This window comes from uncultured Veillonella sp. (genome assembly GCF_900545795.1).
In the GTDB taxonomy this organism is placed as follows: Bacteria; Bacillota; Negativicutes; order Veillonellales; family Veillonellaceae; genus Veillonella_A.
In genome coordinates this window covers 1-115343 of the sequence record NZ_URAR01000004.1, presented here as the reverse complement: position 1 = coordinate 115343, position 115343 = coordinate 1, and the positions used below count along the sequence as shown (strand labels likewise).

Genomic DNA, 115343 nt, shown 5'->3' with positions numbered 1-115343 from the left:
TAATGCCACTGTATTAAAAGGTCTAGCTATCCGTGGACGACAGGCAGCTTTGGAAGAATCTAAAGCTGCAGTTGATGTATGGCTTAAAGAAATAGGGATTATCTAATGAAACAAACAATGAAGTTATATGGCATTACTATTGTAAGCACAATAATATTAGCATTGCCTTTAATCGTCTTATTGCAAAAAGATTTAATAGAAGAGCCAGTAAATCTAGTAAATTATTCACTAGCTTTACTGGCCTATACAAGTTGGCTATTTAGTATTGTATTAATGAGTAGATGGCCATTTTTAATTGCCTTAGTAAATAAAATAGAGCCAGGAGCCTCTTTAAAGATGCACAGAGTGTTAGGCCCCTTTAGTGTCATTCTGGGACTCATCCATTATATTATGTCATTTTCTATGCATGAAGAGATTGTCTACACTGGACTAGGTGGTGGCATAGTCATACTTGTAGCTTTAGGCACTATGTGGCAACTAAAACCATCTTTAACTAGGCGCTGGCTCCATCGCGGTGTCATTTTAGGGGTTATCCTTATATGGGCTCATGTACATCTTATTACGCGCATATCAATTCTTACCCCTTTTATGATGTGCTTTGACGCGTATACTTTAATCGCCTTAAGTCTTTATGGGTGGAAGAAAATATAAGTAAATTTGTATATGGTGGATTACTTATTAGATAAAGTTTGTCCAAACTTTTTCTTCGTAGACTGGCTTTTGTAAGCCTGCTTTTTTACCTAATTCAATAGATTTTAGAATCCATGCCATATTAAGACCTAAAGTGCGCATAGTTTGAAGCCCCTCTAAGTCTTTTCGTACATCCTCAGGAGTAAAGCCATGAACTTGGTTCCAATATTGTGAACCAATTAGTATCATATTGCTAATAGTAAAATATTTATTAAGTCTGTCAAAGGCCGTAGTGGCACCAGCGCGTCGGCAAGATACGATAGCAGCAGCTACTTTACCAGCCATGCGACGTTCACGAGGATAGAAAAGACGGTCTAAAAAGGCACATAATTGGCCAGATGGACCGCCATAATACACTGGCGAGCCAACAATAATTCCATCAAATTCATCAAGGCGAGCTGCTATTTCATTCACACCATCGGTATTAAAGACACATCGACCAGTTTTAAAGCACTGTTGGCAGTTAATACAACCTGGAATTTCTCGTTTTCCAATCCAATAGATTTCAGTATCGATTTGTTGATCTTTTAAAGTGTCAGCCACTTCTTTAAGCGCTGTGTAAGTACAGCCTGCTTGATTAGGACTTCCGTTGATTAATAATACTTTACTCATAATAAACTCCTTTCATACTTATGAAATAATTTATAGTATGGTTATAGCATGAATAATATTAATAAGGAAGAACGCACTTTTGTGAAAGGTACTACACTGTAGGTGAGTGTAGCGCCATAATGAATAGGTAACTTCGGGCCCTGTGGTTCATGTCGCTGTAAAACTACACTATACTTAATGTAAGTAGTGTTAAAATATGTTAGTATCGCACTTTTTTGTGCGTTCTTGTTTAAAAGTATGTCCTTGATATAATAATGTCATAAGCTAGCAAATATATAACGTACGTTCTTTAAATATTTAAATAATAGATGTTAAAATAAAGTGAGGAACGGTTATGGCAAAGACAATTCGACATACTATGGCAGCCTATGAACGAGGCGTAAAAACTGGTGATTCTAGCATTATGAAACCGGCATTTCATGAAAAGGCTACAATGTATGGCTTTGATGCAAATAATGAGCTGATTTCAGAAGGTCCGATTGAAAATTTATATAAGTTAATCGATGCAGCGGGTGCTGAGCCAGATTATGAGTTTGATACACAAATTATGAGTCGCACTGAAAATACAGCGAGCGTTAGAGTCGATATTTATTTGCGCAAGCAAAAGGTGCACATGGTGGATTACCATAATTTAATTCATATAGATGATAATTGGCAAATTATCTCTAAAATATATCAAATATTATAGATTATTCTTTTTTATCATTTGGGGCGTCAAGACGATGATTGTCGCCCCATTCACATAGTGCATCGAGTATAGGCATTAAGGATTTGCCGCGCTCAGTTAAACTATATTCTACCTTTGGTGGAATTTGAGGATATTCTTTGCGGTGCACTAAATCATCTTTTTCTAATTCCTTTAAGGCTGTACTTAATGTTTTATAAGAGATGACACCAATATATTTTTTCATTTCATTAAAACGAACTACACCAAACTCCATAAGTATATAGAGTATGGTCATTTTATATTTCCCATTGATTAAAGATAAGGTGTAGGAAAATCCTGTGTCATGTAAATTCTCTTTAGCGATACAACGTGAATACATAAAAATCTCCTTGTAGTTAATAATATAAGAAAGGATACATATGAGAATATTAGTTATTGGTGCTAGTGGTCGAGTGGGCAGCCAACTAGTACGCTATTTGGTCGAAGCAGGTCATCAGGTACTGGCGGCAGCAAGACATACAGAAGCATTTCAAGATATGCCGCAGGTAGAACGAGTTGAGTATAATATGGCAGAAAATCAGATTGATAGTCAGCCATGGGGCTCCATAGACGCGGTTTATTTTACAGCAGGTTCACGGGGTAAGAACTTATTGCAAGTAGATGCTTTTGGTGCTGTAAAAGCCATGAAATTGGCGACACAATTACAAGCAAAACGCTTTATATTATTGAGTTCTATTTTTGCTACAGAACCAGAAAAATGGTCGGACCCTAATTTAGTGAATATTACGGATTATAATATTGCTAAGTTCTTTGCCGATCATTGGTTAATACATAATACTGACTTAAACTATACTATAATTCAGCCTGGTAATTTAATCGATCATCCTACCACTGATGGATTAATACAAATTGGTGTTCCTAAGTCCATACCTAATAGTATAGATAATGTGGCACGAACATTAGTTGCTGTGTTAGAAGAGCCTAAAGCATTTAGAAAAATTATCCAAATGGGTGATGGTCATATGCCCATTAAAGAGGCTTTACAATCATTATAATACAATAAAACACGCGCTCCTTTTATTCGTTTATATCTATATAAACCAAGTCGTGTAACATGGCTCTTTATGGATATACTGGAGGAGTACGTGTTTTTCTCCATATATAGGACTTGAGTGGCAATACACTTTGCTAAGCTGATTAGTCACTATATATACTATGGTTATAGCATGAATCGTATTAATAAGGAAGAACGCACTTTTAAGAGAGTTACTTTACTTTAGGTAAGTATAGAGGTTAAAGGAGGTCATGAAGTATGACAAAGAGAATTTTAATTTTAAATGGTTCATCACGCAGGCAGGGGAATACAGTGGCGTTAACTAAGCGCTTTCGTGAAGGGGCGGAAGAAAAAGGTCATATTGTAGAGGAAATATTTGTAGACCGTCTAACGATTAAGAGTTGCTTAGGTTGCTACCAATGCTGGAATCGTGCAAATGAGGCAAATCCTTGTATTCAGCAAGATGATATGATACAAATTTACGATGCATTTAAATCTGCTGATGTTATTGTACTAGCAAGTCCTATTTACTATTGGGCTATTACAGGCGCCTTAAAATTGGTGGTAGACCGTACATTTGCCCTCAGTCAAGCTAATGAAGGGATTATGCCTAAAAAAGAAGTCGCTTTTATCAGTGCCGCAGAAAGCGATGAATTTGATGAGGTACTAGCATGGTACAATGTGGTGACCAATTATCTTGAATGGAAACAGCGGGGCCTTGTACTTTGTGATGGTGTTATGAACGCAGGAGATGTATTAAAGCGAACCGATAAATTACAAGAAGCCTATGAATTAGGGGCATCTATATAGGGCCAATAGAATTAAAAAAAGTTAAGAAATTTGAAGAGTTTGAAATAATTGAAATGATTTGAAATACTTGAAGTCACTTATAATAGGTCTAAATCAATTTAAAAAATTAAAATATGGCAAACAAAAAGCTCCCTACCATTACATTCATCATATGTATTGGTAGGGAGTTCTTTTTAGGGCGTGCTAAAAAGTATTATTTCCGCCGTTTAGAGCTTTTATTTTTACTTGTAGAATTTGTAGTCGTTGCTGAGTTATTTTTAGCACTATCTTTAGCTACTTTACTAGAGCCATTATTTTCAGCAGCGCCTTCAGCAGCCGCATCAGCTTCAAGCAAATGCTCATCATAGGAGCCTTTCACTTGAATATAGATAAAGAGGATAATTCCTATGATAATAACAATTAAGCTCGTCATTTGTGCAGATTTTAGACCTAAAGTTAAATCTACATAGTCACCGCGTAAGAACTCGAGTCCAAAGCGAGCTGCGGAGTATAGAATAGCATAGAGCACAAAGACTTGGCCTTTTTTATGGCGTTTCGTGCTAAATAAGAGGAGGAATACAAAGATTAAAATATCAATTTGCCCTTCCCAAATTTCGGCAGGCCATAAAGGTTGGGCTCCATACGTCCGGTAGGCAAGTGTTGTTTCTGGATAGAGAATACCAAAATTACCACCTGTAGGATGGCCAAAGGCATCGCCATTCATAAGATTGGCCATGCGCCCAACAGATTGGCCTAAGATAAGGGCCGGCGCAAAAATATCGGCAAAGGCCAGGCTGTCAATGCCATGTTTGCGCGTATACCAAATGCCTACTATAGTGCCTAGCACGACACCGCCTTGGATAGCCATACCACCTTGCCATACAAAGGGGATTTCTAATAAATGATTGTGATAGTAATCCCAATCAAAGAAGAATACATCCCAAAGTCGTGCACCGATAATACCAGCAATACCGACTAATATGGAAAAGTCCACAATATGTACATGCCAACCACGACCATCGCGTTTAAATAAGTAATAAGCTACAATGGCGGCACTAATAATACCTAAAGATAAAAGTAAGCCATAGGCTCTAACGGGAAAATCGCCTATATGAAATAAATATTGATGCATAAAGACCTCCTCAAAATAATATATATTTATTATAGCTAAGACAAAGTTGTATTACAATATTAAGGAAATTGTAATACAAAAGAAATGAAACTGTATTACAAAAAGCAAAATTATATTACAAATCAGAGAGATTGAATTACTCAAAACGTCAAATTGTAGGGACATAGGAAAGAAATTGTAAGTTCCTGCCTATGAAGTAGTCTGACAAGGCAGTTTTTATTGTGCTATAATTAAAAAGTTAAAGTATTTGAGAGTTTAGGGAGTGACTATGAGAAAACAGATTGCCTTTTTAGGCCCAAAGGGGACATTTACAGAAGAAGCACTACATCGATATTGTAAAGGCCAAGGCTGGACTATTGAAGCCATACCAGCACACACGATCGAAGAAGCCATTGATATGACTATGAGAGATGAAACTGAATATGCCTTTGTGCCGGTGGAAAACTCTTTAGGTGGCACGGTGTTGACTACTATGGATTATTTGATGGAGCATCGTCATATTGAAATCTGTGGAGAAATTGCCATGCCCATTCGTCACTATCTTTGGGGTATAGTAGGAGCCCAATTAAAAGATATTACTACGGTGTATTCACATCCGCAGGCCATTCGCCAATGCAAGCCATTTCTGGCAGAATATTTGCGTCACGCTGATACTATTTACACTGGCTCCACTGCAGAAGGGGGCGAACTTGTAAGCACAGCGGCGCTGCCTAATCAAGCAGCTATAGGTGGTATTGCCTTAGGTCATACCTATGGACTCACACAGCTAAGTGGTGAGGCTCAGGAGCATGCGTATAATTTAACGCGTTTTATTTTAGTGCGCCATAATGATCATATTAAGGACGATTTAGAGCAAGTTGATTTGCGTAAAATTAATGGAGCTAAATTATCCTTACTATGTGAGCTTGATGGTTTGCGTCCAGGTTCATTATGGGAAGGATTGGGTATTTTCGCTAAGCGACATATCAACTTAGTAAAAATAGAATCAAGACCTACTAAAGGGCGTTTGGGGGAATATAAATTCTTTTTTGATTTACAAATCGAGAGTAATGCAGAGGATGTAAAAGAGGCGCTGAAAGAATTATACACAGTGGCCACTGATGTGCAGCTCTTTGGACTGTATCATACGCTTATCATTGAATAATAAAATGAGTAGGAGCTATTTTATCCTATACTAGGTATTTACACAGTAGTGGCAGAGATTTACCAATACTGGTTTTGTTAAAATATCAGGAACGGCTTTATTTATTAGGAAAGGAACTATTTTAATTTATGAAACACATGATTAAGTCTTTGGTACTGGCGTCCTTGGTGGCGACTTTGCCTTCATTTAGTCAAGCTGAACAAATTATAGTAACTAAAGAAGTAAATAATCAAAATATACCTGTATCTGTTGCAGAAAATAAACAGAATTTATCTAAAGCGAATAAGGAGACTCTTCTTAAGGAGAATAATCAAAATTCATTTAAAGATATTAAACAAGATTCGCCTAAAGACAATAAAGAACGATCATCTAAAAATAATAAAGAACATTCATCTAAGGATACTAAAGAACGCTCATCTAAAGATAATCAACAAAGTGTAGTTAAAGATAATAAAATGGCTCAATCTGCAGCGATTCAGGTCATTAAGGAAGGGCTTGCTGATAGTGAAATCTATGGCACGAGACCGATTATTGTAAAAAGCCTTTATGGAACTGAGGAAGTACGAGATGAGGTCGCTTTTAAAGATCAACAGTCTCTTTGGATTCCACTGGCTCTCTATAAAAGTGTGAATTTAAATCCTATTGCTACAGAGCAGGGAACGACCTATATAACCTTGCCTATGCCACGTGTAGGCGGCGATATGTTATATAGTGGCGATGCGCGTGGTGGCACTAGCAAAATAAAACTTCCTATTAGTGTACGCAATGGCTTTTCCTATGTGGATTTAAAGACTATGTCACCTATGTTAGGCGTAGTATATGAGGAGCGAGCTGATGGGATTGTATTAACTCCACAAGTGGGGGCTGTTAGCAAACCTGATGTGAAGGAAATTACTAATACTGTTACCTTGGTGTTTGATCCATTAGTAGGAACTCCTTATGCTCATAAAGTAGCTCATGAAGGGACGTCAGTGATTTCTCCTACTTTATTTGATTTAGGAGAAAAGGGCTTAGTTGTAAAGAACCAAGTATCTTTGGACTACAAGCTCCAATATGGAGCAGCTGGCTATCAAGTATGGCCTTTAGTGACCAATACATTTAAACCAGATTTTACAAGTAAAATATTAAAAGATGAGACAAAATGGTCCGCCATTGGGCGAGATATGGTTTTATATGCCTTAGCCTATGGCTATGAAGGATATAATTTTGACTTTGAAAATGTATACTATAAAGACAAAAAGCAGCTAACTAAATTTGTTACCTACTTAGCTGATTTGCTTCACAACTATAATATAAAGTCTTCCGTTGATATAACAGGCTATTCTGACAGTGAAAATTGGTCCATGGTATATGACCGCAAAGCTTTTGGCGAGGCGGTAGATTATGTAGTATTGATGGCCTATGATGAAACTTGGGCTTCTAGTACGACCGCTGGCCCTGTAGCAAGTTATCCGTGGGTGCGTCAAAATGTAGAGGCTCTTTTAAAAGAAGTGCCATCAGAGAAAGTCATCTTAGGTGTGCCTTATTATATGCGCTCCTGGACAAGTAAGATTGAGGTTGATGCTAAAGGCAAGGTTAAGATAAGTGAAACTAAAGGCAAAACTTTACCGATGGGTGAGGCCGAGGCCTTAAAAGAGAAATACAAACAACGCGTTACTTGGAACGACAAGTTAAAAACAAATTATGTAGTATTTGGTACAAATAGATTAGGTGAACAATTATTGGCATATAAAGAAACGGGGCGTGAACCAAGACTGGTAGTGCCTATGGAAGCCGTTGATAGCCCTAATGGCGTAGCTAATACTGTTACTGTGTCAAAAGTTACATCTGATAAAACTAAAGTAGTTGAAAATAATGTTGCTGATGCAAAAACGCTGAGCAAAGAAACCAATGAGTCTATGAAGGAATCTCGCATTGCTGGGGGCTTAAGAAATAAATCGTCATTTATTACGGAAGTGTGGTTTGAAGACGAAGCATCTATGGCTCCGAAATTAGCCTTGGTTAAAGAGTTAAATCTAGGTGGCTTTGGTGCATGGCGTAAAGGCTTTGAAACAGAAGAATTTGCTGATTTTGTGTACAAGAACTACAAAGAACCTAAAGAGGCCGAACAGGATAAAAAGGGCAATAAAAAATCAGATAAGAAGGCGGACAAAAAGACTGATAAAAAGCCCGACAAAAAGAACGTAAAAAATTAAAGAGCGAAAGCAAAGTAAAAAGAAGCAAAACGTCTTATTGTTTTATACAATTGACAAATCAATATAAAATAGAACTAACTATAGAGAATGTTTGACGGCTATCATGAGTTAGTAATATAATTAGGTTTAAGACTTATGATTACAGAAGAATCAGAGGAAAATGGAGTATGAGGAGGCTGCGTTATGCAAGAGAAGTATGTAGCACAGGATATTGAGAAAAAGTGGCAATCCTATTGGGTTGAACATAACACATTTAAAACAGACTATGATGAGAGCAAGGAAAAATACTATGTATTAGAAATGTTCCCGTATCCATCTGGTAATTTACATATGGGCCATGTACGTAACTATTCAATTGGTGATGTGGTGGCGCGCTTTAAAAAGATGAAAGGCTTTAATGTACTTCATCCAATGGGCTGGGATGCATTTGGTATGCCAGCGGAAAATGCAGCCATTAAAAACGGCATTGCTCCAAGTAAATGGACATTTGAAAATATTGAAAATATGAAGCGTCAGCAACAAGCTTTAGGTCTTTCCTATGATTGGGACCGCGAAGTGGCTACTTGCAAAGATGATTATTATCGTTGGACACAATGTTTTTTCCAACAATTCTATAAAAAAGGCTTAGCCTATAAAAAAGAAGCTAAAGTAAACTGGTGTGATCATTGTCATACTGTATTGGCGAATGAACAAGTTATTGATGGCCTTTGCTGGCGTTGCGATAACAAAGTAGAAAAGAAAGACTTGAAGCAATGGTTCTTGAAAATTACGGAATACGCAGATCGCTTGCTTGAAGACTTAGATACATTAGATCATTGGCCAGAACGCGTTAAGACAATGCAGAAAAACTGGATTGGACGCAGTGAAGGGGCTCAATTTGCCTTTGAAATTCCTGAAATCAATAAGAACATTGAAGTATATACTACTCGTGTAGATACGATTTATGGTGTGTCCTATATCGTATTAGCGCCAGAGCATCCATATGTGGAAGAATTGATTGCAAATAAGTCCAATAAAGCGGAACTTGATGCATTCATTCATAAAGTGCGCAATCTAAATGAAATTGACCGTACATCTACTGATGTAGAAAAAGAAGGCTTATTCACTGGTTCCTATGCTAAGCATCCTATGACTGGTGAAGATGTGCCAATTTGGATTGCCAACTATGTATTAGTTGACTATGGTACTGGTGCCGTTATGGGTTCACCAGCTCATGATGAGCGCGATAATAAATTTGCGCGCAAATACAATTTGCCAATTCTTCCAGTTGTTCAAAATGCGGAACACACATGGACGTTTGACGAATGGACTAATGAAGTGCATGAAGATGGCATCCTTATTAACTCTGGTGAGTATGACGGCATGACGTCAGCTGATGCGCGTGAAGCCATTATTAAAAACTTTGAAGAACGTGGCATTGGTCGCAAAATGGTAAATTACCGACTTCGCGATTGGTTGATCTCCCGTCAACGTTATTGGGGAGTGCCAATTCCAGTTGTATACTGCGACAAATGTGGTGAACAATTAGTTCCTGAAGAAGAATTGCCAGTGCGTTTGCCAGAAGATGTAGTATTTGATGGTGGCGCGATTTCTCCATTGGCTACTTCTGAAGAGTTCTTAAAAGCAACCTGCCCATGCTGTGGTGGCGAAGCACGCCGTGAAATCGATACAATGGATACATTTATTGATTCTTCCTGGTACTTCTTACGCTACACTGATGCGCGCAATGATAAAGAAGCGTTTAATAAGAAAATTGCAGATTACTGGATGAATGTAGACCAATATATTGGCGGTATCGAACATGCTATCTTGCATTTATTATATTCTCGCTTCTTCGTAAAAGTAGTTCATGACTTAGGCCTTGTGAAATTTAACGAACCATTTAGAGGCTTATTGACTCAAGGTATGGTACTTAAAGAAGGCAGCAAAATGTCTAAGTCTAAGGGCAATGTAGTATCTCCTGAGGAAATTGTAAATTCCTATGGGGCTGATACAGCTCGTCTCTTCATTTTATTCGCTGCACCAGTAGAGCGCGATCTTGACTGGAGCGACGAAGGCGTAGAAGGTTCTTATCGCTTCTTAGGCCGTGTATGGCGCATTGTTGGCTCTTACCAAGAATGGGCAAAAGCTGGTCATTATGAGGCTCTTTCTAAGGATGAAACAGCACTTCGCCGTGAGCTTCATCGCGTAATTAAAAAAGTAACAGAAGACCTTGATGGCAAATTTAACTTCAATACAGCTATTTCTAGCATCATGGAACTTGTAAACTTCATGTATCAATTCCGTGATAATCACGAAACAATTCAAGCTGAACTTGCTCAAGAAGTGATTGAAAAGTTATTGCTTCTCTTGGCTCCATTTACGCCACATATTACAGAGGAGTTATGGCATGAATTAGGCCATACTACTAGCATTCACACTGAAGCGTGGCCTCAATATGAGGAAAAAGCACTTGTAGTCGATGAAGTGGAAATTGCTATCCAAGTAAATGGCAAACTTCGCGATAAAGTAGTTATTCCGGTTAATATGGATAAGGCTGAACTTGAAGCACAAGCGTTGGCATTACCACGTATTCAAGAATTTACTGCCGGTAAGAATGTAGCTAAAGTTATTATTATTCCAAATAAAATTGTTAATATTGTTGTGAAATAATATTAACAATTAATTGGACATTTAGTTATGTAACATCCTTTGATGGGATTTGTTATGCAAAAAGTCTCTTAGGGGATTTATTACACAAATAATCTCTCATGGTATTTGTTACACAAAAATCTTTTATTGGATTTGCCTGATGCGGGCTTGGCTAATAGCCGAGCCCGTTTTTTATACTAGTTTGTAAGTAAATGTGTTAAAATAAATTTACACATGGTTTTATGTTTATAAACTATTGATGACTAGCGATTAGTGACAAACAATTGATAGTGAGGTAGTAATAGTTAAAGTTGTAATAGTTTAAGTATTGATACTTAAAGTAGAATAGCTAAGTTGTAATAGTCATAGTAAGGTAGTATCAGTTAAGATATATAATGAATTGGTAGGTGATAGGAATGTCAAAACGAGCTGATTATATTAGTTGGGACGAATATTTTATGGGCGTAGCTATTTTAGCGGCTCAGCGCTCCAAGGATCCAAATACACAAGTAGGGGCCTGTATCGTCAGTGAAGATAATAAAATTCTCTCCATTGGTTATAATGGTATGCCTTGTGGTTGCAGTGATGATGAGTTTGCCTGGGACCGCGATGTGAGCAAGGATAATAAATACTTTTACATAGTTCATAGTGAGCTTAATGCCATATTAAACTACCGTGGTGGTTCATTAGAGGGCAGTAAGATTTATGTTACTTTGTTCCCTTGTAATGAATGTGCTAAGGCAATTATCCAAAGTGGCATTAAAGAAGTTATTTATTGGGAAGACTTCTATAAAGATACACCAGAAGTAAAAGCATCAAAGCGAATGCTTCGAACCGCAGGCGTACAAATTACAGAATATATGCCGACAGGACGAACACTGAATATTAGCTTGTAGAACTAGTGTAAGGCATGTTAAGCATAAAAAAGAATAACAATTATAACTTATGTAGTAAGTTATAAAATAAAAGCAAGTCATACCTTAATCATGGATAGATTATGAATCGGTATTGACTTGCTTTTTGTTCTTCTATACTTTCTGCTTTAAGATCGAATATTGATGCAGATGGAAAATCAAGTTAAATATAGGTAGGAATTTTACAAGCTCGTGTCGAAGCTATAAAGAGTGCGATTAAAAATGCTCCTAATGAGGAGATTGTTTTCACTACTTCTGAGAATGCAGATTTATCTGGCTTACAACCAACTCTTGATGAGTTATATGGTAAAGATGCTTATAAGGTAGAGACAAGAACAGTTGATGAAGTTCAGCTTGATGGGGACGATAAAGTTCCTGCTTATCAAGAAGTATATGTCCTTAAAAAGGATACTGTATTTAACGAAGATGTCCAAGATGACCTTAGAGATACTGGATTATATAGTGCAGGACAAGCTGGTAGCGATAACTCCAATGTTCCAAATAAAGAGAAGTATGACCAACATAATATGGAGCGTCATACAGGGGAAAATAGAAACTTTAGTACCAATATTCCACTAGAAGAGATTCCTAAAATTAAGCAATCTATAATTGAGTATCTAGGAAGCCCTGCTTTATTAGATAAGTTCTTAAAGGCATCTCCGCACTTATTGATACGGTTCAGACTATTTCTGAATAGTCCTAAACTATTAGGGTATCACCTCTTTAAAAGAGGCACTATGGATATTCGATATAATACAGATTATGCTGAAAATGGAGTTCCTATTCATGAATTTATACATGAGGCAGTGTCCAACCTAGAAGAAAGAGGGGCGGATGAAAAGAGTGTAAATAAGAGAAATAGGTTAGTAGACTCTATTATTAACGACGTTATTAGTAAAGTTATGGAGGATGTTTATGAAAATAACAGTAGAGCAACGCTTGAGAGACTGGGGCTTTCACGAGGAAGATATTCCGAAAATGTTACAGGTAATGCCGAACATGGAGGGCGAGGAGGATATCCTAATAGCAGAAGCAGCATTCCAGGCATTGATGACAGTAAAAGTTCCGACCTACCGAGGGGAACGAAGTTACCTGTTACAAGCGAAAGCACTAGTAAGAGGGGTAAAAGATGGGGTGGACATGATGTACGCTTGGACGATTCCGAATTACAGCCCTTCGAGACGTTTTTAGCTATTGTCAAACCATCGTTGCCAACGGGTGACTTTAATTATACAGTTCAATTATTAACTAATTATTTCATGGATATTTTTAATTCTCCAGAAATGAGCCCACAAGCAAAATTAGCTTATGTGGGTTCTTTTATTTCTGCGGTAAAAGCAATAAATCCAGATATAGCTAATAAAACTCTTAATAATTATGATATTCGACAAGAAATTATGGGGTATGGCTCAATGCTTTATATCCCACAAAATACATTACAAGATTTAGTTAATTTATCTTTGGATGAGCTTACCGCAAACAGTGGAGCAAAATCAGAAAGACGTTTAAAAATGCAGAAAGAGCATAGTAAGAAAAATCTTTCTGATGGACACGGAGCAACAAGCTCTAATGACCCAGTTACAGTCAAAGAAGAAGTAGAGAAAGCTAATCAACCAGACCCTACAGATATGAAATCTAATCCTATTGAAACTACTATTAATCAGATAGAAAGAATTTAGTATTCATCGCCATACAAGATGGAATTGTATAAGCAAATGACTTTTATATTACAGTGCCAAGTAGCAGTTAAATCAAACTTAGTTTTAAATATTTTTAGCCTATTTTAGCAAAAAAAAGATGGAATGAAACCTGAAGGTAGTATTACTTTACCGCAGTCAGTTTTCATTCCATTTTTATATGTATATTTTTAACTTTAAATAAGTAAGCGTCCTTTTTCCATAATGGTAATTGTTTCACCGTCAGGAGTTGTACCTACAATATTCATATCTTCATGGCCAATCATAAAGTCTACATGGCTATGAGAGTAGTTTAAGCCGGCTTCTTTTAGTTGTTCTTTAGTGAGGCCATCACTATTTTTTAAGCATGTTGGATAGGCAGCACCAATCGCTAAGTGGCAGGAAGCATTTTCATCATAAAGTGTTTCAAAATAGATTCGATTGGATTGGCTAATTGGTGAATAGTGGTCTACTAAAGCGAGTTCGCCAAGGTAGGAGGATCCTTCGTCGGTTTCGATGAGCTTTGTTAAATATTCCTTACCTTCTTTAGCATCATAGTCTACAATTTTACCATTTTTGAATTCAAACCAAAATTCGTCGATGTGATTGCCTTGGTAAATTAATGGTTTTGTGCTATATACTTTGCCGTGCACATTGTCATATTGAGGAGCTGAGAATACTTCCTCAGTAGGGATATTAGCATCAAAGATAACACCGGATTTTGATGCCTCGGCACCGCCCTGCCAGAGATAGTTCTTAGGAAGGCCTACGACTAAATCAGTACCATTAGAGCAAGTGTAATGGAGCTCTGTAAATTGATGTGCATTAAGTGCTTCGGTACGTTTTTTGAGACGTCCTAAGTGTTTATCTAGGGTATTCTCTTCACCAACACCTTCGAGACGGCAAAGTGTAAATACATGACTCCAAAGCGCATCTACTTTTTCTTCATCTGTGCCAGTAAAGCCGAGTAGATTAGCCCAACGCAAGGTCGCTACAGAGGCTACACACCAAGTGAGTGTAGAGTCCATAATGGCATCATGGTAGAAGGAGAGCACTTTGTTTAGCGCGCGAGATTGAGTGGCCATTCGCTCTGATGGAACACCTTTCATGGCTGTTGGATTAGCGCTAATGAGCGAGAGGAAGGCAGCTTTATCATCTACATAGGTTTTGTAGTAACTTGGAATCCAAGGTGCTGGGGACTCCAATACTTCCTGTGCGCCATGGAGCAAACGAAGCTTGCTAATTGGAGTAGAACGCCAATTAATAACCACTTCTTTGGCACCTAATTTATAAGCTTCGTCAGCGACGATTTCAACAAACTTGTGATTTTCTACATCAACTGAAATAACTAGAGTTTGTTCAGTTTGTAAATTAACCCCTGTTTTTAATAAGGCCTGTGCATAGGCTTGTAAACGTTGTAATTCCATTGTATATATTAATTCCTTTCAAAATAAAATAAAAGATACCTATAGAGTGAATGCTTCTTATTGGAGTGAATACATAGGTAATCCAATGACGCGCCATGAACTTATTTATATGAATCATTATTATGACAGTAAAGGACGTGACACTGTGAAAAATAAAAAGTTCTGGCTTATCTTAGCTTTTCTTGTAGGTATTTATGTATTAGTCCTACGCCCTATTATAGCAGATTCTGATGCGCAATTAAATTCTTCGCCTCAGAGATCGGCCGTAGCAGCTAAGGGGAATGAAGAGATGAATAAAGGAGGAGAATCTAATCGGCTTATATATATTACGGGAGCTGTAGAATCGCCGGGGTTATATGAAATTCAAGAAGGCACTACGCTAGGTGATGTTGTGCAATTATGCGGTGGATTTTTACCTTATGCAGCCGTTGAGAGTTTAAATTTAGCCGACACCGCTGAAGTGGGAAGTCATATCCATGTAGGGTTTAATTTTAAAGGTAATCCAGAAGTATTGTTGCAAAAACAAAAAGTTAATTTGAATACAGCCGACGAGAAAGGTCTTATTGCGCTTTCCGGTGTAGGGCCTGGCACAGCTAAGAAAATTTTGGACTATCGAAAAGAGCATGGTGGATTTAAATCGATTGAAGAGTTAAAAAATATTAAGGGCATTGGTGAGGCTACTTATAAAAAATTAGCTCCTCAAGTCACTATATAAATGCCTATAAGTTTTGAAGTATTGCGTATGAGTTTTGAGGTATGTAGATGTATAAAATAAATATGTAGCATTATAAAATTAAGTTGAATTATAAAAAGATGCAATTTTATATATTTTTTGTACACATAGTGGAGTCCCAAGAACAGACAGTATTTGTGGAGGTAATATGTATTTAAGTCCCTTTAGGCAGTGGCTAATATCAGTGGCCTATTATTTTACTTACACAGAATGGGCCTTTTGGTGTTGGTGGCATTTAGGTATAGGAATTTGTCTTGCTTATGGCAGATGGTATGAGCTTACTTTGCCCATGTATGCCTTTCTAGGGACTAGTTGGTTTTTAGCTGTGCTAGTTATACGTAGTTGGGGACGAAATAAACGAACTCGTTTTATTTATGGTAATAGGAAAAATAGGTTGGTGTATCATGGAGGACAAGTTCATTATTCCTATATTATAGGACTTATATTAGTTGCTTTAGGCATGATACTACTAGGTTATAGTCGCACGGAAGAGTCTATTTATGCTTACAAGGGGCGTGACATGAGCTATTTGAAAGTGCCGGCGCTATATTTAGTACAGGTGGATTCACGCCCAGAATTGTTTAGGCGCAATGGAGATATAGAGACTCGCCTTAAAGGTTCTGTTATAGGTCTCAAAGATAATACTACTACCAATATTACGACCACCAATAATACTAACTCTACCACCAATGCAACCAATACAACCAATACAACCAATACTAACACTATCAATACCATAAACACTAACATTAGTAAAAACACTAATGCTGATACTAATACGATTAATACTATTAACAGTTCAAATAATACTGGCAGTGCCAATAACACGAATATATTTAAGCCAGCCTCCGGTACCATACAAGTATATGTAAAGGGAGAGCAGGAAGATATTTTAGCTGGTTCTTATGTGTTAATTAAAGGGACTGTGCAACCTTCGTCAGTATGGCCAGAAGAAGGGCGTATTGATATGAGAGCGCGACATATTAGCGCAGGACAAGTAGGCAGTATATATGATGGAGAATGCGAAGGAATAGTAACAGCAGATGAAGTAGAAGCTCTTAGTGGTAAGGCTTTAGGTCTTGGGAGCAGATTAACAAACTGGATACAAAGAGGGCTAGCCCATACTCATAAGGAGGCGAGTGCCATTTTACAACAGTACTTACCTGAAGAATTGAGCCATTTAAGTGAAAGTTTACTCCTTGGTGGTGGGTATGGTGTACTAGATGAAATGGTTATTGGTGCTTTTTCTAAAACAGGTTTAATTCATATTCTCTCTGTATCTGGTTCACATATAGCTTTATTATTCGGCTTTGTATTCTTTCTTGGTCGTATTTGTAAAATAAGCTCAATAAAAGCGACTTATAGTGCAATTGTCATCGTCATACTGTACTGTGCATTAGTAGGTTATAATCCGCCGGTTGTGCGGTCTGCTTTAATGGGGATAGTAATGGGTCTAGGGCTTATTATGAAGAAAGAATATGCTGGCTTACAAGCCCTACATATAAGTGCGTGGTGCTTATTATATTATGATCCATTACAGCTTTTTGATATAAGCTTTCAGCTTTCCTTTGGCGCTACCTATGGCATCATACTTTTTGCTAGACCTTTATATCAAAGTTTGCCGAAAGGCATGCCTTACATTATGGGGCCTATTAGTTTATGCATAAGTGCACAGCTACTAATTCTGCCACTGCAATTATATTATTTTCATATATTAGGCTTTGGCTCTCTCTTAGCAGCTATAATAGTGGCGCCTTTATTAGATTTAGCTATTATAGGGATTCTAGCTTTACTTTTAATCACGTCTATACTCACTGTATTAGGCTTAGGTAGCCTTGTGGGCTGGTGTTGGAGTTTACTTGCTTTAGTTTTACAACTAGCTTTATTTTTAAATGAAACGATTGCCATGATGCCAGGCATGGTGTATTGGAGTGCGGCCCTATCTTTAGGGCGCTGGCTTTTGTATAGCATGCTTTTGTATGGTCTCTATTATAGTATGAAGTATGTAGCTAGGCGAAGATTTATCCATGAATATATGCTCTATCTTTCCTTAGTGTTTTTACTTTGTTCGGCTAATATCGGTTTATGGGAAGCTGGCGCTATACAAATTCATACAGTGCCGCTTAGTAGAGGAGCAGGCATAATTGTATTAAGAAAAGAATATTTCAGTAAACCTACGGCTGTGGTTTATATGGAGTTGAATAAAAAAGACTTATCCTCATATAGTCGCGCAAGTATAGTTAATGCATGTCATTACTATGGTATTACTAAGCCTGAGGCAATAATTTTTAAAGATTCACCGCATTTAGATGGCAGCATATTAGCTAAGGGTAAGATATACAGTTTATATTCTGAAGACTACTCGGATATAACAGGACCTACGCAAGAAGTCAATACGCAAGAAGTCAATGTATTAAGACCTGGAGCAGACCTTTCTGAAGAAGTTAAATTAGTAAGTGATTTAAAATGTAGTAAGGCGCGAATAACCCAATTAAAAAGTCAGGTTTGGCAAGTGGGAGAGACGGCCCAATTAGATGATGTACTGCTTGAAAAGACAGACGTATTGCACGTAGTAGGTATGACTAAATCGTATTTATTCAGTCATAGACAAACGGGTAAAAAGACTTTAAAATTAGATGAGGATAAATTAATAATTCTTGGCACGGCAGATCCCGGATGGCTACTAAAGATGGAAGAATTTCCTTTTGTAGAGGCGTTGGTTTTCAGTCCTTCGTATGGGGGACGAGAAATTGATCCTGCTGATGATAAGGTATATATGACGGGAGCTTATATTATCCCGGATTTTTTATTGTAAGGAGGGGCTATGGCAGTAGAACTACTATATGGTGATGAATCACAACTTATAGAAGAAAAGAAAATAGCCTTTCTTAACAAGTATAAGTCTATGCCTGCGCAGATGCTTAATGATGAGCTCGGAGCCAGTGCTATTAGCGAGGTGCTTAGCGCTGACTCGCTCTTTGCAGAGCCAGCCGTATACTGTGTAATAAATCCACCTATTTTTGCTAAAGCGGGTAAAAAAGTAAGTGAAGAGTGGCAACGAGTATATGATATTTTATTGAACTATACTGGCGATAATCCGGTGCTTATTATTTATCATGATGAGGTTGATAAAAGGATAAAAGCTAATAGTCAATTTTTAAAATCCATTCCTTCCACTGAATGTGCTCGCCTCAAAGGGGATGCCTTATTACACTGGATTATGCAGTATTGTAAGTCGAAGGGCTATAGTCTAAGTCCTGATGGGGCTGAATATATGAGTCATTTGCTAGAATTGTGGCAGGATGTGCCAGTCGCTTTTATGCGTACTGAGTTTGACAGATATTTTTTATTATTGCCACCGAAGTCGACCATTAGTCGCGAATTTTTACTAGAAAATGGCAGTGATTTTAGTGCGAAGAATATATTTTTATTTAAAGAAGCCTTATTTAATCGTAAGGTAGATACTTTGATGTCTTTATTTCCCTATATGTTACAATATAAGGAAGTAGACCGCGCTATGTCATATATAGAAGGGCAGTTGCGCTTGCAGCTCATGGTGAATGAATGTGCCAGTCAAGGCATGACTGAACGGCAAGTACAGGATTATTTTAAAAGCCAGGGCTCGAGTGTAAAAGCCTATCCTATTAAATTGGCGTACCAGCAAAGTCGACGTATTTCTACGCGAGGTATAGCCAATTTATTGCGTGGTTTGTATGAAATTATGCGTCAATCGCGGCGTGGTGAAGGGGATTTAGCGTATTTTAAAGATCTATGTTTAGCTTATTGCGCAGAATAATATAAGCATTTAAATGTATGTACTAAATTATGCATTGTAAATAATGTACTGAGCAGTATATGTAAAATATTTGCACAAGCTAAGAAGTATATACAAAATATTGTGCGTAAGTTAGGACATTTGACTTATAGTATGGAGTAAATCATGAAGAAAAAAGTAAGTCTTTTAGTTGGTAGTATATTAGGTGTAGTGGGGATTTCTGTAGGGGCTTTTTTATATCCTACAGGGAATACTATTTATGGCACGTATTTAGGAGACCGCAATGTTTCACAAGTTTCTAAAGATGAATTGCCAGAGATTATTCAGGAAGAAGCAACTAAACAATTACAAAAGATTGCTATTAAAAATAAAGAGGGTGTAACCCATTATTATAGTTTAGAGGAATTAGGGATAACCCCGAATATTAAAAAAACAGTGGATAGTTTGTTAGCTTATGGCTATGAAGACAATACTGTAGAATATGTTAATAGCCGTTGGCAGGCTTTAGTTAACCCTGTAAAGCGAACTATCATTTATGACATAAACATGCCTAAACTAGAGAGCATATTACAAGCGTATAATAAGGAGTTTGCTAAAGATGGCCACGATGCGTATTTAACAGTAGAGCAAGGTCAGGTTGTGCTTCACAAAGAGACGTTAGGCAGACGTTTAGATGTGGAGAAGACGATTAAGAAATTCCAAGAGCAGTTAAATTCTGGCAGTGTAAGTCAAATTGAGCTAGTTATTGATGATCAAGCAAAGCCTAAGATTGTTGCTAAGGACTTAGAAGGTATTACGACTATTCTAGGAACCTATGAAACAAGCTTTAACTCTGGGGATACGAGTCGAACACATAATATACAGATTGCCACTGATAAGATTAACAATGTTATTTTACCGCCTAATGGTGTGTTTTCTTTTAATGAAATTGTTGGCGAACGCACCGCTGAAGCAGGATATGATGATGCGCCAGTCTTTATGGATGGCAAATTAGTTCCTGGTATTGGAGGGGGCATTTGTCAGGTAAGCTCCACTTTATTTAATACAGCTTTATTAAGCGGTATGACTATTGAGGAGCGAACTACTCATTTTGCGCCAGTAGGCTATATTCCAGCTGGTCGAGATGCCACAGTAGCTTATGGATATTTAGACTTTGTATTTAAAAATCCATATAGTCACCCAGTGTATGTAATGGCTCATACAGCAGGCGATACCTTAGTTATTACTATTCTTGGTCACAAAGAAGATGAGCCCGTATCAGCATCAGTTACAGTAAGTGATGGCACTGTATTACCACACAAAACAGAAGAGCGCATTGATCCTAATGCTACGAAGGAAGAAGTGCAAGTAGCTGGTCATGATGGACTGACTATGACGACAACCGTGACTGTAACACATAAAAATGGTCAAGTAAGTACAGATACTTTTGATTCTACCTATGATCCAGTGGATTCAGTAATTATTAAGCCTAAAAATGCACCACCGGCTAAAGCGAGTGACAAAGAGGCTACTAAAGACGCTAACAAGGATGAGAAGTCCAAGTCTGATGAGGGTGAAAAGACAAATTAAGTAGAAAGTAGGGGCAAATAGAAAATGGCAATACGTTATCATATAGTGCCTAAAAAGAAGAATAAGGCTGCTGTTCTAATTGAATCTACTAAAGAGCAAATTCAAATAAAGCAAGTTGATTCGTCGTTTGAGAATTTTAATGCTTTAAAAGCTAAACTAGAAGCTTGGTATAAGGAAAAGCATGTATCATTTGATGCGGTGCCTTTAAAGGATTCTAATATGTGTTCCTATATTTGGGAGTACGAAGGGATTCACGACCACACCATGACAGAATATTATTATGCTGGCGGCTGTGGCGTAGGCGAGCTCATTGAAGAAATCGAGTATTTGCGCAAACAAAAGGGCCTTATGCCGGATTATGATGATTACCCAGAAGGTAATGAATTTGACAGTTATGGTTTTATTGAAGAAGAGGATGTACATAATATAGTCGGCGTATATAGCGAAGCGAATGCTAATTATGGTGGCTATTCTATTAGTGCGCCTCCTGATGCCATAAAAGGTCAGATTTTATATGAAGGCTTCGAGTCAGCAGATGATTTTCTTTTCTCCGATGAATTCGTATCTTTTTCTGACGATGAAATAGATTTAAGTACTGACAATTCACCAGTAGTTTGTGATTATGTACCAGCTCCTTCCACGGCAGCCATTCCTGGTGCCGGTTGGCAAGGTGGTAGCGGCAAAGGCAAGGGCTATCGCAAGAAAAAAGATGTTACCGACCCAGGCATGGTTATTGGTCCAGCTATTACAGGGCCAGTAGTGACGATTGCATCGCAACCAGAAGGGGGCCGCAATTTAGTCTTTGAAGGCATGCCTTTGGAAGTAGTAGCGCGAGAGTTAAAGTCTGGCTCTGCAATTGTGACTGGTAGCATTGTAGATGACACAGAAGGGCTTCGCTTTAATAAATTCGTCGATTCCATCGATGTGGCTAAAGATATAGTTAAACAAATTGGCAAAGCACAGTGCATTCAAGTCTGTGGCGATGTAGAGATGGACGAACGCTTTGAACGCGATTTTGTACTGAAACTTCGGAGTGCTAAGCTGATTAAAAAAGATACTATGCGCAAGGAGCACCGCGAGGATTCTCGCGTGGAACTTCACTTGCACACTAAGATGAGTGATAAAGACGCGTTAGTTACTGTTTCTGACCTTTTGAAAACAGTTAAGGCTTGGGGACATCCAGCTGTAGCGATTACAGACCATGGTGTTATACAAGCCTTCCCAGAAGCTCAAAAAGTGGCGAAGGATTTAGGTGTTAAAGTTATTTATGGTGTAGAAGCTTATTTGATTGACAATGAAGAGTCTACTAAGCGCTATCATATTATTTTATTGGCTAAAAATATTGTAGGTCTTCGCAATTTATATAAATTAGTTACTCTGTCTCATTTAAATTACTTTAGCCGTCGTCCTCGTTTGCCACGAGAAGTCATCGAGCAACATAGAGAAGGGATTATTATTGGCTCTGCTTGTGAAGCAGGGGAATTAATGCAGGCTATTGTACAAGGTGATTCTAAGGAACGCTTACTAGAAATAGCTTCATTTTATGATTATTTAGAAATTCAACCAATATGCAATAATCGCTTTTTAATCCGCAAAGGACTAGTGCCAGATGATGATGCTTTAATTCAAATGAATAAAACTGTTGTTGAATTAGGGGATTATTTACAAAAGCCAGTAGTAGCTACTTGTGATGTGCACTATTTAAATCCTGAAGATAAAATTTATCGTGAAATCATGCTAACGGCTACCGGATTCCCAGATGCGAAGGAACAACCAGATTTACATCTTCGTACTACTGATGAAATGCTCAAAGAATTTGAGTATTTAGGTGAAGAAAAGGCCTATGAAGTAGTTGTTACAAATTCGCGCATGATTAATGATCAGATTGATACATTGTATCCAGTGCCTAGTGATAAGATTACCTATTCACCGCAAATTGATGGGGCCGATGAAGCTTTAAGTGATATGTGTTACAAAAAGGCACAGGAAATTTATGGAGATCCGTTACCACCAGTGGTAAAAGAACGCTTGGAATATGAATTAGAGCGTATTATCGGCAATGGCTATGGCGTGTTGTATTACATTGCCCATAAGCTAGTAAAGAAATCCCTTGATGAAGGGTACTTGGTAGGTTCTCGTGGATCCGTAGGGTCCTCATTTGTGGCTACCATGGCAGATATTACAGAAGTAAATCCGCTGCCACCTCATTATATTTGTCCTAACTGTAAGCATAGCCAATTCTTCGAAAAGGGCGAATACGCTGGTGGCTTTGACTTGCCGCGTGCTAATTGTCCAGAATGTGGCACGCCAATGCACACCAATGGACATGATATTCCATTTGCTATTTTCATGGGCTTTAATGGTGATAAGGTGCCGGATATTGACTTAAACTTCTCTGGTGATTACCAGCCAAAAGCACATAAATATACGGAAGAACTCTTCGGTCGCGATAATGTATTCCGCGCTGGTACAATTGGTACGATTGCGGAAAAGACGGCCATGGGGTATGTGCGCAAATACGCTGAAATCAATGGTAAGCAATATCGTAAGTCTTTCATTATGAAATTGGCGAAGGGCTTTACGAAAGTTAAGAATACGACGGGTCAGCATCCTGGTGGCATCATGGTTTGTCCGCGTAACATTGATATTCATCATTTTACGCCAGTACAGCATCCAGCCAATAAGAAGGATAGTGGTATTATTACCACTCATTTTGATTATCACTCCTTTGAAGGGCGTATTACTAAGCTCGATATATTGGGCCATGATGACCCGACTATTATTCGTATGCTAGAAGATATTACAGGCGTAGATATTCAAAGCATTCCATTTGATGATCCTGAAACTCTTAGCTTGTTCTCATCCACTAAGGCCATTGGTCTTACGCCAGAGCAGTTGATGGGCGACAAGGTAGCATCCTTAGCTGTGCCGGAATGTGGTACCGGCTTCGTACGTCGCATGCTGGAAGACTCTAAACCTAAGTGCTTCTCTGATATTGTCCGCATCTCTGGTTTCTCCCATGGTACCAATGTATGGTTAAATAATGCGCAAACATTAATTACCAGTGGTACTTGTAAGTTGAACGAAGCGATTTCGACGCGCGATGATATTATGAACTTCTTAATGCAACGGGATATTAAACCGCTTACAGCGTTCTCGGTAATGGAGAATGTGCGTAAAGGGAAGGGCATTGAGAAAAAGAATTCCCAAGGGGAAGTGACGACGAATTACGAAGAACAAATGCGTGAAGGTGGTATTCCTGATTGGTTTATCGATTCTTGTAAAAAGATTAGTTATTTATTCCCTCGCGCTCATGCGGTAGCCTATGTAATGATGGCATTCCGCATTGCGTGGTTTAAAATTAATTATCCACTGGCCTTCTATGCCGCTTATTTCTCTATTCGCGCTAAATCCTTTGATGTAAAGATTATGCAGCGCGATTTAGATGGGCAAAAAGCTGAGTTTATGCGCTTAAAAGCAGTGGTAGATGAAGCGAAGAAATTCAACAAAAACTGTAATAAGGAAGAAGACATGATGTCAGCCTTAGAAGTGTCTATGGAAATGATTCAACGTGGATTTAAGTTTATGCCACCAGATTTATTAAAATCTGATGCACGTCGTTTTAAATTAGAAGATGGGCAGCTCTTGCCACCATTTTTAGCTATAGATAGTTTAGGCGAGAAGGTGGCGGATGCGATTGTGGAAGAACGGGAAAAACGTCCATTCACGTCTATCAGAGATTTAAGACGTCGCTGTGGTGTATCACAAACCATCATTGATAAAATGAAAGAAATACACTGTATTACCGATTTGCCAGAAGACGAACAGATTAGTTTATTTGGTTGATAGGTTGTAAAAGATTGCAGCAGGCAATACAGTACAAGGAGGTCAATTATGACATTAAAAGTTAAAGAGCCCGTATGGATTGGTGTAGACGTAGGTACTACAGGGGTGCGCGCTACAGCGTATACTTCTGTAGGTCAAGCAGTGGCTACAACTGAAGCTTTCTACTCCCTAGAAACACCGCAATATGACCGGGCAGAACAAAATCCACAACAAATTTACGATGCTGTAGAGGAAGTTATTTCTGGTACAGTACAACAATTACAATATAAATTAGTGACTATTTCTGGTCTTGCTTTAAGCTCTGTTATGCACAGCTTTATTCCGCAAGACAAAGAGTTCCAATTATTAGGCAATATGATGACCTGGGCTGATAGCCGCAGTGCTGCTATTGTACGTCGCTTGGAACAGGACCCAGCTTGCGAGCAATTTTATTTCAACACTGGCTGTCCTTTGCATGCGTGCTATCCATTGGCTAAAATTCTTTGGGTAAAAGAAAATCAACCATCCATCTTTGATCGTATGGAACATATTGGTTCCATTAAAGACTTTATTTTCCATAATTTAACAGGCGAATGGGTTACTGATAAATCAGTAGCAAGTAGCAGCGGTTTATACAATGCTCATAAAGAAGACTGGGATGAAGAAATTTTAGCTTTCTTACGCATTAAGAAAGAACAACTTCCGCCAGTTGTATCTACGACTTACAGCAATGCATTAGTAGCTGAGGTGGCAGAGCGTTTGGACTTACCAGCAGGGCTACCAGTTGTAATTGGGGCCACTGATGGTGTACTTGTAAATGTAGGCATCGGGGCTGTATCAGCAGGGCAGTTGAGCTGTACTATTGGTACTAGTGGAGCTATCCGCATGTTAACTAATAAGCCAAGTATGGATAAGCAAAAACGTACTTGGTGTTACAATTTAACAGACAACATGTGGGTTGCTGGTGGCGCCATTAACAATGGTGGCATCATTATGCGATGGATGCGCGACCGCATTTTACATCTTCATGGCTCACAAATGGAGCAGCTTGATGTAGATCCTTATGATTTAATGACTATGAAAGCACGCCATGTGCCAGCTGGTTCTGGGGGATTAATCTTATTGCCATTCTTTACTGGTGAACGCGCTCCGTATTGGAATTCTGACCTTCGTGGTGCCTTTGTGGGCTTGTCTTTAAATCACAGTCGTTCCTACATGATTCGCGCTACTATGGAAGGTATTTGTTACAGCTTACTTTGCGTATTAGATGCACTTCGCGATTTTGAAGATGTGAAAGATATTCGCGTAAGCGGTAGCTTTACAAAATCAGAATTATGGCTTCAAATTATGTCCGACGTATTCAATGAAAATATTACTTTGCCAACAAATAGTGAAGGAGCGTCCTTTGGCGCTGCTGTGCTTGGTTTTATTTCTGATGGTACATTAAAGGATATTACTGATACGGCTGAGCTAGTACAAGCACAGGAAGTATATAAACCGAAGGAAAATCATCGCGAAGTATATGATGAATTGTTCAGTATTTACGAGTCCCTATATAAAAATATGAAGGATGATTTAGCGCGCTTGGTGACCTTCCAACAGGATCACCCATTTAGTCGTTTATAATATCTGAGCCTTTAGAACTTATATCTATACTGTATTGATTACTAAGCTGTACATTCTAGTGAAGCTATCTTAAAGTCTATTTTAGCGTTACATTTAAGCGCTTATAGTGTTATGTTTAAGGGCTAATAGTGTTATGTTTTAGGCTAATAGTGTTATATTTAAGGTCTAATTTAGGGTTACATCGAATGTTGCAGTGAACATTGCATCATCAGTTTGTATTTTTGTAACTTTATTTTATGGTTATTACTTAGCTAGCCTGACTTTGCTGGACTAGCTAAGTTTTAATATGAACTCATTTTTTATTAGTGTGTTGCCTTTGTGAAAGGAGGCGTCAAAATGCCACTCATTATTTTGGCATTAGGTATTGTTTTACTATTCTTCTTGATTGTAAAACTAAAATTGAACAGCTTTTTATCCTTGCTGTTGGTATGTGTGATTGTAGGTTATGCGGAAGGCTTGCCGATTGATCAAATTTTCCCAACCATTCAAAAGGGCCTTGGCTCTACATTAGGCGGTTTGACTATTGTAGTAGGCTTCGGTGCGATTCTCGGTAAATTGATGGCTGACAGTGGTGGTGCACAGCGCATTGCTACTACTTTGATTAATATTTTTGGTCGTCAAAATGTTAGATGGGCTGTTTGTTTAACTGGTTTTATTGTTGGTATTGCCCTATTCTACGAAATCGGTTTCGTACTTTTAATTCCACTTGTGTTTACTATTGCAGTATCTGCTGATATTCCACTTCTTGAAGTGGGGATGCCTATGGTAGCGGCCTTATCTGTTACACATGGTTTCTTGCCACCGCATCCAGGCCCAACAGCCATTTCTGTATTATTTAATGCTGATATTGGTAAAACTTTAATTTATGGTTTAATTATTGGTATTCCTACTGTAATTATTTCTGGTCCACTGCTTTACAATACAGCTAAAAGTATTAAAACTTCTATTCCAGAAGGTCTTCATAATGACAAAGTATTTACAGAAGAAGAAATGCCTTCATTCTGGAGCAGTATTTTAACTGCGTTGACACCAGTTATTTTAATGGCGATTAATACAGTAGGCCAAATGGTGGGCGTGCCTAAGGGGACAGCGGTTTACCATATTCTTAAATTCATTGGTGATCCAAGTGTGGCCTTGTCCATTTCCATTATCGTAGCTTTCTATACTTTTGGTTTTGCTCGCGGTAAAACTATGAAGGATATTATGGAAACATCAGAAAAAGCTATTTTAACTGTTGCTATGATTCTTTTCATCGTAGGTGCTGGTGGTGCTTTGAAACAAGTACTCATTGATAGCGGTGTAGGTACATACATTGGCTCTTTAGTAAAAGATGCTAACTTATCTCCATTGTTCTTAGCTTGGTTAATCGCTGCTGTTATTCGCGTGTCCGTTGGTTCTGCTACGGTAGCGGCTATGACAGCTGGTGGCATTGTGGCACCATTGATTGCGACTACTGGTGTAAGTCCAGAATTGATGGTATTAGCTGTAGGTGCTGGTAGTGTTATCTTCAGTCCTCCAAATGACCCAGGTTTCTGGCTCTTCAAAGAATTCTTTGGCTTATCGGTTAAACAAACAGTACGCACTTGGTGTGCTGTAGAAACATCCATCGCTGTGTGTGGTCTGATTGGCGTTGAGCTATTGAACTTATTTATTTAATTCCATATGAAATTTAAATAAAGAGAAAGGCATTGTATCATTAATGGTTGATGAGGGGTTAAACTTCTTTCTGTTTAATGTAATTAATGCTTTCTCTCTGATGTAAAACTAAAACCTTATGTATTAAGAAACTGCTTAATACATAAGGTTTTTTGTTGTTTAAATTTATTTATTCCTATCTTTTGTATTGTGCAGAGCATTAGTTTAATTAATAGATTAAATTTTATAATCACTTTCTTGAATAAATACTTGATTAGTTATAATTGAATATACTATAATTATTTTCTAGAAAAGGAATATATGAATGGTTATATATTCTGTGTTGTGTGAATGGAGTAAAAGAGTATAAAGTATGAAAATAAAAGTATATGAAAAAAATAATAGGAAGAAACTTACGGCGTTAGTCTTAGGCACCATGTATGCCTTAGGATCTGTTGTAACAGTAAGTGCAGCGACAGATTATATTAGTGTTTATTCTACGCAAGCACTTCCAAAAGATACAGGCTATAATAGTATAGCTATAGGTCCTAATTCAGAATCTGCTGGTGAAAACTCATTGGCTGCTGGCAATAAGGCTATAGCTAAAGGTGCTAGTAGTATTGCCACAGGTTTGGAGGCCAAAGCGCAAGCAGTTCGTAGTATTGCCACCGGCACATCGGCACAAATTGATGAAGTTGCAGCTAATGCTATTGCTATTGGCTATAATGCTAACGTAGTTAGAGATTCAGATTACAAAGATAACCTTTCAAATGGTGGTAAAGCTAAGACTAGTGGTCAAAATGCCATTGCTATTGGGACTAATTCCTATACATCAGGAAGCCAAGCGATTGCTGTAGGGACTACGGCTAAGGCAGAGGGCTATAATTCAGTGGCTATTGGTAATGGAGTAAGTGCTACTGGAGACAGTTCTACTGTTATTGGCGATGGCGCTTGGGGCCATGGCGTAAAAAGTACTGTATATGGGCAAAATGCTAAGGTGTACAATGCGAGCATTGAGAAAGATGCCAATGAGTTAAAAGCTAAAATTGATAATTTGCGAATTGACAATCAGCAGTATAAGGCTGATCTAGGCGAATTAGAAAACCAAGGTAATAATGCAGTCGCCATTGGGGGTGATACAAAAGCATCTGGTTGGGGTGCTTCGGCATTAGGCTATAAAGCTTATGCTTTACATAGTCAAGCAACAGCTTTAGGTGATGATGCGAAATCAATGAATTATGCAGCCAGTGCTGTGGGGACTCATAGTTATGCCTCTGGTATACAGGCTACTGCCTTAGGGAATGGTGCTGAAGCGTTAGGTGCACAATCTGCTGCCTTAGGTTCTGGGTCAGCTGCTACTGGTGCACAATCCTTAGCAGCTGGCTGGGGAGCTGGTGCGAGTGGTAAAAATGCTATTGCTCTTGGATCTTCCACTAAAAGTGTAAAATCCTGGTATACTAAAGGCGGTGAAACCAGTACATATGCTACTGAATTGGCACAATGGAACGCATCAGGTGATTATTCTGTAGCTGTGGGCACTGACGCGCTAGCAAATAATACGGATACTATTGCAGTAGGTCGTAATGCTGCAAGTACAGAAGCTGATAGCGTAGCTGTAGGTCATAATGCTAAGAGCTCTGTAGCTGGTGGAGTGGCGCTAGGTAGTGAGTCCGTAGCGACTCGTGGGGCTTTGAGCGATGTAATGGTGACGAACACATCAAGCTCTTCTAATAATCAAGTTTATGGGGCAGCGAATAGTACTGACACCGCTAAAGCAGCTATTGCAGCTACAGTAAAAGGGGCGCTAGGTGCAGTATCGGTAGGTAATGACGGAGCTACTCGTCAAATTACGAATGTAGCAGCTGGCTCTGATAATAGCGATGCAGTGAATGTAGCGCAATTAAAGTCTGTAGAGACTTCTGTTAGAGAATATGTAAATGCTAATGCAGTGGATGTAAAACAAGGCAATGGTATTACTGTAACAGAAACACCAGCTGGTACAGATGCAGAAGGCAATGAAACTAAACATACTTTTACTGTTGCATTAGCTGAGGATGTTAAAAACTCCATTACAAATAATACGAATAATATTAGTAAACTTGGCGACACTGTTACAAATCTAAATGGTCAAGTACAAATTAATACAGGCGATATTTCCAACTTAAAATCACAGGTTGCGAATAATACGCAAACAATTAATACTCATACAGAGCAAATTAGCGATTTAAATAATCGTGTAAATGGTGTAAATGGTCGTATTAATAGCTTAGATAATCGTATGGATAAAGTGGGCGCTGGTGCAGCTGCCTTAGCAGGCTTACATCCACTTGACTTTAATCCAGATGATAAATGGAGTTTCTCCGTAGGTTACGGTAACTATGGCAATGCTAATGCTATGGCTGTTGGTGCGTTCTATCGACCTAATGAAGATGTAATGGTAAATGTAGCGTCTTCCATGGGAAATGGTGAGAATATGGTATCTGCTGGCTTAAACTTTAACATCGGTCAAAGCAGTGGCGTATCTCGTTCACGTGTAGCGATGGCTAAGGAAATTGAATTACTAAAAGCACGCATTGACCAATTAGAAGCACAGCAGCGTAATCAGGCTAAAGGGAATGGTGTACAAAGCACAAACTTGGCAGCTAATGTGAACTTCCCAGATGTGCCAGAAAACCATTGGGCTTATGAATTTGTAAATTCTTTAGCTCAAAGAGGCTTGTTAGTAGGTTATCCTGATGGCGAGTTTAAGGGCAATCAGTCTATGACTCGTTATGAATTTGCCGCAGTTATTTACCGTGCCTTACAAAATGGTGCTATTATTGATGGCAATATGGCTCGTGCTACAGAAGAGTTTAGCAATGAAATGATTGCTGTAGAAAAAGCAGATCGTTTCCGTGTAGATCTTGTACATGGCAAACCAAGCGATCGCTATAAAGTAGAGCGTATTCGCGTAAATAGTGAAGATAAAGAAAGTCGCGACGTATATGGTGGCTATACAAAAATGTAGTACTACATAATAAAGAATCCATATATGGGCATATAATATAGTTTGGTATGTAAATCTATATTGATATGTAGAGCTGTACTAGTATAGAAAATGAAAATAGACTGGAATGATGAGGTAGTCAAAAGTTTTACTCCTTAAGATGACGTATCTAAAGGCGGTAAACCATTGATTACTTGTCATTCCAGTCTTTTATTTTGTCTTCATATTGCTAGCTGGGCACTCTTGTTAAAACTCAATATGCACTCTCTATAAAACACAATATGCACTGTCGATGAGCTAGTTGACTATTGTCGATAATGTTATAGGAAACCACTCAATGATGCTCGTTGGGTCATTTTGATAAGTCTGGTGGGGCGGCAGGTAAAAATGAAAAATTTTTATCAAAGGGAGATATAAAGTAGAGATATATGAAGAAAGATAAAAAAACAGAAAACTTATAGAGAATAATTCTTCAAAAGTGGCATTATATAAAAAATATTTTGGTTAATATGAAGTTTAAAAAACGAAAAAATATAGATTTAAAATTAATTACTATGACGTATTTTAAAGCGGTTACATGAATCATGATTTTTGTTTAATAAAAATTATTATCTTAAATTTAGATAATAACTTGAAAAAATAATCAAAAATGTTCTATAATGAATACCTAGTGAATATAACATAATGAGTTATGTATTGCATTGTGTTGTTGTGAATGTTGATAAATGGAGTATTGCAAGAAAATGAGTAGTAACAAAAGTAAAAGAATTATGTCTGCCTTGGTGTTAGGTACATTTTATGCAGTAGGTAGCTTAGCCAGTGTAGGCGCAGCATCTACTGATATTGTAATTAAGGATAGTCTAACAGATAGTAAAGATCCTGTTGTAGAAGCTAATAATGGGATTGCCATGGGGCCCAATTCCTCAGTAGCAACACCTTCTGATAATGGTATTGCTATTGGTAAGGGGGCTACAGTAGCCAATAATGAACGCTATGATATTGAAGCGAATGCTAATAATAAGGTCTTGTTGAGTGGCACTAATGGCATTGCTATTGGCAATGAAGCTAAGGCCGCTTGGACGGGAACAACTGCTGTAGGTGCCGGTGCTAGTGCTAATGGTTCTTATGCTACTGCATATGGCAACGGTGCTAGTGCTATCGGCGATGGCAGTATCGCCATTGGTAATAACGCCACTATGGCTGATTCGTATACATATTATGATGTAAAATACAATATGAATAATGCTGTAGCAATTGGTAATGGTGCTCATGTAGGCAGTGGTTTTGGTACGGCAGTGGGGGCTAATGCAAAGGGGGATGGTTTAGCATCTACTGCTGTAGGCCGTAATTCTACCGCATCTGGTGAATCTAGCGTAGCTCTTGGTAATGGGGCGGTGGCTACGAATTGGGGCTCTTCTGCTTTAGGGACGATTTCACAATCTACTGGCCTTAATTCAACGGCCGTAGGTAATGATGCGCGTGCTTTAAATACATATGCTACCAGTCTTGGTACTCTTGCTATTGCTAATGGAGTTGGCTCCTTAGCAGTGGGCCCACTTACTACTGCTGATGGAAAGTATTCCACCGCATTAGGATATAATGTACAAACAACTGGTACTTATGCAGTTTCCATCGGCGCTATGATTGGGGCAAATAAAACATCACCAAGTGCCACAGGCTATTCTGCTATTTCCATTGGTACAAACAATAAAGCGGCTTCATCAGATTCTATTTCTATGGGGCGTTCCACTGTAGTTAGTGAATCCGCTACAAATGGTATTGCTATTGGCAAAGAAGCTAGTACTACAGCTGCAAATGGCGCTGGTTTAGGTTATAAAGCAGTAGTATCTGCTGAAAATGGCACGGCTCTTGGTAGCAATGCTTCCGTCACAGCAACCGGTGGCGTAGCTTTAGGTAGCGCTGCTACAGCTACTAGAGAGGCTCTAAGTGATGTCAAGGTATCTGATACTGCTAGCGCTGCTAGTAATGAAGTATATGGTTCAGCTACCGCTACTGATGCTGATAAAGAGGCTATTAAGGCTACTGTAAAAGGCAGTCTAGGTGCTGTGTCAGTAGGCAGTGATGATGCAACTCGTCAAATTACACATGTAGCAGCCGGTTCAGAAGATAGTGATGCTGTTAATGTGGCGCAATTAAAATCTGTAGCGTCCTCTGTACGGGAGTATATCGATCAAAATGATGCTAACATTAGTCAAATTGGCAATCAAGTTACGGTGAATACAGGTGATATTAGCAATTTAAAAAATCAGGTAAATTCTAATACTAATACTATTAATACACATACAGAGCAAATTGATGATTTAAATAATCGCGTAGATGATATAGATGGCCGTGTCAATGGCATGGAGCGAAATTACCAGGAAGTGCGTGGAGAAGTGCGTGATGTAGGCGCTATGTCTGCTGCTTTAGCGGGTCTTCGCAATTTGGCGTTTGATCCAAGTAGCAAATTGAACTTCTCTGTAGCCGGTGGTTTCTATCGCGATGCCTCTGCCTTAGCGTTAGGTGCTTCCTATCAGCCAAATGAAGATGTGCTTTTCGCCTTTGGCACAAGCGTTGGTAATAATGATAATATGTACAATGTGTCAGCTACTTTTAAAGTAGGCCCTAATCAAAAACGTCGCGTTTTACTCAATGACGAACGCATGGCGCCTATTAGTACGGTGTATGTAATGCAAGATCAGATTACAAGTTTAGAAAAAGAAAAACAAACTGCTGATACACGCATCAGTAAATTAGAACAAGAAAATCAAGAATTAAAAGCTAAACTTGAACTTCTTATGACAAAAGTAGGATTATAATTTAATGCTTTTCCCCCTTGCCATGGCAAGGGGGCTTGTGCTATACTCTTAAAGTATGAAATTACGCACGCAGACTGATCCAACATCTGTGTCAGGGCTTTTCCTGATTTTCTATTGGATATGAAGCTGCGGAGGTTTATTAACAGGAGGTGCCAACATGGCAGTAGTATCAATGAAACAATTATTGGAGGCCGGTGTACATTTCGGTCACCAAACTAGAAGATGGAACCCTAAGATGGCTAAGTACATCTTCACTGAACGCAATGGTATTTATATCATTGACCTTCAAAAAACAGTTAAAAAAGTAGAAGAAGCTTATGACTTCTTACGTGAAGTAGCTCAAAACGGCGAAGTAGTACTTTTCGTAGGTACTAAAAAACAAGCTCAAGAATCCGTTAAAGAAGAAGCAGAACGTTCCGGTATGTACTTCGTTAACGAACGTTGGTTAGGTGGTATGTTAACTAACTACAAAACTATCGAACTTCGCGTTAAACGTTTAAAAGAATTAGAAAAAATGGCTGAAGATGGTACATTCGAACTTCTTCCTAAAAAAGAAGTAATCGGTCTTCGTCATGAAATGGAAAAACTAGAAAAATACCTTGGCGGTATTAAAGATATGCCTAAAATGCCAGGTGCTTTATTCGTAGTTGACCCTAAAAAAGAACGCATCGCTATCGCAGAAGCTAAGAAATTAGGTATCCCAGTAGTAGCAACTGTTGACACTAACTGTGACCCAGATGAAATCGATTTCCCAATCCCTGCTAACGATGACGCTATTCGTGCCGTTAAATTATTAACTGGCAAAATGGCTGATGCTATCTTAGAAGGTCGCCAAGGCGAATCTTTAGATGACCAAGGCGAGCACCAAGACGCGGCTGATCAAGCTTTAAATCAAATGGTATCTGATTCCCGCGAAATGGTACAAGACGGTCAAGGCTAATAACTAAGACTGACAAGTAAGTCCTCATTGTTTGGAAGTGACGAGTTGCTAGCTATGATAAGCGCTATATAGTAGCGAACTGCATATACTAAAACTTAGTTGCATATATAACATACAATTGCATGACTTACTAATTGATAAAAATTGTAAAACAATATAAAATTAAGGTAAGGCATTGTGACCTTACCTTAATTAATGTATAGGAGGAAGATTTAAACATGGCTATTACTGCTGCATTAGTAAAAGAATTGCGTGAACTTACAGGCGCAGGCATGATGGATTGCAAAAAAGTATTAACCGAAGCTAACGGTGACATCGAGAAGGCAGTTGACCTTCTTCGTGAAAAAGGTTTAGCAGCGGCTGCTAAAAAAGCTGGTCGTATTGCTGCTGAAGGTGTTGTTGCTTCTTACATCCATGGTGGCGGCCGCATCGGCGTTTTAGTAGAAGTTAACTGCGAAACTGACTTCGTTGCTAAAACTGATGACTTCCAAGAATTGGTAAAAGACATTGCAATGCAAATCGCAGCTGCAAATCCTCTTTACTTAAACCGTGAAGAAGTTCCTGCTGACGTTATTGAACACGAAAAAGCAGTTCTTTTAGAACAAGCTAAAGCAGAAGCGGCTGAAGATGTTAAAAATGGCAGAAAACCAAAACCAGAAGCAGTACTTGAAAAAATGGTTGTGGGCCGTGTAGAAAAATTCTATAAAGAAAACTGCCTAATGGAACAAATTTTCATTAAAGATGGTGACAAAACTATTACTGATGTTATTACTGAAAAAATTGCTAAAATCGGTGAAAATATCAACGTACGTCGTTTCGTTCGCTACGCTTTAGGCGAAGGAATTGAAAAGCGCCAAGACGACTTCGAAGCTGAAGTTCGTGCAGCCGCTGGTCAATAAGATTTAACAGATAAGAGAACACCGTCCAGTGTTCTCTTATTTTGCAATAAGCAGAGGAGTATAGCGATGAGTGATAGAAAGTTTAAACGTATTGTATTAAAATTAAGTGGTGAAGCACTAGCTGGTGAACAAGGATATGGTATTGATCCAATCGTTGTAGAAGGCATTGCTAAAGAGATTGCTGAATTAGCAAGATCGACTGATTTACAAATTGCCATCGTAGTTGGTGGCGGCAATATTTGGCGCGGATTAGCTGGTAGCGCTAAGGGCATGGATCGTGCATCGGCTGACTACATGGGCATGATTGCCACAGTTATGAACTCCTTAGCTCTTCAAGATGCCCTTGAAAATGAAGGAGCTGCTACACGCGTACAAACAGCGATTGCTATGCAAGAAGTAGCTGAACCATATATTCGTCGTCGTGCTATTCGCCATTTGGAAAAAGGCCGTATTGTAATCTTTGCAGCAGGTACTGGTAATCCGTACTTCTCCACAGATACAACAGCTGCTCTTCGCGCTGCAGAAATTGAAGCAGACGCTATTTTAATGGCTAAGAAATTTGCTGATGGCGTATATGATTGCGATCCTCGCACAAACGCTGATGCGAAGAAATATGATGAATTAACCTATATGGAAGTTATTAGTCGTGAGCTTAAAGTAATGGATGCTACATCTACTACTTTATGTAAAGACAATAATATCCCAATTGTAGTATTTAGCATGGATATTCCTGGTAACATTACTCGTGCTGCTAAAGGTGAAGTTGTTGGTACTATTGTAAGAGGTGAAAATTAATGGACATTCAAGAGTTATTAAAACAAGAAGAAGCTCGCATGGATAAAACTATTGAATCATTAAAACAAGAGTTTGCATCCATTCGTACGGGCCGTGCAAGTACTTCCTTACTAGACAAAGTAATGGTTGACTATTATGGCTCTCAATCCCCAGTGAATCAGGTAGCTAATGTAACAGCACCAGAACCTCGCTTGATTTTAGTAAAACCTTGGGACCGTTCTATGATTGGTCCTATTGAAAAGGCTGTACTACAATCTGATCTTGGTTTAAACCCAAGTAATGATGGTGAAACAATTCGCCTTGCTATTCCTCAATTAACGGAAGAACGCCGTAAGGAATTGGTAAAAGTAGTAAGCAAACGCGCTGAAGAAGCAAAAGTTGCTATCCGCAATATTCGTCGTGATGCTAATGATGCTTTGAAAAAAGAAGAAAAAGCTAAGACAATTACAGAAGATACTGTAAAAGACGGTCAAGATCAAATTCAAAAATTGACTGACAAAAAAATCAAGGCTATCGATGATTTAAGAGATAAAAAAGAAAAGGACGTATTAGAAGTATAATGCAACCTACTTCTATTATAGGATTACCTTGGCAGCTCGCAGAGGGCTTATTGCGGGCTGCCAATATCCCTTTTGCAGTGACTATTGGAGATAATTACAATCGATTTTTCTCGGTGGCAGACTCCAATTATTATGTCAGTCGAGTAAAGATTGACCCAAGAGAAACAGGGACTTGGCAGATTTTGCTATTTCGTCCCATGATAGCCAGTGAATTCGAAAACTGCAATGAGGTACAATATGCTAAAGAGTTTATTTCAAAAACAGAGTAAGCAAAATAATGATGGTATAGTGCCGATTGACCCTAATAATATGCCTGCTCATGTAGCAATTATTATGGATGGCAATGGTCGATGGGCTAAGCGTCGCGGTTTGCCGCGTACTATGGGGCACAGAGCTGGTGCCGATGTATTAAAGAAAATCGTTATAGCAGCTAATGATATGGGCATTAAAGCCTTAACTGTATATGGTTTTTCCACAGAGAATTGGAAGCGGCCAGAACAAGAAGTATCCTTGCTTATGAGCTTAATTCGCGAATACTTACTAGGTAATGTACGCGATATGCATGAACATAATGTAAGGATTCGTTTTATTGGCTTTATTGGCGGTTTATCTGATGAATTACAGCGCATTATTAAAGATGCGGAAGACTTAACTATGAATAATACGGGTCTTACCTTGCAGTTAGCAATTAACTATGGTGGACGCGATGAAATAGTACGGGCTATAAAAGATATTGTAGCTGATGTACAAACTGGCACAATAGAGCCAGGCGCAATTACAGAAGATGCAATTAGTAATTATTTATTTACTAAAGAGTTTTCTAATGTAGATTTATTAATTCGTCCTAGCGGAGATTATCGAATTAGTAATTTTTTATTATGGCAATTAGCGTATGCTGAATTTTGGTTCACTGATGCGAATTGGCCAGATTTTACACCTCAAATTTTAGAAGATGCGGTTCGTGCATTCCAGCAAAGAGAACGGCGTTTTGGAGGTTTAAAAACGGAGGAGTAGCATGTTAAAAACACGCGTTATTACGGCGCTTATTGGCTTTATTATAGCCATAATTGCCATCACTGTGGGAGGCTATTTTTTTAGTGGGCTTATTTTGCTCCTAACTTTGTTAGGTTGGCGTGAATTTGTCAGTATGATAAAAAAGCTCAATATTACTTTACCTGCCACATGGGGTTACGTGTTTACTGCCATTATTATGCTCACCTTAATGTTCCATCAATATAAATGGGCATTAATTAGTGCTGTAGGGTCGGTTATGCTACTTAGCATTATTTATATTTTTAGTCAAAAGCGAATTACCCTTGATGTATTAACTTATGCAGTATTTGGTTTTTTCTACATCAATGGTGGTTTTGCCTCTATTTTGATTCTACGCGAAAATACAGCGTATGACTTTTTCTCAGTTCCTTTTACAGCCGCTCATATGGGTGAACTCATGCTTTGGCTCTTGTTATTCTGTACTTGGGCGAGCGATACCTTTGCTTATTTTGCTGGCCGTAAGTGGGGACAGCACCGCATCGTGCCCAAAATTAGTCCGAATAAAACATTAGAAGGTTTTATTGGAGGCTTTATTGGCTGTATTTTGACTGGTGTAGTTTATGCGTGGTTAACAGGTATTCCCGTTGGACTTGGCGGTGTAGTAGGCTTTTTAACAGGCATTGTAGCGCCATTAGGGGACTTATTTGAGTCTAAATTGAAGCGTCATTGCTCCATTAAAGATTCTGGCGTTTTACTCCCAGGACATGGTGGTGTATTAGATCGTTTTGATAGCTTATTATTTGCAGCGCCTATGATATTGGCCTACTTAATGTAGAATTAAGGCTTACATATAAAGATATACTGTAGAAGTAGTTTAGATACATGTAATTGGTATGACAGTGTGAATATACTATTACATATTTTATGAGAAGATTTAGAGCAGTTTAAGGCATACTGTTCTTCTGTAAATCATGAAAAGTGAGGAGTTTCTATGAAAACTATTAGCATCTTAGGCAGTACTGGTTCAATTGGTACTCAAACATTAGATGTAGTGAGACAACATCCCGATTTATTTTCTGTAAAAGCTATTGTAGCGTATAAAAATGTGGATGTATTAGAAGCTCAAATAAAAGAATTCCAGCCTGAAATGGCCGGTTTAGTTGATGAAGCGGCATATAAAAAGTTAAAATCACGCTATACTGGACACACTAAGTTGGTGGGCGGTACAGAGGCATTATTAGCTGGTGCTACCTGGCCTTCCACAGAATTAGTTGTTACTGCTGTAGTTGGTGCTGCTGGCATTGAACCTACCGTAGAAGCTATTAAGGCGAAGAAAACTATAGGTTTAGCCAATAAGGAGACCTTAGTGGCTGGAGGCCCATTAATTACCTCCTTGTGTGAGGAGTATGGTGTTCAGTTGTTGCCAATTGATAGCGAGCATAGTGCTATTTTCCAATGTTTGGAAGGACAAAATAGAGAGAATGTAGACTCTCTATTAATAACTGCTTCTGGTGGTCCGCTTCGGACTTGGCCAAGTGAAAAAATTCCTACGGCCACAGCAGCTGATTGTTTGCGTCATCCTACGTGGAATATGGGCAATAAGATTACAATTGACTCTGCCTCCTTATTTAATAAAGGCTTAGAAGTGATTGAAGCGCATTGGCTCTTTGGTTTTGACTTTGATCATATAAAAGTTACAGTTCATCCACAGAGCATTGTACACTCCATGATTATGATGAAGGACGGAGCCATTTTAGCGCAGTTGGGAAATCCTGATATGCGTGAGCCTATTCAATACGCTTTAACCTATCCGAGTCGTGAACCGCTTCACATGGATGTATTAACTTTTGATAAAGCCTTGCAATTAGAATTTTTCCCGCCGCGGTATGAAGATTTCCCTGCTTTGCAATTAGCCTTTGACGTGGGCCGCGCTGGAGGCTTTAAGCCGGCTGTATTCAATGCAGCTAATGAAGAAGCAGTTTATGCTTTCTTAGACGGCAAATTACAATTTGGCGATATTTATAAAACAGTTGTGTCTGTATTAGAACGGATGGAAACTGAGCCAGAATTTACATTGCCGAATTTGCGACAAATTGACTTATGGGCGCGAGAAACAGCTCGCAGTCTAATTAAATAGCTTGGCTGTGTAATTGTCTAGCTTGTGAAAATTTACTGCTCAGCAGATTTAGTACTAAACAAAGTAATGTGTTGAGCTAATTTAGCTAAAAAATAAATACTATGCAAATAAAGTGGAATATTTTAGATATTTTCCGCAATACACATAGTCAATCAATAGATATGTATTAACTAAATAGGAGAAAAACGGTGTTAACTATACTTGCCACAATTTTTGTGTTTGGCGTCATTGTTTTCATCCATGAGTTTGGCCATTTTATTACAGCCAAAGCGAGTGGTATGAGAGTCGATGAATTTGCCATTGGTTTTGGTCCAGCGCTTGTAAAAAAGCAAAAAGGTGAGACGCTGTATTCAATTCGCGCCATTCCTTTAGGCGGTTATAATAAAATTGCTGGTATGATGCCAGATGAGGAACTTGATGACCGCTCCTTTTTAAATAAGCCGGTATGGAAGCGTTTTATTGTAATTTTTGCCGGCGCATTCTTTAACTTTTTACTGGCCATCGTCATTTTCTTTGGTGTATTTGTTACTTATGGACAACAAACACCATCTAATGAGCCCGTTATTGGTCGAATTGTTAATGACTCACCGGCTATAGCAGCCCATTTAGAAGTCAATGACCGCATTACGAGCATTAATGGCAAAGCCATTACGCAGTGGTCAGATATTACGACTCATTTAAAGGGCACTGAAAATACTGTAGTTACCATGATGATTGATCGCGGTGGAGAAACTAAAGAAGTATCAGTAATTCCTACCGAGTCCAGTGGCCGTGCCATTATAGGGATTAATCCTCAAATTAACTCTACGCCTTATTCCATAGGAGAAGCGGCGGAGCGCTCTGTAACAGCTACTATAGCTATTTTACAAGAGATGGTACGCACCTTATGGCTCATGATTACCGGTCAAATGGCAGCGCAAGTTTCAGGCCCTATTGGGGTAGCTCAAGCAGCCGGTGAAATGGCGCAATTTGGCTTTGTGTATTTACTTAATTTTACAGCTATCTTGAGCTTGAATTTAGGGGTAATTAACTTACTACCAGTACCAGCTTTAGATGGGGGCCATTTAATTTTATTAATTATTGAAGGAATTACGAGACGACGTATGCCGCCTAAGGCATTGCAATACATTCAAATGACAGGGGTCATTTTACTAATCGCTTTATTTATTTATGCGACTACACATGATATAAGCCGTCTGTAATATAGGAGTTACCTATGATTAACAGAAAAGAAACTAGAAGAATTAAAGTCGGTTCTGTGCCAATTGGTCATTTTGCGCCTATTAGCGTACAGTCCATGATTACTACAAATCCAGTTGAAACTGAGAAGGCTATTGCTGAAATTAATCGCTTAGCCGATGCTGGTTGTGATTTAGTCCGCTTAGCAGTTCCTGATATGGCTGCTGCCAAGGCGATTAAAACAGTTCGAGAAGGCAGTAAGATTCCTTTGATTGCAGACATTCATTTTGACTATCGTTTAGCTTTAGAAGCTATTGATAGTGGTATAGATGGTCTTCGCATTAATCCAGGAAATATTGGTGGCACTGAAAATGTGCAGGCTGTTATACAAAAAGCTAAGCCAAAGCAAATTCCAATTCGCATTGGCGTTAATGCAGGCTCCTTACCAGCTCATATATTAGAGGCTTATGGCGGTCATCCTTGTGCTGATGGCATGGTAGAAGCTGCCTTAGAGCATGTGCGCATTTTAGAAGCTATGGACTATTATGATATGAAGATTTCCATCAAGGCTACCGATGTGCCTTTAATGATTGAAGCATATCAAAAATTATCTGCCAAAGTGAATTATCCTTTACATCTAGGCGTTACTGAAGCTGGTACGATTCGTCAAGGTACAGTGAAGTCTTCTATCGGTATTGGGGCCCTATTAGCACAGGGCATTGGCGATACTTTGCGGGTATCTTTAACAGGCGATCCAATTCACGAAGTGGAAGTGGGCAAAACAATTTTAAGCTCCTTAGGTTTACGAACTTATGGTGCTACAATGATTTCATGTCCTACATGTGGTCGTTGCCGCGTGAACCTCTTCAAGATGGCTGAAATTGTAGAAGAGCGCTTGAAGAGCATTAAAGAGCCAATCCGTGTAGCGGTTATGGGCTGTGTAGTAAATGGGCCAGGGGAAGCCCGTGAGGCTGATTTTGGCATTGCTGGTGGCGATGGTCGTGGCATTGTATTTAGAAAAGGTGAGACGATTAAAACCGTGGATGAAAGCGAATTAGTAGATGCTTTATTCCACGAAATAGAAACATATTTAGAGTCAAAGGAGTCGTAAGTATATGTTAGCAAGTAAATTATATGCCCCTACTTTACGTGAGGTACCAGCTGATGCTGATGTTATTAGCCAAAAGTTAATGCTTCGGGCTGGTTTAATTCGCAAAATGTCTAGTGGCCTTTATAGCTATCTTCCTCTTGCTTGGAAAAGTATTCGCAAAATCGAGCAAATCGTGCATGAAGAAATGACGCGAATTAGCGCGCAAGAAATTATGATGCCAATTATTCAACCAGCTGAGATTTGGGAAGAATCTGGCCGCTGGAAAGTATATGGCGCAGAAATGATGCGTTTAAAAGATCGTCATAATCGCGATTACTGCTTGGGACCAACCCATGAAGAGATGATTACGACTTTGGTAAAAGACGAAGTAAAATCTTATCGCCAATTGCCATTAACTTTATATCAAATTCAAAATAAATATCGCGATGAACGCCGTCCTCGCTATGGCTTAATGCGCAGCCGCGAATTCATCATGAAAGATGCTTATTCCTTTGATGTGGATGAAGCTGGTTTAGATAAATCCTATTGGGATATGTATAAGGCTTATGAGCAAGTATTTAGCCGTTGCGGTTTATATTTTAAACCTGTAGAAGCTGACTCTGGTGCTATTGGTGGTAGTAATAGTCACGAATTTATGGCCCTTGCTGAATCTGGTGAAGCCGATGTTATTTACTGTGACAGTTGTGATTATGCAGCCAATATTGAAATTGGTAAGCCTGCAGCCTTGCCAGGGGATGGTGAAGCGCCTAAAGAGCTAGAAATTGTTAATACGCCAGAGGCAAAAACAATTGAAGCTGTAGCTAATATGTTATCCTTACCTTTAGAGAAAACAATTAAAGCAGTAGTTCTCTCTGTAGATGGTGTAGTCGTACTAGCTATTGTACGCGGTGACCATGAAGTGAACGAAATTGCTGTGCAGCATGCAGTAGATTCTAATATTGAACCTGAAATGGCTACAGAAGAACAATTAAAACAAGTTGGTCTTGTAGGTGGTTTCATTAGCCCTGTGGGATTAGCACAGACAGAGGAATTTAAAATTGTAGTTGATGAATCTGTTATGACTATGCAAAATGCTTGTGGTGGGGCTAATAAAGTAGATGCGCATTATATCAACATCAATCCAACACGCGATTTTAATGTAGATGATATTATTGTGGCACCAATTCGTTTAATCACACCGGAAGACCCATGTCCAAATTGTGGCGGCAAGCTTAATTTGGCAAAAGGGATTGAAGTAGGTCAAGTATTTAAATTAGGGACTAAATACAGTGAATCTATGAATGGCACCTTCCTCAATCAGGATGGCCGTCCTAATCCATATGTAATGGGTTGCTATGGTATCGGTGTATCTCGTACATTAGCGGCAGCTATTGAACAAAGCCATGATGAAGATGGCATTATTTGGCCAGTAGCCATTGCGCCATTTGAAGTTGACATTGTGCCAATCAATGCAAAAGACGAAGCACTTATGAATGTAAGTCAGGAAATTTATGCTGAATTACAACAAGCAGGTGTAGATGTATTATTAGACGATCGTAAAGATCGTGCAGGGGTTAAATTTAAGGATGCTGATTTAATTGGCTATCCAGTGCGCATTACAGTAAGTAAAAATACACTTGAAAGCAATGCAGTAGAGCTTAAAGTGCGCAAGACTGGTGAAGTCCTTGAAGTAGCCATGACTGATGTAGCAAGTACAGTGAAGTCTATTTTAGAGAAATTAGGCTAGTAGATTACAGTCGATAGGGATTTACCTATCGACTGTTTTTATGTATTAATTTAAGTGAAATGCTTGTATAAAATGAGAATTTAAGTCATAATAAAAGATGGAGTATTATCGAGTAATGTAGATTGTAGGAGGCGAAATATGTTAGTAGATTTTCATATGCATAGCACCTCATCCGATGGCGTTATGTTACCAAAAGATTTACGAGCAGCCAATGCGGCCGCTGGTATTAAAATAATGGCCCTTACTGATCATGATACAATAGATGGCTCGTTTGACTTAATACAAGATCCGATTTCAGATATACAAGTTATTAGGGGCTGTGAGTTTAGTTCCACATATAACAATAAAGATGTGCATATATTAAGCTATGATTTTGATTATGCCAATAAAGAGATTAAGGAGTATGTAGACTTCTTTAAAGAATCTCGAGAGTCCCGTATTTTTCGCATGATTGATCGCTGCAAGGAAAATGGCTACGATGTATCGCGCGAAGAGTTAGAGGATTTATTCCCTCATGCTAACTCACTGGGGCGTCCTCATTTATCGCAATTATTGATTAAAAAAGGTTATGTAAGTACTGTAAGCGAAGCGTTTAATACTATATTAAGTCGTAAGAGTCCTTGTTATGTGCCTAAGTTTAAGGCTGAGCCTGAAGATGTAATTGATTTAATTCACCGCGCTGGTGGCGTGGCTGTTATGGCTCATCCTATTTTATTGAATTCAGACGAAGATGTAGTAGATTTGTTAGCTTTGCCTTTTGATGGCATTGAGGTATACCATCCTCTTCATAGCGAAGAGGATTCAAAGCGATATCGTCAAATTGCTCTTGACCATAATAAATTAATTACAGGCGGCTCTGATTATCATGGCATTCCTAATAAAATTCCGTATAATATTGGTGATTATTTAATACAAAGTGAAGATGTAGCAGAGTTTATAAAATTAGTGGCTAATGTATAGACGGTGATATATCTAGACATGGTCAAATGATTAGGAATTTTGGGTAGTAGCTATGAACTAAGCAATCTTTGGTTCATAAAATAATAGGAGAGATATATATGGAAGTTATAGCTTTCGTAGGACCTAGTGGGACAGGGAAAAGTCATCGCGCGTTAGTTGTGGCCCATGAGAATCACGCTGAGTGCATCATAGATGATGGTATTTTAATTCACAATAATCGGATTGTAGCAGGTTTTTCAGCTAAAAAAGAAGAAAGCCGTCTTAAGGCAGTTCGTCGCGCTATATTTCAAGACCCTAAGCAAGTGCAGTCTGTGCGGGAGCAGCTGGACTTAATCAAACCCGAGCGAATTTTAATATTAGGAACTTCGGAAAATATGGTAGGAAAAATTTCAAAGGCTCTTGGCATAGGTGCTCCTAGTCGGTATATTCACATTGAAGATATAGCGTCTCCTAAGGAAATTGAAAAGGCACAAGTGTCACGCTTAAAAGAAGGTAAGCATATTATTCCAGTTCCAACCATGGAGTTAAAGCCTCATTTTCAGGGCTATTTAATTGACCCCATTAAATCTATTTGGCGACGGACGCGCTTTTCTAAGAGTGGCGCCGCAGAATTTGAAAAATCAGTGGTGCGCCCCGTATTTAGCTATTATGGTAGTTTGACTTTCTCCGATCAGGTGATTGAAGAAATTATAAAAAATAGCTTGAAGAAAATTAAGGACATTTCTGCTTGTGATGATATTAGTATAAAGAAATCTCAAAAGGGTAATAATGCCTTAACTTTAAATATGGGCGTTGTGTTATATAAGGGGCGTCCGGTTAAAGAAATAATGAATCAAATGCATAAATACATATGCAATGATATAGAGTATATTACGGGCATGTCAGTAGAGCGGCTGGCTATTGTAGTCGATAAATTAGTAAGCCCTAGCCGTCATTAATGTGGTTTGGCCTAGGGGATTAATAAGTGTCTTACTTAGCGCAATTATTGAAGTTTGGTTTAGCGCCATTAATGAGAGTTTTACTTAGTGCCAATAATGAAGTTTGACTTAGCTTTATAAATGCATTTTTAAGCTAAGTAATGAGCTTTGCCTTATAAAAATATGATAATATAAAGAATTATAGTAGTAAATTTGCTAGTATTGCTTAGGTTAGCAATGAGTTGGAGAAGATGATGAAAAAATATTATATATTTACCTATGGCTGTCAGATGAATGAAAGTGACTCTGAACGTTTAGCCCATCAGTTAGAACAGGCTGGCTATGAGAGCACCGAACAGTTTGAAGAAGCTGATTTGATTATTTTAAATACTTGCTGTGTTCGTGAAACAGCAGAACATAAGATTTATGGCCGTATCGGTGAATTAAAGCATTTAAAAGAAAAAAATAAAAATTTAATCATTGCTATTACAGGCTGTATGGCTCAAAAGAATCAAGCTGATATGTTTAAGCGTGCGCCTCATATTGATATTGTGTTAGGCACGCACAATTTGCGCCATATTAATGAAATGGTAGAAGAAGTACAACGTACTCATAAGCATCAGCTCAATGTAGAGATGGATAACTCCGTACTCTATGAATTAGAAGCAAAGCCAAGTGGCACATTCTCTGCGTGGGTGCCAATTATGAATGGTTGTAATAAATTCTGTACCTATTGTATTGTACCTCATGTGCGAGGCCGTGAAATCAGCCGTCCTATTGAAAATATCGTAGATGATGTTAAGAAATTAGGTGCATCAGGCTATAAAGAAATTACTTTGCTTGGTCAAAATGTAAACTCCTATGGCTTAGATTTTAAAGATGGCACACATTTTGGTCATTTAATTGATGCTTTAGATCATATTCCAGGAATTGAACGCATTCGCTATATGACGAGTCATCCACAGGATATGAATAAAGAGATGATCGATGCCTTAGGGCGCTCCTCTAATGTAGTGACTCAATTACATTTGCCAATTCAGTCAGGTTCCAATCGCATTTTACAAAAAATGAACCGCCGTTATACTGTAGAGCATTATAAGGAACTTATCGAATATTGCCGAGAAAAAATTAAAGGCCTTACATTGACTACTGATTTAATTGTAGGCTTCCCAGGAGAAACTGAAGAGGACTTTGAGGCTACTTTACAATTGCTCAAGGATATTCGCTATGATATGGCCTATACTTTCATTTTCTCTAAACGCTCTGGTACGCCAGCAGCTACTATGGAAGATCAAGTGCCAGAAGAAGTGAAGCGAGTTCGTTTGCAAGCTTTAATGGATGTGCAAAATGAGATTTCCTTAGAGCACAATAAAGTGATGGAAGGCCAAGTATATCCAATTATCGTTGAAGGCCCAAGTCGCAATGATGAAAATGTATGGTTTGGTCGTACATCTGGGAATAAGATGATTTTATTCCCTAAAGATGAAAGTCTTAAGATTGGCGACACCGTGAATGCGCGAGTGGATAAAGCACAAACTTGGATTTTATACGGCACTATCGTATAAGCATTAGTACATCTTAATATATAAGGGTCAGTAGATTTTAATATATAAGGATGAGTAGATTTTAGTATATATAAGATTTAGTAGATATTCGCGCCTATACTGCAGAGTATAGGCTCGATTTTGCTAGTGGATGGAGGCGTACATGAGTAAAAAGCAAACGCCTATGATGGATCAATATTTCTCTATAAAAGATCGATATAAAGAGGAACTCTTGTTCTTTCGTCTTGGTGATTTTTACGAATTATTTTATGATGATGCATTGACTGCATCGCGCGAATTGAATATTACGCTTACAGGCCGCAATTCTGGTGAAGAAGAAAAAGCCCCTATGTGCGGTGTTCCTTACCATGCAGCTGAAAGCTATATAGATAAATTGGTGAAAAAGGGCTATAAAGTTGCTATTTGTGAGCAAGTGGAAGACCCAAAGACAGCCAAAGGCATTGTAAAACGCGATGTAATCCGTGTTATAACACCAGGTACGGTGCTCACAGAAAATGGCACAGAAGCGCGAGAGAACAACTTCTTAGGCCTATTTTATCGAACCACAGAGACTTTGATTCTTATCTTCTGTGATGTGTCCACTGGTGAAGTCATTTGGGATAGAATACGCCATGGTGAGCGTCAATCTTCTATTTATGATGCATTAGCTATGTATCGTCCTTCTGAAATTGTAACCGTAGGGGATATTCCTTTGGGGAAAGAGCTAGAAGATTTTATTTCGATTCAGCTCAATAATGTGGCCTTGTCGCCATTTTCTCCTGTAGAAGAGTTAAGTGCTATTCGCAATGAAAGTATGGTCCATTTTAGTGATGCAGGCCTATTAGAAGAAGATGTTCTAGAAGGCTTAGGTTATTTACTTACCTATTTAAGCACTGTCATTAAAACTGATATTTCTCATATTAACTATATTCATCCCTTACAAATTGGGGACCGCATGGTTCTTGATACATCGAGCCTACGCCATTTAGAGATTACTCATAACTTGCGCGATGGTGGCACGAAGGGTACCTTGTTATCCATTTTAGATAAAACATTGACACCTATGGGAGCGCGCTTATTAAAGCAATGGATAGAAAGTCCGCTTATGGATGTACATCATATTGAACGCCGTCAGCGCAGTATTGCTGAAATGGTGGCTAAGCCGACGGAGCAAGGGCGTTTGCGCGAGCTCTTAGATGTAATCTTTGACTTTGAGCGCATTTTAGCGCGCGTAGAAACAGGCTCTGTATCGCCGCGCGACTTTACTTCTTTACGTGAATCCTTGCGTATTTTACCTGACTTAGTGGCTATAGGTCAGACTTATGAGAGCAATTTGCTCAGTGAGATTGTCAGTCAAATTGACTTACATGAAGATATTTACGACTTGCTCTATCGCGCTATAGCAGAACAGCCAGCTTTGACTTTAAAAGATGGACGCGTAATTCGCGATGGCTATAATACGGAGCTCGATGAGCTTCGATCTTTGGCGACTAATAGCCAAGAGTGGTTGCAACGTCTGGAAGAAGAGGTCAAGGAAAAGACGGGCATTCGATTAAAAACAGGCTACAATAAAGTATTTGGCTATTATTTTGAAGTTTCTCATGCCAATGCAGCAGCTGTGCCGGATTATTTTATTCGCAAACAAACCTTGGCCAATGCGGAGCGTTATATTACGCCAGAACTCAAAGAATTTGAAGTAAAAATTCTCAGCGCTAAAGAGAAAATTGTTGCCTTAGAGCAAAGTCTCTATCAAGAACTGCGCACCATGATTAAAGGGGCGGTTAAAGAGATTCAAAATACAGCGCGCGCCATTGCAAAGCTTGATGTGTTAGCCAGTTTGGCACAAGTGGCATATGAGGAAAACTATATTTGCCCGTCCATGACCATGAACGGACAAATTACCATCAGGGATGGTCGCCATCCGGTTATTGAGAAGCTATTAAAACGGGAAGTGTTCGTCCCTAATGATGTGACTTTAAATCATCAAGGCGAAGAGTTCATTTTAATTACAGGCCCTAATATGGCTGGTAAATCAACATATATGCGTCAAGTTGCGTTGCTCATGATTATGGCTCAAGTTGGCTCCTTTATCCCTGCTAGAGAGGCGATTATTTCGCCGGTAGATCGCATTTTTACGCGTGTCGGGGCTAGCGATGATATCTCTACAGGCCAAAGTACCTTTATGGTGGAAATGAAGGAAGTAGCCTATATTTTAAATAATGCAACATCTAATAGTTTGCTAATTTTAGATGAAATTGGCCGTGGCACGAGTACTTTTGATGGCTTAAGTATTGCGCAAGCTGTAGTGGAGTATATTTGTAAGCACATTCATGGAAAAACGCTCTTTGCTACTCATTATCATGAGTTGATTCCACTAGAAGATACGTATGAAAAATTAAAAAATTATACAGTAGCTGTAAAAGAAAAAGGCAAAGATGTAGTCTTCTTACGTCGCATTGTGCGCGGTGGTGCAGATCGTAGCTATGGTATTCATGTAGCTAAATTGGCAGGCTTACCAAGCTCTGTATTAAAGCGTGCAGAGGTAATTTTAGAGAGTTTAGAGTCTACAGCGCTTGATGAAGCGGCTGCCTTAGAGGCTCTAACAGGTGTTCCTTCTAAGGGCAATTTACTTGCTGATGGTGAGGTGGCTACTATTGATGGCGCTACTCATTCATCTGCTGTTGGTGAAAATAGTAAAGCTACAGCTGGATTACAGCGAGGCAGCATGGGTGCTAATAACTACTCTGGCGGCAATTTATTTACTAATTCCGTATTAGAAGATCTCTTAGCTGTAGATATTATGAGTTTGACTCCTATTGAAGCATTAAATGTTCTCTTTAAATTGCAAGAGGAGGCTCGTAAAGGAGGTGCTTAATTGTGGCACAAATTCATGTATTAGATGAAGTAACTATTAACAAAATAGCCGCTGGTGAAGTGGTTGAACGGCCTGCATCAGTCATCAAGGAGCTCCTGGAAAATTCCTTAGATGCTGGCGCCACTAGCATTGAAATAGAAATAGCTGATGGTGGCATAACTTATATGCGCGTCACCGATAATGGAGCTGGCATGACAGAAGAGGACGCAAGGTTAGCTGTACTTCGTCATGCTACCAGTAAAATTCGCTCTGTAGATGATTTGTTTGATATAGCTTCGCTCGGCTTCCGCGGCGAGGCCCTGGCTAGTATTGCGTCAGTGTCTCATTTCTCCCTTACTACAAGGACGATTGATCAAGAATTGGGTACACGCATTACTATTGATGGTGGCCATGTAAATGATTGCATGCCCTTTGGTGCTCAACCAGGGACGAGTATTGAAGTAAGAGATTTGTTTTTCAATACACCGGCACGGCGTAAGTTCTTAAAAACTGAGCGCACAGAAACTGCAAAAATACAAGACATTGTAGGTAAGCTGGCACTAAGCAATCCTCAAGTGGCCTTTAAGCTTATCAACAATGACTCCGTTAGTATTGTAGTACCGGGGAATGGAGATTTAGTTGACACCGTATCAGCCTTATATGGTTATAAAGTAAGCAATGATATTTTCCCTATTGCTTATGAAGCTGAAGGAATTGTTGTAACTGGCGTAGTGAGTAAGCCAACATTGTTAAAGAGCAGTCGCATTTGGCAAACTATAGTGGTTAATAATCGTGTCATTAGTGATAAAGCGATTACTAAGGCCATTGACAATGCCTATCATGCGCTTTTACCTAAAGGTGGCTATCCATTAGTCTTGCTAAATATTACGGTGCCTCCAGAAACGGTGGATATTAATGTTCATCCTCGTAAGAGCGAGGTGAAGTTTAGCGATGACAAGCCGATTTTTAAGGCTGTATATCACGCTATTTTACAAGCTTTGCAAAACCCTTTAAGCGGAACTAATCAAAGTTCAGTGGGCGGAGATGGCTTAACAGTACCGTTTTATAACTCAAAACCGCTCGGTCAGGACTTACAGTTTGAGGGGCAAACAGATGAAGTGAAAACAGGGGAAAGTAGATCGCCAGCCGATTCTTCGAATCCTAATGCTATTGAAGAGGCCATTACCACTGCTGTATCGTATGAAAACTCGTTTACTTCTATAGGACGAGAGAAATTACATCAAATAGATATTGAGCCAGTTCGATCAGACTTGCCTAATCGGACCCATACAGAAGATTTTGTGCGCCGATTGCGTCAGGACGGATATACGCCGCCAGAGCGCGTTAACTATCGTGAAGAGTCCTGGGTAGACAGTGGCGATTTTGAAATTGGTCCACAAGCTAAGTCCTATACGGAAGAAGATAAAGCGCGTTTTCATGAGATTGTAGAAACTCATCGTCAACAAGCCTTTAATGATATAACGAATGCCTATGGGACTAGTCATATTGACAGCTCTTCGAATAGTGAAGGCTCAGCTGAAAGCAATAGTTCGAGCCAAGCTACATATGGAACAAGTTCTGATAGTCAAATTGCTTATCAAAGCCAAACAGTGAATACTACAGGCCTATTGCCTTTGGGGCAAGTGGCAGCTTGTTATATATTGGCGAAAAAGGGCGATAATTTATATATAATTGATCAACACGCCGCTCATGAGCGGATTCGCTATGATAAACTATGTAAGTCTGCAGAAGCTATCCCTATGCAAGAATTGTTGATTCCGCAATATGAAGAGGCCAGTGAAGATGAGCTCATCATTATTGAAGAACAAGCGGAGTCCTTGCTTAATTTAGGGTTCCAGGTAGTGCAAGGAGGGCCTACACAATTTAAAGTTGAAGGATTGCCAGTAGACTTAGTAGAAAGTAAGGGCGTAGAAATTTTACGCTATGTATTTTCCTTATTGAAAGAAGAACAAGAGCCTACTAAGGCGCAATTGCGCCATGAAATGTTAGCTTATGCATCCTGTCGAGGTGCTATTAAGGCGGGGCATACTTTGAATACGTATCAAATGGCCGTTTTAATTGAAGAATTGTTCAAAACAGACAAGCCATATGTATGTCCTCATGGACGCCCGACGATTGTGAAATTTACACCAGAAGAAATGGGTAAATTATTCTTGCGCAGTTAATGACTCTTGCAGAGTTTGATATTTTTTGAGTGTAGAAGCTAAGAATTTTAATAGTGTAAGGAGTGAAGTATGCAACGAGTAGAGCTGGAAGAGCAGTCTAATGCTAGTGCTACAGCCGTGGTCACTACAGCACAAAAGGCTAGTCAAGAAGAGCAAGAGAAGGCCTATTTAGCTAGCTTGTTATTAGGCATACCTTATGTTGTAAGACGGCGAGATTCCTTACGCAAGATAAAAGAAGCTCATAACAATGCTGATATACTGATTATGAGTCAAGATGGGCCCATTCTATACACCGGTGAAAAGGTGAGTCATAAATTTCACCTCTCTATGGCTCAGCTTCGCATCATAGCTTATGATCGTGGTGATGTGGAGCATTTACTAGCCGCTGTTGGTGAAGAGCCGGTTGAATCTTTTCTCGATTGCACTGTAGGCTTATGTAGCGATAGCCTTATGGTATCTTATGGACATCCTGAAATTCATCGGTTTATAGGGCTTGAGGGCAATCCTTTATTGGCCTATATTAGCAATTATGGCTGTCGTCACTTTGTTCATGAATCACAGGCAGTGACAAATGCATTGCGCCGTATTCAGCTGTGCGCTATGCGGTATGAAATCTTTTTAAAGCAGGCTAAAAGCAAGAGCTTTGACATAGTTTATTTTGACCCTATGTTTGAAGTGCCTGTTAAGGAAAGCCCTCAATTTTTAGCTCTACGCGGTCATATTGTAGAGTCTGGTTTGACTCAGGAGATGCTAGAGGAAGCAAAGCGTGTAGCACGACGTAAAGTCATTATTAAAGAGCGACCGTTTGCCACAATTTTTAAAATGTGGCCCCCATCCTATTTACAGGGTGGTCAATATAGTAAAGTAGCCTATGGAGTGTATGAAGTATGAATCAGTTAATTACTATTTTAGGCCCTACTGCGGTGGGGAAAACAGAATTAACGCTACAATTAGCAGAGACCCTAAACAGCAGTGTAATTTCTGGTGATGCATACCAAGTTTATAAGGGCTTTGATATAGGCACGGCCAAGCCTGATGCTATAGAGCTTCAAAGGGCACCCCATTTTCTAATTGATTGTTATGAGCCAGATGAGGAGTTTAGCGTGGCATTATTTCAATCTGAAGCGGAGCGAATTATTGGTCTGGAAAATGGCAAGGGACGTATTCCTATTTTATCTGGTGGCACGGGCTTTTATGTGCAGTCTTTGTTGGAGGGCTTTAATTTCTCCGCAGAAGGGCCAAATCTTAATCTAAGAGCTGAGTTAGATGCTTTATATGAATCTGAAGGGATTGAAGGATTACAGAATTATGCCCGTGAATTGGCTACTAAGGGTGAGGTTTTGCTACAGTTTACTGATAAGCATCGTCTATATCGCGCCATAGAACTCATGGCAGCTGGTGATTATGAGGCTTTGACTAATCAGACTAAGGAAGGATTACGCTTTCAAGGACCAGTCATTGGTCTAAGTCGAGACCGCGCTGAATTATATGAACGCATTAATTTGCGTGTAAATATTATGGTAGAGCAAGGTCTTTTTGAAGAAGTTGAAGCTTTATTAAATAAGGGCATTGATCCTCAATGCCAAGCCTTTAAGGGCATTGGCTATAAAGAAGTGGTCGATTTTTATGAAGGCCGCTTGAGTAAAGCTGAAGCTATTGCGGCTATTCAGCAAAATACAAGACGCTTTGCTAAGCGTCAAATTACTTGGTACAAGCGGATGCCTTATATTCAATGGATCGATTGTACCAAGAAAAATTCGCAATATATCTACGAAGAAGCGTTAAAAATAGTGCGCTCCACATTTTAATAGAGCGTATATAGTACGCCTTTAGTAGAGCAGAAAAGGAAGAATAAACTAATGAATTTAAATCAATTACGCGATGAAGCTATGAAAATAGCAGAACCACATTTTAAGAAATTTGAGCCCATTGCATTACATAATACAAAGAAAGTATTAGAAGCATTTAAAGCTTGCCAGTTAAGTGATTATCACTTTAATGGAACAACTGGCTATGGCTATAATGACAGTGGCCGTGAAAAACTTGATGAGGTTTTTGCCCATGTATTTAAAGCGGAAAAAGCCTTGGTGCGTGCTCATTTTGTATCAGGTACTCATGCATTAGCAACGACTTTAATCGCCTTGCTCGGCAGTGGAGACCAAGGTAAAGAGTTTGTTTACGCTGTAGGAGCTCCCTATGATACAATGCAATCCGTAATTGGCGTACCGCATCCTATGAAGCGCTCATTAGTGGAACGCGGTTTTATCTACAAAGAAGTACCGCTTAAGGAAGGCTCTTATGATTTAGAGGCCATTGAAAAGGCTGTAAATGAAAATACACGCGTTGTTGTAATTCAGCGCTCTCGTGGCTATAGCACAAGAGAACCTTTATCTGTTATGGATATTGAAAAAATCTGTGCAGTCGTGAAGAAAGCAAATCCTAAGACAATTTGCTTTGTTGATAATTGCTATGGTGAATTCACAGAAATGACAGAACCCCTTGAACATGGTGCTGATATTATGGCGGGTTCTTTGATTAAAAATAGCGGTGGTGGCATTGCTCCTACTGGTGGTTATGTGGCAGGCCGTGAAGATTTAGTTGAAGCTGTAGCCTATGAATTGACCGCTCCTGGTTTAGGAGACCATATGGGTTCGTATACACCAGGGTATCGCTTATTCTTCCAAGGTTTATTTTTAGCTCCTCATGTTGTATTGCAAGCCTTAAAAGGGGCAGTATATACAGCATCGGTAGGTACATTGCTAGGTTACGAAGTATTTCCTAAAGTTGATTCTAATCGGTTTGACTTAATTCAAGCTGTCAATCTTAATAATGCTGACGAGATGGAACAATTTTGTCGTGGTATGCAGGCCTATTCACCTGTAGATGCTCATGTGAGACCTGTACCGGGTGATATGCCAGGCTATACTGACCAAATCATTATGGCTGGTGGTACCTTTGTACAAGGCTCATCTATCGAGCTAAGCGCTGATGGTCCAGTGCGTCCTCCATATACGATTTTTATGCAAGGAGGCCTCGTATTTGAACATTCAATGCTGGGAATTTTAGGGGCTGCGGAAGAGATTTTAAAATGCCGCACCGAACAGGCCTAATTTTATACATATTTGTTAAGGCCTAGCAAGATAAGCTAAATCTATATAAAATCGATTTTTTGTGATATACTTACGTAAGTTTTTATTTTTATTTTAGTATACATATTCGGACTTTCACTCTGTATCATGTATATGGATGTTACTGTACGGACCAAGCGGTCCACAGAAGGAGAAAGCATGGAAAAAGGAACAGTTGCAGTTGCAATGAGTGGGGGCGTAGACAGCTCCTTAACAGCTTCGATGCTGTTAGAACAAGGGTATAAGGTATTTGGTATTACCTTGCGTTTATGGGTAGATGATACCGACGCAGATGATATTCCGTTAGCCGTAACGGATGCTAAGAAAATGTGTGATTTTCTTGGCATTGAACATCACGTAGTAAATGCGCGCGATGTATTTTATGATAATGTTGTCAATTATTTTGTACAGGAATATGCTGCCGGCCGTACTCCGAATCCTTGTGTATTCTGCAATAAAAATATAAAATTTGATCTCTTACTAAATCGTGCCTTAGAGCTTGGTGCCACTCATATGGTAACTGGACACTATGCACAGGTAAAGTATAATGAAGATACAAAGCTTTATGAACTCCATAAAGGAGCTGACCCAAGTAAGGATCAAAGCTATGTACTTTACACATTAAATCAAAAGATTTTAAGTCATCTCATGTTCCCACTAGGAGCACAAAAGAAGACTTTGACACGCTCCATGGCTAGCGATCGAGACTTGCCAGTAGCAAATAAACCTGATAGTGAAGATATTTGCTTCTTGCCAAATCATAATTATCAAGGATTCATTCAAAAACAATTAACTGAAAAGCCAGCATCTGGTAAAATTGTTCATGAGAATGGAGAAGTATTAGGCACTCATAATGGTTTATATAATTATACTATTGGTCAACGCAAAGGCCTTGGTATTGCCTATGAATATCCATTATATGTAATTCGCCTTGATGGTGAAAAGAACGAAGTTATTGTAGGTCCAGACGAAAGTCTGTTCACTAATCGAATGATTTGTAAGCATTATAATTTCTTATCTGGTACAATTCCTAAGGAATTACATGCATCTGGTAAAATCCGCTATGCAGCTAACCCATCACCTTGTGTAGCGCGTATTTTAGACGATGAAACAATGGAAGTAATTTTTGAAACGCCACAGCGTGCTATCACGCCAGGTCAGTCCGTCGTATTCTATGAAGGTACGCAGGTCCTTGGAGGGGGCGTTATTGAAACTGTTTGTTAGAGAGGTATGAGGTATACTATGTCGACGACTGAGCACATTCGTAATTTCTGTATTATAGCCCATATTGACCATGGGAAATCCACCCTAGCAGACCGTCTAATTGAAGAGACGGGCACATTAACTAAACGTGAGATGGAAGCACAAGTGCTTGACTCCATGGATTTGGAACGGGAGCGCGGCATCACTATTAAAGCGCAGTCCGTACGTCTTTTGCATACAGCTAAAGATGGAAAACAATATACATTGAATTTAATTGACACACCAGGTCATGTGGACTTTAGCTATGAAGTATCGCGTTCCCTCGCCGCTTGTGAAGGGGCTTTACTCGTAGTTGACGCAGCACAGGGCGTGGAAGCACAGACTTTGGCCAATGTGTACTTAGCTTTAGAGCACGATTTGGAAATTATTCCTGTTATTAACAAGATTGATTTGCCAAGTGCAGACACAGAGCGAGTAAAAAAGGAAATAGAAGATATTATTGGCCTTGATGCGTCAAATGCAATCTTGGCGAGTGCGAAGTCCGGCATAGGGATTCAGGATATTTTAGAAGCTATTGTTGAGCGTATTCCAGCTCCGCCAGATAAATCTGAGGAACCTACGCGCGCTTTGATTTTTGACTCTCGTTTTGATGCGTATAAAGGCGCTATTGCCTATGTGCGAGTTAAAGAAGGTAGTATTAAAAAGCGCGATATCATTCGCATGATGCATGATAGTAAAGATTTTGAAGTTACAGAGCTCGGTGTATTTACACCAGGCTTAATTCCTGTAGATGAACTTACTTGTGGCTCTGTAGGTTGCGTAGCAGCGAGTATTAAAAATGTGCGCGACTGCCATGTAGGCGATACTATAACAATGGCTGAGAATCCTGCTGCTGAGCCATTGCCAGGGTATCGTAAAGCCGTATCCATGGTGTACTGTGGTTTATACCCAACAGATAGTAAAGATTATGACAATTTACGTGACGCATTAGAAAAGTTAAACCTTAATGATGCTGCCTTAGAATATGAGCCAGAAACATCTATTGCTTTAGGCTTTGGCTTCCGCTGCGGTTTCTTAGGTTTATTGCATATGGATGTAATTCAAGAACGTTTGGAACGAGAGTATAATTTAACTCTTATTACAACCGCACCAAGTGTAAACTATAAAGTTCATAAAACAAATGGTGAAGTGCTTGAAATCGACAATCCATCTAAATTGCCACCACCTACAGAAATCGACTTTATTGAAGAGCCATATGTTAAAGCCACAACTATTGTGCCAAAAGACTTTGTAGGCGCCATTATGGAATTATCTCAAGATAAACGCGGTGAGTATCAAAGTATGGAATACTTAGATGAAACGCGCGTTTCCATCGTATATCATTTGCCATTAGGGGAAATTATTTACGATTACTTTGACAAGTTAAAATCCGCTACTAAAGGCTATGCATCACTTGACTATGAACTCATTGGCTATCAAGCATCGCCAATGGTGAAGATGGATATTCTCCTCAATGGAGAGCCAGTGGATGCTCTTAGCATCATCGTTCATAAAGATCGGGCTGCTATTCGTGGTCGTGCATTAGCTGAAAAGCTTAAGGAATTAATTCCACGTCAAATGTTTGAGATTCCAATTCAAGCTGCGGTGGGCAATAAAATTGTGGCTCGCGAAACCGTAAAAGCTTGGCGTAAAGACGTATTGGCAAAATGTTATGGCGGTGATATTAGCCGTAAGCGTAAACTTCTAGAAAAACAAAAAGAAGGTAAAAAGCGCATGAAGGCTGTAGGTAGCGTTGAGATTCCTCAAGAAGCATTTATGGCTATCTTGAAGGTAGATGACAAATAAGCGTAGTACTTATAGCTGTTTAATAATGATTTATAAGAATTAAACATCATGTGATAAGCTAAATATGTGATAAGCCAAATATGGGAGTGTGTATGAATACAGAATATTCTAATCTAAATACGCCCTCTTTAAATACACAGCGGGATATGGGGGTGTACCTCCATATCCCGTTTTGTCGTAAAAAGTGTTCCTATTGTGATTTTGCTTCCTATGAGGGCCTGGAAGCATATTACGAAGAATATGTAGAATCAATGTGCCAAGAAATGGAGCTGTGGGCCAATCAGTATCCAGAATCCACTAAAATACCAGTGAAGACAATCTATTTTGGTGGAGGTACACCCACACAATTAAGTTTGCAGCAAATAGAGCGAATCTTACATACCTTAAAGGCGCATTATAATTGCCTGTCTGTAATGGAAGTATCTATGGAAGCGAATCCTGGTGAAATAGATAAAGCTTACTTACAGGGATTAAAAGAGCTCGGTGTGACACGATTGAGTTATGGCGTGCAGACTTTTGATGATGAATTATTGACTTTACTGCGTCGCGGTCATACGGCGTCCATGGCAAAACAAGCTATTCGCGATGCCATTGATGTAGGTTTTCCCACTGTAAGTGGGGACTTAATTTATGCTTTACCTGGTCAAAGTTTGCAAGATATTAAGACTAATGTGGAGACTTTACTCGATTTAGGAGTCAATCATATTTCGATTTATGGACTCCAATTAGAGGAGGGGACTAATCTCCATAAGGAAGTGGAATTAGGTCATATTCAATTGCCCAGTGATGATGAAAATGAAACTATGTATGATTGCATGTTAGATACTTTAGAGGCACATGGCTTTGAGCGATATGAAATTTCTAATTTCACCAATAATAAAGCTTATAGCCATCATAATTTGCGCTACTGGCAGTATGGCGATTATTTAGCTTTTGGTGCAGGGGCATATTCTTTTTATAATGATGTGCGCCGCAATAATGAGCCTTATGTAGTGCCTTATATAAATCGCATTCGACAAGGATTGTTGCCTATAGTTTTTGAAGAATCAATCAGTAATGAACGGGCAGTAGAAGATTATTGCTTCTTAGCCTTGCGCACTAAGTGGGGATTGCGTGCTGATAGGTTTAAACAGCGATTTAATAGTAATGTACATGAAATTTTTGGTGATGTTCTACACATCTTAACTGTGCAGGGGCTAGTGGAATTATATGATGAAACAATGGTCTCTAAATTGCCCGGTTTAGGCTCTGATCTTTCTGCATTTAGACCTGATGTAGAGAAAAATCCGTATTTGAGTACGCCCGCTGGTATGCCTGTAGGGCAGATGAGCTTTGGGTGGCGACTCACAAGAGATGGTGCTAAACATGGAAACTATGTGTTTAGCAAATTTTTAAGAGATTAAATAGTCGAAGCATAAGAGATTATATAGGTTTAAATATAAGAGTTTAATTAATCATGGGGATATTATGTAGATTGGGAGTGTTATAGTGGTATATTTTACTAGTGACTTACATTTAGGCCATAGAAAGGTGATTAGACTACAAAATCGCCCCTTTGCATCCTTAGAGGAGATGAACGAAACATTAATCAAGAAATATAATTCTGTAGTGCATAAGAATGATATAGTATATATTTTAGGCGACTTAACTTTTCGCCTAGGAACTAATGAAGCGAATGAATTAATTGCTCGTTTAAAGGGAAAGAAGATTTTAGTGCGAGGCAATCATGATCGTGATGATTATGATGTTAGTTTATTTGAAGAAATAACAGATTTTAAAATGTTTAAATATGAACATGTTACATATTCACTCATCCATTATCCTATGCTAGAGTGGAAGCATTCACGGCATAATCGAGGGATTAATTTGCATGGTCACATTCATTCCGATGGACGATATAATGAAGAGAATATTGCAAATGGTATCCTTAGATATGATGTAGGTGTTGAAGCCCATGACTATATGCCCGTGTCTTTAGAAGTAATCCATGAAAAGTTTAAACATCTTTTCAAAGTGTGATAGAATGGATTTGAAAGTAGTAACGCGTAGTATATGCATTAGGTTTCTAAGGTGGCGATATAGTGAAGGATTATTTAAAATTTGGGCTTCGTGCTTGTGGAGCGAGTCTAGTATTTCAGTTTTTAGCGTTAATTTGTCTATATACGATTAATATTGGCATAGCAGCCAGTCCAGATGGAGTGGGCTACAATTTATTAATCGGAACGGTTATTTTCGTTGTCATTACTTTACTGGCGTTTGGCTGTCGCCCTATTTATGAAAAGGGCTTAGATACAAGATTTCCGGGCACTAATTTATCTAAAAAGGTATTTTTCTTCGCTCTTATAATGGTAGGGCTGTTACTTTTAATTATATATGCCTTATTCTTTACCTTTGTAACATGGGAGTTAGTTAACTCAGTATCAGATATTGAGGGACAATATTATTCAGCAGCACTTTTGCCCTTTGTCATGGTCGGTGTATTTGGCTTTACCTTCTTTTATTTTTTATTGTATTGCACGGCCACTGTGGAGTACATTTGGCGTCGCAAAATGGTGAAATATAGAGAGCGATTATTGGGGGTTGAACATTAAAAATTTACTTAGAGGTGGAATTGTGTGAAAGATTATATTTTGTTTGGATGGCGTGCTTGTGCAGCGAGCATTTTATTTCAAATATTGTGCATTATAACTATTGGTCTTGGAGATTACTTTTTACTATTTAATCTCAATACACTCTGGATTTATAGTGCTATATTAATATTGATTTGTTTGGTTATTACCTTTTATGCTTTAGCTTGTCGCCCTTTATATGAACGGGGTTTAGAGCAACGATTTCCTAATACTAAGCTAGGTAAGAAGTTTTTCCTTGTCATATTCTATATGGTTGCGCTAATATTAACCATTGTTTACTTTATGTGTTTTCTCATAGTGGCAAGCATAATAGGCGATGCTATTAATTCATTAGGGGCCATGAGTCGATTAAATACATTGCTACCTACTTTATATATGGGCTTGGTGAGTATTACCTATTTTTATCTTTTGTTTTACATGACTGCTACAGTTGAATATGTGTTGCGTAAAAAAGTATATGAATATGAAAAAAGAGCTAGCTAATTTGCTGGCTCTTTTAGTTATTTATACTATAAATTTGCCTAGTAATTATTCTAGGATTTTATTTACTGAATAATTTGTCAATATTTATATTCTTTTGTCATATATAATAAAAAACCGCACAATTGTGCGGTTTACGTGGTGGAGATAAGCGGGATCGAACCGCTGACCTCTTGAATGCCATTCAAGCGCTCTCCCAGCTGAGCTATACCCCCAAGTATTACAGGTATTATGATACTAGATAGTATTGGGAATTGTCAATTATTTATTAGCAGATTATTACTCCTCTTATTACTTAAATGGTAGATTCAGAATTAGATTAAATTGACGATGACTCTTTTGCTAGTAATTTGTCATTAATTTAGAATGTGCACTTTTATTATTGGTTTGGTGACTTTTAATCTTATGCTTAATTCTTTATAGTTTAGATAATACTTTATAGCTTCCATACTTTAATTGGAGTGTAAAATTGACATTAAAAGCTAGTTGTGATATATTAAGTTAACAATATATGGACGTAGAGCGCGCCATGTAAAAAAATAAAAGCTCAATAGCGTATATGGACGTAGAGCGCGCCATGTTAAAAAAACGAAGGCTCAACAGACCCCCTAGAATTCTAGGGGGTATTTTTTATAGAAAAGTAGCCTCTGAAGCCATTTGTTTATATGGAGATACAAATAAGTTGAAGGATACATAATAAAATCAAATTGAGGGTAAATTGAGCGTTATGAAAGATTGATTTAGATAGGGCATGATTATAAGCGGCGAATTCATTTTATAAAGCTATGATGCATGTGAATAGGGGGATATCATATTAAGTTATATTAAATGAAGAACTTGTATTTATTGTAGTTACGTTTCAAGTTTGATATTTTGAAAATCATTATTCATGGCTTATAATATGAGATATAGATGAGGTTTTTTGTTTTGCAGTATATTAAATCGGGGAGGCATGACAATGAGAAAACTTTGGGTAATGTTATTAGTAGTGTTTTCAGTGTTTTTTATAGCAGGCTGCGGCGATGCTGTAAGTAGTTTAACAGGGGGCGGTAGCAAAAACGTACTAACAGAACCAGGTTACGCAAATAAGCTTTTTGATGAACTTAAGAACAGAGACGAATTAAAAGGTCATGATTTAAAAGCTATGGATGGTATTACCGTTGATAACCGCAAAGAATTAGGCAATATTATAATGATTACCATTCAAAAACCAGGAACTACTGATAAGGCTGATGGCTATCGTTACCAAAACGGTAAATGGAGTGGTCCAGAGCCAGTTCAATTAACAGGTGATGGTGTGTTAGCTGACAATGTAGGCCCTATTAGTGCCATTGATTTTAATAAAATACCAGATATGTACAAAGTAGCTCAAGAGAAGGCTAAAAGCATAGAAGGTGGCGAAGTAAAATATGGCATCACTTACCTTTTCTCTGTTGAGAACAGCGTATTCACAGCGTCCATTACTGTAGACGGAGCACGTGAAAAATATAATTTAGTATTTGATGCGCAAGGAAATTTGATCAGAGAAACTAAATTCTAAAACTTGATATTAAATTTAATTCGTAGCATGATATAATTTTTTCACATAAGAAGACCTATTATAACTTATTACTTACCTAAAGGAGAACACTGGGGGGAGTAAGTTTGATAGGTCTTTTTATTTTCTTATTTAGTTGAGAAATATGAGCAATTGTTAGTATACGATATGGTTAATATAAGATATGGTAAACATACGATAGGGGAAATATAAGATGTAGCTAATATATGACATAGATAGAATGTAATAGAGAGAACATAATATGTAGATAACATAATACGTAGATAACAGCTGTTATGACTAAGATACACTATGTCTAATATATACTATGGCTAATGTATGATATAATTAAATTTCACCAATTAAATTTAATTTTGCTATATAGGCATTAGTAAAATATAACTTGCCTATTAAAGAGCACAATATACAATCATATTTTTTACAGAATGAATAGTGAATAGCATTTTTATCAATAGATTTTTCATAAGGAGTTTAATCGTCTATGAAGACTTCAATTATATTACATGCTTTATTTAGTGAATTTTCGCGTAGTCAGTTGCAGGCCATTATGGACTTAGCCGATACATATGAAGCTAATTTTAGAGTTGTTGCTACGGGCATTCAACTTTACGATATTACTAAAGAGGCCAAGGAGAAAATCCTAGCACAATTGCCAGAGGGTGTCGCCGCAGTTAAGCATAAAGCGGTTAATTCAGTAGTATCTTGCCGTGGCACGGATGGCTGTAGTCATGCTTTTATGGAGACAATTCTCTTAGCTAAGCATATGGACAGTGAGTATTTTGGCGAGGCAATGCCCAATAAAATTCGCATTGGTATTAGTGGCTGTCCACGTTGTTGTGCGGAGACAATGATCAAGGATATTGGTGTATACGGCATGCCTGATGGTTATGTGCTCGTAGCTGGTGGCAAGAGTGGTGGTAAGCCTCAAAGTGCTGAAATTTTGCTAAAAGGACTATCACCAGAAGAAGCACAAGAAAAAATGGAGTTTTTATTGCAATGGTACAAGGAACAGGCGCAGCCTAAAGAAAAATTTGAACATCTTTTAGAGCGTTTGGGTAATCCTTTTGCTGAAAAGAATTTGCAAGAGAATACTTTGTAAGAAAATACTTTATAAGAGAAGACTTGGCAAATTGAGCTTCTTATGTATGAAGTAAAGCGCAAAGGATAGAACAGGGATTAGTGATAGGGATATATAGAGAAATGGTGAGAGTATGAATCGGTATGGTAAATTAGCTCTTCGAATTACTTTAGGGGGCATGATATATGCTTTATATGGTTTGTTTTCTATGGTGTTGGGGATTTATGTGGCAGAAGAAGCTAGTCATGAGATAACACAACATGCAGCCATCGCGTTATGTCTTATATTTGGCGGTTACTTAGCTCGAAAAGTATATGTGAAAGAATTAAGCCAACATATGGAGTTCCACAAATATACATTATACTTTTTTATGCTTGTTTTATTGATTTTTTGGGGCTTAGCAGAAGGCATGTTAGCCTATCATTCTTTATCATTTACTAGTTTTATGAACATAGTATTGTCTGAAACTAATTACTTTGGCTTGAGCCCTGTGGTTTATTACATAATAGTGGCCATTTTATTATGCATCATAAGCGCTTATTTTTTTGTAGCCTTTTTATGTGCAGCCTTTTCTGAGTGGTTTGCCATTACTATAAAAGAAAGCCGCGCCCAGTATAAGGCTATTCGAGAAGCTGTGAAGGCGTCAAAAGATGATGTATTAAAAGATAAAGTTGATGCATTTGGAGATAAAGCTGATGTACATAAAGGTAAAGTTGATAGCTCTAAAGATAAATCTGATGTATTTAAGGATAAAACTTAATACGCTTAGCGTTTAACTAAGTTATGTCCTTGGTGTATAGCAAAAATATTAAATAACGAATATCAGCAAAAAATTAATCATTAACGATTTTATCAAAAAGTAATAAATCAATAAAATATTCTATTGAATTTTAGTTAAAATAGGCGTACACTAGGTCAGTAATTTTAATTAAGATTTATGAGAGGTCCATATGTCAGTTTCATTTAAACGTAAACAGGGGACGAATACCTTCGCAGAATGGTACCGAAATTTCCTGGTCCGTAATCCACAGCGGATGTTAGCTATTAGTTTTGCTTTCCTTATGATCCTTGGTGGTGCTTTATTGACTTTGCCAATGGCCACTGTTGATGGTAGTTCGACCCATTGGGTAGATGCATTTTTTGTAGCCGTATCTTGTGCTTCGGTCACAGGGCTTACACCGGTGGATACATTTCACCATTGGAGTGTATTTGGCCAGACTATTATGATTATTCTCATACAAATAGGTGGCCTAGGAACTATGACCTTTACTACGCTGATCTTCTTAATATTAAGACGGCGTGTGGGCCTTGAAAATCGGTTGCTGCTCCAAGAAGATGTAGGCCTTGAAAATATTGATTTTAAGACAGTGCTTAAACAAGTGGTAGGTCTTACCTTTGTAGTTGAGGCTATTGGTGGCGTGATTTATACTTTGGGGTTATATCCTTATTTAGGCATTGACTCCATTTACTATGGCTTCTACCAATCCATATCTTCTTTTTGTAATGCAGGCTTTGTCTTTTTTGACAATAATCTACCTTATGAGTTAGTACATAATTGGGGCTTCACTTTAAATACGAGTGGCTTAATATTATTGGGCGGCTTTGGCTATATGGCGTCCTTTGATATTTTGCGTAATTACAAACGAGGATTCAAGTTTTTTGCCTTGCATACTAAAGTAATGCTTATAGGGGAAGCTATTTTAGTCTTTGGTGGCACTGCTCTAATTTGTTTATTGGAGTGGAATGGCGTATTAGATGGTTTTTCCTTTATAAATAAATGGCAGGCCGCTCTTATGCAAGCTGTTACACCTCGTACTGCAGGCTTACCTACATTAGATTATAGTCAATTTCATCCAGTGACTACGTTTATTACGATTATTCTCATGTTTATTGGTGCTGGTCCTAACTCTACTGGCGGTGGTGTAAAAATTAGTACAGTAGCTGTTTTATGGGCCACAGCTTATTCTGTTTTTACGAACAAAGTAAGGGTTCAGTTATTTAATCGAAGCCTTAGCCAATCTTTGATTATAAAATCCTGTAGTATTATTTTTTTTTCCACCTGGCTGGTACTCATTGCCACATTTATTTTATCTTGGGTGGAGCCATTTGACTTTTTAGATTTAGTCTTTGAGGTGACATCTGCTTTTGCTACAGTCGGTTTAACTCGTGGCATAACAGGTGAGTTAACGGATTTAAGCAAAATAGTGCTCATGATTGTGATGTACACGGGTCGTATTGGTGTACTTACATTAATTGGTGCATTTTTTATTCCACAAAAGAAACCGAGCAGCGTGTATTATCCTGAAGATAATGTTTTATTGTAAGGCTCACAGATAGGTCAAATGGAATGTAATTAGGAGGATAGAATGAAACGAAAATCGATAGGCATTATTGGACTAGGTCGTTTTGGCAGTACTTTGGCCAAAAAAGTAACTGCCTTAGGACATGAAGTCTATGGCGTAGATAGAGATGAAAAAGTCGTGCAAAAGCTAGCGCCTTATATTGCACAGTCAGTGGTAGCAGATTTTACTGATGAAGATACGATTGCAGAGCTTCACCTAGAAACTTTGGACATGGTAGTGATTGCTATTGGTGAAGAGATGAATGCGAAGCTGTTGACGGCGATGGTATTAAAAGATTTAAAATCGCCGTATATTGTTGCTAAAGCATCAAGCCTAATGGAAAGTAAATTGCTGAAAAAAGTAGGTGTAGACTTTATTGTCTATCCTGAAATCGATATGGCTGAACGTGTAGCGCAGATGTTATCAGGAGATCATATTGTAGATTACTTCCAATTGTCTAAGGACATTGGGATTGTGGAAATTAAAACGCCAAATTTTATGGTGGATAAAAGCTTAAAAGAGCTGGAACTTAGAAAATCTTATAATGTAAATGTGGTGGCAATAAAACGCAATAATGAAGTGATGGCGCCACCGGATCCAAATGATAAGTTACGAGCTACGGACATGTTGATTTTAATTGGTCAAAATGATGAAATTACAAAATTGGGTAGCTAGTATGAGTATTTTCGCTACATTAGATGTCTAGCTGAAAGAGACCTTGTTATACACTGTAAAAGTTCATCTCTAGTAGACAAAAACGCTGTGTTATGCGAATTTATCAAGTGTTTTACGTGTCTATTATCATTGACAAAGGTATAGGTAGTACCTATAATCGGAAGTAAGATAGTAGATTACGAAAATTAAAAATTTAGGCTTTCATCAATGGAGGTGGAGGCCCTTTTTTTAAGGAGGGTGATACTATGTCAATACCATTTATTGGAGTGTCAGGCAGTCATATGTATGTGGGGCATGATGATTTTGCTCGTGTGCCGCGCTCTTATGTAAATGAAGATTATTTGCGTTCAGTTCGTGATGAAGGGGCGTTACCTATTATTGTTCCTTTCACTGAAAATAAAGAACATATTAGAGAATTAGTAAGTCGTTTAGATGGACTTATTTTATCTGGTGGTCATGATGTGTATCCATTAAATTATGGGGAAGAGCCACTACAAGCGCTTAGTCATGTTTGGCCAGAAAGAGATGAGTTTGACTTTGCCTTACTTGAGGCAGCCATTGAAAAGGGGATTCCTGTATTAGCGATTTGTCGAGGCCATCAAGTAGTCAATGTATTCCGCGGTGGCACTTTGTATCAAGATCTAAAATACGATGAAAATTGCAAAATCAAGCATTGGCAAGATCAAACACCAGGACTACCATTTCATACAGTAGATTTTACAGTTGATTCTAAGATTGCTGAAAGCATTGGCAAGACTTCTTGGGTGACGAATTCACATCATCACCAAACCGTTAAAGACGTGGGTAGAGGCTTAAAAGCTGTTGGATGGGCTAAAGATGGTACCATTGAAGCATTAGAAGCGACTGATTATCCATGGCTTGTAACTTGTCAGTTCCACCCAGAAATGATGCACTGTGAAGAAGCTCATAATCTATTTAAGGCCTTTGTAGAGGCGTCAAAGAAATAATTGGGTATCTCGTGGTGAATGGGGCGTGTTTTTCCCTTCAATGAGGGTGTTTTTCTCTTTGATGGAGAGCATTTTTCCCTTCCTTGTTTATTAATATAGGATTAGCTATTCGAGACGAGTTCAATATCAGTATGGCTCTATTTATTATATTAGGTCTTTGCTAATAATTTTATCTTTGTTATTAGCCTTAGTGTATAATTCATACTATTTATAAGTTGCTGTGCGTGACTTATTACACTGCAACTTATGTAAGATTGATAGTATTAAACATTTAGTTTTATAGCTGTATTGTTAATTAGGAGGGTTAATAAAAACAACTTTCAAAAACGAGTCTATTCGAAAAGGACAAAAATTCATTAACAGTAATACAAAACCATGAAAAAATCATCTAGTTTTCAAAATTTTTCAGTTTTGTATACTAGAAGTGAACATTTTTGTTTACCGAAATGAATCAATCATTTATAATATAAGTATAAAATGCGTTTTATGTAGGCGGTGACGTAGGTCAAACTCATGAGCGCAATATGCAGCGTAGGCAATAATGCAAGCATAGGTGGTGAGAGGGCAGCAAAAGATTAAAATGAGAAGAGTTGATGAGAGGATTTGGGGGATGTGTGTAGTGATGTGTTACGGCACATTGCATGGTTCTGAGTAAACGAGGAGGATATCGTGAAAGAACAGGAACATTCCAATGACATTCATCCTATAATGGATCCGAAGAAAGAGTATGTGGAGATTAACTCCTATGTAATTTTCTGGGGCCTATTTTACGCAGCCTTATTCTCTTTAGCTGTTGGCTATCTGTGCCTAAAAATTGGTCAAACAGTTGACGCTTTTGCGCCAGTATCTGTTCTTGCAATGGGGATGGCAGCCGTTTTTAAACGGAAAAATGCATTCCCAGAAACTGTTCATATCCAGGCTATTGGTAGTGCTGGTACGAACGTATTAGCTGGGGTTATGTTTATCTTACCAGCGCTTTACATCTTAAATATTCAAGATGTATCTTTTATTGAAATGATTATACCAGTTGTGCTTGGGGGCTTATTAGGTGTACAGCTTTGTACTATTTTCCGGTCTTATTTCTGTGAAGAGATGCATCATGCCTATCCATTCCCTGGTGGTCGTGCAGCCGCTGAAGTATTAAGTAGTAATGAAGGTAGCCGTGCAAAATTGATGATCTTTAGTGGTCTCTTTGGTATGGCCTATGACTTTGTACTCAACTCTTTAGGTTGGTGGCGCGAAGTATTTTCAACTACTACCTTCCAATGGGGGCAGGCTTTCCAAGTTAAGATGAAATTACATTTCTCCTTGGATAGTGACATTGCCTTACTTGGTATTGGTTATTTTACAGGCTTGCGTTATGCAGCTATTATCGTATCAGGCTCCTTCTTTGCTTGGTATGTATGTATTCCATTAGTGTATTATTTAGGTGGCGACCATGTGATGATCGTCGGTGGCAAGGAAATCCTATTAGCTGATGCGCCAGTGCGTCAAGTATTCTCTCAATATGTGCGTCATATTGGTATTGGCATGTTAGCTATGGCAGGGGTTATTGGCTTGCTTTCCATGTCAAAAGTAGTTACTCGCATTATGAGCCAAGCTTTAAAAGACATGTTCAACCGCGATAAAACAGCCACTGTTAATTTACTTCGTACACAAATGGACTTACCAATGTCCTTCTTAGGTTTTGGTATTATTTTAACAACTGTGTTATTCGCAATTTTCTTCCACATTTGCTATGCTGAATCTATTCTTCAGACATTAGTAGCGTTTGTTATCGTGTTAATCTTGGCGTTCTTACTTTCTGTAGTAGGTATTAGTTCCATCGCCTTTACTGGTAGTGAGCCAGTATCTGGTATGACGATTTTCATGATTTTAATCGGTGCCGTTGCCCTTACAAGCGTGGGCTTAACTGGCAAAATAGGTATTATTGCTATTCTTATGATGGCCGCTTTCTTAGCGACTACAATTGGTGTAGCTGGTAACTTCATGTCAGAATTGAAAGTAGCTCATTTACTAGGGGCCACACCTCGCAAAATGCAACAATGGCAATTAGTAGGTGTAGCCATCGCTGGTATCGTAGCTGTAGGCGTATTGATTCTCTTAAATAATGCATATGGTTTCGTAGGCGAAAATGCATTAAATGCGCCTCAAGCTAATGCTATGGCAGCTATTGTTGAACCACTTATGACTGGCGGTAGTGCACAATGGCCTCTATACATTATGGGTGCTTTCTTCGCCGTTATCCTTTGGATGTGTGGCGTGCCACCATTGGCATTTGCCCTTGGCGCGTACTTACCAATGGAAATTAACACACCTTTACTTGTAGGTGGTTTAGTGTCTTACTTGGTTAAAAAATCCAGTGATGATGAAGAAGAGCAAGAAGAACGCGTTAGCAAAGGTGGTATTGTAGCATCTGGCTTCGTAGCAGGTGGTGCAATTGGTGCCTTAATTAGTGCCATTCTTCATATTGCCGGTGTTGACGTATTCTTAACTGAGTGGGAAAAAACACCAGGTGCAACATTCCTTGGCATGGTAATTTACTTCTGTTTTGTTATTGCCATGTACAAAATTGCAGTTAACCATTTCAGCAAAAAGAAAAGTGCTGAACAATAATCTTTAATAAAAGATAATTATAAGAGCTATATACTAGTTGTACATTCACTTATATTTTTGTAGGTGCAAGTAATGGCTAGTATATAGCTCTTTTGACTTTTTGTGGTTTGATTTTTTGACTAATGCGGAATTATCTATATTTTAAGATAAATAATCACTTGACATTTTGATGTAATATGGTAACATTATAGCTGTGATTAGCACTCGTCTTTAATGAGTGCTAACAAACGAGGTGCGATTATGGATGAAAGAAAACAACGCATCTTACACGCTATCATACAAGACTACATAAAGTCAGCTGAACCAGTGGGGTCTAGGACTTTGGCCAAGAATTATAAATTAGGCGTCAGTCCTGCCACGGTGCGCAATGAAATGGCTGATTTAGAGGAGCTTGGATTTTTAGAGCAGCCTCATACCTCAGCAGGGCGCATACCTTCAGCTAAAGGATATCGATATTATGTAGATGACATGATGCATTTGAACGGCACACAGCGCGAAGATGCAGAACGAATCAATCAAATATGGAAAGAAAAGCCAAGTAACTTTGAAGATTTCTTTTTAAATGTGGCTAAACTCATTTCACAAATAAGCCATAATATGAGCTTGTTTTTAGCTCCTGCACATGATTCTTCTATTTTGAAATTTATCCATGTGCTTCCTATAGGGCAAAATCGAGCCGTTATGGTTGTAGTGACGAATATGGGGGCTTTAGATAATGAGCCTATGTATTTCAATGAGGCCGTTAGTGATGACGAGTTAGTTAGTTTGTCTATGCGATTTAGCAATGCCTTAAAAGATGTGAGAATTTGTGATATTTCACTGGGTTCTTTACAGGCGATTGTGCAAATTGTAGAAGGACCGCGAGAGCTTTTGGCAGTTATGGCCAATACTTTATATCGAGCCATTGCTAAACGAAAACTATTTTACTCCATTGGCACTACTGAGTTATTAGAGCAGCCAGAATTTAAAGATATTAAAAAGGTACAGCCCATATTATCTTTGCTAGAGCAGCAAGATCAGTTGAATCAACTTATTGGTCCTGCCGCCACAGATGGCATTGATATTAAAATCGGCGATGAAAATAAATCAGAAACCTTAAAAGATTTGAGCCTTATTCAGGCTAACTTTGGGGCAGATGATGAACGGATTGGCACTTTGGCTATTTTAGGGCCAACACGTATGGAGTACAGCCGAATTATTGGGATTTTATCGTATATGCAAGACTTTATAAAACTATTAAAAGACAAAGAAAACAAATGAGGTGATTCGCACAATGGGTACAGAAGAAACTAAACAACACGAAGATATGGGAACCACTGAAGAGAATCTGGAAAGCACAAAGACGGAAGCTGATGTAACAGATGCAAAGGCGACAGAAGCTGATCAAGTTGATTTAGCTGAAGACGTAGCAGAAGAATCTGGTGCAGCCGTGGAAGCTGATATTAAAGCAGCTGTAGCTGAGATGGAAAATCGCTATCTTCGCTTACAGGCTGACTTTGATAATTATAAACGCCGCACTTTACAAGAAAAAGAACAGCTCGCTGGTTTTGTAAAAGGTGATGTAATGGAAGATTTATTCCCAGTGCTTGACAATTTTGAGCGCGCTTTACAGGTACCTGCTACAGATGAAACTAAGGCGTTTTTAGAAGGCTTTGCTATGATTCAACAGAATTTAATGGCTAGCTTGCAAAAACATGGCTTAGCAGTGATTGAGGCAGTGGGTAAACCATTTGACCCTAATTACCACCAAGCTGTTATGCGTGTACCATCAGATGAGTATGATGATGATACAGTATGTGAAGTGCTACAAACTGGCTATACCGTAGATGGTCGTACTGTGCGCCCAGCGATGGTAAAAGTAGTGCATAATGGGTAAATAATGTTTTAGCATTTTATTTAATAAATGCAGTTCCCCATAGAACTGTGACAATAGATTGTATTTTCAAGTGGATGTATAATTTACAAATTGTACATTCAACAGTAGAAAGAGATTTAATTTTAGGAGGTCATTTAAGATGGCAAAAGTAATTGGTATTGACTTAGGTACAACAAACTCTGTAGTCGCTGTTATGGAAGGCGGCGAACCAGTCGTTATTACAAATCAGGAAGGTTCTCGCTTGACTCCTTCCGTAGTTGGTTTCGCAAAAAATGGTGAACGCTTAGTTGGTCAATTGGCAAAACGTCAGGCTGTTTCTAATCCTGATCGCACAATTTCCTCTATTAAACGTCACATGGGTAGCGATTACAAAGTAGCAATTGATGACAAACAATATACACCACAAGAAATTTCTGCTATGGTGCTTCAAAAATTGAAAGCTGACGCAGAAGCATACTTAGGCGAAACAGTAACTCAAGCAGTTATTACTGTACCTGCGTACTTCACTGATAGTCAACGTCAAGCAACTAAAGATGCTGGTGCGATTGCAGGCCTTGATGTACTTCGTATTATCAACGAACCAACAGCAGCTGCACTTGCTTATGGTGTAGATAAAGATGAAGAAGGCAAAGTACTTGTATTTGACCTTGGTGGTGGTACATTCGACGTATCCATCCTTGAATTAGGCGATGGCGTATTTGAAGTTAAAGCGACTAGCGGTAACAACCATTTAGGTGGCGATGACTTTGACGAACGCGTAATGAAGTGGATGATCGATGAGTTCAAAAAAGATACAGGCATTGATTTATCTCAAGATAAAATGGCCGATCAACGTTTAAAAGAAGCTGCTGAAAAAGCTAAAATCGAATTATCCGGTGTAATGAGCACAAGCATTAACTTGCCATTCATTACAGCTGATGCAACTGGTCCAAAACACTTAGACCTAACATTAACTCGTGCAAAATTTGAAGAATTAACTCATGATTTAGTAGAAGCTACTATTGAACCAACTCGTAAAGCCTTAGCTGACTCTGGCCTTAGCGTTGGTGAAATCGATAAAATCTTATTAGTTGGTGGTTCTTCTCGTATCCCAGCTGTTCAAGAAGCAATTAAACGCGTACTTGGCAAAGAACCTACTAAGAATGTAAACCCTGATGAATGTGTTGCTGTAGGTGCAGCTATTCAAGGTGGTGTACTTGTTGGTGAAGTTAAAGACGTATTACTTCTTGACGTAACTCCATTGTCCTTAGGTATTGAAACTCTTGGCGGTGTATTCACTCGCATTATCGACCGCAATACAACTATTCCTACTTCTAAGAGCCAAGTATTCTCCACAGCAGCAGATAACCAACCTTCTGTAGACATCCATGTATTACAAGGTGAACGTGATTTTGCAGCAGACAATAAAACATTGGGCCGCTTCGAATTAACTGGTATCCCTGCAGCTCCACGTGGAGTACCTAAAATTGAAGTTACTTTCAATATCGATGCTAATGGTATCGTAAATGTAAAAGCTAAAGATCTTGGCACTGGCAAAGAACAAGCTATTACAATTACTTCTTCCGGCGGTTTACAACAAGATGAAATCGACCGCATGGTAAAAGAAGCAGAAGCTCATGCAGCTGAAGATAAAGCTAAAAAAGAAGAAATCGAAGTTAAAAACAATGCAGACTCCTTAGTATACCAAGCTGAGAAAGCAATCAAAGACTTCGAAGGTAAAGCAGATGCAGCTACATTAGAACAAGTTAAAACAGCAAAAGATGCATTAAAATCTGCAATTGAAGCTGGCAATGTAGAAGACATTAAAGCTAAGAGTGAAGAATTAACTAAACCTTTATATGAATTGTCCACTAAGATGTATGAACAAGCACAAGCTGCTAGTCAAGAAGCTGGCCAAGCAGGTCCAGAAGGGGCTGCTCAAGGGGCACAACAAAAAGACGATGTAGTAGATGCTGAATACACTGAAGTTAAAGACGATCAAAATAAATAAGAGGTTAGGATAGATAATGGCAAAGGATTATTATGACGTCCTTGGGGTCAATAAAAATGCCTCCCAAGACGAGATAAAAAAGGCCTTCCGTAAGAAGGCACGACAATACCATCCTGACGTAAATAGAGATAATCCGAAGGAAGCAGAAGCTAAATTTAAAGAGGCTAATGAAGCCTATGAAGTCCTATCCAATGAAACTAAACGTGCTCAATATGACCAATATGGTCATGACGCCTTCACCCAAGGTGGAGGCGCCGGAGCCGGTGGTTTCGGTGGCTATGGCGGTCAAGGTGGCTTTGACTTTAGCGGTTTCGGTGGTCAAGGCGGTGGCTTTGGCGATATCTTTGATATGTTCTTTGGTGGTGGCGGTGGCAATCCGCGAGGACCACAAAAGGGTGATGATTTACGCAAAGATGTAGAAATTAGCTTTAAAGATGCAGCCTTTGGTAAAAGCATTAAGGTCACTATTAATCGCCATGATGAGTGCGACCATTGCCATGGTACTGGCGGTGAACCTGGTAGCAAGGTAGAGTCTTGTCCTCGCTGTCATGGGTCTGGTCAAGAAACGGTTGTTCAGAACACACCATTTGGTCAGATGCGTTCCGCTCGTACATGCTCTGTATGTCATGGATCTGGTAAAAAGATTGAAAAGCCATGTAAAAAATGTCATGGCAGTGGGCAAACTATTGTCAATCGCGAATTGGAAGTTAAAATTCCAGCTGGCGTAGACAATGGCTCCCGTTTACGCGTATCCAATGAAGGGGAACCAGGTGTTAATGGTGGTCCTAAGGGAGATTTATATGTATATATTTACGTTCGCCCAAGCAATGAATTTGAGCGCCAAGGCAATGAAGTTATCAGCAAGGTAGATATTAGCTTTGCACAAGCTGCCTTAGGCACTACCATTATGGTGAATACAATTGATGGAAAGGTGGACTTAAAAATTCCAGCAGGTATTCAAAGTGGCACTATTTTGCGGATCAAGGGCAAAGGGATTCCATATCTTCGCAATCCTAAGCAAAGAGGGGATCAACATGTGCGCATCAATGTAGTTACACCTAAGAAGTTAACTGATAAACAACGGGAACTTCTCATTGAATTTGCTAAAGAAGGTAAAGAAGATACGAGTAAATTTGACGAGAAAAAAGGGTTCTTAAAAGATTTAGGCGATAAAGTGAAAGAAGCTTTGCAATTTAAAGTGTTTGACAAATTATCTCTAAATTCGTAAAATAAAGTTCTTAATACACTGTAGTATGAATGTGTAACAAAAGCCTTAAAGTGTTGAACTACTAGAGGGCTTTTGCCTATGACTCTCAAAGAGTACTTAATTTAGATTTCATACATTGGTTAAGTGAGGAACTCATATGGAATGGATAGAAATATCCATTGCTATTCAAAGAGTAGTCATCGATGAGGTGACTACTCTTTTTGATACATTTAGTAGCAATGGATTTATAGAAGAAGATATAGAGCATGAGCCCGAATGGACCAAGTTAACTATTTATGGTGACATGAGTCAGGAGTTGAGTTGGTGGGAGCAGCAAGTGAAATCGCTCCTAGATGGCGCTCATATTGCATATAAAGACTTACATGCTAGCATAGTGACTGATGCCGATTGGTACAATAGTTGGCAGCAATATATTGAGCCTACTGAAATTTTACCTCATATTATTATTAAGCCTGCCTGGAAAGACTATGAAGCAAAAGCAGGAGACCGAATTATTGAAATTGATTCGGACTTATCCTTTGGCACAGGTGCTCACGAAACTACGCGCTCTTGTGCGGCTTTAATGGCGAAGTATGGCAAGGATAAAGAGATTTGTTTAGACATTGGCACAGGGACTGCTATTTTACTTTTAGTGGCCCATGAATTGGGCATTCAACAATTAGTCGGCATTGATATTGAAGCTTCAGCGATTGAACAAAGTAAGGCTAATTGTGAAGCCAATCAAGTAAGGGCGGAGCTAATTTGTGGCAATTTAGATGAAGATTACAAGGGGGCAGCTGATTTGATTGTTGCTAATTTAACAGTGGACCCATTAAAAATCTTACTTCCTACGATTGGTTTGAAACTATCGAAACATGGTATACTAATTATTAGTGGCATTATTGATGATCGTTATGATGAAATTATGCCCTATATCACTAAGGATTGGCACATAAAAGAAGAGTTAGTAAATGGTTCCTGGCATACCTTTGCCTTAGAGCCTATAACTACGCCCTAATATATTTAGAAAGGCTTATGTATGAAGAAGATATTTATACCTACCCCTTTAGACAATGAGATTCGCATACCGAAAGATACGACACATCATATTGTGAATGTGTTTCGCCATAATTTTGCGCAACCAATTACGGTAAGTGGTAGTGATGGCCGTACAGCCGATTATATAATTAAAGATGTTGTTGATGGAGAGGCTCATGCTACTTGCGTGAATAGTGAAGTCTTACAAAATAACGAAAGCGATAATGAAGTAGGGGAATCTTCAGATATGGTGTCTATTGTACTGATTCAAGCTTTCTTAAAGGGCGATAAATTTGAATGGGTTTTACAAAAAGCCACTGAACTTGATGCTGCAGCCATCTATGCAGTGCCTCTAGCCCATTGTGTAGCTAATTATAATGACAAAAAGCTGCAACAAAAGGCGGATCGTTGGCAGAAGATTGTGCTTGAAGCGGCGCAACAGTGTGGGCGGAATCAGTTGCCTTTATTAGACGTGTCTTTATCTTTAGACGCGGTGCTCGCTGCAGAGGAGGCTAAGGGGACTTTACTTCTTGTGGCTTATGAAAATGAAGAGAAGGATAATCTTCGTCACGTATTAGAGGGACTCACTGAAAAGCCTAAACGGGTTGCCATTATTATTGGGCCAGAAGGCGGAATTAGTGCTAAAGAAGTGGAGCAATTATTAAGTAAAGGTGTGCAACCAGTGTCCTTAGGAGGGACCATTTTGCGCGCTGAGACAGCTGCTATTAGTGCTATTAGTATGCTCCAATACGCTCTAAATTTGTAGTTGATTCAGCGTAATTTAAGATAATAATGAAATAGGTATAAGAGCTAGGGATTTTTATTTAGTGCAAATCATAAAGAAATTGAGTATATACTACTAGGTAGGAGAATAAATGAAAACTGTAGCATTTACAACCTTAGGCTGCCGTGTAAATCAATATGATACGGATGCTATGCGAGGTTTATTTATAAAAAGTGGCTATACGCCAGTGGAATTTGATGAGAAAGCAGATATTTATGTTATTAATACCTGCTCCGTTACTAATATGGGGGAGCGTAAATCACGCCAATTAATTCGCAAGGCAAAGCGAACTAATGAAGAGGCGTACATTGTAGTTACCGGTTGCTACGCACAATTAGCACCTGATGCAATTGCTGCTATTGAAGGTGTTAATCTTGTGATCGGTACTAATAATCGCAATAAAGTTGTGGAATTGGTTGAGCAAATCGAGTCAACAGAGAAGCAAATCAATGCAGTACGCAATATTATGGAGCAATCTACCTTTGAAGAAATGCCTCTATATGGCGATGAAATCGATAAGGCACGGGCATTTATGAAAATTCAAGAAGGTTGCAATAATTATTGCACCTTCTGCATCATTCCTTATACTAGAGGCAAACTAAAATCTCGTAAAATTGACGATATTGTACATGAAGCTAAGCGCCTAGTAGAGCATGGGTATAAAGAAATTGTTCTTACAGGCATTCACTTAGGCAATTATGGCATTGAATTACCTGAAAAGCCTAATTTAGCTAAAGTGGTGAAAGCATTGCTGGAGATTGATGGCTTAGAGCGCATTCGCTTGGGTTCGATTGAATCGGTTGAAGTATCTGATGAATTAGTTAATTTAATGGCTACAGAACCGCGCTTTTGCAGTCATCTGCATTTACCTTTACAAGCAGGCTCCGATCATATCTTAAAACTTATGAATCGCCATTATAATCTACAAGAGTTTAAAGATTTGATTCATATGTTGCGCAGTCGTATTGAAGGGCTCGCCATTACCACCGATATTATTGCTGGATTCCCAGGTGAAACAGATGAGGACTTTGAAGATACTATGAATACAGTGCGTGAATTAGGCTTTACTCACATTCATGCATTCCCATATTCAATTCGTGAAGGCACACCAGCAGCAACCATGGAGAACCAAGTACCAGAGGCTGTTAAAAAGACTCGTGTAGCTCTTTTAAATAGCTTAGGACAAGAAGGCTTAACAAAATTTGCCCAATCCTTGATTGGCAAAGAAGCTCATATCTTAGTTGAACGGGAAGTAGATGGGTATTATCTTGGCTTTACGAATGAATACATTCACGGTAAAATAAAAAAAGAAGCAACGGAGTATCCAGTGGGAAGCATCATTGGAGGTATCGTTACAGCATTTGATGGTGAAAGCCTAATCATTGAATAGAGGCTATAGAGCGCTATTATGATGGCTTAGTAGTGATATTATCATGATGGCTATGATGGCTATGATGGCTATGATGGCTCAGTAGTATTATTTATGATAGATTTATAGCGCTAGTATCATAGCTTTCTATGGTAAGTTCATTCAAAAATTAGGCCTGTTGTAAAGAGAGAAGGTAAAAATATGAGTGACTGCATTTTTTGTAAAATTATTAATGGTGAAATTCCAAGCAAGAAAATTTTAGAAAATGATCAATTCTTAGCATTTCATGATATCAATCCTGTAACTAAGGTACATGCTTTGATTATCCCTAAAAATCACGTAGCTAATATTGCTCACTTAACAGAGGACAATGCTTCTTATGTAGATGGTTTATTGCCATTTGTGCGCGATGTAGCCAAAGAATTGGGCATTTCTGCTGATGGATACCGCTTAGTACTTAATACGGGAGCTAAAGCAGGGCAAACTGTATTCCATTTACACGCTCATTTACTTGGTGGTCAAGAACTAGGCTGGCCAGAAGCATAAGTAAAGTCATATAAACTCAATTGGAAATATTGACAAAGAATAAGTCAAATATTATAATATCTTTATGTGCGTATAGTAAATACCTGCACTTCCATAGTATATTTTGGAGGGAGGGATATAGATGTCTGAAATTAAAGTCGGTAAAAATGAAACGCTTGAAAGCGCTCTTCGTCGCTTTAAACGCTCCTGCCAAAAAGCGGGTGTTTTATCTGAAGTAAGAAAACGCGAACATTACGAAAAGCCAAGCGTTAAAAGAAAGAAAAAGTCTGAAGCAGCACGTAAGCGCAAGTTCAGAGCTTAAGATTTATCTTGGAGGAAATTATGTCCTTAAAAGAACAGCTTAAAGCGGATATGAAGGAAGCGATGAAAGCTCGCGAAGCGGGTAAAGTTGCTTTATCGGTTATCCGAATGGTTAACAGTGCTATAAAAAATACGGAAATTGACGAAAAGCGTGAGCTTAACGATGCAGATATATTAGGAATTTTGGCCAAAGAAATGAAGATGCGCCAAGATTCATTAGCTGAATTTGTTAAAGGTCAACGTGATGATCTCGTTGAACAAACTAAGGCTGAAATGGCAGTGCTAGAAAAGTATATGCCAGCTCAACTTAAGGAAGATGAAATTCGTACTATTGTAGTCAATGCTATTAGCTCTCTTACAGCACCTGTGAAAATGGGTGATGTAATGAGTAAGGTTATGCCTGAAACAAGAGGTAGAGCTGACGGCAAATTAGTTAATACAATTGTCCGTGAAGAAATAGCAAAAGTTAATGGTTAATCTGTTGACATAAGCTAGCATGTATGGTAACATACACCTAAGATAATAATCGGTCAATGAAGACCTACACTTTGTTTATTAGCAAGGTGTAGGTCTTTTTATTTTATTACAGGAGGTATCAGTATGAATAGTGAATTATTATATTACATTCCGGCCGGTCAATATGGTAAAGAAGGGGTATTAGCCCTTTTAGAGCAACATCCAGAAATCAAATTTGTATCCTTAGTAGGCATTGACCTTGCAGGGAATGATACAGATGAAAAGATTCCTATTGAGATGTTCTTTGATGATTATGAGTCTTTCTTTGAAGGTCGTGCTGTGCAAACTGATGGATCTTCTGTAGTATTGACTAATATTGCTACATTAAATAATGCCCGTGTTGACTTCTGGGCGGACCCAAATGTAAATTGGTTCATCGATTACAATGAGGAAAACATTGACCCAGCCACAGGTTTACCAACTGGTACTTTGCGCATTCCAGCATTCTTAAATCACTGTGATCGCTATGTAGACTCTCGCTCTATTTTAAATGACACATTAGATTTTGTTAAAAAAGAATTGCTAGCTTTATTTAAAGAGCATAAAGTACAAGATATGGATCATGTGAATTTTGATGAAGTAGCGGATCTTGTATTTACTACAGCTACAGAGCTTGAATTCTGGGTAAAAACACCATCTCAAGTAGTTAGCACGAAAGAATTATCTACCTCTCAAAAGCTACAAGAACAATATTGGCAACGTACTCATGGTGCCGTTCGTACTGCCTTAGAGGAATCTGTATTAGTACTCAATGCTTATGGCCTTCACGCTGAAATGGGCCATAAAGAAGTGGGCGGTGTTAAAGGCAAAATTGACGATGAAGGTCATGTAGATCATGTACTAGAGCAATTAGAAGTGGACTGGAAATATACGAGCAATCCATTACAAACAGCAGACAATGAATTGCAAGCTCGTATCATCGTTCGTGAAGTATTCCGCAAACATGGCCTCGATGTAACATTCCAAGCGAAACCAATTATTGGTGTAGCCGGATCTGGGGAACATACTCATTTTGGTTTAATGGCTAAAATGAAAAATGGTAAAATGGTAAATCTATTCTCCCCAAGCGATATGCGTAAAGCAGCGCTTAGCTCTTTAGGTATTGGGGCTATCATGGGCTTACTTAAAAACTATGAAGCTATTAATCCATTCATTTCCTCTACAACTGACTCTTTAAATCGTTTAAAACCTGGCTTTGAAGCACCAGTTTGTATTGTAACGTCCTTTGGTGAAAACCCAAGTGTGCCAAGTCGTAACCGTACTATACTTTGTGGTTTAATTCGCGATATTGACAATCCTATGGCAACTCGCTTTGAACTTCGTTCACCAAATCCATATACTAATACGTATACAGCGATTGCACTTATTTACTCTGCTGTACTCGATGGCCTACGCTATGTACTTACTTCTGGTAAATCCTATGATGAGTTATTAGCTGAAATTTCTAAAGCTCCAGAAGCAGATGCAGATTATTTAGAAAAAGGCCGTGCATATCGTTCAGAACGCAATGTATTTGATGATTACACTGCGGAAGAGCGCAATGCTATGTTTAGTGAGCCACCAGCTACTGTATGGGAAAATATTTTAGGATATCGGAACAATGAAGCAAAAGTTAATGCGTTGGCTAAATCTGGTGCATTTGCAAAAGATTTAATGGATTCTTTCATTGCAGGCGTGATTAATCGTTGGACTTTGGAATTGACTAATCGTATTGTTCCATCTAACTTGGCTATCGTACGCTCTATGAAACCTGCTCATGAAACAAATTCTTTCGATGATGCGCGTTGGGAAGAAGTAAATCGCATTCGTTTATTCTTGGCTAAAGACAGTGTAACAGAAAAATCCTTGTTTACTCGTATTATTGAAGCTGTAGCGGAAAAAGACTTTGACGAAGCTTCTAAATTACAAGTTGAAATGAGCGAAAAAATGGCTGAACTAGAAGCTAAATACTTCGAATATAGCCGCAACATAATTTAATCGATCGATTGAGATTAATTTAAATTGACTTAAATAAAACTCTCTTGCAAACTTTAAGTTTGTGAGAGAGTTTTTTTAGAAAATAGTGGCGCATATAGTGTGAATGTCGTACAATAATATTTAGTATTGGGTTCGTCATTTTATTACATGGGAAAGTAAGAAAAGGAGACTTGCTTTCCTGTACTGTAGTAAGAGGAGGACTATTATGGAACGTTATGTTTCCCCAGAAAATAATAAATCAATTGATACATTAGCCCTATTGCCACAAAGACCATTGGGAATTGCCTTGACTATTGCTGGCACTGACCCATCTGGTGGTGCTGGTGTTATGGCTGATTTAAAGTCATTCCAGTCTCGCCAAGTCTATGGTATGGCGGCCATCACAAGTGTAGTGGCGCAAAATACGAATGGTGTACAGCTAATTCAAAATGTAGACCTTCCTATGTTAGAGGCTCAACTTCACTGTGTATATGAAGATATTACACCAAAGGCTGTAAAGACGGGCATGATTCCTAATGTAGAGATGATGCGTATCATTCGCAAATATGTGGATGGCTCTATCCCTTATGTTATGGATCCTGTTATGGTAGCTACAAGTGGTGATCATTTAATCGACAAAGCCGCAAGGGATCAATTTAAAGCTGAATTGATGCCTGTGGCTACTTTGGTGACCCCAAATTTATCGGAGGCTGAATTTTTAGTAGGCTTTTCTATTGAAACAGAAAGCGATATTGAAAAGGCGGCTCAGGTCATTTTAAATGAAATGGGACCACAAGCTGTGGTCATTAAAGGCGGTCATTTTGGTATTATGGCTAAAGACTATTTATATATTCGTGGCGAACAAGTTAAGACCTATGAAAGCCCTAAATTGGACACGGTGCACACGCATGGCACAGGTTGTACCTTTTCTGCCGTTATTACAGCAGAATTAGCTAAGGGGAAATCATTAGAAGAGGCTGTATGGATTGGCAAGCAATTTATAGCTCATGCCATTGCTACTAATCCAGGTTTAGGTCATGGCCATGGACCAGTGAATCACATGGTATTTCAAGGCGAGGTAGAATTATGAGAGTCAAAGATATGTCTCATTATGTAGAGAAGCTGCGGCAAAAAAATCCTCTCGTAATTTGCTTGACCAATGATGTAGTGAAAAATTTTACTGCTAATGGCCTGTTAGCACTTGGTGCGTCGCCAGTTATGAGTGGGTGTAAAGAAGATTTACAAGACTTAATGCCCTTGGCTAATGCTGTATTAATTAATATTGGTACAATTACGCCTGAATTAGCTACTTTATATAAAGCGGCAGCTAAATTAGCTAATGCTCATAATGTACCCATCATTTTAGATCCTGTAGCAGCGGGTGCAGGTGCTTTTCGCAAGTCTGTAGCTCTTGATTTGTTGACGGATTATAAAATTGCGGTAATTCGTGGTAATGCTGGTGAAATTGCAGCCTTAGTGAATGAGTCCATTGCTACGAAAGGTGTAGACAGTAGTGGAGCCAATGAACCAGGCCCATTAGCCCAGAGAGCGGCTAAGCAATATAAGACAGTAGTTATTGCCACAGGGGCTGTTGATGGTGTAGCGACGGAGTCGGGCTATGTAGAACTAGCTAATGGTTCTTCTTTAATGCCAAAGGTAGTAGGTACTGGATGCCTGTTAGGTGCTGTAGTGGCAGCTTTTGTAGGCAGTGGTAGCAATCAAGCAGATGTTGTCATTGATAAGGGTGGGCATCAGTCCAATTTATCTATTCCTTGTCATGATGCCAGTGATGCTGTGTATTTTGATTTAGCTCGAGCGGCCATTTCTACCTACAATGTGAGTGGTGAATTAGCCGAATTAAAGATTTTTGGCAAAGGCCCTGGTACGTATGCAGTGGAGTTTATTAATGCTTTAGAAGCTGTAACAGATGATATGGTTATAAAACAGACTCAATGTGTACGGACGTCCTTTAATAGACTGTATAATGATAGAGAGCGGATTTGTAAGGCTATGGATATATACTTCATCTGTGGTACACAAGATTTTGAAGGCCATGAAGACCAAGCCCTTAAGACCATTGAAGAAGCTCTTCAAGCTGGTATTACGATGTTCCAATTGCGCGAAAAAGGTAAAGGCTCATTAGAAGGGGCCCGTAAAAAAGATTTTGCCTTAAAAGTGCAAGCACTTTGCAAACAATATAAAGTACCTTTTATCGTAAATGATGATATGGATTTAGCGGAAGAATTAGATGCCGATGGTGTTCATATTGGCCAAGATGATGCTCCCATTGAAGAAGTAAGAGTGCGCTTTGGTCATAAAATAATTGGCCTTTCGATTCACGATGTAAGTGAGTATAAACTATCCAATGTAGCATTAGCTGATTATATTGGCGTAGGGCCTATTCATGGGACGCAGTCAAAAGCAGATGCGAAGTCAGCTATAGGTTATGAGGGGATACAAGCGGTACGTCACTTTGATCCTCAAGTCCCCATTGTTGCAATTGGTGGTATCGTAGCTGCTGATGTAAAGCCTTTAAAAACAGCTGGTGCTGATGGTGTTAGTGTTATATCTGCTATTACTAAAGCCAGTGATGTGAGTCAGGCCGTAGCAGCGCTTAAACAATAAGTAGAATAGCGTAAAAGTTAATATAAATTAAAATCCCTATGATAAACTTTGCTTTCAAAAAGTAGTCATAGGGATTTTTTTTACATTAGTATTTTATATAGGCAATTTTTATTTGATTAATTATTCGTTAAAATCATACTGTAAATTCATTCTATGAATTAAGCGTATACAAGGTTTTCTAAAAAAGTGCACATCTATTTAACTTCATTTTTTATAAAATAAAAGCAGTTTATACCATCTTGATATAAACTGCTTTTTATCAATTGTGTTATACTAATTTTGGTTATGGCAGGATACGATTGCCATCAAAGTATTGGCCATTTAGTTCTAGAAGATTAGTGTACTGCCACATATATGCATCAGGCAAATCGCATTGTGTATTATATTGGGCACACCATTTGGGGCAAGATAGTTGCGTTCCATCAATATGATGGGTCCACCAATCTAAATTGGCATACACACCACAGTGATAATAGCCAGCTTTCCATAAGGTATTAACAAAGACGCTACATATATTGGTTATTTCTTGTTTAGTCAGTGGTGGCAAGCAATAGGTCGCCTTATAATCGTCTGCATCTTCCATATCGAACCAAATACCATAGGGAATGCGATTAGGTGTAAGACCACAGTCTTGTAACGTGTGGATTACATAATGTGCTTCTTGTTTCGCATCTATTTCATGCAAGGCATAAGAATAATAGTAAATGCCAATAGGAATACCTGCTGTAAGAGCACCATTTACATTAGCATAGAAATTTTTATCGAGCCGACCCTGGCCGTAACCTAATCTAATAATGGCAAATTGAACACCTTTAGCTTGCAAAGTGTTCCAAGGGATATATCCATTATGTTCACTTACATCAATGCCATGAATCATTGTATAAACCTCCTTTGTGATACTTTAGTTTTGAGGTGCTTTAGTGCACTTTTCAAGGGGGAGACCACTAGTATCAATCGTATTGTAATATACTTTTAAAGCCTCTACGGCTCGTTGTTTATGTTTGAACACGGCTTGTCGTGAAATATTATATTTCTTCCCTAAATAGGTCAAGCTGTGCTGTTTTACATATATATCTTTTAATAGTTCGTGTTGCTTAGGTTCTAAGCGTTGCAGGGCTAATCGTATAGCACGCTTAGTGTGAAGGTTCAAATAATCTGATTCAGCGCTAGGTACTGGCTCCAGAATATCTTCTAAGGAAAGGCTATTAGTTTCTAGCTTTCGGTCGCTAGCCACATTTTTGATAAGGATGCAGCTTTCGCGTTGCCATTGATTGCGTAATTTTTTGAAGGCATTATATTGTCCATATTTTATACGAGATTGCACAAAGCCTGGGAAGGGGACTTTGGTTTCTCTCTTATATTCTTTTACTGCTTTTAAGAAATGACACCAAAGTTCATTTTCCATATCCTTTTGCACTATTTTTACCGGTGTAGCTGAAGCATATTTGTGAATAAGTGGCTCATACCGTTCGCATAGACTGGCTAGGGCTTTGGTATTGCCTGCTTGGGCGGCACTGACTAGGCCTTGTTGATCTTTAGAGACATGTTGTTGATTAAGGTTTGTAATATTTGATGTGGATTGGATCATATAGTCTCCTTTCTTTTAAGTTTTGGTTGCTACCTGAGTATATTATGTGTCTATTACTAAGCTTTGATTACGTAATCTAAGATATATTTTAGATTGTCTTATGGTACTGCACAATAGACTTGGATTATCTTGAAATTTTACCAAATAGAAAATTTATATATACATATAGAGTGAAAGGTGGTGATAATTTACAAAATAAAGTGTATTTTAAATATTTTATACTTTTATATTAAGAAATGAGGTGCTAGCTCTAATTAGGTACTAGATTCAGTTTTATAAATAGAGAGAAATCAAGAAAAACATACTAGTTCTATTTCTATTTATAGGAGTGAATTATTCTTGGTACTTAAGAATAAAAAATAATAAAACATTCTTTTGTTGCATTTCAGAAATTTGAGAGTAGTGTAAGGAAAAAGCTTATTATTAATCGAAGATGTAGTTAAATATAAATCATAAGGGAGGTAAAGTATCATACAAAGGCGAGTAGAATATGGCTACAGATTTGATTGAGTAAGCGCAAAAATCCAAGTAGAAGGGCAATAAAAGAACGTGGAGAAAATTTGGTCATTTTACCATATAAAAACTAGAAACAAAACGGATTTAAAAAGCAAAAAAATATAGAGAGCGTATAGGTTAACTGTGTACAAAAAAGTTCTATAGCTCATAAATCAACTTTTTATAAAAAAAGTAAAACTATGAGAAAAAAAGATGATTTTGATAAGCGAATTCATATATCACAATTTGAGAAAGGCGGTGATAGGACTTTTATAAAATACAATCGCTTTTATTTATTAGCGATTGAAGAGATTTTGCTAGAAGCCTTATTAGATGAGTTTTCAGTTCAAAAGCTTGTAAGTCCCTGCAAAGAAGCCATTGATAAAATGGAACAACTCAGTAGGAAAGCAAAGCCGTCGAAGCGTGTTAAAGATGCTATTTGTAAATGTTTTACTCATGGCAAATCGCAGCTCTATACTCATAGCTCTAAATTATCTGGGCATGTATATGGTCACAGTAGGCTTGAGTATTTAGAATTAGCCCTTGGTACCTGCACTCACTTTATTAGCAATGAGTGGAATTATTATAAGAAGAAGGGAGCGCAAGGCGTTAATTTCTTTGGCTCTTATTTCCAATCTCTAGATGTAAAGTATTGTATTGAGCGCGATGCAAAGGTTATTACTGGATATACATCTAAGACATATGAACCTAAAACATTCAGATATACCTATATTTATGAAGCTGGTATACGAAGGTTGACTAGGCATTGGGCTTTATGTATTAAGGGTATACTGCGTATCATGCATAATTACCAAATGAAGACGCCTTCTTATTTTTATGAGCTGGTAAATGAACTAGATCAATATAACTTTAAAATTACTAATTTGCAGAATTTAGTGCAAAAAATAAGTTGTTATGGTTCTATTTCATATGAAGATATTTTTAGTACCACTAGTTCACTCTTTGATTATTATGAGCATCTAATCCTTCTTTGGAGGAAGGTTGTCCAGTTTGTGAAAACGAAGCTGATGTGCATATCACCGCTTGATGAGGGCACTTTAGAACTTATTGTTTCTCACATAGATGAGGGTGAGGCCTTGCTCGCTGAGTTGGGCAGTGGCATCCATCTTTGTAGCTTTAGATTATGTGGTGGCACTTTGCTTAAAGGAAGTTTGACTTATTTGCGAGGTATACCGATTCATAATCCTTTGGAAAGCTATATTTTACACTAGTTAAAACAATGAGATGGGCGTTATTGATAGTCTATGTATTGCTATTTAATATATTGAGTAGTGGCACATCGAATAATTTGAATTTGTTGACAAAATGGAGCGTAAACGCCTCATTGGAGCCAAGTTGCATATTGTCAAGTAAGTGACTTTTTCATATACTGTAAATGAGATTTGATTTCAATTTTATTTATTATATAAAAGGAGTATTACTATGGCAGACTACAAATTTAAAACTATGCAAGCGCCTACGGATCCACATGATAAGGCACGTTATGAATGGGCATTAAAACACGTTGAAATTGCACAAAAACAGGGTTTAACCGATGATGAAATTGAAGCCTTATTTGAGCAAATTTTAGCTTTTGACTTTAAGGATGTTGAGGCAGTGCCTCGTGATGAAGCGCATAAGACTTTACGCATTGCTTTAGAGCATGCAAATGGAGCTATTGCAGCAGGCCAATCGGTAGATGTGGCACATGATTTATTCCGCAAGATTATGCATGGTGAAGTTACTTCCTGCCCACGTGGTGAGGAGCATAAGGATCATGGCAAGGGCGGTGCTGATTATGTAGGTCATCATCATGGACATCACCATGGCAAGGGCGATACAGCTCATCACCATGGACACCATCACGGTCATAAAGGTTGTGGCTGTCATGGGGGTGTAGGCCATGAACATCATCACAAACATGATTCTCATGCTGATGAAGGTTCTTGTGGCTGTGAGCATAAAGAAAACTAATTGCTCGGCTCTGTCTCAATCAAAATTAATAATGGTCTAGGCCATACAATTTGATTATAGTAAGTCTTTTTTATACTTTTAATTAAGTCGTATTAGCGCTTATAAATTAAAATTTACCAATGCGAAGGTCACAGTCTAAAAATGGCTGTGGCCTTTGCTTTTTTAGGTTGAATCGATTAGAAAAACTTATATTAATAATATTAATTTATTTAATTACATTTCTAAAAAATCTTTATTTATTATTCATAAATGTATGATATACTAGGCAGGAAATTTATTGGAGGAGTCGGTTTGAAGTATGAAGTACCCTGTTCACCTGTCCACTCAAAAGATGCTAAAAGCAGGTGGCCTAGATATTAAGGCCTGGTGTGAAGCGCGAAGCATTTATGTAGAAGAGGCAGAGTCTGTGTTGTTTGTTAATGATGAGGAGTTTCAAGAATTTTTATTGGAATATAAATCATCTTTAAAGCCTAGTATGATTGCTAATTTGTGCAATTTAGAAGTATCCCGCTTTTTTTGCTCTATGCAATATTATCCTTTAACGGCCAGTAATGCATTAGAAGGCTTAAAGCGTTATATTGAGTTTAGACATCGCATTGGGCCTATTGAAATTGAAGCAAAAGAAGAAAAGGGGCAGATGACCTTACGTTTTGTGAATAAACATTCACGTATGGTATTAGATGGCCCTTTATTGTTATTGGTGAAGACCTTGTTAATTAATATTCTCTGCCAAGGAGGCGGGCGCTTATGCCCTTTAAGCTCTTGTAAAATGCCGGACACTTATGGAGAGAATATAAATGAATATACTTTTCCTATTAGTAATTTACAGTTCCCTTTGTTAAAAGAGAATAATTATATGGCTCGCTATTTAGAAAAGGCAATGGCACCGTATTATGCAAATTTAATGAACAATAGCCAAAGCTTTACAAAAGTCGTTATTAATGAGCTAATCGAAGGCTTGCCAAGTGGGGAATATCATGTAGTCCAATTGGCTAAGCGCTTAGATTTGAGTGAGCGCAGTTTGCAGCGTCATTTACAAGATGAGGGCGTACAGTTTAAACGCCTCCTTAGAGAAGTGCAGCAAATGATGATTAAAGTATATTTAGATTTAAATGTCACTTCAGAAGAGATCGCTTTTCTGACTGGTTTTGCCTCCTTACGCGAGTTCCTAAGTAGCTTTAGAACTTGGTTTGGAATGGGCGTAGCAGCCTACAAAGAACGTTTAAGCACTTATGAGAAATATTAAAATGTGAACATAATAAAATATAATTATGAGGGAACTTATAAATAATAGATAGGTGCTGGAGATAGATTATACATCAAAATAAGTTAAAGACTATAAATAAAACTCCATAGTTGCACATTTTACTATTTGGGCGTATAATCAATTATATAGATTCGGTGATAATTATTCACAAAATGAATCTATAATACATACAGTGTTACAATTGTATATAGAGTAGTCTTTGAGGCAAGGTGCGAAATAGACTGGACTCTTTGGAGTCCACATTTCAATTCCTGACCGGCGGTCATAGTCCGCAAGCTCTGAAATGGGTTGACTCGGTGCGATTCCGAGACCGACAGTATAGTCTGGATAGGAAAAGACAGATACACAGATTTTATAGACTAGTAATTTTATACTAGGATTAGGTAGATTTGTGTAGCCGTAAAATATTTCAAGGACTATAGCAATATAGTCCTTTTTATTTTGTACCTCACAGATGAATCAAGTCTAGTAGACAGGCATCGTAATTTTGAAAGTAATTGAGGTAATAGTATGACAGATGAGCAGTATATGGCTAGGGCGTTGTCCTTAGCTGCTAGAGCAATAGGGCATACGCATCCAAATCCAATGGTCGGTGCTGTGGTCGTAAAAGACGGCCAAATTGTGGGTGAAGGCTATCATCATAAGGCCGGTCAAGCGCATGCAGAGGTGAATGCTTTGAATGAAGCTGGTGCATTAGCTGAGGGCGCTACTTTATATGTTACACTAGAGCCCTGCGCCCACTATGGTAAAACACCGCCTTGTGCTAAGAGGGTCATTGAAGCTGGCGTGAGTCGCGTGGTTATTAGTGTGGTAGATCCTAATCCTTTAGTAGGTGGCAAGGGCATTGCCATGCTAGAGGCGGCTGGTATTGAGGTTACAGTTGGTATATTAGCAGATACTTGTGCTAAATTGATTGAAGGATTTTTAACCTATATAAAGACTAAAAAGCCTTTTATTACCTTGAAATCAGCCATGTCTTTAGATGGTAAAATTGCTACTAAGCAAGGTGAGTCACAGTGGATTACTAATGAGTGCGCTCGCAAAGATGGGCATGTTCTTCGCGCATCCCATGATGCTATTTTAGTGGGAATTGGCACAGTACTAGCAGATAACCCTACTTTAAATACGAGGCTTACGGCGGAGGAATTGTGTCAGGCAGTTTCTAGCCCTTGGATAGAAGCTGCAGATGCTAATATCGTAGAATCTATGCCAGTCCATCAGCCCGATGTAATTGTATTAGATAGTGTAGGCCGAACACCAAGTGATGGACAGATTTTTTCTAAAATAAATCGCCAGGTACATATTTTTGTAGGGCCTCGCTGTGAAGACAAAGATTGTCAACGTTTAACTGATGCTGGCGGCATAGTACATATGGTGCCGGAGGATGCAGAAGGACTTTCTATTGAGGCAGTATTAACAAAATTAGGTGAATTAGGCTATACCTCTGTATTGGTTGAAGGCGGCAGTCATATTATTGCTAACTTCATGACTCACAAGAGCTTTAATAAGTTAGTAACCTATGTGGGCAACATCCTCATTGGTGGTCAAGAGGCCTTAAGTGCTATGGCTGGTGAAGGTATTTCCTATTTAAAAGAGGCACCGCAGTTGCAGTTTACTGATGTAAAAGTATTAGATAATAATTTACGAATTGAAGCCTATCTTAAAGAAGGGAGTGGACGCTAATGTTTACTGGCATTATCGAAGAAGTCGGTCATGTGGTAAGTATTCGCCACGCTGGACCTTCATTGCGTTTGACTATTGAAGGAAAGAAGATATTTGAAGATATGGAAATTGGCTGCTCCATAGCGGTGAATGGAGTGTGCTTAACTGTAACCGAGTTTACAGGCACACAATTTACTGCCGATGTTATGCCGGAGTCAGTAAAAATGACAACCTTATATCATTTGAAAACAGGCACTGCTGTTAATCTGGAGCGCGCAATGGCTGCGAATGGTCGTTTTGGTGGTCATATGGTGGCCGGTCATGTAGATGGCACGGGTGTAATTAGACGCATTCAAAGAGTGGGGAATTCAGTTGTGTTTTCCATAGCTACTTCACCAGCTGTTATGGACTATATAATCTATAAAGGATCTATTGCTGTAGATGGAGCTAGTTTGACTGTATCTAAGCGTGAAGCTGATTATTTTGAAATTTCAATCATTCCTCACACTATCGAAAACACTATACTAGCTAGTGCTAAAGTGGGCACAGTGGTTAATTTAGAGACTGACATTGCAGGCCGCTATATCCAGCATTTTTTAATACATAATCAAGGAGTACCTATTGGTGCAGATACTAAGGCACCAGTTGAGGGTGAACCTTCTAATAAAAAGTCGAAGATGACCATGGATTGGCTTTCATCAAAAGGTTTTATGTAATAGAGGTTATAACAATGCTGTAAAGTAAATTGCGCATTGTAGAGCATAGAGGTACTAGCCATTGGGAAGCTAGCCTTAGCTTAAAGAAAAGGAGTTACATTATGGGACGCACATTAAATACAATTGAAGAAGTATTAGAAGATATTAAAATCGGTAAGCCCGTTATTATCGTGGATGATGAAAGCCGTGAAAACGAAGGCGATTTAGTGATTGCTGCGGAATTTGCCACTATGGAAAATATTAATTTCATGGTAAAAGAAGCTCGTGGTATTGTGTGTACACCGATGAAAAAGGCTGATTTAGATCGCCTCGGGATTACACAAATGGTAGAAAAAAATACTGATAATCACGAAACAGCGTTTACAGTTACAGTGGACCATGTAGATACGACGACTGGTGTATCACCATATGAGCGAGCGTTAACAATTCGCCATTTATTAGATGACAATGCTAAGCCAGAAGATTTTCGCCGCCCTGGCCATGTATTTCCACTTCAATACAAAGAAGGTGGCGTTTTAGTACGTCAAGGGCATACAGAAGCATCTGTGGATTTTTGCCGTTTGGCTGGACTTAAAGAGGCCTCTGTTATTTGTGAAATTACTAAAGATGATGGCAACATGGCGCGTCTTGATGATTTATTTGAATTTGCTGAAACCTATGATTTAAAAATTGCCTCTGTAGCGGAGCTCGTAGAATATCGTAAATTGCATGAGCCAATCATTACTTTGGCAGCAGAATCTAATTTGCCAACAGAATTTGGTGATTTCAAAATCTTAGTTTTCAAAAACTATTTAGATCATAAGGAGCATTTAGCCATTGTTAAGGGCGATGTAAAAGATGGCGAAGATGTACTCGTACGCGTTCACTCTGAATGCTTAACTGGTGATGTATTTGGTTCTAAACGCTGCGACTGTGGTCCACAGCTTCACAAAGCGCTTGAAACGATTGAAAAAGAAGGACGCGGTGTTGTAGTGTATATGCGCCAAGAAGGGCGTGGCATTGGTCTTACTAATAAAATTAAAGCCTATGCACTACAAGAGCAGGGCTTAGATACAGTAGAGGCAAATGTAAAATTAGGATTCCCACCAGATATGCGTGAATATTCTTTAGCAGCGCAAATTATTCGTTTCTTAGGCATTAAGAGTGTGGAATTATTGACCAATAATCCTTTAAAGAAAACAAGTTTAGAACATTGGGGCATTGAAGTGAATAAACGGGTCCCTGTTATTATTAAGGCCAATAGTATTAATGCATCGTATTTACAGACTAAGAAAGAAAAAATGGGGCATTTATACTAAGGGCGAATAAAGCACGAATAATTTGAACATATGAATAGTATTTTTAAATTAGACGATTAGAAAATTACAATCTTAAAAATTATAAGATTAGAAATTAAAAGATCAGAAATTAAAATTGGAGGCATATAATGATTAGAGAAGGTAAATTATTAGGCACAGGTAAGCGTTTTGCAATTATTGGTTCACGCTTCAATGAGTTCATTACATCTAAATTAATTGGTGGCGCTATGGATGCGTTGCTTCGTCATGATGTAAAAGAAGAAGATATTACGACGATTTGGGTGCCAGGTGCATTCGAAATTCCTTTAATTGCAAAAAAAGCAGCTCTTAGTGGTAAATATGATGCCGTTATTTGTGTAGGTGCAGTTATCCGTGGATCTACAACTCATTATGATTATGTATGTAGTGAAGTGTCTAAAGGTATTGCTCATATTAGCTTAGAAACTGGCGTGCCAGTAATGTTTGGCGTATTGACTACAGAAAATATTGAACAAGCTATTGAGCGAGCTGGCACTAAAGCGGGCAATAAAGGTTTCGATTGTGCTATGGGCGCTATTGAAATGGTAAATTTAATTGAACAGATTTAAGTAATCTATTAATACAGTGGTAAGGAGTTTTTATGGATACAATTTGTCGCTATACCACCAAAGAAGGTGTGCGTATGGCTGTAGCTGTAACAAGAGATACAGTGGAAGAAGCAAGAGTTCGTCATGAGTTGAGTTCTGTTGCTACAGCTGCTTTAGGTCGCTCTATGACAGGGGCCCTATTAATGGATGGAGATTTTAAAAATGATGAAAATGTAAGTTTACGGATTCAAGGGGATGGCCCTTTAGGGGTGATTCATGTGGATGCGTTTAGCAATAATACAGTCCGTGGTTATGTAGATAATCCTCATGTAGAGGTACCTCTTAAGTATGCTGGTAAATTAGATGTAGGCGCCGCTGTAGGTCATCATGGAGATGTAAAGGTGACGCGTTTCACTAAATTGCGCCAAGACTATACATCTCAAAGCCTTATTCAAAGTGGTGAAATTGCAGAAGACTTAGCTTATTATTTATATACATCAGAGCAAATCCCAGCAACTATTAGCCTTGGTGTTTTAGTAGATACAGATCACACGACTAAAGCTGCTGGCGGATTTTTAGTACAAGCTTTACCTGATGCTACAGATGAAGCCTTAGCACAGGTGGAAGCTAATATTAATGAATTAGGCCCTATTTCTAAGTATTTAGAAGCTCATCCAGATGGTGAAGGCTTGGTAGAGCGCGTTCTTTGTGGTTTTACTATTGAGAAGGTGTATGAAGGCGATGTACATTTTCAGTGCACTTGCAGTCGTGAACGCTTTGAAAGTATTCTTATGACTTTACGTGATGAAGATAAAAAAGATTTGCTTCAAGATGAACAAACTGAATTAGTCTGTCATTATTGCAATGAAAAGTATCATTTCAGTCAAGATGAATTAAAGGCTATTTTTGAAGAAGCAAAAGGGTTAAAAAGTTAATTTAAACGATTAAACTTTTATCTTATTTCTTTATAAATTCTAGTCGATTCATATAAAGTAATGAGTAACGCTTTCATTAAGAATATGGTACAATATAATAGACAAGCCTTATAGCACATATATAGTTATGGATATGACTTATGATTTGTAGCATTTACAAAATTGCTAGTTATTTTTAGTAACAATATATTGTTTATAACATAAGGTATTTATTCTCCAGGCTTGCCCTGGAGAATTTTTTTCTTTTTATATATAAAGAGGTGACATAATGGGTGTAATAGCAGTTATAGGTGGTACTGGCGTGTATGATCCGTCTATGTTTGAAAATATTGAAGCAAAAACAATGACTACTCCTTATGGAGATATTGCGTATACTGAAGGGTCCTATAAGGGCAAAAAAGTTATATTTTTAGCTCGTCATGGGGCCGGTCATTCGATTCCGCCACATTTAATTAATTATCGTGCCAATATTTGGGGCTTGAAGAAATTAGGCGTTACAGTTATTGTATCGACTACTGCTGTAGGTTCATTAAATCCTGATTATAAACCAGGTCATTTTGTATTAATTGACCAATTTTTAGATTTTACAAAAGCCCGTGAAGGTACTTTCTTTGATGGAAATGGCAAAAAAGTAGTTCATTTAGGCGTAGGGAACCCATATTCTCCAGAAGTACGTCAGGCTATTGAGGACGCAGCGAATGAACTAAACATTGATATTCACAATGGTGGCACTTATGTGTGCACTGAAGGGCCGCGCTTTGAAACACCAGCAGAGATAAAAATGTATCGCCAATTTGGCGCTGATACAGTGGGCATGACCAATGTGCCAGAAGTCGTGTTAGCTGGTGAAGCAGAAATTGCTTATGCCACTATTTCCATGGTTACCAATTTTGCAGCAGGTATTTCACCTACAGAATTAACTCATCAAGAAGTGTTAGATATTATGCAAGAATTAAGTGACAAATTTAAAGCGCTCATTCTTCGCACGATAGAGAAAATAGATCCGAATGAAGATTTACCAGCTCATCATCGCTTAGCTGAATACGGTGGTTTTAAAGCTGCTTTAGGGGCCGACGGTGATTTGTTATGAGAAGCATAGAGTGGACTGGCAAAGAATTAATTTTATTGGATCAAACAAAACTTCCTACGGAGGAAGTATATATTTACTGTACTGATTGGCGAGAAGTGGCTGAGGCCATTAAGATGCTCCGCGTAAGAGGAGCTCCAGCTATTGGCGTGGCAGCTGCGTATGGACTTATTTTAGCTGCTAAGGAAGTGCAAGCTACAGTGATTAAGCAGGCATGTCCTTTAGAAGACCGCGCTATTACGGAAAAATCTCTATTTTTAGAATTCGCAAATGAATTGCGTGCCACCCGGCCAACAGCTATTAATTTAGCCTGGGCTATAGACCGCGTAGTGACTAATGTGGTAGTACCTGCTGAGTCTATTACAGCGGCGCTTTCTATGATTGAAGCAGAGGCGCAAGCAATTGAACATGAAGACTTACAGCTCAATATTCGCATGGCTAAAGCAGGGGCAGAACTATTTGAAGGTCAGCAACATGTGCGCATTTTGACGCATTGCAATGCTGGTGCTTTAGCTACAGCCGGTATTGGTACAGCTTTAGGTGTTGTACGGGAGCTTCACAAGGAAGGACAATTAGAGCGTGTCTATGCTGATGAGACGAGACCGCTACTTCAAGGGGCGCGCTTAACAGCTTTTGAATTACACGAAGATGGCATCCCTGTTACTTTGCTGACCGATAATATGGCGGCCTATGCTATGGGGCAAGGTCTTATTGACGCTGTTATTGTCGGTGCTGACCGCATCACAACTAAGGGGGATGTGGCAAATAAAATTGGTACCTATGGGGTGGCTTTATTGGCTAAGGCGCACAATATACCATTTTATGTGGCAGCACCATATAGTACTTTTGACTTTAGCTTAGAAGAGGGCAGTCAGATTCCTATTGAAATGCGAGCGCCAGAAGAAGTGATGAATTTTGGTGGCACTCAAACTGCACCAAAGGGCATTGAGGTGCTAAATCCTGCTTTTGATGTTACACCTCATGAGTTAGTTACAGCTATTATTACTGAAGAAGGTGTACTAAAGCCGCCATTTACGGAATCCATTGGGAAATTGAAAAAGCTGATTACTGACTAGTAGAGCGTTTATAGGCTTTATGATGAATGTACAGTAACTAACATTCATCACATAGTCTAAGTGATTTATATAAAATGAGTGATTTATATAAAATTATTGTTTTATATAAAATGAATGCTTTATATAAAAATAGAAAGAAGAGGATATACATGGAATCATTAATTAGAGACATTAATTTAGCGCCTGAAGGTCGTAAAAAGATTGAATGGGTAGCTAATTTTATGCCAGCCTTAAATAGCTTGCGAGAAGAGTTTAAAGGAAGTCACAAATTTGAAGGAAAAACTGTAGTAGTCAGTGTTCATTTAGAAGCAAAGACAGCGTACTTATCTACTGTTTTAAAAGAAGCTGGCGCCGATGTAATTGTGACAGGTTCTAATCCTCTTTCAACACAAGATGATGTAGCCGCTGCGTTAGTGGATATGGGCATTACTGTATACGCTTGGCATGATTGCAGCGAAGAAGAATACTTTATGTTTCTAAATAAAGCCTTAGACCATAAACCACATATTATTATTGATGATGGTGGTGACTTAGTTAATTTATTGCATACTACGCGAAAGGATGCTAAAGAACGCCTCATCGGTGGCTCTGAAGAGACTACAACTGGCGTTCATCGCCTTCATGCATTAGCTAATGCTAAGCAACTTTCTTTCCCTATGATTGCAGTAAATGACTCGTACTGTAAATATTTATTTGACAATCGCTATGGCACAGGCCAGTCTGTTTGGGATGGCATCATGCGTACTACCAATTTAACAGTAACTGGTAAAAATGTAGTGGTGGCAGGTTATGGCTGGTGCGGTAAAGGTGTAGCTATGCGCGCTAAAGGTTTAGGCGCACATGTTATTGTTACAGAAGTAGATCCAATTAAAGCGATTGAAGCTGTATTTGATGGCTTTAAAGTGATGCCAATGATTGAAGCGGCTCCTATTGGCGACATATTTATTACTGTTACAGGCTGTAAAGATGTAATTCGCAAAGAGCATTACGAAGTAATGAAGGATCAAGCTATTATGTGTAATGCAGGTCATTTTGATTGCGAAGTAAATGGTGTAGAATTAGCGGAAGTAGCTGTATCTCATAGTAATGTCCGCAAAAATATTGAAGGCTATACGTTAGCTGATGGCCGTACGCTTTATTTATTGGCTGGTGGTCGTTTAGTGAATTTAGCGGCTGGTGATGGACATCCTGCAGAAATTATGGATCTTTCTTTTGCTATGCAGGCTTTGGCTGCAGAATATTTACTAGACCACGGCACCACTATGGAGCCTGCGGTTCACGTTTTGCCACATGAATTAGATGAACGCATAGCCAAAGTAAAATTGAACTCCATGGGCTATGATTTAGACACATTAACTCAGGAACAATATGATTATTTGCATACAGTTAACTAAAGTTTAAATTTTCATTTATATAGAAGGGAGCTGGCCAATGGATCAAGTTGTCATTCGCCACATTGATTGTATTACAGGTGAGTATCTAGGCGCTGATAGTGTTATGATTAAAGATGCCACTTTATTATTAGATAATGGATATATTAAGCGCATTATTAGCACTGAAGAGGCAAGTACAGAAGCGGGGAAAAAGCTAATTGATGAAGCCGTAAAAGAGGCGGAGTATGTTTTAGATGGTACTGGCAAAATTGCTGCACCAGGCTTTGTAAATACGCATACTCATATTGCCATGGGTTTATTTAGAAATTATGCTGATGATTTGGAGCTTATGGATTGGTTATCCAATGCGATTTGGCCGGCAGAAGCTAAATTAACCGATGAACTCGTAACAATTGGCACTCAATTAGGGATTGCCGAAATGTTGCGTTCTGGTACGACATGTTTTAATGATATGTACTTTTTCATGGATGATACTGCTAATGTTGTAAAAGAAACGGGGATTCGCGCTGTATTATCTCGTGGCATGGCAGGGGTAGCCCCAACAGCTGCTGCGGCTTTAGATGAGAGTCGTCATTTGTATAATACTTGGCATGGTTTTGAAGATCATCGCATTAAAGTTATGTTAGGACCTCATGCGCCATATACTTGCCCAGATGAGTACATGAAAAAGGTAATGAATTTAGCTCATGAGCTCGGCGCGCAGATTCATGTGCATTTATGCGAAACTAAAACTGAAGTCGATGAAGTGATTAAGAATACAGGTAAAACACCAATTGCTCACTTCAATGATTTAGGTGTATTTGATACAGGTTGTGTAGCGGCCCATGGTGTGCATTTGACTGATAATGACATGATTATCATGAAAGAAAAAGATGTACGAGTAGCTCATAATCCGCAGTCTAATTTAAAATTAGCCAGCGGGATTGCTAATTTACCAGCTTTATTAGAACATGGAATTACAGTAGGCCTTGGCACTGATGGCTCAGCTAGCAATAATAATGCTGATATGTTAGAAGAGGTGCGTTTAGCTGCTATGCTTCACAAGGCTACTCATTATGATCCTAAGGTAATTCCTGCTCATACAGCTTTAGCTTTAGGTACTGTGGAAGGTGCTAAGGTATTAGATTATAATGATTTAGGTTTAATTAAAGAAGGCTATCGGGCAGATATCGTTCTATATGATGTAACTGGCATGCATTGGCTACCGCGCTATAATGATGTAGCTTCTCTAGTATATGCAGCGAATTCCTCTGATGCTGTAACAACTATCGTAGCTGGCAAAGTGCTTATGAAAGATCGCGAGCTATTGACTATTGATGAAGAGCATTTACGTCATGAAGTGATGAAACATAGTCAAATTTTTATGAAATAAATTGTGTGAATAAGTAATGCAAAAAGGCTGTAACGCCATAGGATGAGTCCTAGACGTTACAGCCTTTCTTTAACTGTGATTATTCAGTTTAGTGTAACTATTATTATGTATTAGCTTATGCTAATTTTTTAGCAGCTTCTAAAGCAGCGTCGAAGTTAACTTCATGAGTTACTTCAGGAACATATTCTACATGAGCTACTTTATTGTCTTTGCCGATAACTACGATACCGCGAGTTAAAAGGCGAAGTTCTTCGATTAAGAAACCATAGTTAGTACCGAAGCTTGCTTCTTTGTGGTCGGAAAGTGTAACCACTTTGTCAATGCCAGCTGCACCGCACCAACGTTTTTGCGCGAATGGAAGGTCCATGGACACAGTTAAAATCACTACATCGTCAGAAAGTTTAGCTGCTTCTACATTGAAACGACGAGTTTGTGCATCACAAACGCCAGTATCAAGGGAAGGTACTACGGAAATAATTTTTACTTTACCTTCGTAATCTTTTAAAGTTTTTGCTTGTAAATCATTATCTAATAGAGTAAAGTCAGGAGCTTGTTCGCCAACTTTAACTTCTTTACCAACAAGAGTCATTGGATTATTTAAAAATGTAATCACACCAGTACGTTTTTCCATTTCATTAACCTCCTAATGAATGATTGATTGAATACAAAAAGATTGGATGAGATTTCTCTCTTACATAAACAAGTATAGCATGTTGAAGGATAATAGTAAAACAGTAAATTAAAAAAATTCGATATTTACTAATTTTTACTTTTAAGGGCTTTATGATAAAATAGTATAATAAATCGTCAATTTTCGATTAATACAGATTGTACTGATTTTCTCATATAATTTATAGTTTAAGACGATGTATACCATTGCATATAAGTATATGCCTATTTAATTTATGGGTATCTTTTATATTAGGAGTAACTATGAAAAAGTTGCGTATTTTCTCCCAGTTTTTCAGAGGCTATGGGCCTGTGTATTTACTGGGGGTTTTATTGATGATTATCATCGATATTTTATTTTTATATGTACCAAAATTAACTGGTGAAGCAATTAGCACCTTATATTATGGTAGAGAAGGACTAACTACCTATATAGGGTACTTTTTTGTGTTGGGCATAGTGGTGACCATTTTAAAATTTGCTTCGCGCCATTTACTATTAGGGTCTATACGGCGTTTTGAATTCTTATTGCGCCGGAGATTATTTGACCATGCCCTATACATAAAGACGGGGTATTATGAAAAGAATGGTCCAGGTAAGGTTATGGCCTTAATGACCAATGATGTTACATCTTTGCGCGTTTCGTTAGGGTTAGGTGTGATGATCTTAGTGGATGCCATTTTCTTTGGCATCTGTGCCTTTATTTTAGTATCTAATTCTATTAGTTTATCATTGGCGGCTACTATTTTATCTCCTATGCCTTTTGTTATGGTGGCCATGTTATTTGTTAGTCGTCGCATGCGCGCTAAACAGCGAGAAGCGCAAAATACATATAGTGATTTAACTGAATTTGCGCAAGAGCTTTTTTTAGGTATGCCTATTATTAGAGCTTTTAACCGTGAAGTGCGAAGCTTACATCGCTTTATGGAAATTAATAAAACCAATTACTCCAAAAATATGAAAGTGGCTCTATTGGACTCTATACTAGCGCCTCTAACTTATATTGCACCATTTTTTTGTTATGCCATCGCCATCTATGTATGTGGCACTTTGATTTTGCGAAATGAACTTACAGTGGGGGATTTTGTAGCTATTAATGGCTATTTATTGCTCATTATTGGGCCAATTATGGGCATAGGTTCGTTGGCTTCTGTTTTACAAAAAGGTTTGGCTTCTTTAGATAGAATCTATGACTTCCTCATGCTTCCCGAAGAAGCTGTAGGGGAGGATAATCGCATGTTACCTTTAAGTGATATTCGCATTGAAGGTTTACATTTTACTTATGAAGATACGAAGGAACCAATTTTAAAGGATGTAAATTTGACTGTAAAACCCGGCGAATTTATTGGTATCGTTGGCGGACCAGGCTCTGGGAAATCTACTTTATTTAAATTGTTATTACGCTTAGAGGAAATTCCCAGTCAATCCATTTACATTAATGATGAGGATATATCCCACCTTCCTTTAGAAGTGGTGCGTCGCTCCATTGCCTATGTGCCACCAGAAAGTTATCTGCTGGGGACCACTATAGGGGAGAATATTGCCTTTGGTGAGGCTTCAGAGCATAATCTAACACTTCAAGCAGCAGCTGAGCGCGCTGCTTTGACACGAGATTTAAATGAGCGTCTTCAACCGGCCAGCAAGCGCCTTAAAGAAGGGGGCACTGATTTATCTGGTGGTCAAAAGCAACGTGTTAACATTGCTCGTGGACTCTATAAAAATGCGCCGTATTTATTATTAGACGATAGTTTTTCAGCTTTAGATGCGTTTAGCGCCTCCACTATCATTAGTACCCTAAGGTCAGGGCGCAAACAGACCTTGCTCTTCATATCGCAACGCTTAGAAGCTTTGCGCGATGCTGATCGCATCATTGTGTTTAAAGAGGGCTCCATTGTAGAGTCGGGAACTCATGAAGCTTTATTGGCTAATAAGGGCGAATATTACAGATTATATGCTAAGCAAATCGAAGGAGGTGAAGGTCTTGAGTAAGCAGCATAGTAGTACATATAAAGTGCAAGAAGAAGTAGCCTTAACACAGAGTAAGGACATTTTAATGTTGCAACGTTTAGGTGAATATATAAAGCCACACTTAGTCTTATTACTGGTGGCAGCTAGCTTTTTACTATTAGCCTTAGGCCTTGATTTACTTCGTCCTTGGATTATTAAAACTGTTATTGATACAGCTTTTTCGGCTAAGAGCTTAGGTCTTATTATTCAATATGCAGGTCTTTACTTTGGCACCATATTGATTAGCATATTTGCCATGTTCATCCACAGTTTTATGTTGCAGAAATTTGGTCAGAACATTATTTTTGAAATACGAAATACTGTATTTGCCAAGATTATTGCTCGTACACCAGCTCATTTTAGTGAACTTCCCATTGGCAATTTAGTGACTCGCGTAACGAATGACACGGAATCATTGCGCACCTTATATACTGATGTAGTGTTAAAATTAGGTAGCAGTGTGCTTATGATTATAGGTATTTTAATATCTATGTATATGCTGAATGTAAAATTGGCTATTATGGTGACCTTTTTAATTCCTCTTATGGGCGTGCTTATTTATGTGTACCAAATCTATGCACGTCAAGCCTTTCGCGGTGTTCGCACTAAATTAGCTGCTTCCAATACATCGGTGCAAGAGATGCTCAATTTTATAGTCATTATAAAAGCTTATGTAGGCGAGCGCATTATGGCTAAACAATATGATAAGATTAGCAAGGAGTTTTTAGAGGCTGGTTTATTTGAAGTGAAAACCTTTGCTATTTTTAGACCGATTGTGGATGCTTTAGTATTTGTAATTATGATTGCTATTTTTAGTTTCACTAATTGGTTTGATACTGTCATAGAAGCAGGGACTGTGTTTGCCTTCTTGCAATATATGAATAAATTATTCACTCCTATAAAAGAGATTTCAGAAAAATATAGCAATTTGCAAAGTGCGTTAGCAGGCGCTGAACGACTAGTTCCTATTATTAATGAAGTGGCTGATACAGATATTGAGGCTGTTGTAATACCAGAAGAGCTAAAAGTCATTAAGACGATTGAATTTGACCAGGTGTGGTTTTCCTATGATAATTCAGAGTCTTATGCATTAGAAGATATTAATTTAACTATTGAAGGGGGACAATTTGTTGGTATTGTAGGGCCTTCAGGGGGCGGTAAATCGACGCTCATGTCTTTACTCATGGGATTTTACACGCCAACTAAGGGGACTATCCGAATCAATGGATATGATACTACACAATATGCACCTGCTGTTTTGCGAGAAGTGATGGGTTATGTGTTCCAAGACAGCCATTTATTTAAAGGGACTATTCGGGAGAACTTATCTCTCTACGATGACGAGGTAAGTGAACAGGCATTAATAGAAGCGGCCCAAAAGGCTCATCTTCACGCCATGATAGAGCGATTGCCTCAAGGTTATGATACGCCAGTAGGCTATTTAGGCTCCTTGCTTTCTACAGGTCAAAAGCAATTGTTAGCTATGGCTCGTGTATTAGTAAGGGATAGACAGGTATTGATTTTTGATGAAGCGACAGCGCATATAGATAGTCATACGGAAGGGTTAATTCAAGAGTCCATCGAATCTATTCGCGGTGAAAAGACTATTATTAGTATTGCCCATAGATTATCTACTATTCGCTCAGCTAATATGATTTATTTAATACAAAAAGGTCGCATTGTAGAGCGTGGCAATTATAATGAGTTAATCCATCAAAATGGCGAATTCCATAAGCTTTGGTCAGCCAAGACTATATAGGTGGTTTATTTTGTAAAAAGCGCTTTATTTACATCTGTACGGAATAATTGGGAGCGTTTATAATTTAATTAGATTTTAGTCCAACAATAAAACTTTGCTTATGATATAATAAGCTTTATCTTTATTGCTCAGGTGTGTGTCAGTCAAGGAGGTGACAAGATGGAACGAATTACTTCAAAAGAGAGTCGCATGCTTAAACTAGCGCAATCATTACAAAAGAAGAAATATCGCACAATTCACGCCTCTTACTTGGCTGAAGGCCTTCGCGCGGTGAATGATATGATATCAACGGGGCTAGTGAGTCAGATTTTTATCAATGAAATTGCTTCTCCAGAGGTGCAAGCAGTGGCTGAAACAGCTGCTACATTAGGCATTGCCGTGTATGAAGTGAAGTCGGATTTATTTCATCTCGTTGAAAATACAGTTCACGGGCAGGGGATTATTGCTATAGTTAAAAAATCACCCCTAGATTTTAATGCATTTTTAGCTTCCGAAAGAGAAGCACTACATAAGGGAGTCTCTTTAGCTCCCATATATGTAGTGCTTGATGAAGTGCAAGACCCGGGCAACTTGGGCACAATCATCCGAACGGCAGTGGCTGCTGGTGTTAAGGCTATCTTTTTGACAAAAGGCAGTGTAGATCCTTATAATGAGAAAACAGTTCGCAGCACTATGAGCGCCATTACTAAGATTCCTATCTTTGAATCGATTGCAATTGACCAAGTAGAGGAGTTGAAAGCTAGTCTAGGTGTGACTATTTACGGAACAGCCTTAGAAGAGGCTAGCTCTATTTATAATACGTCCTATGCAATGCCGGCAGTTCTTATGTTAGGCAATGAGGGGCGCGGTATTAGCCCCCAATGGATGGCTTTAGCAGACAAAAAAATTACCATTCCCATGTATGGTCCCATTGAATCTTTGAATTTAAGCGTAGCAGCTGCTTTGTGTTTCTATGCAATAAGAGAGTGTGACAAAAATGAAGTATAATGAGGCGGTTCTTGATTTAGATCGAGCTAAACGGCAAGGCTTTCCAGAAGTAGTCTACTGTGAAGGCAAAACTGATGAGCAATGCATTGCTATTTTTAAAGAATTAGCGGCTCATTATAGCCTTTTTATGGGCACAAGAGCGCGCAAAAGTATTTATGATGCGTTGAAATCTTCTATACCTAGCTTAGAATACGATGAAGTCAGTCGCATTATTTATTCTAAAGAAGAGTGGTCTTTAAAAAATGGAGATCGTACTATAGCCGTTATAACAGCTGGTACTAGTGATGTGCCAGTAGCTGAAGAAGCAGCCTTAACAGCAGAGTTGATGGGCAATACAGTAAGTCGCATCTATGATGTAGGTGTGGCGGGGATTCACCGTTTATTTGATCGTTTAGAAGAGATTCAATCAGCTAATGTAGTTATTGTAATTGCTGGTATGGAAGGAGCCTTAGCTAGTGTAGTTGGTGGTTTAGTAAATAAACCAGTGGTGGCAGTACCGACGTCCGTAGGCTATGGTGCAAGCTTTCAAGGGTTAGCAGCATTATTAAGTATGTTAAATTCCTGTGCCGCCGGCGTCGGTGTAGTGAATATTGACAATGGTTTTGGTGCTGGTCGTTTGGCTCATATGATTAATAGTCAGCGATAGGGGTGAAACGTTTGGATATACAGGACAAAACTGTAAAACAAGAGGGAAGAGACAAATTATTTTCACATAGTTTAGACTTTCAAACAGTGTCTAAAGATACAATAGTTCAAATTGAAGCTAATATTGATAATATGAATCCTGAGCATTATTCTTACATTTTAGAAGCTATTTTAGAATGTGGTGCTCTCGATGCATGGCTTACGCCAATTATTATGAAAAAAGGGCGTCCTGCTATAAAGCTTTCAGTGCTTTGCAGTGGGGCGGCTTTTGAACGCGTAGAGGCCTATATTTTTAAAAACACAACTACCATCGGTTTTCGTTATTTTCCAGTACAGCGTTCTGTGTTAGAGCGCAAGTTTGAAGAAGTAAACTACCAAGGTCATGTAATTCACATTAAATCAGCTTATTATGGTGGTGAATGTGTGAATAGCACCTTAGAGTATGAAGATCTTGTACAAGCTGGTAAAGTATTAGAAAAACCGGTTAAACGGATAGAAAAAGAAGTATGGGCTCAAATCAATAAAAATAGATAAAAAAGCCTATACACTGTGAGTAGACATATGTTACAATTAAATATAACTTCAAAGTGTGAGCGTAAACAGAAAAGAGAAAAATTATGATTCGATTAATAGTTAATGCAGATGACTTTGGTCTCCATGAAGAAGTAAATAAAGGCATTGTTCATGGTCATAAGGAAGGGATTATTACTAGCACTTCTTTGCTTGCCAATGGCTATGATTTTGATGGCGCTGTAGCAGCTGCCAAGAATTTGCCTGAACTAGGAATAGGTATTCACACGGCCCTAGTAGGGGGATTACCGCCACTTAGTGAACCTCATAAGGTACCTTCTTTATTGGAAAATGGCAAGTTTGTAGAGTCCTATCCAGCTTTTTTGAAAAAGGCAGCTACAGGGCAAATTAATTTCCAAGAAGTATATCATGAATTAAATTTACAATTTGAAAAAATCATGTCCAGTGGTTTGAACATTACCCATGTAGATGGTCATCAACATCTTCATGTATTGCCACAAATCACGCCGATTATGGTGACTTTATTAAAAAAATACGGCATTAAAAAAATGCGCATTCCCGCAGAAGATAAATTTTTCCGCAATGGTATTACCCAATGGGGGCGTTTTGCTGGTAAAGTAGGGCTTGCTGAAGTGGCAGATCATGCGTACACCTTCACAAGTCGTCATGGCATTTGGTCACCTCGTTATTTCTGGGGCATGATGAGTGGTGGTCACTTAAATGAAGAACGCCTTCTAGAAATATTAGGGCGTGTGGCAAAAACGCGTGGGAGCCATGAGATTATGACCCATCCAGGTGCCAAGGACTCGGTTCTAGAAAAAGAGTTTAATTGGGGCTATCATTGGGAAAGTGAATTGTATTCCATGTGTTCGCCAGTTGTAAAAGAGTTTATAAGAGCTCATGAAATTCGACTCCTCAATTATGGAGAGTGTGAATGAGTAAGCTAATAAAACGTGGGCTTTTACTAGCCACTTTGTTATTGCTTATTTCTGGGCTAACAATTTATTTCACTATAGATATGGAATCCTTGCGGACGCTTAATACATTTAATGCATCATCTCTATTATTGGCTGCGTTGGCTTTGTCACTAGGAATGTATTTTGATGGGAAGCGTTTACAGCGTTTAGTCAAAATGGGGGGCTATAGTTTATCTATAAAAGCTATTTTGAGGGTTATTTTTGGCAATTATTTTATGGCCATGTTAACCCCTGGTGCTAGCGGTGGAGCTATAGCGCAAATGCTTATTTTGAAAAGTTATGGTGTTCCCATTATTAAGGGGGCGCCCATCGTATTAGTGCGCACTGTGTTTTCCATTTTCTTTTTAATTGTTATGTTGCCTATTATTTTCTTACATGGTTCCATAACAATTCCATATATTTCAAATGAAACTTTGCTTCAATTGTCCTTACTGATGGTTCTTTGTACCATTATAGGGCTGTATGTACTGCGTACGCGTTATATGAAGCGCCTTGTTTTATTAGGCGCAACGCGGTTAAAGAAAGGCGATCCTAAGGCTTGGTTATCTAAGCTTACAGAATTAAATGAAGGATTGGGCTTATTATATGCGAAACCATTTCAATCACTCATTGTATTTATTGAATCTGGTTTAAGTTTATTGTTTTTATATGGTATTGCGCCTGCACTTATGTGGGCCTTTACTATTAATATACCGATTGTGGATATCCTCAATCGCATGATTTTATTAAATTTAATTTTGTATTTTGCGCCTACACCAGGTGGCACAGGTGTTGCCGAAGGTTTATTTATTTATCTATTCACAGATTTCTTACCTGCTGGCACAGTAGGCCTTGTTGCAGTGGGCTGGCGAATCGTGGCAGAGTATGTGCCATTTTTTATTGGCATGTATTCTGTATTTACCCTTTATGGTCATCGCTTTTTAGCTGGCGAAATTGACGAACATAAAGAAGATTAAGGAGGCAAACAAATTGGCTAAACTAAAGAAAGACAAATTTTATTTGGTACAAGAAGATATTCTTCCTGAAGCGATTAAAAAGACAATTAAAGTAAAAGAGATTTTAAAATTAGGGGAAGCAAAAACTATTAATGAAGCTGTTGAGCGCATGGATTTAAGTCGTTCTGCATATTATAAATACAAAGATTATGTATTCCCGTTCTATGAAATTGCTCAAGGCAAGATTGTATCTATTACTATCTCTATGTCAAATGAGTCTGGTATGCTATCCAATATTTTAAAAGCTATTGCAGAAAGCAATGGCAGTATCTTAACTATTAATCAAGATATTCCTCTTCAAGGTATTGCCAATGTAACCATTGCTTTTGAAACAAAGGACCTATCTTGCTCTTTAGAAGATGTATTAGATAGTATTCGCTCTATTCGCGGTATTTTAAAAGTTGAGATTTTAGGTCAAGCATAATTATTTATAATGACCATATGCAGTAGAGCATGAAGAGAGATTTTCAAAAACGGGGGAACATGATGGATCAAGTTAATGTAGCTTTATTGGGCTTCGGAACAGTAGGGCAAGGCACATATGAGCTTTTGACGAAGAACCAAGAGCTCATTGCCAATCGTTCGGGAGTCGCTATAAAGGTGAAGCGCATTTTTGTGCGCAATGTAGATAAATATAAAGAGTATGAATTAGCCAATGAGACTAGTTTTACTACAGACTTTCAGGAGATTCTTAACGATGAGTCGATTCAAATTGTAGTGGAAGTCATGGGGGGCACTGATTTTGCGGCTCAATGTGTGGAGCAATGCCTTGCAGCAGGTAAGAATGTAGCCACAGCCAATAAGGATTTATTAGCTGATCAAGGGCCATATTTGCTCGATTTAGCTAGTAAAAACAATGTAGATTTGCGCTATGAGGCTAGTGTTCTAGGGGGCATTCCTATTATTCGTACTTTGTATGAATCATTAGGGGGCAATAAAATTACCGAGCTCATTGGTATTTTAAATGGGACGACGAATTTTATTCTCTCTAATATGACAGAAAAAGGCGCCGGCTATGAGGAAGTATTAAAGGAAGCACAAGCGTTGGGGTTTGCGGAGGCCGATCCTACTTCCGATGTGGAAGGTTATGATGCAGCGCGTAAGCTTGCTATTTTATCCTCTATCGCCTTTAATCGTAAATTATTTTTTGACGATGTAAATTGCGAAGGGATTACCAGCATTGATGCTACTGACATTGCCTTTGGTAAGGAATTTGGCTATACTATTAAACTTTTAGGTATTGCGAAAGAAACTAAGAAGGGCATATCCTTAAATGTTCATCCTGCCTTTATTGATAGCCATCATCCGCTCGCTTCCGTGCGCGGTTCTTATAATGCGCTCTATGTCAAAGGTAATGGCATTGATGATGCTATGTTCTATGGTCGTGGGGCAGGTAGTTTACCTACTGGTAGCTCAGTAGTTAGCGATATTATGGAAATTGCTAAAAATGTGGTGACAAACCAAACCGGGCAATTAATTTCGTATTACTATGCGGACAAGAATTTATATGCACCAGGCAAAATAGAATCATCCTATTATATTCGTCTATTAGTAGCTAATAACACAGGTGTATTAGCTAAAGTTGCGTCTAAATTAGCGGAGCAACGTATTTCTGTACAATCGGTTATCCAGCGTAATGAAAGTGAAAAAGCGGCTACTTTAGCGATTGTTACATCAGTGTGCCCACAGGCTTATATTATGAATGTTATTAATGCGTTTAAAAATTTACGCGTTGTTCGTGAGATTGGTAGTGTTATCCGCATCATGGCGGAATAGGAGGGACAATGGAGAAAATAGTAGTTCAAGTCCCTGCCACTAGTGCTAATTGTGGTCCTGGTTTTGACTCTTTGGGCCTAGCATTAGAATTATATAATACATTTACTTTTACTTATGATGAAGAGGCTAAGGAAAATACGTATTCCTTCTCAGGTTTTGATGCTGATTTACTAGAAAAAGAAGATCAGAGTCAAAATTTGGTGGGAAAAGCCATGGACTATGTTTTTAAGGCTGCTAAGGTAGTGCCTAAATATGGTCATGTAGAGAGTCATTCAGATATACCGCCCTCTCGTGGTCTGGGTAGTAGTTCAACAGCTATTGTAGCTGGTCTATTATTAGCTAATAGGATGTTACAAGAGCCTTTAAAGGCTGAAGCTTTGCTCGTATTAGCTAATGAAATTGAAGGCCATCCTGATAATGTGGCACCTGCTATTTTAGGCAATTTAGTATGTGCTGTAAATCATGATACAGGCTTATTGCATACGACTATACCTTTGCCGGAAGAATTAGTATTTGCTGTAGTTGTACCTGATGTGACGGTAGCGACGGAATATGCGCGTAGCGTACTGCCAAAAATAATAGATCATCATGAGGCAACGATTAATGTAAGTCATGCCACTTTATTTGTCACCGCTTTGTTACAGCATAAGTTGGAGTATTTAAAAGTGGCCCTAGAAGATTACTTGCATGTGCCATATCGCAAGACTTTAATTCCTCATTGTGATGATGTATTTGCTGCAGCATTAGAAAAAGGCGCGTATGGGGCAACGATTAGCGGTTCTGGATCTACATTAATTGCGTATGCACCAAAATCTGTAGCTCACGAAGTAGCGGAGGCTATGAAGGCCGTTTTTGAAGAGGCTCAAATTGGATGTAAATCCTATGTACTTAAAGCTGATACAGAAGGTGCAAAGTATATATAAATTGCAAAACTTTCTTAATTACGATATAATTAAATATATAGATATATAAAATGATTTCGGGGTATAGCATCTCGAAATCATTTATCTTTATTTAGTGACTTGTGTACAACGGGGCGTAGCTCAGCTTGGTAGAGCGCTACCTTGGGGTGGTAGAGGTCGCAAGTTCAAATCTTGTCGTTCCGACCATGATAGGCCCAAAAATTTCATGGTTTATTGATAGAGTCGTTTCTTAAGAAAGAGGAAAGAACTGAAATGAATAATGTAAAAACAGCTGTTTTATTGGCTTTGATGACAGGTTTGTTAATGGTCATTGGTCAGCTTGTAGCTGGCCGTACAGGGCTGCTTACAATGTTTGTTATTTCCATGGCTATGAATATAATTAGTTATTGGAACAGTGATAAAATAGTTTTAAGCATGTATAAAGCGCAACCTGTTGACCCGTCTAATAATCCTACCTTATACAATATGGTAGCAAGATTGGCACAAAATGGTGGTCTTCCAATGCCAAAAGTATATGTAATTGATTCCAATGTGCCAAATGCATTTGCAACGGGGCGCAATCCTGAGCATGGTGCCGTAGCCGTAACTACAGGCATTATGGATTTACTTACAGATGATGAAATTGAAGGTGTACTCGCTCATGAGTTGACACATATTAAGCATCGCGATACATTAATCAGCACCATTGCAGCTACTTTAGCCGGTGTTATTACGATGATCGCCAATATGATGCAAATGTTTGCCATTTTCGGACGCAGTGATGATCGCGATGGTGGCAATAATCCTATCGTTATGTTAGCTACTATCATTTTGGCACCTATTGCTGCGGCCTTAATTCAGATGGCTATTTCTCGTTCTCGCGAGTATTTAGCTGATGAAGGTGGCGCTATGATGAGTGGTAAACCTTTATCCTTGGCATCGGCTTTGGCAAAGATTGATTATTACTCAAAATATGGTGCTTTACCTGCTGGCAATAGTCAAATGGAAACAACATCTCATATGTTTATAATTAATCCTTTAAGTCATTTAAAAGGTGGCATGAGTAATTTATTTAGTACTCACCCGAGCACGGAATCTCGTATTGAGCAATTAAAGCAAATTGCGTCACGCATGCCAGTTCGTTCTTAATAAGTATAAGCCCAAGCTAGACTTGGGCTTAGTTTTTATATTCTTTCTGCATTTTTTGAATATTTTACTATTACGTGTAAGTATGGATAAGCGAGGTGCTTTTATGACTAAAATTTACACAAAAACTGGTGATACTGGCCTAACTTCATTAGGTACAGGCGAACGTATTTCTAAAGCGTCTTTACATGTAGAAGCGTATGGCACTATTGATGAGTTACAAGCTTTGCTAGGTGCTTGTAGAGCCTTTGCTAAGCATGAAGACTGCAAAGAATATATATATAAAATTGAAAAAGATTTATGGCTACTCATGGCAGATGTGTCAAGCCTTGGTAAGGAGCCTATGATTACGGAAGACTATATTTCACAATTAGAAGATATTGTGGATCACTATGCATTAAAACTAGAGCCTTTAAATAAGTTTATTGTGCCAGGTGGTAATAAAAGCTCAGCGTTTTTACATCAAGCTCGAACCTTGGTGCGCCGTGCCGAACGAGCTCTTTGGCGTCTTAAAGAGAGTGGTGTGGCCGTGCATGATGTGAATGTGAAATATTTAAATCGCCTATCTGATTGCTGTTATATATTAGCTCGAGTAGAAGAAGAGCTATAAGTAAAAAGCTATGTTACTACTATTATAAGCAGTAACATAGCTTTTATTATTTAATTTGATTTATTTAATGTATCTTCAGGACTAGGATAAAAGAAATACATCGTGTTAATATGGTATTGGAACTTCTCGCGAAGTTTGGCGGCCATAATAGTTTCAAATTCTATTAATTCATCGCTATGGATGAGACAATCTTCCATAAGTACTTGTAGTTGCGGCTCTACATGGGGCGCGTCAGGCGGTAGTTCTTCTGGACTTAACGGGATGGATACGATGACACGAGCCGTAGCTACATAGTTTTGTTCTTCATTATAGACGGCTACGCGATATGTATTTTCCCATAAGGTAGCCATAATTTGTAGGTTTAAGTTTAACATAAATAGATCCTCATAAATAAAAAAGAAGAGGTAAAAGTAATACATATTTTACTTCTTTATTTTATAATATACTATATGATTAAGAAAAGTCAGGTTTATATGAATTCAAAAATAATTCTTTGCACTGGTGGTGCACGAAGTGGTAAAAGTGAATTTGCCGAAAGACTAGCCAACCATTTAGAAAAAGATATCAATACTACAGAAGCTGTTGTCAAAGCCTATGTGGCTACGGGACAGGCCTTTGATGAGGAAATGAAGGGACGAATTAAAAAGCATCAAATGCGTCGCGGAGATGGCTGGATTACCTTTGAACGGCATGCTAGATTAAGTGAGTGTTGGGATGAAATCTTGGAAAGTTCAGCTCAAATTATTTTGCTCGACTGCCTAACTATGTATGTAACCAATGCTTTGCTTAAGGAGAGTGAAATTAATTATAATAAAGGGCTTGATGAATTAACTAAGTCCTTATTGATAGATATAGAAAGTGTTGTTGAAAGAACCAAGAAGGCTGGTAAAGTGTTAATCTTCGTTACCAATGAAGTGGGACAAGGCATTGTACCAGATAATGCTTTGAGCCGCCATTTTAGAGATATAGCAGGGCTCGTAAATCAGCAGGTGGCGCATTTAGCTGACGAAGTGTATTTAACAACTAGTGGCATTACTATAGAAATAAAATCACAGGAGGTACGTATATAATGGCAAAGAAAATTATGCTCCAAGGCACTAGCTCCAATGTGGGGAAGAGTGTATTGGCAACGGCTCTGTGTCGCATATTTTATAAACAAGGCTATAAGACAAGTCCATTTAAAGCTCAAAATATGGCACTCAATTCCTATGTTACCTTAGATGGGCATGAAATTGGTCGCGCTCAGGTAGCGCAGGCTGAAGCAGCTGGCATGGCTCCTATAGTGCAGATGAATCCTGTATTGCTTAAGCCTACCGGCAATCAATCATCGCAAGTGGTGTTAATGGGTAAGCCTGTAGGCGTATATAGCGCTAAAGAGTATCATACAAAGTACTCCCTTACAGCCCTTGATAAAGTAAAAGAAAGCCTCTTATATTTAGATGAAAATTTTGAACGCATCGTTATTGAAGGGGCTGGCAG

97 protein-coding genes, 2 tRNA genes, 1 pseudogene and 1 riboswitch (1 of these 101 running past the window's edge) are annotated in these 115343 nt (G+C 38.5%); of the genes and pseudogenes, 91 read left to right on the top strand and 9 right to left on the bottom strand.

Translation table 11 applies throughout. From position 1 onward, the window contains the following. Positions 1–106: the final stretch of a flavodoxin gene (locus QZR90_RS03435; protein WP_295788804.1), read on the top strand. It extends 575 nt beyond the left edge of the window; only the last 106 of its 681 coding nucleotides appear in the window; its start codon lies off the left edge, out of view; its stop codon occupies positions 104–106. Continuing rightward, the gene (locus QZR90_RS03430; protein ID WP_295788803.1) at positions 106–651 is read left to right on the top strand and encodes a hypothetical protein; all 546 of its coding nucleotides are present in this window, start codon (positions 106–108) and stop codon (positions 649–651) included. The genes QZR90_RS03435 and QZR90_RS03430 overlap by 1 nt, the downstream gene beginning before the upstream one ends. A 27-nt stretch (positions 652–678) precedes the next feature. Here QZR90_RS03430 and QZR90_RS03425 read toward each other — a convergent pair whose 3' ends face one another. Continuing rightward, entirely contained in the window at positions 679–1302 is a 624-nt protein-coding gene (locus tag QZR90_RS03425; RefSeq protein WP_295788801.1) for a flavodoxin family protein, read from the bottom strand. Positions 1303–1636: 334 nt separating this feature from the next. Here QZR90_RS03425 and QZR90_RS03420 point away from each other — a divergent pair, with 334 nt between their 5' ends. Beyond that, positions 1637–1990, top strand: a complete 354-nt coding sequence (locus tag QZR90_RS03420) for a nuclear transport factor 2 family protein (RefSeq protein ID WP_295788800.1) — start codon at positions 1637–1639, stop codon at positions 1988–1990. A 1-nt stretch (position 1991) separates the two neighbouring features. Here the strand turns inward: QZR90_RS03420 and QZR90_RS03415 are convergent, their stop codons facing one another. Further along, positions 1992–2348, bottom strand: coding sequence for a helix-turn-helix domain-containing protein (locus QZR90_RS03415; protein WP_295788798.1), 357 nt, complete (start codon positions 2346–2348; stop codon positions 1992–1994). A 40-nt stretch (positions 2349–2388) separates the two neighbouring features. Here QZR90_RS03415 and QZR90_RS03410 point away from each other — a divergent pair, with 40 nt between their 5' ends. Next, positions 2389–3024 carry an NAD(P)H-binding protein gene (locus QZR90_RS03410; RefSeq protein ID WP_295788796.1) on the top strand — a complete coding sequence of 212 codons (636 nt, stop codon included), beginning with the start codon at positions 2389–2391 and terminating at the stop codon, positions 3022–3024. Between the two features lie 257 nt (positions 3025–3281). Further along, complete coding sequence (locus tag QZR90_RS03405; protein WP_295788794.1) at positions 3282–3833, top strand: flavodoxin family protein; 552 nt, start codon at positions 3282–3284, stop codon at positions 3831–3833. A 193-nt stretch (positions 3834–4026) separates the two neighbouring features. Here the strand turns inward: QZR90_RS03405 and lgt are convergent, their stop codons facing one another. Then, positions 4027–4944 (bottom strand): prolipoprotein diacylglyceryl transferase, encoded by a 918-nt coding sequence (gene lgt / locus QZR90_RS03400; RefSeq protein ID WP_295788792.1) that lies wholly within the window; start codon positions 4942–4944, stop codon positions 4027–4029. Between the two features lie 268 nt (positions 4945–5212). Here lgt and pheA point away from each other — a divergent pair, with 268 nt between their 5' ends. From pheA to QZR90_RS03375, 5 genes are all read left to right on the top strand, one after another. Beyond that, positions 5213–6088, top strand: coding sequence for a prephenate dehydratase (pheA, locus tag QZR90_RS03395; protein WP_295788790.1), 876 nt, complete (start codon positions 5213–5215; stop codon positions 6086–6088). Between the two features lie 128 nt (positions 6089–6216). Next, positions 6217–8283, top strand: a complete 2067-nt coding sequence (locus QZR90_RS03390) for a glycosyl hydrolase family 18 protein (RefSeq protein WP_295788789.1) — start codon at positions 6217–6219, stop codon at positions 8281–8283. Between the two features lie 183 nt (positions 8284–8466). Then, positions 8467–10935, top strand: a complete 2469-nt coding sequence (gene leuS / locus QZR90_RS03385; RefSeq protein ID WP_295788787.1) for a leucine--tRNA ligase — start codon at positions 8467–8469, stop codon at positions 10933–10935. Positions 10936–11330: 395 nt separating this feature from the next. Then, complete coding sequence (locus QZR90_RS03380; RefSeq protein WP_295788785.1) at positions 11331–11810, top strand: dCMP deaminase family protein; 480 nt, start codon at positions 11331–11333, stop codon at positions 11808–11810. A 545-nt stretch (positions 11811–12355) separates the two neighbouring features. After that, positions 12356–13507: a hypothetical protein gene (locus QZR90_RS03375; protein WP_295788783.1), complete on the top strand. Its 1152-nt coding sequence runs from the start codon at positions 12356–12358 to the stop codon at positions 13505–13507. A gap of 194 nt (positions 13508–13701) precedes the next feature. On the opposite strand, the gene QZR90_RS03370 is transcribed toward QZR90_RS03375, so the two are convergent. After that, on the bottom strand, positions 13702–14931 hold the full coding sequence (locus QZR90_RS03370) for an aminopeptidase (RefSeq protein WP_295788780.1): 1230 nt from the start codon (positions 14929–14931) through the stop codon (positions 13702–13704). Positions 14932–14977: 46 nt separating this feature from the next. Here QZR90_RS03370 and QZR90_RS03365 point away from each other — a divergent pair, with 46 nt between their 5' ends. The 34 genes from QZR90_RS03365 (at position 14978) to QZR90_RS03200 (ending at position 61989) form a co-directional block, all read left to right on the top strand. Next, positions 14978–15646 (top strand): helix-hairpin-helix domain-containing protein, encoded by a 669-nt coding sequence (locus QZR90_RS03365; protein WP_295788778.1) that lies wholly within the window; start codon positions 14978–14980, stop codon positions 15644–15646. Between the two features lie 166 nt (positions 15647–15812). Beyond that, positions 15813–18479: a ComEC/Rec2 family competence protein gene (locus QZR90_RS03360; RefSeq protein ID WP_295788776.1), complete on the top strand. Its 2667-nt coding sequence runs from the start codon at positions 15813–15815 to the stop codon at positions 18477–18479. 9 nt (positions 18480–18488) lie between these two features. Continuing rightward, positions 18489–19460 carry a DNA polymerase III subunit delta gene (gene holA, locus QZR90_RS03355; RefSeq protein WP_295788775.1) on the top strand — a complete coding sequence of 324 codons (972 nt, stop codon included), beginning with the start codon at positions 18489–18491 and terminating at the stop codon, positions 19458–19460. Between the two features lie 144 nt (positions 19461–19604). Next, positions 19605–21008: a VanW family protein gene (locus QZR90_RS03350; RefSeq protein WP_295788773.1), complete on the top strand. Its 1404-nt coding sequence runs from the start codon at positions 19605–19607 to the stop codon at positions 21006–21008. 24 nt (positions 21009–21032) lie between these two features. Further along, positions 21033–24854, top strand: a complete 3822-nt coding sequence (locus QZR90_RS03345) for a PolC-type DNA polymerase III (RefSeq protein ID WP_295788771.1) — start codon at positions 21033–21035, stop codon at positions 24852–24854. A gap of 48 nt (positions 24855–24902) precedes the next feature. After that, on the top strand, positions 24903–26459 hold the full coding sequence (locus QZR90_RS03340; RefSeq protein WP_295788770.1) for a gluconokinase: 1557 nt from the start codon (positions 24903–24905) through the stop codon (positions 26457–26459). A gap of 336 nt (positions 26460–26795) precedes the next feature. After that, positions 26796–28115 carry a gluconate:H+ symporter gene (locus QZR90_RS03335; RefSeq protein WP_295788768.1) on the top strand — a complete coding sequence of 440 codons (1320 nt, stop codon included), beginning with the start codon at positions 26796–26798 and terminating at the stop codon, positions 28113–28115. A 352-nt stretch (positions 28116–28467) separates the two neighbouring features. Further along, positions 28468–31101 (top strand): S-layer homology domain-containing protein, encoded by a 2634-nt coding sequence (locus QZR90_RS03330; RefSeq protein WP_295788766.1) that lies wholly within the window; start codon positions 28468–28470, stop codon positions 31099–31101. A gap of 749 nt (positions 31102–31850) precedes the next feature. Then, positions 31851–33899: a YadA-like family protein gene (locus QZR90_RS03325; RefSeq protein WP_295788763.1), complete on the top strand. Its 2049-nt coding sequence runs from the start codon at positions 31851–31853 to the stop codon at positions 33897–33899. A 157-nt stretch (positions 33900–34056) separates the two neighbouring features. Continuing rightward, the gene (rpsB, locus tag QZR90_RS03320; RefSeq protein WP_295788760.1) at positions 34057–34839 is read left to right on the top strand and encodes a 30S ribosomal protein S2; all 783 of its coding nucleotides are present in this window, start codon (positions 34057–34059) and stop codon (positions 34837–34839) included. A 218-nt stretch (positions 34840–35057) separates the two neighbouring features. Then, a complete protein-coding gene (gene tsf, locus QZR90_RS03315; RefSeq protein ID WP_295788758.1) occupies positions 35058–35738 on the top strand; it encodes a translation elongation factor Ts in 681 nt (226 codons plus the stop codon). A gap of 66 nt (positions 35739–35804) precedes the next feature. Continuing rightward, the gene (gene pyrH, locus QZR90_RS03310) at positions 35805–36533 is read left to right on the top strand and encodes a UMP kinase (protein WP_295788756.1); all 729 of its coding nucleotides are present in this window, start codon (positions 35805–35807) and stop codon (positions 36531–36533) included. Continuing rightward, on the top strand, positions 36533–37093 hold the full coding sequence (frr, locus tag QZR90_RS03305; RefSeq protein WP_295788754.1) for a ribosome recycling factor: 561 nt from the start codon (positions 36533–36535) through the stop codon (positions 37091–37093). The genes pyrH and frr overlap by 1 nt, the downstream gene beginning before the upstream one ends. Beyond that, entirely contained in the window at positions 37093–37362 is a 270-nt protein-coding gene (locus QZR90_RS03300; protein WP_295788752.1) for a hypothetical protein, read from the top strand. The genes frr and QZR90_RS03300 overlap by 1 nt, the downstream gene beginning before the upstream one ends. Further along, positions 37331–38107 (top strand): isoprenyl transferase, encoded by a 777-nt coding sequence (locus QZR90_RS03295; RefSeq protein WP_295788750.1) that lies wholly within the window; start codon positions 37331–37333, stop codon positions 38105–38107. Before QZR90_RS03300 ends, QZR90_RS03295 begins: the two co-directional genes overlap by 32 nt. 1 nt (position 38108) lies before the next feature. Next, a complete protein-coding gene (locus QZR90_RS03290) occupies positions 38109–38921 on the top strand; it encodes a phosphatidate cytidylyltransferase (protein WP_295788749.1) in 813 nt (270 codons plus the stop codon). Positions 38922–39077: 156 nt separating this feature from the next. Next, positions 39078–40223 carry a 1-deoxy-D-xylulose-5-phosphate reductoisomerase gene (locus QZR90_RS03285; RefSeq protein ID WP_295788746.1) on the top strand — a complete coding sequence of 382 codons (1146 nt, stop codon included), beginning with the start codon at positions 39078–39080 and terminating at the stop codon, positions 40221–40223. Positions 40224–40411: 188 nt separating this feature from the next. Continuing rightward, positions 40412–41425, top strand: a complete 1014-nt coding sequence (rseP, locus tag QZR90_RS03280; protein ID WP_295788742.1) for an RIP metalloprotease RseP — start codon at positions 40412–40414, stop codon at positions 41423–41425. 14 nt (positions 41426–41439) lie between these two features. Then, positions 41440–42513 (top strand): flavodoxin-dependent (E)-4-hydroxy-3-methylbut-2-enyl-diphosphate synthase, encoded by a 1074-nt coding sequence (gene ispG / locus QZR90_RS03275; RefSeq protein ID WP_295788740.1) that lies wholly within the window; start codon positions 41440–41442, stop codon positions 42511–42513. 4 nt (positions 42514–42517) lie between these two features. Beyond that, the gene (locus QZR90_RS03270; RefSeq protein WP_295788738.1) at positions 42518–44239 is read left to right on the top strand and encodes a proline--tRNA ligase; all 1722 of its coding nucleotides are present in this window, start codon (positions 42518–42520) and stop codon (positions 44237–44239) included. A gap of 138 nt (positions 44240–44377) precedes the next feature. Next, the gene (locus QZR90_RS03265) at positions 44378–45199 is read left to right on the top strand and encodes a PHP domain-containing protein (RefSeq protein ID WP_295788735.1); all 822 of its coding nucleotides are present in this window, start codon (positions 44378–44380) and stop codon (positions 45197–45199) included. Positions 45200–45297: 98 nt separating this feature from the next. Next, positions 45298–46137, top strand: a complete 840-nt coding sequence (locus QZR90_RS03260) for a hypothetical protein (protein ID WP_295788733.1) — start codon at positions 45298–45300, stop codon at positions 46135–46137. Between the two features lie 233 nt (positions 46138–46370). Continuing rightward, positions 46371–47681 carry a tRNA (N6-isopentenyl adenosine(37)-C2)-methylthiotransferase MiaB gene (gene miaB / locus QZR90_RS03255; protein WP_295788849.1) on the top strand — a complete coding sequence of 437 codons (1311 nt, stop codon included), beginning with the start codon at positions 46371–46373 and terminating at the stop codon, positions 47679–47681. A gap of 142 nt (positions 47682–47823) precedes the next feature. Further along, a complete protein-coding gene (gene mutS, locus QZR90_RS03250; protein ID WP_295788731.1) occupies positions 47824–50535 on the top strand; it encodes a DNA mismatch repair protein MutS in 2712 nt (903 codons plus the stop codon). A gap of 2 nt (positions 50536–50537) precedes the next feature. After that, complete coding sequence (gene mutL, locus QZR90_RS03245) at positions 50538–52700, top strand: DNA mismatch repair endonuclease MutL (protein ID WP_295788728.1); 2163 nt, start codon at positions 50538–50540, stop codon at positions 52698–52700. A 69-nt stretch (positions 52701–52769) separates the two neighbouring features. Then, a complete protein-coding gene (locus QZR90_RS03240; protein ID WP_295788726.1) occupies positions 52770–53591 on the top strand; it encodes a class I SAM-dependent methyltransferase in 822 nt (273 codons plus the stop codon). Continuing rightward, positions 53588–54508, top strand: coding sequence for a tRNA (adenosine(37)-N6)-dimethylallyltransferase MiaA (miaA, locus tag QZR90_RS03235; protein WP_295788724.1), 921 nt, complete (start codon positions 53588–53590; stop codon positions 54506–54508). Before QZR90_RS03240 ends, miaA begins: the two co-directional genes overlap by 4 nt. A gap of 51 nt (positions 54509–54559) precedes the next feature. Next, on the top strand, positions 54560–55810 hold the full coding sequence (locus QZR90_RS03230) for a methionine gamma-lyase family protein (protein WP_295788722.1): 1251 nt from the start codon (positions 54560–54562) through the stop codon (positions 55808–55810). Positions 55811–55987: 177 nt separating this feature from the next. Next, complete coding sequence (gene mnmA, locus QZR90_RS03225) at positions 55988–57052, top strand: tRNA 2-thiouridine(34) synthase MnmA (protein ID WP_295788721.1); 1065 nt, start codon at positions 55988–55990, stop codon at positions 57050–57052. A gap of 18 nt (positions 57053–57070) precedes the next feature. Continuing rightward, positions 57071–58876, top strand: a complete 1806-nt coding sequence (gene lepA / locus QZR90_RS03220) for a translation elongation factor 4 (protein ID WP_295788718.1) — start codon at positions 57071–57073, stop codon at positions 58874–58876. 92 nt (positions 58877–58968) lie between these two features. Then, positions 58969–60279 (top strand): radical SAM family heme chaperone HemW, encoded by a 1311-nt coding sequence (gene hemW / locus QZR90_RS03215; protein WP_295788716.1) that lies wholly within the window; start codon positions 58969–58971, stop codon positions 60277–60279. Positions 60280–60364: 85 nt separating this feature from the next. Next, a complete protein-coding gene (locus tag QZR90_RS03210) occupies positions 60365–60895 on the top strand; it encodes a metallophosphoesterase (protein WP_295788714.1) in 531 nt (176 codons plus the stop codon). A 62-nt stretch (positions 60896–60957) separates the two neighbouring features. Next, positions 60958–61467 carry a hypothetical protein gene (locus QZR90_RS03205; RefSeq protein ID WP_295788713.1) on the top strand — a complete coding sequence of 170 codons (510 nt, stop codon included), beginning with the start codon at positions 60958–60960 and terminating at the stop codon, positions 61465–61467. A gap of 24 nt (positions 61468–61491) precedes the next feature. Beyond that, positions 61492–61989 carry a hypothetical protein gene (locus QZR90_RS03200; RefSeq protein WP_295788711.1) on the top strand — a complete coding sequence of 166 codons (498 nt, stop codon included), beginning with the start codon at positions 61492–61494 and terminating at the stop codon, positions 61987–61989. 136 nt (positions 61990–62125) lie between these two features. On the opposite strand, the gene QZR90_RS03195 is transcribed toward QZR90_RS03200, so the two are convergent. Beyond that, positions 62126–62201, bottom strand: a tRNA-Ala gene (locus tag QZR90_RS03195). Positions 62202–62944: 743 nt separating this feature from the next. Here QZR90_RS03195 and QZR90_RS03190 point away from each other — a divergent pair. The 20 genes from QZR90_RS03190 to thiM all read left to right on the top strand — a co-directional run bounded on the left by QZR90_RS03190 (position 62945) and on the right by thiM (position 85430). Beyond that, on the top strand, positions 62945–63526 hold the full coding sequence (locus tag QZR90_RS03190; RefSeq protein ID WP_295788709.1) for a hypothetical protein: 582 nt from the start codon (positions 62945–62947) through the stop codon (positions 63524–63526). 499 nt (positions 63527–64025) lie between these two features. Next, positions 64026–64643 (top strand): nitrite reductase, encoded by a 618-nt coding sequence (locus QZR90_RS03185; protein ID WP_295788707.1) that lies wholly within the window; start codon positions 64026–64028, stop codon positions 64641–64643. A 112-nt stretch (positions 64644–64755) separates the two neighbouring features. Then, positions 64756–65382: a hypothetical protein gene (locus QZR90_RS03180; protein WP_295788705.1), complete on the top strand. Its 627-nt coding sequence runs from the start codon at positions 64756–64758 to the stop codon at positions 65380–65382. 190 nt (positions 65383–65572) lie between these two features. After that, complete coding sequence (locus QZR90_RS03175; protein WP_295788702.1) at positions 65573–66946, top strand: TrkH family potassium uptake protein; 1374 nt, start codon at positions 65573–65575, stop codon at positions 66944–66946. Positions 66947–66988: 42 nt separating this feature from the next. Beyond that, entirely contained in the window at positions 66989–67639 is a 651-nt protein-coding gene (locus QZR90_RS03170; protein ID WP_295788700.1) for a TrkA family potassium uptake protein, read from the top strand. Positions 67640–67884: 245 nt separating this feature from the next. Next, positions 67885–68607 (top strand): gamma-glutamyl-gamma-aminobutyrate hydrolase family protein, encoded by a 723-nt coding sequence (locus QZR90_RS03165; RefSeq protein WP_295788698.1) that lies wholly within the window; start codon positions 67885–67887, stop codon positions 68605–68607. Between the two features lie 708 nt (positions 68608–69315). After that, positions 69316–71223: an OPT family oligopeptide transporter gene (locus QZR90_RS03160; protein WP_295788847.1), complete on the top strand. Its 1908-nt coding sequence runs from the start codon at positions 69316–69318 to the stop codon at positions 71221–71223. 240 nt (positions 71224–71463) lie between these two features. Next, positions 71464–72483, top strand: a complete 1020-nt coding sequence (gene hrcA, locus QZR90_RS03155; RefSeq protein ID WP_295788696.1) for a heat-inducible transcriptional repressor HrcA — start codon at positions 71464–71466, stop codon at positions 72481–72483. A 1-nt stretch (position 72484) separates the two neighbouring features. Continuing rightward, on the top strand, positions 72485–73099 hold the full coding sequence (gene grpE, locus QZR90_RS03150) for a nucleotide exchange factor GrpE (RefSeq protein WP_295788694.1): 615 nt from the start codon (positions 72485–72487) through the stop codon (positions 73097–73099). 139 nt (positions 73100–73238) lie between these two features. Next, positions 73239–75089: a molecular chaperone DnaK gene (gene dnaK / locus QZR90_RS03145; protein WP_295788692.1), complete on the top strand. Its 1851-nt coding sequence runs from the start codon at positions 73239–73241 to the stop codon at positions 75087–75089. A gap of 16 nt (positions 75090–75105) precedes the next feature. Then, positions 75106–76317, top strand: a complete 1212-nt coding sequence (gene dnaJ, locus QZR90_RS03140; protein ID WP_295788690.1) for a molecular chaperone DnaJ — start codon at positions 75106–75108, stop codon at positions 76315–76317. A gap of 136 nt (positions 76318–76453) precedes the next feature. Continuing rightward, a complete protein-coding gene (locus QZR90_RS03135; RefSeq protein ID WP_295788688.1) occupies positions 76454–77314 on the top strand; it encodes a 50S ribosomal protein L11 methyltransferase in 861 nt (286 codons plus the stop codon). 21 nt (positions 77315–77335) lie between these two features. Continuing rightward, positions 77336–78100, top strand: a complete 765-nt coding sequence (locus tag QZR90_RS03130) for a 16S rRNA (uracil(1498)-N(3))-methyltransferase (protein ID WP_295788685.1) — start codon at positions 77336–77338, stop codon at positions 78098–78100. A gap of 109 nt (positions 78101–78209) precedes the next feature. Further along, complete coding sequence (mtaB, locus tag QZR90_RS03125; protein ID WP_295788682.1) at positions 78210–79508, top strand: tRNA (N(6)-L-threonylcarbamoyladenosine(37)-C(2))-methylthiotransferase MtaB; 1299 nt, start codon at positions 78210–78212, stop codon at positions 79506–79508. Positions 79509–79688: 180 nt separating this feature from the next. Next, the gene (locus tag QZR90_RS03120) at positions 79689–80033 is read left to right on the top strand and encodes a histidine triad nucleotide-binding protein (RefSeq protein WP_295788680.1); all 345 of its coding nucleotides are present in this window, start codon (positions 79689–79691) and stop codon (positions 80031–80033) included. A 121-nt stretch (positions 80034–80154) separates the two neighbouring features. Next, complete coding sequence (gene rpsU / locus QZR90_RS03115; RefSeq protein WP_004695751.1) at positions 80155–80334, top strand: 30S ribosomal protein S21; 180 nt, start codon at positions 80155–80157, stop codon at positions 80332–80334. Positions 80335–80354: 20 nt separating this feature from the next. Beyond that, on the top strand, positions 80355–80810 hold the full coding sequence (locus QZR90_RS03110) for a GatB/YqeY domain-containing protein (RefSeq protein ID WP_295788678.1): 456 nt from the start codon (positions 80355–80357) through the stop codon (positions 80808–80810). A 123-nt stretch (positions 80811–80933) separates the two neighbouring features. Further along, complete coding sequence (locus tag QZR90_RS03105) at positions 80934–82826, top strand: glutamine synthetase (protein WP_295788676.1); 1893 nt, start codon at positions 80934–80936, stop codon at positions 82824–82826. 205 nt (positions 82827–83031) lie between these two features. Then, positions 83032–83895, top strand: a complete 864-nt coding sequence (gene thiD / locus QZR90_RS03100; protein WP_295788674.1) for a bifunctional hydroxymethylpyrimidine kinase/phosphomethylpyrimidine kinase — start codon at positions 83032–83034, stop codon at positions 83893–83895. After that, entirely contained in the window at positions 83892–85430 is a 1539-nt protein-coding gene (gene thiM, locus QZR90_RS03095; protein ID WP_295788670.1) for a hydroxyethylthiazole kinase, read from the top strand. The genes thiD and thiM overlap by 4 nt, the downstream gene beginning before the upstream one ends. Positions 85431–85713: 283 nt before the next feature. Here thiM and QZR90_RS03090 read toward each other — a convergent pair whose 3' ends face one another. Both QZR90_RS03090 and QZR90_RS03085 read right to left on the bottom strand, forming a co-directional pair. Further along, positions 85714–86307: a GH25 family lysozyme gene (locus tag QZR90_RS03090; protein ID WP_295788667.1), complete on the bottom strand. Its 594-nt coding sequence runs from the start codon at positions 86305–86307 to the stop codon at positions 85714–85716. A 24-nt stretch (positions 86308–86331) separates the two neighbouring features. Beyond that, positions 86332–87018, bottom strand: a complete 687-nt coding sequence (locus QZR90_RS03085) for an RNA polymerase sigma factor (RefSeq protein ID WP_295788664.1) — start codon at positions 87016–87018, stop codon at positions 86332–86334. 695 nt (positions 87019–87713) lie between these two features. On the opposite strand from QZR90_RS03085, the gene QZR90_RS03080 reads away from it, so the two are divergent. The 12 genes from QZR90_RS03080 (at position 87714) to QZR90_RS03025 (ending at position 100860) form a co-directional block, all read left to right on the top strand. Beyond that, entirely contained in the window at positions 87714–88745 is a 1032-nt protein-coding gene (locus QZR90_RS03080) for a hypothetical protein (protein WP_295788661.1), read from the top strand. Positions 88746–88956: 211 nt separating this feature from the next. Continuing rightward, positions 88957–89487 (top strand): hypothetical protein, encoded by a 531-nt coding sequence (locus tag QZR90_RS03075; protein ID WP_295788658.1) that lies wholly within the window; start codon positions 88957–88959, stop codon positions 89485–89487. Positions 89488–89785: 298 nt separating this feature from the next. Then, the gene (locus QZR90_RS03070; protein ID WP_295788656.1) at positions 89786–90733 is read left to right on the top strand and encodes a helix-turn-helix domain-containing protein; all 948 of its coding nucleotides are present in this window, start codon (positions 89786–89788) and stop codon (positions 90731–90733) included. 212 nt (positions 90734–90945) lie between these two features. Next, positions 90946–91097: riboswitch (FMN riboswitch) on the top strand. A gap of 167 nt (positions 91098–91264) precedes the next feature. Next, positions 91265–92437, top strand: coding sequence for a bifunctional diaminohydroxyphosphoribosylaminopyrimidine deaminase/5-amino-6-(5-phosphoribosylamino)uracil reductase RibD (gene ribD / locus QZR90_RS03065; protein WP_295788653.1), 1173 nt, complete (start codon positions 91265–91267; stop codon positions 92435–92437). Further along, positions 92437–93132, top strand: a complete 696-nt coding sequence (gene ribE / locus QZR90_RS03060) for a riboflavin synthase (RefSeq protein WP_295788651.1) — start codon at positions 92437–92439, stop codon at positions 93130–93132. Before ribD ends, ribE (QZR90_RS03060) begins: the two co-directional genes overlap by 1 nt. 101 nt (positions 93133–93233) lie before the next feature. After that, positions 93234–94430 (top strand): bifunctional 3,4-dihydroxy-2-butanone-4-phosphate synthase/GTP cyclohydrolase II, encoded by a 1197-nt coding sequence (locus QZR90_RS03055; RefSeq protein WP_295788649.1) that lies wholly within the window; start codon positions 93234–93236, stop codon positions 94428–94430. Between the two features lie 125 nt (positions 94431–94555). After that, entirely contained in the window at positions 94556–95017 is a 462-nt protein-coding gene (gene ribE, locus QZR90_RS03050) for a 6,7-dimethyl-8-ribityllumazine synthase (protein WP_295788845.1), read from the top strand. Positions 95018–95049: 32 nt separating this feature from the next. After that, positions 95050–95931 carry an Hsp33 family molecular chaperone HslO gene (gene hslO / locus QZR90_RS03045; protein ID WP_295788646.1) on the top strand — a complete coding sequence of 294 codons (882 nt, stop codon included), beginning with the start codon at positions 95050–95052 and terminating at the stop codon, positions 95929–95931. 268 nt (positions 95932–96199) lie between these two features. After that, positions 96200–97021 carry an S-methyl-5'-thioadenosine phosphorylase gene (gene mtnP / locus QZR90_RS03040; RefSeq protein WP_295788644.1) on the top strand — a complete coding sequence of 274 codons (822 nt, stop codon included), beginning with the start codon at positions 96200–96202 and terminating at the stop codon, positions 97019–97021. Continuing rightward, positions 97018–98094, top strand: a complete 1077-nt coding sequence (mtnA, locus tag QZR90_RS03035; protein WP_295788641.1) for an S-methyl-5-thioribose-1-phosphate isomerase — start codon at positions 97018–97020, stop codon at positions 98092–98094. The genes mtnP and mtnA overlap by 4 nt, the downstream gene beginning before the upstream one ends. Before the next feature lie 149 nt (positions 98095–98243). Next, positions 98244–99488, top strand: coding sequence for an adenosylhomocysteinase (locus tag QZR90_RS03030; RefSeq protein WP_295788638.1), 1245 nt, complete (start codon positions 98244–98246; stop codon positions 99486–99488). A 37-nt stretch (positions 99489–99525) separates the two neighbouring features. Further along, positions 99526–100860: an amidohydrolase gene (locus QZR90_RS03025; protein WP_295788637.1), complete on the top strand. Its 1335-nt coding sequence runs from the start codon at positions 99526–99528 to the stop codon at positions 100858–100860. A 115-nt stretch (positions 100861–100975) separates the two neighbouring features. On the opposite strand, the gene tpx is transcribed toward QZR90_RS03025, so the two are convergent. Beyond that, complete coding sequence (tpx, locus tag QZR90_RS03020; RefSeq protein ID WP_295788634.1) at positions 100976–101491, bottom strand: thiol peroxidase; 516 nt, start codon at positions 101489–101491, stop codon at positions 100976–100978. Positions 101492–101793: 302 nt separating this feature from the next. On the opposite strand from tpx, the gene QZR90_RS03015 reads away from it, so the two are divergent. From QZR90_RS03015 to QZR90_RS02955, 13 genes are all read left to right on the top strand, one after another. Continuing rightward, the gene (locus tag QZR90_RS03015; RefSeq protein WP_295788633.1) at positions 101794–103518 is read left to right on the top strand and encodes an ABC transporter ATP-binding protein; all 1725 of its coding nucleotides are present in this window, start codon (positions 101794–101796) and stop codon (positions 103516–103518) included. After that, positions 103511–105295, top strand: a complete 1785-nt coding sequence (locus QZR90_RS03010; RefSeq protein ID WP_295788631.1) for an ABC transporter ATP-binding protein — start codon at positions 103511–103513, stop codon at positions 105293–105295. Before QZR90_RS03015 ends, QZR90_RS03010 begins: the two co-directional genes overlap by 8 nt. A gap of 159 nt (positions 105296–105454) precedes the next feature. Then, complete coding sequence (locus QZR90_RS03005) at positions 105455–106282, top strand: RNA methyltransferase (RefSeq protein WP_295788629.1); 828 nt, start codon at positions 105455–105457, stop codon at positions 106280–106282. Then, positions 106272–106928, top strand: coding sequence for a nickel pincer cofactor biosynthesis protein LarB (gene larB / locus QZR90_RS03000; protein WP_295788609.1), 657 nt, complete (start codon positions 106272–106274; stop codon positions 106926–106928). The genes QZR90_RS03005 and larB overlap by 11 nt, the downstream gene beginning before the upstream one ends. A gap of 11 nt (positions 106929–106939) precedes the next feature. Further along, positions 106940–107461 carry a nickel insertion protein gene (gene larC, locus QZR90_RS02995; RefSeq protein WP_295788607.1) on the top strand — a complete coding sequence of 174 codons (522 nt, stop codon included), beginning with the start codon at positions 106940–106942 and terminating at the stop codon, positions 107459–107461. A gap of 83 nt (positions 107462–107544) precedes the next feature. Beyond that, positions 107545–108396, top strand: coding sequence for a ChbG/HpnK family deacetylase (locus QZR90_RS02990; RefSeq protein ID WP_295788605.1), 852 nt, complete (start codon positions 107545–107547; stop codon positions 108394–108396). Further along, positions 108393–109391, top strand: a complete 999-nt coding sequence (locus tag QZR90_RS02985; protein ID WP_295788603.1) for a lysylphosphatidylglycerol synthase transmembrane domain-containing protein — start codon at positions 108393–108395, stop codon at positions 109389–109391. The genes QZR90_RS02990 and QZR90_RS02985 overlap by 4 nt, the downstream gene beginning before the upstream one ends. A 13-nt stretch (positions 109392–109404) precedes the next feature. Next, complete coding sequence (locus tag QZR90_RS02980) at positions 109405–109854, top strand: ACT domain-containing protein (RefSeq protein WP_295788601.1); 450 nt, start codon at positions 109405–109407, stop codon at positions 109852–109854. 62 nt (positions 109855–109916) lie between these two features. Beyond that, positions 109917–111206 (top strand): homoserine dehydrogenase, encoded by a 1290-nt coding sequence (locus QZR90_RS02975; protein WP_307984885.1) that lies wholly within the window; start codon positions 109917–109919, stop codon positions 111204–111206. 8 nt (positions 111207–111214) lie between these two features. Beyond that, on the top strand, positions 111215–112129 hold the full coding sequence (gene thrB / locus QZR90_RS02970; protein WP_295788598.1) for a homoserine kinase: 915 nt from the start codon (positions 111215–111217) through the stop codon (positions 112127–112129). Between the two features lie 109 nt (positions 112130–112238). Continuing rightward, a tRNA-Pro gene (locus QZR90_RS02965) sits at positions 112239–112315 on the top strand. A 66-nt stretch (positions 112316–112381) separates the two neighbouring features. After that, positions 112382–113257 carry a zinc metalloprotease HtpX gene (htpX, locus tag QZR90_RS02960; protein ID WP_295788596.1) on the top strand — a complete coding sequence of 292 codons (876 nt, stop codon included), beginning with the start codon at positions 112382–112384 and terminating at the stop codon, positions 113255–113257. Positions 113258–113360: 103 nt separating this feature from the next. Next, positions 113361–113864: a cob(I)yrinic acid a,c-diamide adenosyltransferase gene (locus tag QZR90_RS02955; protein WP_295788593.1), complete on the top strand. Its 504-nt coding sequence runs from the start codon at positions 113361–113363 to the stop codon at positions 113862–113864. 50 nt (positions 113865–113914) lie between these two features. Here QZR90_RS02955 and QZR90_RS02950 read toward each other — a convergent pair whose 3' ends face one another. After that, positions 113915–114238 (bottom strand): hypothetical protein, encoded by a 324-nt coding sequence (locus tag QZR90_RS02950; protein WP_295788592.1) that lies wholly within the window; start codon positions 114236–114238, stop codon positions 113915–113917. 99 nt (positions 114239–114337) lie between these two features. Between QZR90_RS02950 and cobU the strand changes: the two genes are divergently transcribed. Both cobU and QZR90_RS02940 read left to right on the top strand, forming a co-directional pair. Next, positions 114338–114934, top strand: a complete 597-nt coding sequence (gene cobU / locus QZR90_RS02945; RefSeq protein WP_295788590.1) for a bifunctional adenosylcobinamide kinase/adenosylcobinamide-phosphate guanylyltransferase — start codon at positions 114338–114340, stop codon at positions 114932–114934. After that, positions 114934–115343: pseudogene (locus tag QZR90_RS02940) on the top strand (cobyric acid synthase CobQ); the annotation flags it as partial. The gene cobU and the pseudogene QZR90_RS02940, both read left to right, overlap by 1 nt.

Excerpts from the sequence above, each read along its gene's own strand:
- QZR90_RS03430 (WP_295788803.1), top strand. The coding sequence starts at position 106 with ATGAAACAAACAATGAAGTTATATGGCATTACTATTGTAAGCACAATA.
- QZR90_RS03425 (WP_295788801.1), bottom strand. The coding sequence starts at position 1,302 with ATGAGTAAAGTATTATTAATCAACGGAAGTCCTAATCAAGCAGGCTGT.
- QZR90_RS03420 (WP_295788800.1), top strand. The coding sequence starts at position 1,637 with ATGGCAAAGACAATTCGACATACTATGGCAGCCTATGAACGAGGCGTA.
- QZR90_RS03415 (WP_295788798.1), bottom strand. The coding sequence starts at position 2,348 with ATGTATTCACGTTGTATCGCTAAAGAGAATTTACATGACACAGGATTT.
- QZR90_RS03410 (WP_295788796.1), top strand. The coding sequence starts at position 2,389 with ATGAGAATATTAGTTATTGGTGCTAGTGGTCGAGTGGGCAGCCAACTA.
- QZR90_RS03405 (WP_295788794.1), top strand. The coding sequence starts at position 3,282 with ATGACAAAGAGAATTTTAATTTTAAATGGTTCATCACGCAGGCAGGGG.
- lgt (WP_295788792.1), bottom strand. The coding sequence starts at position 4,944 with ATGCATCAATATTTATTTCATATAGGCGATTTTCCCGTTAGAGCCTAT.
- pheA (WP_295788790.1), top strand. The coding sequence starts at position 5,213 with ATGAGAAAACAGATTGCCTTTTTAGGCCCAAAGGGGACATTTACAGAA.
- QZR90_RS03390 (WP_295788789.1), top strand. The coding sequence starts at position 6,217 with ATGAAACACATGATTAAGTCTTTGGTACTGGCGTCCTTGGTGGCGACT.
- leuS (WP_295788787.1), top strand. The coding sequence starts at position 8,467 with ATGCAAGAGAAGTATGTAGCACAGGATATTGAGAAAAAGTGGCAATCC.
- QZR90_RS03380 (WP_295788785.1), top strand. The coding sequence starts at position 11,331 with ATGTCAAAACGAGCTGATTATATTAGTTGGGACGAATATTTTATGGGC.
- QZR90_RS03375 (WP_295788783.1), top strand. The coding sequence starts at position 12,356 with ATGGAGCGTCATACAGGGGAAAATAGAAACTTTAGTACCAATATTCCA.
- QZR90_RS03370 (WP_295788780.1), bottom strand. The coding sequence starts at position 14,931 with ATGGAATTACAACGTTTACAAGCCTATGCACAGGCCTTATTAAAAACA.
- QZR90_RS03360 (WP_295788776.1), top strand. The coding sequence starts at position 15,813 with ATGTATTTAAGTCCCTTTAGGCAGTGGCTAATATCAGTGGCCTATTAT.
- holA (WP_295788775.1), top strand. The coding sequence starts at position 18,489 with ATGGCAGTAGAACTACTATATGGTGATGAATCACAACTTATAGAAGAA.
- QZR90_RS03350 (WP_295788773.1), top strand. The coding sequence starts at position 19,605 with ATGAAGAAAAAAGTAAGTCTTTTAGTTGGTAGTATATTAGGTGTAGTG.
- QZR90_RS03345 (WP_295788771.1), top strand. The coding sequence starts at position 21,033 with ATGGCAATACGTTATCATATAGTGCCTAAAAAGAAGAATAAGGCTGCT.
- QZR90_RS03340 (WP_295788770.1), top strand. The coding sequence starts at position 24,903 with ATGACATTAAAAGTTAAAGAGCCCGTATGGATTGGTGTAGACGTAGGT.
- QZR90_RS03335 (WP_295788768.1), top strand. The coding sequence starts at position 26,796 with ATGCCACTCATTATTTTGGCATTAGGTATTGTTTTACTATTCTTCTTG.
- QZR90_RS03330 (WP_295788766.1), top strand. The coding sequence starts at position 28,468 with ATGAAAATAAAAGTATATGAAAAAAATAATAGGAAGAAACTTACGGCG.
- QZR90_RS03325 (WP_295788763.1), top strand. The coding sequence starts at position 31,851 with ATGTCTGCCTTGGTGTTAGGTACATTTTATGCAGTAGGTAGCTTAGCC.
- rpsB (WP_295788760.1), top strand. The coding sequence starts at position 34,057 with ATGGCAGTAGTATCAATGAAACAATTATTGGAGGCCGGTGTACATTTC.
- tsf (WP_295788758.1), top strand. The coding sequence starts at position 35,058 with ATGGCTATTACTGCTGCATTAGTAAAAGAATTGCGTGAACTTACAGGC.
- pyrH (WP_295788756.1), top strand. The coding sequence starts at position 35,805 with ATGAGTGATAGAAAGTTTAAACGTATTGTATTAAAATTAAGTGGTGAA.
- frr (WP_295788754.1), top strand. The coding sequence starts at position 36,533 with ATGGACATTCAAGAGTTATTAAAACAAGAAGAAGCTCGCATGGATAAA.
- QZR90_RS03300 (WP_295788752.1), top strand. The coding sequence starts at position 37,093 with ATGCAACCTACTTCTATTATAGGATTACCTTGGCAGCTCGCAGAGGGC.
- QZR90_RS03295 (WP_295788750.1), top strand. The coding sequence starts at position 37,331 with ATGCTAAAGAGTTTATTTCAAAAACAGAGTAAGCAAAATAATGATGGT.
- QZR90_RS03290 (WP_295788749.1), top strand. The coding sequence starts at position 38,109 with ATGTTAAAAACACGCGTTATTACGGCGCTTATTGGCTTTATTATAGCC.
- QZR90_RS03285 (WP_295788746.1), top strand. The coding sequence starts at position 39,078 with ATGAAAACTATTAGCATCTTAGGCAGTACTGGTTCAATTGGTACTCAA.
- ispG (WP_295788740.1), top strand. The coding sequence starts at position 41,440 with ATGATTAACAGAAAAGAAACTAGAAGAATTAAAGTCGGTTCTGTGCCA.
- QZR90_RS03270 (WP_295788738.1), top strand. The coding sequence starts at position 42,518 with ATGTTAGCAAGTAAATTATATGCCCCTACTTTACGTGAGGTACCAGCT.
- QZR90_RS03265 (WP_295788735.1), top strand. The coding sequence starts at position 44,378 with ATGTTAGTAGATTTTCATATGCATAGCACCTCATCCGATGGCGTTATG.
- QZR90_RS03260 (WP_295788733.1), top strand. The coding sequence starts at position 45,298 with ATGGAAGTTATAGCTTTCGTAGGACCTAGTGGGACAGGGAAAAGTCAT.
- miaB (WP_295788849.1), top strand. The coding sequence starts at position 46,371 with ATGAAAAAATATTATATATTTACCTATGGCTGTCAGATGAATGAAAGT.
- mutS (WP_295788731.1), top strand. The coding sequence starts at position 47,824 with ATGAGTAAAAAGCAAACGCCTATGATGGATCAATATTTCTCTATAAAA.
- QZR90_RS03240 (WP_295788726.1), top strand. The coding sequence starts at position 52,770 with ATGCAACGAGTAGAGCTGGAAGAGCAGTCTAATGCTAGTGCTACAGCC.
- miaA (WP_295788724.1), top strand. The coding sequence starts at position 53,588 with ATGAATCAGTTAATTACTATTTTAGGCCCTACTGCGGTGGGGAAAACA.
- QZR90_RS03230 (WP_295788722.1), top strand. The coding sequence starts at position 54,560 with ATGAATTTAAATCAATTACGCGATGAAGCTATGAAAATAGCAGAACCA.
- mnmA (WP_295788721.1), top strand. The coding sequence starts at position 55,988 with ATGGAAAAAGGAACAGTTGCAGTTGCAATGAGTGGGGGCGTAGACAGC.
- lepA (WP_295788718.1), top strand. The coding sequence starts at position 57,071 with ATGTCGACGACTGAGCACATTCGTAATTTCTGTATTATAGCCCATATT.
- hemW (WP_295788716.1), top strand. The coding sequence starts at position 58,969 with ATGAATACAGAATATTCTAATCTAAATACGCCCTCTTTAAATACACAG.
- QZR90_RS03190 (WP_295788709.1), top strand. The coding sequence starts at position 62,945 with ATGAGAAAACTTTGGGTAATGTTATTAGTAGTGTTTTCAGTGTTTTTT.
- QZR90_RS03185 (WP_295788707.1), top strand. The coding sequence starts at position 64,026 with ATGAAGACTTCAATTATATTACATGCTTTATTTAGTGAATTTTCGCGT.
- QZR90_RS03180 (WP_295788705.1), top strand. The coding sequence starts at position 64,756 with ATGAATCGGTATGGTAAATTAGCTCTTCGAATTACTTTAGGGGGCATG.
- QZR90_RS03175 (WP_295788702.1), top strand. The coding sequence starts at position 65,573 with ATGTCAGTTTCATTTAAACGTAAACAGGGGACGAATACCTTCGCAGAA.
- QZR90_RS03170 (WP_295788700.1), top strand. The coding sequence starts at position 66,989 with ATGAAACGAAAATCGATAGGCATTATTGGACTAGGTCGTTTTGGCAGT.
- QZR90_RS03165 (WP_295788698.1), top strand. The coding sequence starts at position 67,885 with ATGTCAATACCATTTATTGGAGTGTCAGGCAGTCATATGTATGTGGGG.
- QZR90_RS03160 (WP_295788847.1), top strand. The coding sequence starts at position 69,316 with ATGGATCCGAAGAAAGAGTATGTGGAGATTAACTCCTATGTAATTTTC.
- hrcA (WP_295788696.1), top strand. The coding sequence starts at position 71,464 with ATGGATGAAAGAAAACAACGCATCTTACACGCTATCATACAAGACTAC.
- dnaK (WP_295788692.1), top strand. The coding sequence starts at position 73,239 with ATGGCAAAAGTAATTGGTATTGACTTAGGTACAACAAACTCTGTAGTC.
- dnaJ (WP_295788690.1), top strand. The coding sequence starts at position 75,106 with ATGGCAAAGGATTATTATGACGTCCTTGGGGTCAATAAAAATGCCTCC.
- QZR90_RS03135 (WP_295788688.1), top strand. The coding sequence starts at position 76,454 with ATGGAATGGATAGAAATATCCATTGCTATTCAAAGAGTAGTCATCGAT.
- QZR90_RS03130 (WP_295788685.1), top strand. The coding sequence starts at position 77,336 with ATGAAGAAGATATTTATACCTACCCCTTTAGACAATGAGATTCGCATA.
- mtaB (WP_295788682.1), top strand. The coding sequence starts at position 78,210 with ATGAAAACTGTAGCATTTACAACCTTAGGCTGCCGTGTAAATCAATAT.
- QZR90_RS03120 (WP_295788680.1), top strand. The coding sequence starts at position 79,689 with ATGAGTGACTGCATTTTTTGTAAAATTATTAATGGTGAAATTCCAAGC.
- rpsU (WP_004695751.1), top strand. The coding sequence starts at position 80,155 with ATGTCTGAAATTAAAGTCGGTAAAAATGAAACGCTTGAAAGCGCTCTT.
- QZR90_RS03110 (WP_295788678.1), top strand. The coding sequence starts at position 80,355 with ATGTCCTTAAAAGAACAGCTTAAAGCGGATATGAAGGAAGCGATGAAA.
- QZR90_RS03105 (WP_295788676.1), top strand. The coding sequence starts at position 80,934 with ATGAATAGTGAATTATTATATTACATTCCGGCCGGTCAATATGGTAAA.
- thiD (WP_295788674.1), top strand. The coding sequence starts at position 83,032 with ATGGAACGTTATGTTTCCCCAGAAAATAATAAATCAATTGATACATTA.
- thiM (WP_295788670.1), top strand. The coding sequence starts at position 83,892 with ATGAGAGTCAAAGATATGTCTCATTATGTAGAGAAGCTGCGGCAAAAA.
- QZR90_RS03090 (WP_295788667.1), bottom strand. The coding sequence starts at position 86,307 with ATGATTCATGGCATTGATGTAAGTGAACATAATGGATATATCCCTTGG.
- QZR90_RS03085 (WP_295788664.1), bottom strand. The coding sequence starts at position 87,018 with ATGATCCAATCCACATCAAATATTACAAACCTTAATCAACAACATGTC.
- QZR90_RS03080 (WP_295788661.1), top strand. The coding sequence starts at position 87,714 with ATGAGAAAAAAAGATGATTTTGATAAGCGAATTCATATATCACAATTT.
- QZR90_RS03075 (WP_295788658.1), top strand. The coding sequence starts at position 88,957 with ATGGCAGACTACAAATTTAAAACTATGCAAGCGCCTACGGATCCACAT.
- QZR90_RS03070 (WP_295788656.1), top strand. The coding sequence starts at position 89,786 with ATGAAGTACCCTGTTCACCTGTCCACTCAAAAGATGCTAAAAGCAGGT.
- ribD (WP_295788653.1), top strand. The coding sequence starts at position 91,265 with ATGACAGATGAGCAGTATATGGCTAGGGCGTTGTCCTTAGCTGCTAGA.
- ribE (WP_295788651.1), top strand. The coding sequence starts at position 92,437 with ATGTTTACTGGCATTATCGAAGAAGTCGGTCATGTGGTAAGTATTCGC.
- QZR90_RS03055 (WP_295788649.1), top strand. The coding sequence starts at position 93,234 with ATGGGACGCACATTAAATACAATTGAAGAAGTATTAGAAGATATTAAA.
- hslO (WP_295788646.1), top strand. The coding sequence starts at position 95,050 with ATGGATACAATTTGTCGCTATACCACCAAAGAAGGTGTGCGTATGGCT.
- mtnP (WP_295788644.1), top strand. The coding sequence starts at position 96,200 with ATGGGTGTAATAGCAGTTATAGGTGGTACTGGCGTGTATGATCCGTCT.
- mtnA (WP_295788641.1), top strand. The coding sequence starts at position 97,018 with ATGAGAAGCATAGAGTGGACTGGCAAAGAATTAATTTTATTGGATCAA.
- QZR90_RS03030 (WP_295788638.1), top strand. The coding sequence starts at position 98,244 with ATGGAATCATTAATTAGAGACATTAATTTAGCGCCTGAAGGTCGTAAA.
- QZR90_RS03025 (WP_295788637.1), top strand. The coding sequence starts at position 99,526 with ATGGATCAAGTTGTCATTCGCCACATTGATTGTATTACAGGTGAGTAT.
- tpx (WP_295788634.1), bottom strand. The coding sequence starts at position 101,491 with ATGGAAAAACGTACTGGTGTGATTACATTTTTAAATAATCCAATGACT.
- QZR90_RS03015 (WP_295788633.1), top strand. The coding sequence starts at position 101,794 with ATGAAAAAGTTGCGTATTTTCTCCCAGTTTTTCAGAGGCTATGGGCCT.
- QZR90_RS03005 (WP_295788629.1), top strand. The coding sequence starts at position 105,455 with ATGGAACGAATTACTTCAAAAGAGAGTCGCATGCTTAAACTAGCGCAA.
- larB (WP_295788609.1), top strand. The coding sequence starts at position 106,272 with ATGAAGTATAATGAGGCGGTTCTTGATTTAGATCGAGCTAAACGGCAA.
- QZR90_RS02990 (WP_295788605.1), top strand. The coding sequence starts at position 107,545 with ATGATTCGATTAATAGTTAATGCAGATGACTTTGGTCTCCATGAAGAA.
- QZR90_RS02985 (WP_295788603.1), top strand. The coding sequence starts at position 108,393 with ATGAGTAAGCTAATAAAACGTGGGCTTTTACTAGCCACTTTGTTATTG.
- QZR90_RS02975 (WP_307984885.1), top strand. The coding sequence starts at position 109,917 with ATGGATCAAGTTAATGTAGCTTTATTGGGCTTCGGAACAGTAGGGCAA.
- thrB (WP_295788598.1), top strand. The coding sequence starts at position 111,215 with ATGGAGAAAATAGTAGTTCAAGTCCCTGCCACTAGTGCTAATTGTGGT.
- htpX (WP_295788596.1), top strand. The coding sequence starts at position 112,382 with ATGAATAATGTAAAAACAGCTGTTTTATTGGCTTTGATGACAGGTTTG.
- QZR90_RS02955 (WP_295788593.1), top strand. The coding sequence starts at position 113,361 with ATGACTAAAATTTACACAAAAACTGGTGATACTGGCCTAACTTCATTA.
- QZR90_RS02950 (WP_295788592.1), bottom strand. The coding sequence starts at position 114,238 with ATGTTAAACTTAAACCTACAAATTATGGCTACCTTATGGGAAAATACA.
- cobU (WP_295788590.1), top strand. The coding sequence starts at position 114,338 with ATGAATTCAAAAATAATTCTTTGCACTGGTGGTGCACGAAGTGGTAAA.